Below are 111,463 nucleotides of genomic sequence, written 5' to 3'. Positions count from 1 at the left end.
CGGCGTAACGGGCCCTGTACGTCCTGTGCCGGACGTCACGCGACCTTCCGCGTCGCGTACTCCGCGATCTCCACCATCGGCGGCCGCTCCTCCGTGTCCACGGAGTACGTGCGCGGCTCGAACCCGTCCTCGCCCCGCTCGAACTGGGTGAGGGACGGCCGGATCATATGCCCGCGGGCCAGTCGCAGCTGGGCCGTGCGGTAGATCGCGGCGGACATCCGGCCGAGGGCCTGCCCGTCCTGGTGGCGGTGTTTGCGGACGCCCACGTCCACCTGGGCCAGGGCGTCCAGGCCCACCAGGTGCAGGGCGTCGACCAGCATGCCCAGTTCGACGCCGTATCCGACGGGGAAGGGGAGCTGTTCCAGCAGGCTGCGGCGGGCCGCGTACTCGCCGCCGAGCGGCTGCACGAAACCGGCCAGCTGCGGCCAGTGCATGTTCAGCAGCGGGCGCGCCATCAGCTCGGTGACCCGGCCGCCCTGCCCGGCCGCCCCGCCGAGCGGACGGTCGTACATGCCCTTGACCAGGTCGACCTCGGGGTCGGTGAGCAGCGGGCCGACGATGCCGGACACGAAGTCGGAGGAGAACTCCTTCAGGTCGGCGTCGATGAAACAGACGATGTCCCCGGTCGTGACGAGCAGGGAGCGCCACAGGACCTCGCCCTTGCCGGGCACCGCGGGCAGGCGCGGGAGGATCTCGTCGCGGTGCACCACGGTCGCGCCCGCGGCGGCGGCCACCTCGGAGGTGCGGTCGGTGGATCCCGAGTCGACGACGACGATCTCGTCGACCAGCGGGACCTGCTGCATGAGGTCGTGACGGATGATCGCGACGATGTCGCCGACCGTATCCTCCTCGTTGAGCGCGGGCAGCACGACGGAGACCGACTGACCCGTGCGCTGCTTGGCGGCCAGGAGCCGGTGCAGCGGGCGATCGGTCACGGACCAGGAGCGGGTGCTCAGCCAGCGCTCGACTTCTTCCAGCACAGTCTGTGGCTCCTCACTGTTCGTGATCACATCTGCTGACCGTGTGATCCATCTCGCGGTTCGGACGACTATCTCAACTGTCCTGGCCTTCGGTTACAGTCTTGAACAACGCGGATGACCATCGCATGTCCGGGGTCAACCGCTGTTAACAACCGCATACAGCTCATCCAGAGGGGCAGAGGGACACGGCCCGATGAAGCCCCGGCAACCCTCCAGTCGGCTCTCGTAGCGATCACCGCATCACCGTCGATCGGCTCCGCGAGGCTCCCGGCTAGGGAAGGTGCCAAATCCGTCTCACGGCGAGATGCGTCGTGAGGAAGATGAGGAGAAAGGGCCTCGCCTCACATGGCTGTGCAGACTGTTGCAAGCACCACCGATTCCACCGTAGACCTCGGTCCCGCCGCGGCGCTGTCCTGCCGCGAGTGCGGTCACCGCGTCCCCCTCGGCCCGGTCTTCGCCTGCGAGGAGTGTTTCGGCCCGCTGGAGATCGCGTACGACTTCTCGGCCTACGACACCGAGGAGCTCCGCAAGCAGATCGAGGCGGGACCTGCGAACATCTGGCGTTACGCCCCCCTGCTGCCCGTCCCCGCGGACGTGGCGGACAAGCCGAACCTCAACCCCGGCTGGACCAAGCTCGTCAAGGCCGACAACCTCGCGCGCGAGCTCGGCGTCACCGGCGGTTTGTATGTGAAGGACGACTCCGGTAACCCGACGCACTCCTTCAAGGACCGCGTCGTCGCCCAGGCCCTGGAGGCCGCCCGCGCCTTCGGCTTCACCACCCTCTCCTGCTCCTCCACCGGCAACCTCGCCGGCGCGGTGGGCGCCGCGGCGGCCCGCGCCGGTTTCCGCTCCTGCGTGTTCATCCCGCACGACCTGGAGCAGGGCAAGGTCGTCATGGCCGCGGTCTACGGCGGCGAGCTCGTCGGTATCGAGGGCAACTACGACGACGTGAACCGTTTCTGCTCCGAGCTGATCGGCGACCCGGCGGGCGAGGGCTGGGGCTTCGTCAACGTCAACCTGCGGCCGTACTACGCGGAGGGCTCCAAGACCCTGGCGTACGAGATCTGCGAGCAGCTCGGCTGGCAGCTCCCCGACCAGCTGGTCGTGCCGATCGCCTCCGGCTCCCAGCTCACGAAGATCGACAAGGGTCTGCAGGAGCTGATCAAGCTCGGGCTCGTCGAGGACAAGCCGTACAAGATCTTCGGCGCGCAGGCCGAGGGCTGCTCGCCGGTGTCGACCGCCTTCAAGGCCGGGCACGACGTCGTCCGCCCGCAGAAGCCGAACACCATCGCCAAGTCGCTGGCCATCGGCAACCCGGCCGACGGGCCCTACGTCCTGGACATCGCCCGCCGCACGGGTGGTTTCGTGGAGGACGTGACGGACGAGCAGGTCGTGGATGCGATCAAGATCCTCGCCAGGACCGAGGGCATCTTCGCGGAGACCGCCGGCGGTGTGACGGTGGGCGTCACGAAGAAGCTCATCGAGGACGGGGTCCTCGACCCGACCAAGACGACGGTCGTCCTCAACACCGGTGACGGTCTCAAGACGCTGGACGCGGTGGCCGGTACGGGGCTTACTGCGACCATTCGTCCCAGCCTGGACTCCTTCCGCGAGGCTGGACTCGTCTAGACCGTTGTCCGCTGCGGGCCGGTGGGGGCTGGTCGCGCAGTTCCCCGCGCCCCTAGGGACGCTGCCCCACCGAACCTGCATACCTGACCGGAGGTCATAACGTGAGCGTCACCGTCCGCATCCCCACCATCCTGCGCACCTACACCGGCGGGCAGGCCGAGGTCGCCGCCGAGGGCGCCACCCTCGCCGAGGTCATCGCCGACCTGGAGAAGAACCACACGGGTATCGCCGCCCGCGTGCTCGACGACCAGGGCAAGCTGCGTCGGTTCGTCAACGTGTACGTCAATGACGACGACGTCCGTTTCGAGCAGGGGCTGGAGACGGCGACGCCGGACGGTGCGGGTGTCTCCATCATTCCGGCCGTCGCCGGTGGATGAGCTGACCGAATGACCGATCATTACCATCGGTAACACGCGTTACTGAGAGTTCATCGAATTGCCCCCTCCGTGAGAGAAGCGGAGGGGGCAATTCTGTGTGGTTGAGCGAGGTACAGTTGGGGAACATGCCGCCGATCCGCGGGTCGGCAGCCCTTCATTTCTGCCGTATGCCCGACAAGAAGTAGCCAAAGTGTGCGGGTTTTTTGCGGCTTTTGTTCCCTTTGTCGGGTCCGACTTGACCTGAAGTGAGGGGAATTGTCCCCACATTCCCGACCGGTCGTGCCCGGAATTCTCGTCCGATTGACCTGTTGCAGACGGCAGTTGGGCAGATACATTCAGCCGCGGTCGACGCGTTCCGGCGCACGCCCCCGACCGATGGGGGGTGAGGTCTGACCCGGATCCGCGAAGTGTGGATCTGTGCAAGGGCCAGTAATAGGGGAGTTAGGCATGGCTCAGGGCACCGTCAAGTGGTTCAACGCGGAGAAGGGGTACGGCTTCATCGCGGTCGACGGTGGTGCGGATGTTTTCGTCCACTACAGCGCGATCCAGATGGACGGCTACCGCACCCTGGAGGAAGGCCAGCGGGTCGAGTTCGAGATCTCGCAGGGCCAGAAGGGGCCGCAGGCGGACATGGTCCGCGTGGCCGGCTGAAGCACGCGCCGACTGACTGCAGCGACGTTCTTCTTCGAAGGGCCCGCACCTCCCGGGGTGCGGGCCCTTCGCCATGTCCGGGGTCCGTTCGGGACCTGTTCGTCAGCTGTTCGCGCGAGGCGGACCGCCCTGCCCGATCCCCGAGAGCCGCTTGCACTCGCCTACCCCGAGTGCTAATCATTGGCGTTAGCACTCTGAAGGTGAGAGTGACAAAGAAGGACCGGGTCGGTGAGGCCCGCAGGCCGGGTGGGGCAAGGAACCACGAGGCATGCGTGCCGTCCGTCGCGGGCGCGGGCGCGGTCCGAAGGAATCACCCCCAGTCCTGGAGGGACCACTTCACATGGCCAAGATCATCGCGTTCGACGAGGAGGCGCGGCGCGGCCTCGAGCGCGGCATGAACCAGCTCGCGGACGCCGTCAAGGTGACGCTCGGCCCCAAGGGCCGCAACGTCGTCCTCGAGAAGAAGTGGGGCGCCCCCACGATCACCAACGACGGTGTCTCCATCGCCAAGGAGATCGAGCTCGAGGACCCGTACGAGAAGATCGGCGCCGAGCTGGTCAAGGAAGTCGCCAAGAAGACGGACGACGTCGCCGGTGACGGTACGACCACCGCGACCGTTCTCGCCCAGGCCCTGGTCAAGGAGGGCCTGCGCAACGTAGCCGCCGGCGCCAACCCGATGGCCCTGAAGCGCGGTATCGAGAAGGCCGTCGAGGCCGTCTCCGCCGCCCTGCTGGAGCAGGCGAAGGACGTCGAGACCAAGGAGCAGATCGCCTCCACGGCCTCCATCTCCGCCGCCGACACCCAGATCGGTGAGCTCATCGCCGAGGCCATGGACAAGGTCGGCAAGGAAGGCGTCATCACCGTCGAGGAGTCCCAGACCTTCGGTCTGGAGCTGGAGCTCACCGAGGGTATGCGCTTCGACAAGGGCTACATCTCGGCGTACTTCGCCACCGACATGGAGCGTATGGAGGCCGTCCTCGACGACCCGTACATCCTGATCGCCAACTCCAAGATCTCCTCGGTCAAGGATCTGCTCCCGCTCCTGGAGAAGGTCATGCAGTCGGGCAAGCCGCTGCTGATCATCGCCGAGGACGTCGAGGGCGAGGCCCTGTCGACCCTGGTCGTCAACAAGATCCGCGGCACCTTCAAGTCCGTCGCCGTCAAGGCCCCGGGCTTCGGTGACCGCCGCAAGGCCATGCTGAACGACATCGCCATCCTCACCGGCGGCGAGGTCATCTCCGAGGAGGTCGGTCTCAAGCTCGAGAACACCTCCCTGGACCTCCTGGGCAAGGCCCGCAAGGTCGTCATCACCAAGGACGAGACCACCATCGTCGACGGTGCCGGCTCCTCCGAGCAGGTCGCGGGCCGTGTGAACCAGATCCGCGCCGAGATCGAGAACAGCGACTCGGACTACGACCGCGAGAAGCTGCAGGAGCGTCTGGCGAAGCTCGCCGGCGGCGTCGCGGTCATCAAGGCCGGTGCCGCCACCGAGGTGGAGCTCAAGGAGCGCAAGCACCGCATCGAGGACGCCGTGCGCAACGCCAAGGCGGCCGTCGAGGAGGGCATCGTCGCCGGTGGTGGCGTGGCCCTCATCCAGGCCACCGCTGTCTTCGAGAAGCTGGAGCTCGAGGGTGACGAGGCGACCGGCGCCCAGGCCGTGAAGCTCGCGCTCGAGGCCCCGCTGAAGCAGATCGCCGTCAACGCCGGCCTCGAGGGCGGCGTCGTGGTGGAGAAGGTCCGCAACCTCACCCCGGGCCACGGCCTCAACGCCGCGACCGGCGAGTACGTCGACCTGGTCGCCGAGGGCATCATCGACCCGGCGAAGGTGACCCGTTCCGCGCTGCAGAACGCCGCCTCCATCGCCGCGCTGTTCCTCACCACCGAGGCCGTCATCGCCGACAAGCCGGAGAAGGCCGCCGCGCCCGCCGGTGGCGGCATGCCGGGCGGTGACATGGACTTCTGATCGACCGGTTCCGGTTGATCGACGTCCTTACCGAGGGCGGCACTTCCTGCTCACGCGGGGGGTGCCGCCCTCGGGCGTTTCAGCAGGGGTCGTAGTACGAGCCGACTGCGGGCTGGCCCGTGTAGTTCGGCCCGGCGGCCGGGTCGGCACCGAGATAGCGGAACGGGAGCGTCACCTCGCGCCCGCCGTCGAGGGTGAGCCGGTGGTGCCGGGCGCTGTACCGGAACCCGGCCGCGCGGAGGGCCGCGACCGCCGCCCGCCCCGCCGCCGACCCGTCGGCCCGGCGCACCGACTCCGGGTCGAAGTGCGCGGCCAGCAGTCCGTCGGGGGCGAGCCAGGAAGCGGCACGGGCCAGGAGACCGAGCTGGTCGCCGACGTAGTGCAGGCCGTGCACGCAGGTGATCAGGTCGTAGCTCCGGGGCGGTGCCCAGGAGGACACGGAGGTCACGACCTCCTCCACGGTGGGCGGGGCGGGGGTCGGGACGAGCGGGCCGACCAGGTCGACGCCGGTGAGCACCGCGTCACCGGGCAGGGCCGAGGCGGCCTCGCGCAGGGCGCGCCCCTCGCCGCTGCACAGGTCCAGCCAGGACGGGGCGGCGGGCCGGGCGGCCAGCAGGGTAAGGGGATCGAAGCCGAGTTCCCGCGCGTAACTGTTCACTCCGGCAAGACCGCGCTCGCGGTTCATCGTGTTGTTGGCGACCACGGAGGATCGCTCCAGCTCGCTCGGGGAGATCAGCGGGGGCTTCGGCATGGGGACATTCTCCGGCGCCGGGGTGTCCGGGCTCACAGACGGATTCGGTGGGACGCGGAATGTGGGGCAGCGCATACTCAGTTGCTTAAGGAAGTGCAACAATGCGTGCGCACATACCATCCGGTTTCCAGTCGCCGGCCGAGCCACCCACTCCCGAGGAGCCCCTGCGTGACCGTCACCGAGACCTCCGCCTCCCGCGCGGCCCAGATCCTGTCCCGGCCGACCGTGATCAACGGCCTGACCGTCCCCAACCGCATCGTGATGGCGCCGATGACGCGCATGTTCTCCCCGGGCGGCGTCCCCGGCGAGGACGTCCTGTCGTACTACGCCCGGCGCGCCGCCGCGGGCGTGGGGCTGATCGTCACCGAGGGCACCTACGTCGGCCATGAGTCCGCCGGGCAGAGCAGCCGTGTCCCCCGGTTCCACGGTGAGGAGCAGCTGGCGGGCTGGGCGAAGGTCGCCGAGGCGGTGCACGCGGCGGGCGGCACGATCGTGCCGCAGCTGTGGCACATCGGCATGGTGCGCAAGGAGGGCCAGTCGCCGTACCCCGAGGCCCCCGCCGTCGGCCCCTCCGGCCTGCGCATCGGCGAGAGCGAGCCCACCGGCAAGGCGATGACCCAGCGGGACCTGGACGACGTCATCGCCGCCTTCGCCGACGCCGCCGCGGACGCCGAGCGCATCGGCTTCGACGGCGTCGAGCTGCACGGCGCCCACGGCTACCTCCTCGACCAGTTCCTGTGGGAGGGCACCAACCGCCGCACCGACGCCTACGGCGGTGACCCGGTCGCCCGTACGAAGTTCGCGGCGGAGATCGTGGCCGCCGTACGCGAGAAGGTCTCCGCCGACTTCCCGGTCATCTTCCGCTACTCGCAGTGGAAGCAGGAGGCCTACGACGCCCGGCTCGCCGAGACCCCGGAGGAGCTGGAGGCCATCCTGACCCCGCTCGCCGCGGCCGGCGTCGACGCCTTCCACGCCTCCACCCGCCGCTACTGGCTCCCGGAGTTCGACGGCTCCGACCTCAACCTGGCCGGCTGGACGAAGAAGCTCACCGGCAAGCCCACCATCACCGTCGGCTCGGTCGGCCTCGACGGCGACTTCATCGGCGCGTTCATGGGCGAGGGGTCCACCGTCAAGGGTATCGACGACCTCCTGGACCGCCTGGAGGCCGAGGAGTTCGACTTCGTCGCCGTCGGCCGGGCGCTGCTCCAGGACCCGGAGTGGGCGGCGAAGGTCCTGGGCGGCCGCTTCGACGAGCTGGCGCCCTACGACGCGGCCTCGCTCAAGACCCTGAGCTGAGCCCCAACTCGCGGCTAATGTCGGAGAGATGAGGATCCTTCATCTCTCCGACACCCATCTCGAACGCACCGACGCCCCCAACAAGTACGGCGTCAACGCCACCGATTCGCTGCGGCTGATGCTCGCCGAGCTGCGCCATCTCCGGGACGTGGACGCGGTCGTCGTCACCGGGGACATCGCCGACGACGGTTCTGTGGAGGCGTACGCGGCCGTACGGGATCTGGTGGGCGAGTTCGCGCGGCGGCTCGGGGCGCCGGTGTTCTGCACGACCGGCAACCACGACGAACGGGACGCCTTCGGCAAGGTACTGGGCAGCGGGCACCCGGAGCCGGAGCTGATCCTGGAGTCCGAGGCGCAGGAGCGGGCCGCGGTGAGCACGGTCGGGGGCCGGCGGTTCGTGACGCTGGACTCGTTGGTGCCGGGGAAGGTGTACGGCGAGCTGAGTGCGCGCCAACTGGACTGGCTGCGGGGCGTGTTGAGCACCCCGGCCGAGCAGGGCACCGTCCTCGCCTTCCACCACCCGCCGATCAGCCTCGACATCTCGGCGACCCAGCCGTTCTTCGGGCTGCGCAACCCGGGCGAGCTGGGGGAGGTGATCCGGGGAAGTGACGTACGGGTCGTGCTGACCGGGCACTTCCACCTCCAGCTCTTCGGGCTGCTGGAGTCGGTGCCGGTGTGGGTCACGCCGGGCGTGGTCAGCCGCATCGACCTGACGGCCGCGCCCGGGACGGAGCGAGCCGTGCGCGGGGCGTCGGCCTCGCTGGTGGAGCTGGGCGGGGCGGCGGGGCCGATGTTCCACACCTTCCATGCGCGGGATGCCCAGGCCCACGAGACGGTGTACGAGCTGGACGAGAAGCAGGTGCGGTCGTTCGTGGAACAGGAGGCGTGAAACCGGCTCGGTTGAGTAAGTCAATCAACTGACTTAAAGTTGCCTCGGTCAATTAGGTGTCCTTCCCACCCGTATGCCGACGGAGGCCGACTCATGTCCGACGCACCGACCCGTACCGCCGAGTCGGCCGGAGGCTCCGCCCCGCCGAGCTCGAACGCCGTGGTGGCGGTGCTGGCCTTCGCCGGGATCGTCGTCTCGCTGATGCAGACCCTGGTCATCCCGATCGTCCCGGAGCTGCCCAGGCTGCTCGACGCCCCGGCGTCGGACACCGCCTGGGCGGTCACGGCGACGCTGCTCGCGGCGGCCGTGGCCACCCCGGTGATGGGGCGGCTCGGCGACATGTACGGCAAGCGGCGGATGCTGCTGGTCAGCGTCGTGCTGCTGGTGAGCGGCTCCGTGGTCTGCGCCCTGAGCGAGTCGCTGGTCCCGATGATCGCCGGGCGGGTGCTCCAGGGCCTGGCCTCCGGTGTGATCCCGCTCGGCATCAGCATCATGCGCGACGAACTCCCCGCCGAGCGCCTCGGCTCCGCCACCGCCCTGATGAGTGCCTCCCTCGGCATCGGCGGCGCGCTCGGGCTGCCCGCCGCCGCGCTCATCGCGGACAACTTCGACTGGCACGTCCTGTTCTGGACGTCGGCCGGGATGGGCGTCGTGGCGCTGGTGTGCGTGCTGCTGCTGGTGCCCGAGTCGAAGGTCCGCACGGGCGGGCGCTTCGACCTGGTCGGCGGCATCGGCATGGCGGCCGGTCTGGTCTGTCTGCTCCTTGCCATCTCCAAGGGCGCCGACTGGGGCTGGTGCAGTGGGACGACGCTCGGTCTGTTCGCGGCGGCCGTGGTCGTCCTGGCGGCGTGGGGCTGGTGGGAGCTGCGCACCGAGCAGCCGCTGGTCGACCTCCGTACGACGGCCCGCCGTCAGGTGCTGGTCACCAACCTCGCCTCGATCGCGGTGGGCTTCGCGATGTTCGCGATGAGCCTGGTCATTCCGCAGATCCTCCAGCTCCCCGCGCAGACGGGCTACGGCCTCGGCAAGTCGATGCTGGTGGCGGGCCTGTGCATGGCGCCGTCGGGCCTGGTGATGATGGCGACGGCCCCGATCTCGGCCGCTCTCTCCCGGGCCAAGGGTCCGAAGGTCACCCTGATGGTCGGCGTCCTGATCGTGGCCGCCGGCTACAGCCTCAACATCGTCCTGATGTCGGAGGTCTGGCACTTCGTCCTGGTGGCCTGCGTCATCGGCGCCGGCGTCGGCTTCGGATACGGCTCGATGCCCGCGCTCATCATGAGCGCCGTGCCCGCGTCGGAGACGGCCGCCGCGAACAGCCTCAACACGCTGATGCGGTCCCTCGGTACGTCCACGGCGAGCGCGGTCGCGGGCGTGATCCTCGCCCAGATGACGACGGACCTCGGCGGTTACGCCCTCCCGTCCGAGAACGCCTTCAAGGTGGTCCTGGCGGTGGGCGCAGGGGCGGCGCTGCTGGCGTTCGCGGTGGCGTCGTTCATTCCGTGGCAGGCGGTGGCCGCCGCCGGGAAGCCGGTGTCGGAAGGGGCGGCGGAGCAGGTGGGGGCGACGGCGAAGTCGTAGGGGCGGCAGCCGCCGTAGCCGCCGTGGCGGCCGAACGGCTGTGGAAACCGGTACGGCCGCTACAGGTTCCCCATCGGCTCGATGTCGACCTTCACCGGTGTACCCCAGACGCGCAGCACCTCGTAGTCCGTGAACTCGTGCACCAGCCGGTAGGCCATGGCGGGGCGCGGGCCGCGGCGCTGGGCGGCGAGATACAGCTCGGCCTCCCGGCGGTCGCGGCGCGGGGTGCCGCAGAGCTGCCACTCCTGGCCGTTCCACAGCTCCGGCAGCCAGCGCTGCTGGGGCTGGGGGCGGTCGCCGCGGACGCCGTAGCGGGAGGGGGCGGGGTGCTCGGGGAGCGGGGGACCGCGGGGCCGGTGCCGTTGAACTCGGAGCGGCGGGCGGCTCGGCGGCGGGTTTCGCAGAGCAGGCAGAGGTCGGGGGCCGCGGGGTCGACCGGGCCGGCGGGGTGCTCCGGGCAGCGGGTGGTGCGGGCGGCGGTGCTGACGCTCTCGTCGAGGAGATCGAGGGCGCGGCGCAGGTCCGCCTTGACCTCGTGCAGCCTGGCATCCGGGGTGTCGGCGGTGAGGGCCTCGCCGTGCTCGCCGAGGAGGCGGAGGGCTCGGCCCAGAGCCGTCAGTTGCGCGTGGTTCATGGATGCCAGTCTGCCGGGTCGGCGGACGGTCAGCCCATGCTCTTGGCGCCGTCCAGGGACTCGCGGATGATGTCGGCGTGGCCGGCGTGCTGCGCGGTCTCGGCGATCATGTGCAGCAGCACCCTGCGGGCCGACCACCGGGCGCCGGGCTCGTTCCACGGGGCCTTGGGCAGCGGATGCGACGCGTTGAGGTCGGGCAGGGCGGTGACCAACTCGTCGGTCCGGCGGGCCACGTCGGCGTAGTCGGCCAGGATGCCTTCCAGTGTCTCGCCGGGCAGCATCCGGAACTCGTCGGCACGCTTGGCGAAGTCGGCCTCGGTCATGGCGGTGAAGTCGGGCATGGCCGACGGGCCGTGCTGGATGAATTCGGCCCAGTGCCGTTCCACCGACGCGACGTGTTTGACCAGGCCGCCCAGACACAGCTCGCTCGCGGTGGTCCGCTGCCCGGCCTGCTCATCGGTGAGGTCGCGGGTGGTGAAGCGCAGGAAGTGCCGGTGCTTGGCCAGCGCTTCGAGCAGGTCGGCGCGCTCGTCGGTGGCGGTGGCGGTGGTGGCGTGCGTGGTGTCCTGCATGGGCTCGTCCCTCCAGGGATTTCCGGGAACCAGGGCTTCCTGCTCCGTCGGTCGAGACCACGTTAGGAGCCATTTAGGTCAGGTACTGACCTCTTTCGCACCGGAACCGTGGGCGCGTCGGCGGGTTTGCAGGCCGGCTTCGCGGTGCGTACGCCGTCAGAGCGTCGAGACCTTCCTCGTGTACGCGTACGGGAGCCCCTCGATGTTGCTCAGCTGCGTCTCGACCAGCACCGGGTCGCCCTTGCCGAACGGCAGGCTGGTCGAGGACAGCGCGGGCACCGTGACCTGTACGACGTGGACCTGCTCGTCACAGGTCAGCCCGTGCACCGAGGCCACCCCCGGGGACTGTCGATGTCCGAGTCCCGCCCGTCGGCCAACCGCCAGGAAACGCCCATGTACAGCTCGGGGGCCGGCTCGCAGACGTATGTGACGTCGACCGTGATGGCCCTGTCCGGAACGAGCGCGACATCGCCGATGATCACGTTGTTGTTGCCGACGGCGGGGGAGCCGTTCTGGGCAACGGCCGGAGCGGCGGTGGCCACGGCGCCCGTACTGATCGCGACGGCCGCGACAGCGGAGGCGGTGAGGCGGCGGAGCCGTAAGGACGGCATGCTGGATCTCCCTTTCCCGAGAGCAGGTCGAGGCAGGTGCTCCGGCATCATCACACCGGCCACTCTCGACCTGCTCTCGGCAGGCCCGGCCCGCCCGCAGCCGGCGTCCTGCTCAGACCCCGACGCGCGGCTCAGTCGGTCTCGGAAGCGCGGCTCAGGCGGTCGTACTGGTTCCGGGTGAGGTGTACGGCGTCCGACGCGACGTTCTCCTCCAGGTGCGGGATGCTCGTCGTCCCCGGGATGGGGAGGATCACCTGGGAGTGGGCGAGGAGCCAGGCGAGGGCCACCTGGGTCGGCGTGGCGTCGGCTTCCTTGGCCACGGCGGCGATCTCGGCCCTCGCCCCCGAGGTCCCGGCGGCCACGGGCCGCCACGGCAGGAACGCGATGCCCGCCGCCTCGCAGGCTTTCAGTACGGGTTCGTGCTCGCGGTCGAAGAGGTTGTAGCGGTTCTGGACGCTCGCGATGTCCACGACGGCGCGCGCCTCGACGAGTTCGGCGACCGTCACCTCCGACAGCCCGATCCGGCCCACCTTGCCCTCGTCGCGCAGATCGCGCAGGGCGCCGAGCTGGTCGGCGAGCGGGACGCCCGGGTCGAGGCGGTGGAGTTGGAGCAGTTCGATGCGGTCGAGGCGGAGGCGGCGCAGGGCCTCGTCGACCTGGGCGCGCAGATCGGCCGGCTCGCCCGCGTGCCGCCAGCCCTCACCGGTGGTGGTGCGGCGGATGCCGACCTTGGTCGCGATCACGAGCTTTTCCGGATACGGATGCAGGGCCTCGGCCAGGAGATCCTCGTTCGCACCCCAGCCGTACATGTGCGCCGTGTCGATCAGCGTGACACCCAGCTCCACGGCACGCCGGGCGACCGCGATGCAGGTCGCGCGGGCCTCGGCGGAATCGGGCCGCAGGTGCATCGCCCCGAACCCCAGCCGTCGTACGTCCAGGTCGCCGCCGATACGAAACGTCGTCAAAGCCGTCATACGCCCACGCTAACAACGGAGTTGACTCAGCCCCCCGCTGTTTTCAGCGCCGCGCGCAGATGGCCGTCCGTCCTGGACAGCAGCCCGGCGGCGGTGGGCACGTCCACGTCGGCCAGCAGAATCAGGATCGCCGTCTTCACCTCGCCGCCCGCCTCGGTCAGCGCCCGCTCGATCTCCGCGTCGGCCGCACCCGTGGCCAGGGCGACGATACGGCGGGAGCGGGCCCGTAGCTTGTCGTTGGAGGCGCGAACGTCGACCATCAGGTTCCCGTACGTCTTGCCGAGCCGGATCATCGTGATCGTCGACAGCATGTTGAGGACCAGCTTCTGGGCCGTGCCGGCCTTGAGGCGGGTCGAGCCGGTCAGCAGCTCCGGGCCCACGACGATCTCGATGCCGTGCTCGGCCGCCGCGGCGAGGGCACTGCCGGGATTGCAGGACAGCCCGATCGTCAACGCGCCCTGCCTCCGCGCATGCTCGACCGCACCGATCGCGTACGGCGTGCGCCCGGACGCCGAGATGCCGACGACCGTGTCGGCCGGGGTGAGCGCCAGGGCGTCCAGGTCGGCCCGGGCCAGTTCCGCGGAGTCCTCGGCACCCTCGATCGAGGTGACCATCGCTTCCGGGCCACCCGCGATGAGCCCGACGACCTGGTCCGGCTCGGTGTTGAAGGTCGGCGGACACTCTGAGGCGTCGAGCACCCCGAGGCGCCCGGCGGTGCCGGCACCGGCGTAGATGAGCCGACCGCCGCGGGCCATCCGCTCCGCGATGGCGTCGATGGCGGCGGCGACCTGGGGGAGCTGCGAGGCGACGGCGGCCGGCACGGAGGCGTCCTCGCCGTTCATGAGCCGGGCGATGTCGAGGGTGGGGAGCTGATCGATCTCGGCGAGCTCCGGCCGGAATGCCTCGGTGGTCAGGCTCTCCAACTCGGCGCGGAGATCACGGGGGTTGGATGTAGAGGTCATGAGGGAGACGGTTCTTTCCAGTATCCGGTGTGCTGATGTACCTCAGGGGCTCGGGGCTGCATCGATATGGGGCTCCGCCGCGTGGGCGCGACCAGCCACATCGGACCCGCGGACACCCCACAACCGTTGGGCCTGCGGTCTATCGACGATGCCGATGCGCCAGCGCCTCATAGGACGCGGCCAACGCAGGCGCCGCCGTCTCGTAGGTCCTCTGCGCCACCCCCACGAACAAGCAGTCCACCACGAGCAGCTGACTCGTACGAGACGACATCGCCGCCGGCCGCAACTCGCTCTCCCGCGCGGTGGACGTGGTCAGTATGTGGTCGGCGTACTGAGCGACGGGGCCGTCGGGGCGCCCGGTGATCGCGACGGTGGTCGCCCCGCGCTCGAACGCGACCCGCAACGGCTCGATGACATCCCCCGTCGACCCGGAGTGCGTGATCGCGATGGCCACGTCACCGGCCCGCAGCTGCACGGCATTGGTCACGGCGAGATGCGGGTCGTTGTGCGCATGGGCTATCAGCCCTATCCGCAGCAGCTTCTGGGTGAGGTCCTGCGCGACCAGCCCGCTCGCGCCCACGCCGTACACGTCGATCCGCCGAGCGACGGCCGCAGCTGCCACGGCCGCCCCCAACTGCGCCGTGTCGAGTCCGGCGGCGGTGTCGGCGAGGGTCTGCTGCTCGTCGTAGGCGAGCTTCGCGACCACGTCGGCGATCGGGTCGTCCACCGCGATGTCGGTCGTTATGGCGGGGGCGCGGCCCGACTGCTGCTGCGCGGCGAGGCCGGCCAGGGCGAGGCGCAGGTCGCGGTAGCCGGGGTAGCCGAGGAGGCGGGCGGTGCGGACGACGGTGGCCTCGCTGGTGCCGGTGAGTTCGGCGAGTCCGGTGACCGTGAGGGCCGAGCAGCCCGCCGGGTCCTTCGCGACCGCTTCGGCGACGCGCTGCATGGAGCGGGTCATCGACGGGGCGAGCGTGCGCACCTTGGCCGCGAGGGCGGCGGGGGCGGGCGGGGGCCCTCCCGGAGCGCTGCCGAAACTTTCCTTCACATCCTGGGTCACCTATGAAAGATATTTTCGGCTCGGCGTCGTGGTCAAGAGTGCGCACAATAGGACCATGGAAGCCATCCCTCCGCTGGAGCAGTCGCTGCACAGGGCCCGTGCCCTCGTGCTCGCCGACCTGGTCGCGGGCGAGGTCGCCGAGGCGGACGTCGTGTCGCTGGTCGAGGAGTCCGTCGTGCAGCGGCGCTGGTGGGTGGAGCAATGGCCGGAGGGCGCCGAGTACGTTGCCGGGCTGGTCGCCCAGGACGTGCAGGACGCGCTCCTCGACCGGTACGGCCGCTGGCCGTTGTGCCCCGTGTGCACCTCCGGGGACCCGCATGCACTGAACGTCGAGCCGGAGCTGGGGCCCGATCCGCACTGGGTGTGTCACGAGGCCGGGGTGAAGGTCGCCGCGGTGGGTGCGCTCGCGTCCGCCCTCCCCGGCGGCGGGCCGTCCTCATGAGGCGCGCGTGACGGTCTACATCGACCCGCCGACCTGGCCGGGGCACGGGCGGATGTGGTCGCACCTGGTGAGCGACGTGTCGTACGACGAACTGCACGCGTTCGCCGAGAAGTTGGGCGTGCCACGACGGGCCTTCGAACGGGACCACTACGACATCCCGTCCCATCGGTACGCCGAGGTGGTGCGCGCGGGCGCCGTGGAGGTCAGCAGCCGTGAGGTGGTGCGGCTGTTGCAGGGGGCGGGGTTGCGCAGACGGAAGGGGCGAGAGGCCGACTAGCCCCCCCGCCCCCTCGCCCTTCGGCCCCCGCCCCCTCGGCCCTCGCCCCTCGGCTCTTGGCCCTTCGGCCCCTTGGCCCTTCGGCCCCTTGGCCCTTCGGCCCTGCGCTCTTCGGCCCCTTGGCCCTTCGGCCCCTTGGCCCTTCGGCCCTGCGCTCTTCGGCCCCTTGGCCCTTCGGCCCTGCGCTCTTCGGCCCCTTGGCCCTTCGGCCCTGCGCTCTTCGGCCCCTTGGCCCTTCGGCCCTGCGCTCTTCGGCCCCTTGGACCTTCAGCCCCTCGGACCTCCGGCTCTTGGCCCTTCGGTCCCTCGCCCTTGGCCCCTTCGGCCTCGCGTCCTAGGCGAACTGCCCCGGCTGGTAGTCGCCCGCGGGCTGCTGGACGATGACGTTCATCCGGTTGAAGGCGTTGATGAGGGCGATCAGGGACACCAGGGCGGCCAGCTGCTCCTCGTCGTAGTGCTTGGCGGCGTTCTCCCAGACCTCGTCCGGGACCCCGCCGGCCGCGTCCGCGATACGGGTGGCCTCCTCCGTCAGCTCCAGGGCGGCGCGCTCGGCCTCGGTGAAGCAGGTGGCCTCCCGCCAGGCCGCGACCATGTTGAGGCGCAGCCAGTCCTCACCGGCGGCGACGGCGTCCTTGCTGTGCATGTCGGTGCAGTAGCCGCAGCCGTTGATCTGGCTGGCGCGGAGCGTCACGAGGTGCCCGGTCGCGGCGGGCAGCGGCGAGTCGTGGATCACCTTGGACGCCGAGACCAGGTGCTTGACGAACTTGCCGAAGGTCGGGATCTCGAAGGCGTTCAGACGGGCGCTCATGGCGAACTCCTTGGCCGTTGTCGGTGGTTACACACTTCTGACGGAACGGCTCGGCGGAATGTGACATGGGCGGAAGTGACGTGGGTCACCCTCTGTCGGTGCCGTGGGAGTGCTCGGCCTTTCGCACGGGGTACCAGGTGTCGCCGGCCGGACGGGGCGGGTCCGCCAGGTTCCAGCTCCACGAGAGGGTCGGCGTGATGCGCAGGTAGTGCCCCGGCCCCACCATGCCGACGCGCTCCACGGGCCCGTCCGCGACGCCGTACACGCGGATGCCGCGGGCGATGAACGGCTCGAGGGAGACCAGGTCGTCCACGACGAAGGCCACCTTGTCGCGGCCGTGCTCGACATTGCGGAACTTACGGGTACCGAGCACCTCCGCGCGCGGGCCGCCCACCCAGAAGTGGGCCCCGTCGAACTCGAGGGCCACCGGCACCACATCGGGCTGCTCGTTGGCGCAGACGCTGGCGAGCCGGGCGAGCGGGTTCGAGGACAGGTAGACGATCTCCTCGTCGCTGAACGACATGGCGGCTCCTCCGGCGGCGCGGGCAGGCTCCGCCCCAGGCTAGGCCTCCGTCGGCCGCCCCCTGCGGACGTAGAGCCGGAGCGTCTGATCCATGTCCCGTTCCTCCAGTGCCGTCCGCTCCTCCTCGACCGTCGCCCGTACGTACCCGGCGCGCGAGACGACGCCCTGGGACGGGAGGTTGTCGGCCTCGACGGTGGCGCAGAGGAGCCGTACGTCGTCCCGGGCCAGAGCCCACTCCGACAGGGCACGCAGGGCCTCGCTCGCGTAGCCGCGGCCGCGGGCGCCCTCCACGAGGTCGTAGCCGACCTCCGCGCGGCCCTCCTCGTCGGGGATGCCGTGGAAGCCCATGCCGCCGACCGCGAGGTCGTCCTCGCGCCGCACGAGGACGAACAGGCCGAACTCGGGCCGGTGCACCCCCGCCTCGTACGCCTTCAGCATCATCCCGGCGGCCTCCCTCGTCCCCTCGAAGGGCCCGCCCACGACCCACGCGAACCCGCCGTCACCACCCGCGCTCAGGTCGGCGGCGGCCGCGGGGGTGACGCCCTGGAGGGTGAGGCGGTCGGTGGGAAGGACGAGGTTGTTGCGCCAGCGCCACTCGGTGACCGGGGAGCGGCCGGGCAGGTCACCGCGGCCGGTGGCCCACAGCAGGGTGCGCCAGTGATCGGGGCCCGGCTGGACGTGCGGGAAGATCGTCGTCAGCACGAACTGGGGGAGCTCGGCGGGCGGTTCGTACGTCAGCCCGAGCCCCTCGGCGATGTCGTGCGTGTGCAGCAGCACCTCGGCGACTCCCATCGCGGCGAAGCCCTCGCGGTTCGCGCTGCGGAAGGGGTACGGGTGGAAGGCGCGCACCTCGGGGGGTGCGGTGCGGACGGCGGCGGTGAGGAGGGCGCCGGTCGCCTCGATGACCTGGATCAGGCCCGCGTTGTCGGTTCCCTCGTCGAGGGTGATGTCGAAGGGGACGTACGCACTCTGCGCCCGGCCCGCCAACTGCCCCGCGTACGCGATCAGGTCACCGGCGATGTGCTCGGCCGTCTCCCGGCAGCTCCACTCCAGCCGCCCGGCCTTCACCTCGTTCCAGTCCCGGCCCACCGCCGTCCGCAGCAGCGCCGCCGCACCGGCGACGGCCTCGTCCACTCGTTCCCCGCCCATGTGTCGCATATGCGGCAGGCTACGGGCTCCGGGCTGGTCAGGGCGACAGCATTTCCAGCTCGGAGGAGAGGTTGTAACGGGCGGTGGCCTCCCACTTCTCCCGCCCGTACGGCGTGCGGAACAGGCTGGGCAGCGCGAGGAGTTGGCGCAGGATCGCCGAGCGGCCCTCGCGGAAGGCGTCGTTCGGGACGAAGTGGTACTCCTCGCGGACGGCGGCCGTGTAGGCGGCGTACGCGGAGGGCGGGGCGGCGAGGATCGCGAGGTCGGCGTCGCAGAGGACCTGGCCGTTGCGGTCGTCCGGTGCCGGGTCGTGGGTGGTGGTGAGGCGGACCAGACGGGCCACCTCGGCGGTGCGCTCCGCGGGGACACCGGCCTCGGGGAGGGCGCGTTCGGCGAGGCGGGCGGAGCGCTCCTCGTTCTCCGAGCGGTCGGGGAGGTAGACCGCGTCGTGGAACCAGGCGGCGAGCCGTACGACGTCCGGGTCGTCGGCGTGTTCGGCGAGTTCGTCGATGTGGTCCAGGACCGCGGTGAGGTGGGTGAGCGTGTGGTAGTGGCGCTGCGGCTCCTGCCAGCGGGTGAGGAGGTTGTCGGCGTACGGGGTCGGGTCGGGGGCGGTGGCGGGTGAGCGGGCGGCGTTCAGGGCTTGGGTGAAGCGGGTGCGCAGGGCGTCGGGATCGGCCATGGCGTCATTGTGGCGGGTGTGTTCGCCGTCCCGGTGTGTCGGCGTTCTCCCGGGCACGCGCCCGGCCCCCTAGCGTGGACGCCATGACTTCTGCTGACGTGCATGACGTACGGGATCCCGAGCTGCCGGGCCGACTGCTGGTCGTCGAGCGGGACGCGCTGGTTCCGCTGTTGCGGTCGCGGCCGGACGGTGACTTCGCGCTGCCGACCGCCGCGTGTCCGGGGTGGTCGGTGCGGGATGTGCTGGCGCACTGCTCGGCCGCGTTGATGCGGGTGGTGGAGAGCCGGTTCGAGGAGGGCGTGTTCTCACCCGAGTCCAACGACCGGGACATCGCCGAGCGCGCCGACTGGACGAACGCGCAGGTGGTCGACGAGCTGGAGCGCGGGATGACCGAGGCCGGCCCGGTGATCGCCAAGGCGGGCGGGGTGCTGGATGTGATCGCGCTGGGCGAGTGGGTCCACGCGGGTGACGTGCGGGACGTGCTCGGGGAGCCGGGGGCGTACGCGGGGGCCGGGTTGCCGGACGCGCTGCGGCTGCTCGCCTGGTTCACCCGGGAGCGGCGGCATCTGCCCCTGCACGCCGACCTGGACGACGTCGACGAACCCCTGCGCCTGGGCGAGGCGGCGGCTCCGCGGCCACCGGCGCGGTACATCGGGGACGCCGCCACGCTCGTACGGCTGTATGCGGGGCGGCCGGTTCAGGGGGCGTCGTACGAGCTGGCGGGGGCGGAGGCGGGGGAGCTGAACATCTTCGGGTGACGGTGATGAACATCTTCGGGTGATGGTGACCTGAACACGGTGTCCTCGGTGGGCGGGCGTACGCTTGGATGGATTGGACTAGACCTGTAGCCGCCGTCGAATGCCGAGGAATGGGGTCCCATGAGCGAGCGTGCAGTCCTGGAGGTGATCGCCCTCGGCGTCGAGGACGCGGTCGCCGCCCAGGCCGGGGGTGCGGACCGGTTGGAACTGGTCACCGACATGGCCGCCGACGGGCTCACCCCGTCCGTACAGACCTTCGCCGGGATCCGTGCCGCCGTCGACATCGATCTGCGCGTGATGCTGCGGCTGGTGGACGGGTTCGCGGTGGGGGAGGTGGAAGAGGTCGTGCGGGTGGCGCGGGCGATGCGGGAGGCCGGGGCCGAGGAGTTCGTGCTCGGGTTCCTCGATGCCGACGGCGGGGTGGACCTGCGGGCCGTCGAGCGGGTCGTGGGCGTGCTCGACGGGTGCCGGTGGACCTTCCATCGCGCCGTCGACCGGGCCGCCGACCGGGATGCGCTGCGTAAGCAGCTGGACGGGATGCCGGGGCTGGACACGTATCTCACGGCCGGGTCGGCGGCGGGGGTGGACGACGGGCTCGCCACGCTGGTCTCCGAGGCGGGGAAGGGGGGAGAGCCTGGGTATGAGCAGCGGATTCTGGTCGGGGGCGGGTTGCGCCTCGACCACGTGCCGACGCTGCTCGCCGCCGGGATCGACGCGTTCCACATCGGCGGGGCGGCGAGGCCGGAGGGGTGGGACGGGGCGGTGTCGGTGGCTGCGGTGGCCGAGTGGCGGGCGGTGCTGGACGGCGCTGCGTAGGCGCCCGGCGTGGGGGCTGGCCGGGGTGGCGCCCAGCCCGGCGCTGACGGGGTGCCGCTTCTGTGGGTCGGGAGCCGCCCCAGCGGCACGACTGCCCGCAGCTAAGCCGACATGACGTCCTCAGCTGGGCGAGCTGCAACGCCCTTAGGGGCGCGGGGAACTGCGCGACCAGCCCCCGACTACCCGCAGCCCGCCACAAGCAGTCACCGCCCCCCACCCTCCTGGCCCCGGCCCAGCTCGGCCGGCAGCGGCGCCGCATTTGTCACGATCAGGCCCGATACCGCTCGGGTCAGGGCGACGTACAGCCGGCGCAGACCCGTCCGCTGGTCCGGTTCGCCGTCGACCACCGCCTGGGGCTCGTCGAGGACGACGTAGTCGTACTCCAGGCCCTTCGCGAGCGACGCCGGGACCAGTGTCAGGCGGGTCTCCTGTGTCGTCTCCTCACCCGGCGCCAGGTACGTGATCCCCGCCGCCGTGAGCGCCTCCGACAGGGCCGGGATCCGGGCATCCGCGGCGATCAGGCCGATCGACCCCTCGTTGCCCAGCAACTCCACGCACGCGGCGACCACTTCGCCCGTGTCCGACACTCCACGGACCTCGAAGAACCCCGGGTTCTCGCGGATCGACGCCACCGGTGTCAAACCCGGCGCGATATGCGGGAGGAGCCGGGAGGCGTAGGCGATGACATCCGTCGGGACGCGGAAGCCGGCCGTCAGTTCCTCGATCACGCCGTCCGGTTTGCCGAGGTGGGCCAGCGCCTCGTCCCAGCTGGGCGTCGCCCAGGGGGTCGTACCCTGCGCCAGGTCGCCCAGGATCGTCGCCGAACCCGTCGTGCAGCGGCGTCCCACCGCCCGGTACTGCATGGGGGACAAGTCCTGCGCCTCGTCGAGGACGACATGGCCGAGGGACGGTGTGCGCGCGACGATGTCGTTCGCCTCGTCGATCAGCACCGCGTCCGCGGCGGACCACTTGGCCGACCTGACGCTGCGCGCCGGCTTCGCCCAGAGGATCGCCTTCTGCTCGTCCTCGCTCAGCAGCCCCTGCGCGTGGACGGCGAGGAAGTCCGCGTCCGTGAGGAGGCGGAGCACGAGTTTCGCCGGGTCGACCTGCGGCCAGATCGCCTTGACGGCGGCCTTCACCGCGCTGTTGCGGGCCACCGCGTCCTGCACCCGGTCGTCCGGCGCCTCCCCCGACCGCTCCATCTGCACCAGCACGGCATGCGCGATGCGCTGCGGGAGTGCCTCGCGGGCGGCCCCGTAGCGGATGTCCCGGGCGAGCAACTCGCGGACGATCCCGTCCACTTCGTACGCCGGAACGCGCCACCTCCGCGATCCGCGCACGACGACGATCGCCTCCGTCGGCATGCTCACCTGCGAGTAGACCGCACGCCGCAGAACCTCCGCCATCCTCGCGTCGCCCTTGATCACCGCGGCCGCCGCGTCATCCGTGCCGCGCACCTCGACGTGGGCCACCAGGTCGTCGACCGTGGCCTGGCGGACCGTCAACTCGCCCAGCGCGGGGAGCACCTGCTCGATGTAGTGCAGGAAGGACTTGTTCGGCCCGATGACGAGCGTGCCGGTACGGGCGAGCCGCTCGCGATGGGCGTACAGCAGATACGCCACCCGGTGCAGGCCGACCGCCGTCTTTCCGGTGCCCGGGCCTCCCTGCACGCACACGGTCCCGCCGAGCCCGGACCGTACGATCTCGTCCTGCTCCGGCTGGATCGTCGCCACGATGTCCCGCATCGGGCCGACGCGCGGGCGCTCGATCTCCTGCTGGAGCAGCTTGCTGGTCTTCGCCCCCCCGGCGGAGCCGGAAAACGTCACAGCCGCCGGATCGGAGAGGTGCTCGTCCTCGTACGCCGTGAGGTCGCCGCCCGTGTAACCGAAGCGGCGGCGCAGCGCGATGTCCATCGGGTCCTTCTTGGAGGCCCGGTAGAAGGGCTGCGACACCGGCGCCCGCCAGTCGATGACCATCGGGTCACCCTCGGCATCGTGCACATGTCGGCGCCCGATGTAGAAGCGCTCACCCTCGGCGCCCTCCGCCCCCTCCGCGCCGGGTGCGTGCAGATAGTCGAGCCGCCCGAAGAACAGCGGCGTGTCGCTGAGGTCGGCCAGCGCCTTGATGCGCTCGTCGATCTGGTGGGCGAGGACTTCGGCGTTGACCCAGTTCGCGGTGACGTCGCTGATGTCGAGGGACTCGACGTCCTCGCGCATGGCACGCAGGGCGGCGCGGGACTCGGCGAGGTGGGTGCGTTCCCGGGAGAGCGGGTCGAGAGGGTCGAGCGAGTCGAGGGGGTCGTCGACGGGCGTGGACAAGGGGGTGCCTCCGGAGGGACCTGCAGGATAGGCGAGCTGCGATCTGCCGACCGGTTTCCGTCCGGGCGACGGCACTCCGCGGGGGGAGGCGGGCAAGAGCGGAGATTTTAGGCGGGCGGGGGAGACGAAGGCCAACGAATATTCGCCCCGTCCATGCCCTCAACGAATATTCGCCCTGTCCATCCCCTCAACGAACATTCCGCCCGTCCGCCCCCTAGGGGATGCCACCCTCCTCCCTGCGGGGAACGGGTCCGCCCGGAGACGTACGGAAGCAGCAGGCGGCTTCGGCCCGCAGACCGATGCCGTCTTTATGGCTGCGAATCCATCATGGAGACATGAGCGCAGCAACCATCCACCCAGCCCCCGTGGCCCCCCACGGAGCGACGGCGCTCCAGGGGGACCACCGTCACCGCCTCGGCGAAGCCCTGCGTGCCATCAAGGTGTTCATGGGCGCGGCCTTCGACGTGATCATCCTCGGTGAGTACGGCGAGGAAGCGGGCGTCCGCCGCAAGTGACCGTCTAGGGTCACCGCGTGACCCGCCGCTCACATTCCGCAATCCCCTGCTGTCTTCTGGCGGTTTCCCTCCTCGCCCTCACGGCCGTCTGTGTCCACCAGCGCCTTCCGATGGCCGACGCGCTGGTCTACCGGGCCGAAGGAGGAGCCGTCCTCCGCGGCGGCGACGACCTCTACGACTTCACCGTCACCGAGTGGCACCTCCCCGCCACCTACCCGCCCTTCGCGGCACTCCTCTTCGTCCCGGCGGCGTTGATCCCCGTCGCGGCCCTCAAAGTGACCTTCCTGGTGGGCAATGCGCTCCTGCTCGCCGTACTCGTCCACCTCTCCGCACGCCTGGCGGGCCTGCCGAAGATCCGCATCCCGGTCCTCTGCACCGCCACGACTGTGGCCCTCTGGCTGGAGCCGGTCTTCCAGACGCTCCTCTTCGGCCAGATCAACCTCGCCCTGACGTGCCTGGTCCTGTGGGACCTCACACGGCCGCCCGGCGCTCGCGGTAAGGGCCTGGCGGTCGGCGTCGCGGCCGGGATCAAGCTGACGCCGGCGCTCTTCATCGCGTACCTGCTGCTGCGCGGGCGGCACCGGGAGGCGGGCACGGCTACGGCCGCCTTCGCGGGGACGGTCGTACTCGGCGTCCTCGTCCTCCCCGCCGCGAGCCTCGACTTCTGGACGCGCCGCCTCTACGAGACGGACCGCGTGGGCAAGGCCTGGATCGTCGACAACCAGTCCCTGCAGGGCCTGATCGCCCGTGCGCTGGGTGATCCGGCACCGGGCCTCGCCTGGATCCTGCCTGCGGCAGCCGTAGGGGCCACCGGCCTGTGGCTGGCCGCGCGGGCCGCCGAGGAGAGGCACGCCGTCCTCCTGACGGCGTTCACCACGCTGCTCGTCTCGCCGATCAGCTGGTCCCACCACTGGGTGTGGTGCGTCCCTCTGGTCGCCGTACTACTGGCGGAGGGTCGTCCCCGTCTGGCGACGGCGACGACCCTCCTCTTCACGGCCCGCACGATGTGGCTGCTCCCGCACGAGGGCGACCTGGATCTCCGACTTCCCTGGTGGCAGCAGCCGTTGGCGGCCCCGTACCCACTCCTAGGGCTCGCCCTCCTGGTCGCCTACCCCTCGGCCAGGATCTCGTCCGCGTCCATGATCCGGTACGCGTATCCCTGCTCGGCGAGGAAGCGCTGGCGGTGGGCGGCGAAGTCCTGGTCGAGCGTGTCGCGGGCGACGACCGAGTAGAAGTGGGCCTGGTGGCCGTCCGACTTGGGCCGCAGGACCCGGCCGAGACGCTGGGCCTCCTCCTGGCGGGAGCCGAAGGTGCCCGAGACCTGGATGGCGACCGTGGCCTCCGGCAGGTCGATGGAGAAGTTGGCGACCTTGGACACCACGAGGACGCTGATCTCGCCCTGGCGGAAGGCCTCGAAGAGCTTCTCGCGCTGGGCGTTGGACGTCTCGCCCTTGATGACGGGGGCGTTCAGGTGCTCGCCCAGTTCGTCGAGCTGGTCGATGTACTGGCCGATGACCAGGATCTGCTGCCCGGCGAAACGGCGGACGAGGGCCTCGGTGACCTTCCGCTTGGTGTCGGTCGTCGCGCAGAAGCGGTACTTCTCCTCCTGCTCGGCGGTGGCGTACGCCAGCCGCTCGGAGTCCGTCAGATTGACCCGCACCTCCACACAGTCCGCGGGCGCGATGTAGCCCTGCGCCTCGATCTCCTTCCAGGGAGCGTCGAACCGCTTCGGACCGATCAGCGAGAAGACGTCCGACTCACGCCCGTCCTCCCGGACGAGGGTCGCGGTCAGCCCGAGCCGCCGCCGGGCCTGGAGATCGGCGGTGAACTTGAAGACGGGCGCGGGCAGCAGGTGCACCTCGTCGTAGACGATGAGCCCCCAGTCGCGGGAGTCGAAGAGCTCCAGGTGCGGATAGACACCCTTCCGCTTCGTCGTCAGCACCTGGTACGTCGCGATGGTGACCGGCCGGATCTCCTTCCGCGTCCCGCTGTACTCACCGATCTCGTCCTCCGTGAGCGAGGTCCGCTTCACCAGCTCGTGCTTCCACTGCCGGGCGGAGACGGTGTTGGTGACGAGGATGAGCGTCGTCGACTTGGCCTGCGCCATCGACCCGGCGCCGACCAGCGTCTTGCCGGCGCCGCAGGGCAGGACGACGACCCCGCTCCCGCCGTGCCAGAAGTTCTCCACCGCCTGCTTCTGGTACGGCCGCAGCGCCCACCCGTCCTCGTCCAGCTCGATGGGGTGCGCCTCGCCGTCGACGTACCCGGCGAGGTCCTCGGCCGGCCAGCCCAGCTTCAGCAGCGTCTGCTTGATCTGCCCGCGCTCGGACGGATGCACGACGACGGTGTCCGGGTCGATACGGTTGCCGACCAGCGGCGCGATCCGCTTGGAGCGCAGCACCTCCTCCAGCACCGGCCGGTCGGTGGTGGTCAGCACCAGCCCGTGCGCCGGGTGCTTGGAGAGCGTCAGGCGGCCGTACCGGTCCATCGTGTCGGCGATGTCGACCAGCAGCGCGTGCGGCACGGGGTAGCGGCTGTACGTCACCAGCGCGTCCACGACCTGCTCGGCGTCGTGCCCCGCCGCGCGCGCGTTCCACAGGCCGAGCGGTGTCACCCGGTAGGTGTGGATGTGCTCGGGCGCCCGCTCCAGCTCCGCGAACGCCGCGATCGCCCGACGGCACTCGTCGGCCTGCTCGTGATCGACTTCCAGGAGCAGGGTCTTGTCCGACTGGACGATCAGTGGTCCGTTCACGCGGGGCTGCCTTTCCGGATGCTCGGCGGGGCTCGGCGGGGGCTTGGGGGGCCAAACGTCCAGTGTGCCTGATCCTTTCCGGAGTCCTACAGGATGTCTTTTCATCCTTGTGAGTGGCGCGGTTTCACCTGTACGGCGGCGGCTGCGAAGAATGCCGACCGTGCCGCCCATCAGTCGTGATCCGTCGCCGACCACCACCACCCTCGGGTACGCCCTGTTCGCCACCCGCTGGCTGCAGGCCCCGCTCTACTTCGGTCTCGTGGCCGCGCAGGGGGTGTACGTCTACAAGTTCTTCAACGAGCTGTGGACCTTAGTGCTCCGCTGCGTGACCGGGCGGGCCACCGAGACGTACGTCATGCTCGCCGTGCTCAAGCTCGTCGACGTCGTCATGATCGCCAACCTGCTGATCATGGTGATCGTCGGGGGCTATGAGACGTTCGTCTCCCGCATCGGCCTCCAGGGCCACCGCGACCAGCCGGAATGGCTCTCGCACGTCAACTCCAACGTACTGAAGGTCAAGCTCGCCACGGCCATCGTGGGCATCTCCTCCGTCCATCTGCTCCAGATGTTCGTGGACGTCCACCACACCTCGCGCCACTCACTGCTGTGGGGCACGGTGATCCACATGGCGTTCATCGCCTCGGCGGCGATCCTGGCGTACATGTCGGGCCCGATGGCCGCGCACGCCGAGCGGGGTCATCAGCAGGCGCCGCCCGGCGACCAGACTCCCGAGGCGCCCGCCGAGAAGGTCTTCGTCCCGGCTCAGGCCGCCTCACGCGAGGACGAGCCCAGCGCGGAGGAGCGGCTGAGCGCCGCCGGGTTCCCGGCTCGCAAGCTGCTGGAGGACTTCGACTCCGAGCATCCCCGCTCCTTCGACCGGGAGACCGTGGCCCGGCTCGGCAAGCTGGACTTCGTCGCCGCCCGCCGGAACGTGGTCTTCGTCGGCCCGCCCGGCACCGGCAAGACGCATCTGGCCGTCGGCCTCGGCGTGCGGGCCTGTCAGGCCGGGCACACGGTGCTGTTCGCGACCGCCGCCGAGTGGGCCGCCCGGCTGACCGGCGCACGGGACGCCGGGCGGCTCGACGAGGAACTGGCGGCGCTGGACGACCACGCCGTGCTGATCGTCGACGAGGTCGGCTACACCCCCTTCGACGCGGAGACCACGGCCCTGTTCTTCCAGCTGATCGCGCATCGCTACGAACGGGCCTCGCTGATCGTGACCAGCGACCGACCGCTCGGCCGCTGGGACGAGATCTTCGGCGGTCCCTCCGCACTGGCGATGGTGGACCGGCTGGCCCACCACGCCGAGGTCGTACGGATCGACGGGGACAGCTACCGGATGCGCCGCGCTACTTCAGCGTGGGCAGACCGAGGTTGTTGATCAGCGGTCCCTCGATGGTGACGCCTTCGGTGATCAGGGACTCCGCCGCCGGACCCGGGAGGGGCAGCGGCAGGGCGGCGGCGGGGGCCGCGGCGGCCACGGGGGCCAGTACGCCGGCGAGGAGGACGGCGGCGACGGCGACGCCGGTACGGGTGTGGACTTGGTGCTTCGAACGCATGGGGACTTCGGGGCCTTTCGGGTACGGAGGGCGGGCCGGCCCTGGGACGCCGGGACCGGCCCGAAAGGTGCGCTGCGGTCGCGTCAGATCTGCGGTGTTTCGATGACCAGCCCGGCGATGTCGACGCTGACCGCCGCGGCCTGCGTGGTGGCGGCACCGATCAGCAGGGCCGCGGCGGCCAGGACGGTGGCAAGACGGCGAGCTGTGCGCATGGGACAACTACCTCTCTGTTGCGCTCACTTGAGCGTGATCAGGACATCCGGTGGCTGCCCTGCGTCGCGCGACGCGATGCGGAAAGACCTGAAAGGTCCCTCAAGAGTTGGAAACGCCCGGCGTGGCGTGCATGAACTCCCGCGTACACCCGAACGAGCAGCTGTCCGGGCCGCCGTCAGAGCTGGTCGTCCGCGAGCTCGGCCACGCCGGTGATCCGGTGCAGCGGATACGTCCGCACCTCGTCCGCGGTGTGGTCGTACGCCGTCACGAACCCGCCCTCGACCCGCACCGGCGCGATGACCCGCTGACTCGCGGCGCCCTCGGCGTTGACGTACCCGATCCACAGCGCCTCGCCGGTCAGGACGGCGGCCTGCATGGTGGCGAGGGTCTCCGCCGAGGTGGTGCGGGGCAGCTCACCGCCGGTCACGGGAGCTTCCGTCGCGCTCGGCTTGCGCGGTGTGGTGGAGGCGAGGTCGCCCGCGCGGATGGCACGGATCGCGGCCGTCAGCAGGGTGGCGTCCGGCGTCGGCGGGCCGTCCGGGACCGGCTCGGGGGCCGTGCGCGGCGGGGTGCGGTGGGCGTCGGCGCGGGTGATCAGGACGTCGCCCTCGGCCGACTCGGCGGCCGGCGCGAAGCCCATCGCGCGCAGGCCCTCCAGCAGCGTGGCCGGGTCCGCCTGGGCGGCCAGCACCGTCGGCGCGAGACGGCGCAGGCGCAGGCCCGCGGCCCGCTTGTCGGCGAGGATCTCGTTCAGCATCGCGTCGTCGTCGCAGCGGACGTACGCCGACGCCGCACCCACCCGCAGATGCCCGTGCTTACGGGCCACGTCGTCGATCAGATACGCCAGCGGCTGCGGCACCGGCGTACGCGAGTGCTCGGCGAGAAACGCGTGCAGGTCGGAGGCGCTGCGCCCGGCGTCGAGCGCGCGGCGTACCGAGCCCGGCGTGAACCGGTACACCGTGGCCCCGCCCTTCGACTCGACGTCCGCGAGCACCCCCAGCATGTCGGCGAGCGGCCGCTGCAACGGGCCGGGCGCGACGGCGGTGAGGTCGGCCTGGAGGAGGACGTGGTCGAGCGGCTCGGGGAGGAGCGGGGCGAGGAGGCGGGCGGCGGCAGCGGTGGCCGCGGCCTGCTCGGCGGGGGAGAGGGGCTCGGGAGCCGGGGTGGGGCGGTGATGGACGGGGAGCTTGTCGCCGGGGCCGACCGGGTTCTCGGGCACGGGTTCCGGTGGCCGTGCCCCCAGTAGTGCCCGCCCCTGCGCCGACAGTGCCCCTCGCCCGGTCACGCCCAGCAGCTCCGCCTCGTTCAGCGTCCACCGGGCGAGGCGACTGCGCAGGTCGTCGTCCTGCTGGGGCCCGCGCAACGGCCGTTCCCAGCGCAGCCGCGCCAGCACCGACTCGGCGGACGGGGACGTCCCCTCCGGCAGCCCGGCGAGCAGGGTCAGCACCCGGTGCCGTACCTCCGGCGCGGCGGAGCGGTCCAGCCCCGGGCCCAGCGCCGACAACGTACGGTCCTTCGCGTCCCGCCCGCCGACCAGCCCGGCCGTGCGCGTCGCCGTCAGCCACGCCTCCGCCAGCCGCGCCCAGCGCTGGGCCGCGGGCTGCTCCCGCCACTCGTCGTAGCCGGGGGTCGCCGCGTACCGCTCGTCGGCCTCGCCGTCGGAGGCGAGCAGGCCCGCGGTGTAGGCCAGCTCGACCCAGAAGGCGGCGACGGGCTCGGACACGTCCAGGGCGACGGCGGTGCGCTTGAGGTCGCGCACGCTGAGCCCACCGGCCCGCAGCACGGCCGGCCCGCCCTCGTCCCAGTCCTTCAGCAGCTCCTCGACGGTCGCCAGCGCCGTGTACGCCTGCCCGGCCGCCGTCGTGTCCACAACCTGTGGACGGTGCGTCGCGGCCGGCTCGATCGGGGGCGGCAGCGGCTCGGTGGTGCGGTGCGCGCGGCCCGCGCGCAGATGCAGGGCCACCTCGCGGGGGAGGACGACCGTGCCGGGCGCCGTCGGCAGCAGCAGGCCGCGGTCCAGCAGCCAGCGCAGGCGGGGTGCCGGATCGGCGGTGACCCGGCCGTACGGCGGCCCCCAGACCAGCCGGGACAGGACCTCCCGGGACTCCTCCGGCGCGTCCGCCAGCAGGGCCGCCATGCGCCGCCGGTCGCTGAACAGGGCGGTGAGCGAGGCCACGGCGGACACCGCGTCGTGGGTCGAGGGCAGCCCGGCCGTCGTGACGATCTCCTGGATCCGCCCCGGCGACATGCCCGCCGTCGCCTCCTGCACGGTCGGCCCGAGCCCCGTCGGTGACGGATGCTGCGGCGAGGGCGCGAGCAGCTCGCGTGCCGTGCGGACGAGGCGCAGCCGGTCGTCGTCGCCCCACACCAGGGCCTGGTCGCGCAGGGTGCCCACGGCGTGCGGCAGCGCGCCGGCCACCGTCGGATCGCCCTCGTCGCCGGTCATCAGCCCGAGCAGTTCGTCGTACGTCGCCGGGTCCGCCGCCACGGCCAGCGCCTCCGCCGCCTGCAGCGCGAAACGGTCCAGCCGCTCCAGGGCGCGCACGACGGAGGCCCGCGTGCCGGCGCGGGTCGCCAGCTGGGTGAGGTCGGTCGGCACGGGGGTGATGAGGTCGGGCCGGCTGCGCAGAAGCACGGCCAGGGAGGCGTCGTCCCGCGCGCGGAGCGCTTCCGCGAGGGAACGGGGCGGTGTAGCCGGGTCGCTCATCCGACTCACGTTACCGGCTGGAGGGACGGCGCAGGGGGGTCTGCGCGGTGCCTCCCGAGCGAACGGAACGTTGCGCAGATGGCCCCCGGATGAACATCACCCGGAGGATTCCGGCACCTCTGGCAACTCCCCACACCCACTGGTCACCCTGGGCTCCCGGTCAACTACTTCACGGCTCAAGGGAATTCGGGGGGCAGCGGTGAGCGAGCAGGCCGAGCAGTGGATCGCGATCCTGAGTCTCACGTTTCCCGTCGCGGCGTTCCTGTGGGAGTTCGCCATCGTGGGCCGCAAGCGGCTCGGCTACCGGGTGCAGATGGACACCATGGCCGCGGACGCGGCCGACAAGCCGTACGCCGACGTGCTGGGGGACATGCGGCACGACGGCCACCAGCTCAAGGACCCCTCGTTCGTCCTGCTGCGCATCGAGAACGCAGGGTCGACCAAGATCGTGTCCGACGACTATCTCGCCGACCCCGCCGATCCCTACGGCATCAAGGTCACCTTCCGGGACCGCCGGGTCGCGGCCGTGGTCCTCACCGATCCGAGTGACGACGCGCTGCGCGACTTCTTCTTCGAGGAAGTGACGGAAGGCGACACCGTCCGCAACGTCGCCAAACCCGGCTTCCGCCGCAACAACAACGAGCGGGAGCGCACGGGCATCATCCGGCTGCCGAAGGTGACGCTGCCCCGGGGCGCCGAGTACAAGGTGCTCGTCGTGCTGGAACGCTGGCCCGACGACAACGGCACCGACCCGTTCCCGGATCCGGTCGTCCGGGGCACCGACGGGCAGGACCGCTGGTACGACCCGCTGGTGCGGCTGCTGCGGCTGAAGGCGACCAGGACCGAGAGCCATGTCTTCGCGTCCCGGCCCGCATGGTGGGTCATCTGGATCCTGATCGCGGCCGTCGTCGTCCAGGCCTCCTTCACGCTCTTCTTCCGCAACGACCGACGGCCCCCGCTGGACTGCGTCGGCGGCACCCTCCACCTGCACGGCTCCACCGCCTTCGCGCCCGCCGTGCGCGCCGCCGCACGCGACTACCTCGAGAGGTGCGACGGGGCGGACGTGCACATCCCGCTCGCGGACGACACCTTCAAGGGCAGCACCGACGGCGTCACCGACCTGGACAAGGCCGGCAAGGACGCCGACGTCCCGGTCGGCGCGGGCCTCGCCGACCACATCGCCTTCACCGACGGCCTCGCCTCCGACGGCCACCCCCGGCTGATCCCCAGGCCCGTCGCGCTGTCCGTGTTCACCCTGGTCGTCAACAAGGACGCGGGCGTGGAGAACCTGAAACTGGAGCAGATACGCGAGGTGTTCGCCGGCCGGGTCCAGAACTGGTCCGCGATCGGCGGCAACGACGTCCCCGTCCACCTCGTCAACCGCGACCCCGGCTCGGGCACGCGCAGCACCCTCGTCGCCAAGGTCCTGGGCGGCAAGGAACCACCCCAGTTCACCGTGACCGACTGCGCGGCCCTGAAGCCGAAACAGTACGGCCGCTGCGAGGTCAGCAGCACGGACACGATGCTGAACAGGACCGCCGCCACCCCCGGCGCCATCGGCTACAGCGAGGCCACCGGAGTCGACGGCCACAAGGCCGCCGGCAGCCTCGTCAAGCTGACGATCGACGGCCGCAGACCGACGGCGGAAGGCGTCGAGGACACCAACTACCCCTACTGGCAGACCGAGTTCGCCTACACCTACGGCGAGGCCCCGGCCGGCTCCGTCGCCGCGGCCTTCCTGAACTTCCTCACCCAGCAGAGCGGCCGCGACATCCTCCGCGCCCACGGCCACGGCCTCTGCTCCGAAGTGCAGAACTCGGGCGAGTGCCGCCCGCTCTGAGCCGCCGCGTCCTTCCTGTCCTGCGCTAACGTCGTCCTACGGGGTATCCAACGCACCCACCCCGGAGGGGACTTCGTGGGGATCGAGAGCGACCAGGTCGTCTACGAGTATCTGAGCCGCGTCGGCGACGTGGCCCAGCAGCGACAGCTGCCGTCGGCCACCCGCATGCGCCTGGTGTCCGAGCTGCGGGGCGAGATCGACCGGCGGCGCGCCAAGGCCCCCGTCGACAGCCCCGCCGCCGTCCGCCGCATCATCGCCCGCCTCGGCACCCCGGACGAGGTCGTCGCCGCCGCCGGCGGTAACGCCGCGCCCGCTCCTCAGCCTCCCGTCACCTCCGTGCCCGTACAGCCGCAGAGGCAGCCACGGCCGGACAGCCGGGACGGCGCGGCGGCCGAGGACCGCCCCAAGGGCCTGCGCCGCATCGTGCCCCGCCCCCGCCCCGCCGAGCCCGCGGCGGCCCCGGACGAGGCCCCTCCGCCGCCCCACCTCGCCAGTACGGCGGACCTCGGGGGCAGCGCGACCCAGGCCGACTGGTGGCGGGTGGACAGTAGCTCCTTCGGCCCCGGAGAGGACGTCCCCGGATTCGTCGGCGGCATCGAGGTCCCGGAGATGCTCAGGCGCCCACCCACGCAGGACGAGGCCCGGCTACGAAAGAAGGAGCCGGCCGAGGCCCCCGCCCCGGCCGCGCTGGAGAAGCCCGAGGACGCGGACCCGGCGGCCCGCCGTCGCCGCCGCCTCATCCCCCGCCCGACCCTCCCGACCACCCGCTGGAGCAACCCCCTCCTCCTGCTCGCCGCGGCCCTCCTCGTCACCGGCGCCATCCTCGGCAACCTCATCGTCCTGCTCCTCGGCTGGCTCATCGCCTGGGGCTCACGCCGCCTGTCCGACGCCGAGACCAAATGGGCGGTCGTCATCCTGCCCGGCCTCTCCCTCACTGCAGGCGTGGTCTGGCTCTGGGGCCGCACCAACGGCCGCTGGGGCACCCCGATCACCGAGGGCCAGACGAACGCCGCGCTCGCCGAGACGTGGCCGTGGGTGGTGCGGGGGGCGGCGGTGGCATCGGCCCTGTTCATCGTCTGGCGTTCGCAGAAGGAGACCTAAGGGACGCGGGGAACCGCGCGATCAACCCCCACGACCCGCAGTCGCCACACAACGGATACGACCGAGCTACTGGGCACAATGACCCATATGGCCTACACGACCCCGCTCCCCGTGACCGTCGGCTTCGACCTCGACATGACCCTCATCGACTCCCGCCCGGGCATCCACGCCTGCTACACGGCACTGACCGAGCGGACAGGGACATACATCGACGCCGACCTGGCGATCACCCGCCTGGGGCCACCCCTGGAGGAGGAGCTGGTCAACTGGTTCCCGGCGGAACACGTCCCCGCCATGGCCGACCTGTACCGCGAGATGTACCCCACGATCGCCATCGCCGCCACGCCTGCGCTCCCCGGCGCCCGCGAGGCGATCACCGCTGTACAAGAGACCGGCGGTCGCGCGATCGTCGTCACCGCCAAATACGAGCCCAACGCCAAGCTGCACCTGAAGTATCTCGGCATCGACCCGGACGCAGTCATAGGCAACCTCTGGGCCGAGCAGAAGGCGGAGGCCCTGCGCGAGTACGGCGCAGCCATATACGTCGGCGACCACGCGGGTGACGTACGAGCCGCCCGAGCCGCCGGCACACTGTCGGTCACCGTGGCCACCGGCCCCTACGGCACCGATCAGCTGCACGCACTCGGCGCGGACGTGGTCCTCACGGACCTGACGACGTTCCCGGACTGGCTCACCGGCTACCTGGACGCGCCCCGCGCCTGACGCCTCCCGGCCGCGACAGAGCGGAGCACACCCGCTCCCGCGACGAGGAATCCGACGCCCATGAGCATGCTCAGTCCGAACATGTACGTCGGAAATGGCGTCGTACCGAGCAGGAACGGCGCCACCGTGACCAGAGTGGCCACGGCACCGATGAAGAAGACGACCGCTCCGGCACGGATCAGCCGGTCACCGGGAGCGGCGGAATTCGTTTGGGTTTTGTCACGCACCGGACCAGGGTAGTTCCCTGCGCGAGGGAACAACCGGGCGACGTCTTGTCACGGGCCACGGGACCATTAGCCTTGGTACCGGCGGGTCATGGTCGACCCGCTGTAGTGCTATCAAGAGCCGTTTTCAGAAGCAGTTTTCCGACGAGTACGAGGACGAGGACAGACGTGCCTACCGGCAAGGTCAAGTGGTTCAACAGCGAGAAGGGCTTCGGCTTTCTCTCCCGCGACGACGGCGGTGACGTCTTCGTCCATTCCTCGGTCCTCCCCGCCGGAGTAGACACACTCAAGCCGGGACAGCGAGTGGAGTTCGGGGTCGTCGCCGGTCAGCGCGGCGACCAGGCCCTTTCGGTCACCCTGCTCGACCCGACCCCTTCGGTCGCGGCGGCGCAGCGGAAGAAGCCGGACGAGCTGGCGTCGATCGTCCAGGATTTGACGACCCTCCTCGAAAACATCACGCCGATGCTGGAGCGAGGCCGCTACCCCGACAAGGCCGCCGGCAAGAAGATCGCAGGTCTGCTGAGGGCGGTCGCCGACCAGCTCGACGTATGACCTTCACCCTTACGGGAAATCCAGCGCATCCGGGCCGAGGGGCGGCACCAGCCCCTCGGCCGCCGCACGAGTGAGCAGTCCCCGCACGGCCGCGTAGCCGTCCACGCCGAGGTCGTGCGTGAACTCGTTGACGTACAGCCCGATGTGCTGGTCGGCGACGGCCGGGTCCATCTCCTGGGCGTGTTCCATGACGTACGGCCGGGAGGCCTCGGGGTCGTCCCAGGCGGCCTTCACGGACTTACGGATGGAGTCGGCGAGCAGCCGCAGTGTGTCCGCGCCCAGTGACCGCTTGGCGATGATCGCGCCCAGCGGGATGGGCAGCCCGGTGGTGTGCTCCCAGTGTTCGCCCATGTCGGCGAGCTTGTGCAGCCCGTAGTTCTGGTACGTGAACCGCGCCTCGTGGATGACGAGCCCGGCGTCGACCTTCCCGTCCCGCACGGCGGGCATGATCTCGTGGAACGGCAGGACGACGATCTCGCCGACCCCGGCGGGGAGCGTGTCGGCGGCCCAGAGGCGGAACAGCAGATACGCCGTCGACTTCTCGCTCGGCACGGCGACCGTACGGCCCGTCAGGTCCAGGCCCGGCTCGCGGGTCAGCACCAGCGGGCCGCAACCCCGCCCCAGCGCACCCCCGCACGGCAGCAGGGCGTACTCGTCGAGGACGTACGGCAGCACGGCGTACGACACCTTCAGCACGTCGAACTCGCCGCGCTCGGCCATGCCGTTGGTGATGTCGATGTCGGCGAAGGTGACGTCGAGGGCGGGGGCGCCGGGGACGCGGCCGTGGGCGAGGGCGTCGAAGACGAAGGTGTCGTTCGGGCAGGGGGAGTACGCGATCTGCAACGGCTCACTGCTCATGCGGGTTCCAACTCTCCAGTACGGGCGCGAGCTTCCCGAAGCCCTCGGTCAGCGCGGCCAGCGCGTCGCCGATGCGCCAGGCGGCGCGGTCGCGGGGGCCGACGGGGTTGGAGATCGCGCGCAGCTCCAGCACGGGCGTGCGGTGCGCGGCCGCGGCCTCGGCGACGCCGAAGCCCTCCATGGCCTCGGCGAGGGCGGTGGGGTGGCGCTCGCGCAGCCGTGCGGCGCGGACGGCGGTGCCGGTCACGGTGGAGACGGTGAGGACGGCGCCGGGGCGCGCGCCGGTGGCGGTCGCGACCTCTCGTACGAGTGCTTCCGGCGGACGGTGGGTGACGGTGCCGAAGCCCAGCTCGGTGACGGGCAGAAAGCCGTCGGGGGTCTCCGCGCCGAGGTCGGCGGCGGTGATCTCGTCGGCGACGACGAGGGAGCCGACCGGGGCGTGGGGGGTGAAGCCGCCGGCGATCCCGGCCGAGACGACCAGGCTGTAAGGGGCGCCTTCGAGGGTGGCGGTGGTGAGGGCCGTGGCGGTGGAGGCGGCGGCGAGGGCCGGGCCCACACCGGCGGCGATCACGTCGATGCCGGGGACCGAGAGCGCCCGGGCCACCGCGTCCCTCTCCGCAGGGACGGCGGTGGCCACCAGGACACGTACTACGGCAGACGTGGTCAGCTGTCCTTCTTGAGCTTGAAGGACCACAGACCCGTCACGTCCTTCTCGCCCTCCTTGATCGACACCAGCGTCGAGTCGCCGCTGGCGCCGTACTGGGCGTTGAAGAACACGCTGCCCGGGATGGTGCGGTAGGTCTTCTTGCTGGAGTCGGTGAGCGGCTGGCCGTTCATGAGGATGGTCCAGCCCTCGTCGGCGATCTCCGGGTCGACACCGAAGCGCACGGTCTCGTCGGGGTCGACCTTGATGGACTCGATGCCCTTGTCCTTCAGGCACTTCCCCAGGTCAGCGGGCTTCAGGGCGTCGCCCTCACCACCGCAGGTCGCCTCCGCGTGGACGGAGGAGGTGCCGACGGTGACCGTGGCCAGGGGCGTCGGCTCGTCGCAGGCCGACAGCAGGAGCAGTCCGGCGGAAACGGCGCCGGCGGCGGCGAGCGCGCGGCGGCGTCGCACAACGGATTGCAGCGTGGTCATGGCGGAAGGCTATCGGGCGCGTATGGCGCTCTCTCTACGTGGGGGCGGCGTGCCGTGCGTCACGGAGGCGTCGGGGCGTATGTCACGCAGCCGCCGAGGCGGCAGGCAGGGCGTACGTCGGGGAGGCACCGAGGCGTGTCAGTTCACCCGCGGCCGTGCGTGGCCGCCGTGCCGGGCCGAGCCGATCAGGCCCTTGACGGTGGTCACCCAGCCGACGGCGACGATCGCCGCGCCGACCAGCAGCCCGAAAGAACCCCTCAGCGGCAGCACGATGCCGACCGCGCCGCCGAGCACCCAGGACATCTGCAGCAGCGTCTCCGAGCGCGCGAACGCCGACGTGCGGACCAGCTCCGGCACGTCCCGCTGGATCAGCGCGTCCAGCGACAGCTTGCCCAGCGCCTGTGCGAACCCGGCGACGGCCGCGAGGAACGCCACCAGGACGGCACCGAAGAAGGCCGCGGCCGTGATCGCCACGGCCAGCACGAAGCCCACGACGGTCACGATGATGATCTCCGGCGCGCGGGACCTGAGCCACGCCCCGACCGCCGTACCGCACGCGTTCCCGACCCCGGCCGCGACGGCCACTATGCCCAGCGACACGGCGGCGCTCTGGCCGGACATCGGGTGCTCGCGCAGCAGGAACGCGAGGAAGAAGATCAGGAAGCCGGACAGGCAGCGCAGGGCGGCGTTGGCGCCGAGGGCGTGGGTGACGGCGATGCCGACCGTGCGCAGCCCGGGGCGCTTGACGGGCTTGAGGTGCGGTCCGTGCAGATGCTGCTCGTCGGCCGCCAGCAGCGCGGTGTCCTCGCCCTTGGCCGAGTCGACCTTGTGCGGGAGCGAGAAGGACAGGAACGTACCGGCGATGAAGATCACAAAGGCGCCGTAGAGCGGCCAGCGCGGCCCGATCGCCTGGAGCCCGGCGCCGATGGGCGCGGCGATGCCGGTGGCGAGCAGCCCGCCGAGCGTGACCCGTGAATTGGCCTTCACGAGGGAGAAGCGGGGTGGGAGGAGACGGGGCACCACGGCGCTTCTGACGACCCCGTACGCCTTCGAGGCGACCAGCACCCCGAGTGCGGCCGGATAGAGCTGGAGGTCGCCGCTGACGACGGCGCTGGACAGCACCAGGGCGAGGAGCGCCCGGGCGAGCATCGCGCCCGCCATCGCCGCGCGGCGGCCGTGCGGGAGGCGGTCGAGGAGGGGGCCGATCACGGGGGCGAGGAGCGTGAACGGCGCCATGGTGATGCCGAGGTAGAGCGCGACGCGCCCACGGGCCTCGTCGGTGGGGACGGAGAAGAAGACGGTGGAGGCGAGCGCGACGGTGATCATCATGTCGCCGGCGCCGTTCACGCCGTGCAGTTCGATCAGCTTGCCGAGGCCGGACTCGCCGGCGCCCTGCGCGTGCGTCGCCTTGCGGATGCCGCGGGCGGTCCCGGTGACGGGGAAGTGCAGGGCGCGGCCGACCGCGCGGAGGGAGCCGCCCATCCGGCCCGTTCCGCCGCCTCGACTCCGGCCGCCCTTGGCCCCACCGACACCGGTGGCTCCTTGGGGCGGCCTCGCGGTTGCCACGACGCAATAGTGCCCCGAGATGGGGGTGGGTAGTGCGGTTACGGCGCGTATGGGGGGAACCGATGGGCAAGTCTCAGGTTGCCGGAAGGGCGCCGGCGGGTCGGCGGAGGGTCGGCGCAAGGTCGGCGGAGGGCAACTCTCAGGTCGGCGGCACGGGTTCCGCGGGCTTCTGTCGGCCGCCGCGCACGGTGAAAGGGCCGTCGGTGTAGGCCCAGCGCTCGCGAACAGGTAGCGTGCGTATCTCAGCCATCCCGCACAATGGATGACGTAGGTGCGCCCGAGGCGATTCGGACGCGGACGTCGACGCGGCCCACAGGTCCGCTCCGTCCGTTCCATCGCCCTCGAGGACCGCACCCGAGAGACGGCGTAGGAGAGAAGCGATACCTGTGAGCGCAGCGACAACGCGAAGCCGCACCCCCGACCGTCTGTGCGCCGAGGCGGTCGACCTCGCCCGCAGTGCAGCCGAGGAGGCCGCCGCGCCCGGCGTGGTCGGCGAGCACGCGGGTCTGATCTCCGAGGGCGACCGCGTTGTCACGCACTTCTTCGAGTGCAAGGAGCTCGGGTACCGCGGCTGGCGCTGGGCGGTGACGGTGGCCCGGGCGTCGCGCGCGAAGATCGTGACGCTGGACGAGGTGGTGCTGCTGCCGGGTCCGGACGCACTGCTGGCGCCCGAGTGGGTGCCGTGGAGCGAGCGCCTGCGCCCCGGCGACATGGGCCCCGGCGACCTGCTTCCCACGGACGCCGAGGATCTCCGGCTGGAGCCCGGCTTCACCGGCGTGGACGAGCCGGGGCCGAACTCGGCCGTCTCGGAGGAGATGGCGGAGCTGGTCGAGGCCGAGGACGCGGAGGTCACGGGCGCCGCCCCCGCGAACCTTCCCGTCGCCCCCTCCCGCGGCACGATCGCGGCCGTCGCCGAGGAACTGGGCCTGCGCCGCGCCCGCGTCCTGTCCCGCTACGGCCTCCATGTCGCCGCGGACCGCTGGGAGGAGGGGTACGGCGCGAAGACCCCCATGGCCCAGGCGGCACCGGCCTCCTGCGTCTCCTGCGGCTTCCTGGTCCCGATCGGCGGCTCCCTGGGCCAGGCCTTCGGCGTCTGCGCGAACGAGTTCTCCCCGGCCGACGGCCACGTCGTGTCCCTGACGTACGGCTGCGGCGGCCACTCCGAGGCCGCGGTCATGCCGAAGCCGCCGCGTCCGGCTCCGCCGGTGATCGACGAGACCCGGGTGGACCCGTTCCCGCTGCGGCCGGCGGCGGATTCGGGGTCGGTGCCGATTTCGGCGGACGAGGATTCGGCGGAGCTGGGGCACTCGTAGCGACGTCCGTTCCGCCGACCGTGGCTACTGACTACTCGGCTTCGAAGATCTCTTCGGCTGTCGGGGCCGTGACGGCGCGTCGGTGCCAGCGGCGCAAGGTCTCGGGGTCGCCGCAGGCGGTGATGCGTTCGCGGACCGCTTCGGAGACATGGTTGCCCCGCACGTCCAGGACGTCCAGGACGTCCTCGGCCCGGCCTTCAGCCCGGCCCTCGTCCCGGATCTCTTCTGCGATGTACGACTTGTAGAAGGGGAGGTCCACGGCCACCAGGTTCCTCCAGAGTTCCGCAGCCGGGCGCTTGCCCAAGCCTTGTGAGATGAGTTCGATGATCGGGTCTGCGATGGCCTGCGGTGCGTCCCGCAGCACGGTCGTCACTGCCTTCAGTATGGCCCCGGCGTCTGGATTCTTGGCGTGGGTGATCGCCCTGCGCCCGCTGGTGGCGGGACCGCCGCGGTCCTGGCAGACGACCAGCAGCATCGGCTGCAGCCGGTACTTCGTGAGTAAGTACGAGGCGTAGTACGCCCAGCTCGCGGGCTTGTCCGGGTCCTTCCGGCCTTGGGCCTCGATCGCAAGGAGCAACGGCTCGTCGTCGGTGAGGTCGTTGGGCAGGATGGTGACCGAGGTGGGCGGGGCGAAGTCGATGCCCAGCACCTCGGAGACCCCGGAGAAGAGCCCCGGATAGTCCTGGAAGATGCGGTGCATCACCTCGTGGGAGTGCGGTTTCGGGTCTTTCGTCGGTGTGTTCTGACTGGGCTGCCGCTCAGGCGGCCGGTACGGGCTCGGGCATACGGCAGTCGCGGCAGCGGTCGGCCAACGGTACGCGGAAGGCTCGGTCGCAGGCTTCGCAGGTCTGGAAGGGGTACCGGTCGGTCGGCGGTGGTGCCGGCGCGCGGAACGGGGGTGGGGGCGGTAGCTGGGTGGTGAGGCGGTGGGCCAGGAGGGCCGCCGGGCGGCATTTGGGCTCCGGTGGCAGGTCGGTGGTCAGGGCGTGGCGTACTGCGGTGGGGGTGACGTCGCGTTCCAGCCAGGCCGCGACGCCGGGAGCCAGATGGGCTGTGTCGCCGGCGGAGAGCAGTAGGCGGGAGTCGTGGCGGCGGAGGTCCGCGAGGAGGTCGGTTGCCGTCCGGAGGAGGGTCGGGGCCGAGTAGGCGGGTTGCGGGACGGCGGGGAGGGGTTGCGGGGTGTCGGGGTTCGCTTCTTCCGGGGGGGGCCGGGTGGTCCTGCCCGTGGCGGCGGCCGGGCTGGTTGCAGGAGATCGTGCGGGTGACGATGCGGCCGTTGGGGATGCGTCGGCGTTCGCGGCGCAGGTAGCCGTGGGTCTCCAGCTCGCGCAGGGCGGCGGCGATGCGGGTCCTGCCCTCGGGGAAGCGGGCGGCGAGGGTCTTGATGTCGACGTGGGCGCCGCCGGGGAGGGACTGGATGTAGACGGCCAGTCCGATCGCGAGGCCCGACAGCGCCGGGTGCTGGGCGAGGTGGTTGCCGATCACCGTGAAGCGGGTGGTGTGGGGGTGTTGTCGTGGATCAGGCCGCCCGCGGCGGGGTGGTTTTTGCCCGCGATACGGGACTGGGCGCGCGTGGGCGCGCTAGGGTTTTGGGTGTCCATCGGGAAGGTCGCTTCTTCCTTGGTGGTCAGGCCCTCGCACTGGGATTGCCGTCCCGGCGAGGGCCGTTGCATGTCTGCGGTTGTGTTGCGGCGAGCGTAAGGCAGCCAACCTGCCCCGAATCCAGCCGAGTTGGTGATGTTCACCCGGGTGAGTGAGTTTGCGGCGCGAGCGGGAGGGAGGGGTGGGGTTTGGTGCGGGTTCTTTCACCCTCGTGTTTCTTGGGGAAGGCCGCCCGTGGCACCGGAGCACGGTTTTCCGGGTTCCGGTGAGAGGTCGACTTCGGCCCAGACCGTCTTGCGCGGGGGCAGTCCCGGTGCGACGCCCCAGCGGTCGGCCAGCGCCTCGACGATGGCAAGCCCGCGGCCCGACTCCGCGTCAGGGGTGGGCCGTTCGGGGTGTGGGAGCCGATCGGCGCGGGTGTCGGTGACCTCGATACGGACGGTGTCGCCGACGACGTAGAGGAGGAGCAGGAAGTCCCGTCCGGGGATCCTGCCGTGGGTGACCGCGTTGGCCGCCAACTCGGCGACCACGTGCGCCGCCGGGTCCAACGGCAGGCCCCAGCTGCGGAGTTGTTCGGTGGCGAGGAGGCGGGCGAGGCGGGCGCCGCGTGGGGTGGGGGACAGCTGCACGCTGAAGTTGCGGATGGGGTTGCCGAGTTGGGCCGTGGGGGCGGCGGTTTCTTGATTCACATCACTCAGCGTGGCCGTGCGTGCTTACTGTGAACAGTGACTCAGCGGGTGCGTACGGTGACTGTCCGGAGCTTGTCCGGTCGTGTCCGGGCTGTCGGGACGGGCGTGCGGGTAGGGCGCTGCTGCATCGCGGCGGGACGACGGAGGGGTTTCGGGATGACGGTCGAGGCGGACGCGGGACGGCTCAAGACGGAGGCGGATGAGCCGGGTTGGGAGGTTGATCCGGACGATGAGTGGGGTGTCGCCGTCATCGCCACCGTCGGACGCCAGCTGAAGTTGCGGCGGGAGGCGGTCGGGATGCGGGCCGCCGACTTCGGGAAGGCGGTCGGGTACGGCGAGGACATGGTCTACAAGATCGAGGGCGGGAAGCGGATTCCTCGGCAGGAGTACCTGGACAGGGCCGACGAGGTGCTGGGGGCCGGTGGGCTGATCTCGGCGACGTGGGAGGACGTGAAGAAGGTCCGATACCCAAAGAAGGTGCGGGAGCTGGGGAAGCTGGAGGCCCAGGCGGTTGAGATCGGTGTGTACGAGTGCAACATCATCGCGGGGTTGTTGCAGACGCCGGAGCATGCCCGGGCCGTCATCGGGGCGGCGCAGCCACCGTACTCGCCGGACGATGTTGAACGTATGGTCGCCGCTCGTCTGGCCCGGCAGTCGGTCTTCGAACGCGACCCGGCCCCGTCGGTCCACTTCGTCCTGGAAGAGGCGCCGCTACGCCGAAAGGTTGGGGGCACAATGGTGTGGCGTCGGCAGCTCGAACGTCTGCTGGAGGTGGGGCGGTTGAATAACGTCTGGCTCCAGGTCATGCCGACGAACACCGAGCCGCATCCAGGGCTGGACGGCAGGATCGAGTTGCTGAAGTTCCCGGACGGTACGGCGGTGGGGCGCTCCGACGGTAAGTTCAACGGTCGGCCTGTCTCTGACCCAAGGCAGCTTCGCATCCTTGAGCTGCGGTATGGCACGATCCGGGCGCAGGCCCTCCCGCCAAGGGAGTCGCTGGCCTTCATCGAGAAACTGCTGGGAGAGACATGATGCGCAAGGCCTCCGCGGGGGATGCCTCCGAACTGGCGTGGTTCAAGAGCAGCTACAGCGGCGGCACCGACGGAGAGTCCTGCGTCGAGATCGCGCTAGCCCCCCACACCATCCACGTCCGCGACTCCAAGTACCGCGACACCAGCCCCCGACTCACCCTCGCGCCGGAGGCCTGGGCCGCGTTCGTCACGTACGTCAGCTAGTTCTAGTTCTTGATGAGCTCGTCGGCGACCCACCGCGCGACCCCGGCGGGATACGGCGCCGGCAGTCCCAGGACGATGTGGCGGAACCCGGCGTCGAGCGCCTCGGCGATCGTGTGCCGGGTGGCGGCCGGGTGGTCGTAGGAGACCGGCAGGTGGATCGAGCGGGTGATGCAGGCCGGGTCGCGGCCCAACTCGGCGCAGTAGCGGTCCAGTAGCGCGCTGCGGCGGACCGCGTCGCTGATGTCGCCGCCAGGGATGTTCCACACGTCGGCGTGTTCGGCAGCCACACGCAGGGTCGCGGAGGAGCGGCCGCCGATGAGGATGGGCGGGTGGGGGCGCTGGACGGGTTTGGGGTTGGCGTAGGCGCCGGTGAGGTGGTGGTGGGTGCCGTGGAAGTCGAAGGGGGCGGGCTCGGTCCACAGGCGCCGGATCAGGGTGCACGCTTCGGCGAGGCTGGCCACGGCGTGCGCGGTGTCGTGGAAGGGGAGGCCGTGGGCCTCGTATTCGCGTCGGGCCAGGGGATGGCCGGGGCGTGAGCCGACTCCGATGCCGAAGTCGAGCCGGCCGCCGGAGATGACGTCGACGGTCGTGGCGATCTTGGCCAGCACCGCGGGCGGGCGGAAGCGGTTGCTGGTGACCAGGACGCCGAGGCGGAGTCGTCGGGTCCGGGCGGCCAGGGCCGCGAGCAGGGTCCAGCCCTCGTAGGCCGGTCCGTCCGGGGGGTCCGCGATCGGCATGAGGTGGTCGAACAGCCAGGCGTGCTCGATCTCGGGTATCTCGTCCGCCTCCTGCCAGACGCGCAGGACGTCCTCGTACGACACCTGCATGGGCGCGGTCATGATTCCGAAGCGGGGCGGCGCGGTGGCCGTGGTGTGGGGCATGACGGTGTCCGGCTCTCAGCGGCGCCGCAGCGACGCGTCCAACAGCGCCGGCGGAGTGTCGAACTTCTCGTGCGCCGCGAGGTCCGTCCCGGGAGCCACGATCGCGTCGATCGCGTCGAGTACGTCCGCCGGAAGCACGGTGTCGGCGGCGGCGAGCTGCGACTCCAAGTGCTCCGGCGTGCGGGGGCCGATGAGCGCGCTGGTCACGGCACGGTGTGCGGTCACGAAGCCGAGGGCGAGCTGGATCATCGTCAGGCCCGCCTCGTCGGCGACCTTCGCCAGCTGTTCCACGGCGTCGAGCCTGGCCCGGTTGTAGGGAAGGCTCATGTCGAAACGCTCCGGCATGAACGCCGAGCGGTTCGTGGTGACGTCCCGGCCCCTGCGGACCGCGCCCGTCAGCCAGCCCGAGGCCAGCGGACTCCACACCAGCACACCGAGCCCGTACTCCTCGGCCACGGGCAGGACGTGGGCCTCCACCCCGCGCTGGAGGATCGAGTAGTTGGGCTGTTCGGTGACATAACGGCTCAGGTGGTGCTCGCGGGCGGCCCACTGGGCCTGGACGATGCGGTGGGCGGGGAAGGTCGAGGAGCCGAAATAGCGGATCTTTCCGGCACGTTGGAGGTCCGTCAGGGCCGACAGCGTCTCCTCGTCACTGGTGTTCGGGTCCCAGCGGTGCATCTGGTAGAGGTCGATGTGGTCGACGCCCAGGCGGCGCAGGCTGTCGTCCAGTGCCTTGACCAGCCAGCGGCGTGAACCGCCCTGGTGGTTGCGTTCCTCGCCCATCGGCATGGTCGCCTTCGTGGCCAGCACGATGTCGTCGCGACGGCCTGCGACGGCCTTGCCGACCATCTCCTCCGACTCTCCGCCGCCGTACCAGTCGGCGGTGTCGATGAGGTTGATCCCCGCCTCCAGGGCGGTGTCGACGAGGGCGGTGGCCTCGTCCTGGGTGGTGCGTCCGATCGCGCCGAAGTTCATGGCGCCGAGCGCGAGGGCGCTGACCTGTACTCCGGTGCGGCCCAAGGTGCGGTACTGCATGGCCGTATCTCCTCACAGTGAAACGGAACATCGTTCCGGATTGATGACCGACGATACGGAACGCTGTTCCGCTTTGGCAAGCCCGTGGCGTACCGTGAGCAGCAGCGCAGCGGGATGCGGGATGCGGGATGACAGGGAGTGGCTCGGTGGACGACAGCGACGAGGGCGCCGGGCGCGCGGCCCCGCCCAGGCGGAAGGACGCCCGGCGCAACCAGGAGACGCTGCTCGACGCGGCCGCCCGGGTCTTCGTCGCGAAGGGCGTGGACGCGCCGGTGCGCGACATCGCGGCCGAAGCCGGGGTCGGGCTGGGCACGATCTACCGTCACTTCCCGACGCGGGCGGACCTGATCATCGCCGTCTACCGGCACCAGGTCGAAGCCTGCGCCGAGGCCGGTCCGTCCCTGCTGGCCTCCAGCGAGACCCCGCACGCCGCACTGGCGCGCTGGATCGACCTCTTCGTCGACTTCCTGGTCACCAAGCACGGACTCGCCGCCGTGTTCCAGTCCGGCAACGCCGACTTCGAGGCCCTCCACTCCTACTTCCTCGACCGCCTCGTGCCCGTCTGCACCGAGCTGCTCGAGGCCGCGGCCGCCTCCGGCGAGATCCGCTCCGGCATCGAGGCCTACGAGCTCATGCGTGGCGTCGGCAACCTCTGCATCGGCGCCGACAGCGACCCCCGCTACGACGCCCGCCGACTGGTCGAACTCCTTGTCGCGGGGCTGCGCCGGCCGCACTGACGGGCCGCCCGAACCTCCATGTTCGGGGTGGGCCGCTGATCAAGCGCGCCGGGCCCGGCGGATCAGCCGGGACGCGGTGAGGTACAGCGCGGTGACGACTGCCCAGGCCGCCAGGAACTGGAGCGCGAAGCTCTTCTCGCCCATGCTCCAGAAGATGGCGGTAACCCCGGGACCGCCGACCCACCAGACGAACAGGACGATTCCGATGACCAGCGTGGCCAGTTGACCGAGGGCCTCCGCGATCAGGTCCCGCATTGTTCGTCACTCCCGTGCAGATGAGATGCCTACATGATCAACCGGATCAGCTTAGGAACTCCTGAGGAGTGACGCGAGCCGTCTCCGGTCGGTGAACGCACATCCGTGCTCTGTGCCCCGCTCCCCAGGCGGTACCTTCATCGTCAGCCGATGAGGAGAGTCAACGTGAGCAAGTTCGTGCGGCCCGCAGCCGAAGGCGCCGACCCCTTCGGTACGGCCCGTCTGCGTCGCGGAGTGCTGGACGCCTGGGCCACCAGCCCCGCCCGTTTCCGGGAGGACGCCAACGCCGAGGAGGATCTCGTCCTCGGGGGGTACCGGGACCGGCTCGTGGTCGAGCTCGCTCAGAACGCCGCCGACGCCGCCGCCAGGGCGAACGTGACCGGCCGGCTTCGGCTCACCCTGCGCGACGGGGTTCTCGTCGCCGCCAACACCGGCGCCCCGCTGGACGCCGCCGGTGTCGAGTCGCTGTCCACCCTGCGCGCCTCCGCCAAGCGGGACTCCGCTTCCGTGGGGCGCTTCGGTGTCGGGTTCGCCGCCGTTCTGGCCGTGACGGACGAGCCTGCCGTCGTCGGGCGGCACGGTGGGGTGCGGTGGTCCCTCGCCGAGGCCCGCGAGCTGGCGACCGGGACCGCCCGCCACAGCCCCGGGCTGGGGGACGAGATCCGGCGCCGCGACGGGCACGTCCCGCTGCTCCGGTTGCCGTTCGCCGCCGAGGGCACCGCCCCGGATCCGTACGACACCGCCGTCATCCTTCCCCTGCGCGACACCGCGGCCGCCGACCTCGCCGAGCGCCTGCTGCACGCCGTCGACGATGCTTTGCTCCTCGCCCTCCCGGGGCTTGAGGAGGTCGTGGTCGAGGTCGGCGGCGACGAGCCGCGCACGCTGCGCCGCAGTGTCGACGGGCCGTTCACCGTCGTGGAGGACTCGCACAACGGCGTCACCCACTGGCGTACGGCCGCCGCCCACGGCCCCCTCACGCCCGACCTCCTCGCCGACCGGCCGGTGGAGGAGCGGCTGCGGCCGCACTGGTCGCTGACCTGGGCCGTTCCCGTCAAGGCCGCCGACAGCACGCCCGCCCGGCCCCGCACGGCTCCGGTGCTCCACGCGCCCACCCCCAGCGACGAAGCCCTCGGCGTCCCCGCCCTCCTCATCGCCTCCTTCCCCCTCGACACCACCCGCCGCCACGCCGCCCCGGGCCCGCTCACCGACTTCCTCGTGCAGCGGGCGGCGGACGCGTACGCCGAACTGCTCGCCGACTGGCGCCCGGTGGGCGAGGACATCATCGGGCTCGTGCCCGGCCCGCTCGGCAAGGGCGAGCTGGACGGGGCCCTGCGCCAGGCCATCCTGGAGCGTCTGCCCCGGACCTCCTTCCTGCCGCCCGCCGTCGAGCCGCGCGAGCACGACCCCGAGTTGCCCGAGTCGCTGCGGCCGCGGGACGCCGAGGTCGTCGAGGGCGCCGGTGCGGAGACCGTGCGGGTGCTGGCCGAGGTGCTGCCCACGCTGCTCCCCGCCGGGCTGGAACGGCGCGTGGAGCTGCGGACGCTGGGGGTCGCCCGCGTCCCGCTCACCGACGCGATCGACCGGCTGGCCGGGCTGGAGAAGGACCCCGGCTGGTGGCGGCGGCTCTACGACAGCCTCGCCGGAGTCGACCCGGACCGGCTGTCCGGCCTGCCCGTGCCGCTCGCCGACGGGCGGACGACGATCGGCCCCCGGCAGGTCCTCCTCCCCACCCCCGACGGCGCCCCCGTCGACCCCGAGATCCTCGCCCGCCTCGGCCTCAAGGTCGCCCACCCGGACGCCGCCCACCCCCTCCTGGAGAAGCTCGGCGCCCTGCCGGCCACGCCCCGCGCCGTCCTCACCACGCCTCAGGTGCGGGCCGCCGTCGCCGCCTCCCTCGACGAGGACGGCGGCATGAGCTGGGAGGAGGACACTCCCGACGCCGAGGAACTGGCCGACACCGTGCTCGCGCTGGTGCGGGACGCGGGCCTGGAGCCCGGTGACGAGCCCTGGCTCGGCGCCCTCGCGCTCCCCGACGAGGAGGGGGAGCCGGCGCCCGCCGGTGAACTCGTCTTCCCCGGCAGTCCCTTCGCCCAGGTCATGCGGGAGGACGAACTCGCGACCGTAGACGCGGAGCTGGCGGAGAAGTGGGGAGAGCAGCCGCTCGCCGCCTGTGGCGTCCTCGCCAACTTCGCCCTCGTCCGGGCCACGGACGTCGTCCTCGACCCGGATGAACTGGAGCCGCGCGAAGGGGACTTCGCCGAACCCGACGACGCCGGTCTGCTGGATGCCGTGGACGTGTGGTGCGAGGACATCCTCGACCGCTTCCCGGACACCCCCGTACCGCCGGTCGCCACCGAGCTGATCGCCGTACGCGACCTGGACCTGGTGGACGACGACAAGTGGCCGCAGGCCCTCGCCCTGCTCGCCCAGCCGCCCCTGCGCGACGCGCTCACCCAGCAGGTGCGGATCCTGCTGCCCGACGGCACGCATGAAGTCGTACGGCCGTACACGGCCTGGTGGCTGCGGGGGCACCCGGTGCTGGACGGCCGCCGCCCGGCCGGTCTGCTCGCCTCCGGCGGCGACCCGCTCCTGCGTGGCCTGTACGACGAGGCCGACGCGACCGGATTCGACGACGAGCAGGTGCTGCGGGCGCTGGGCGTGCGCACCTCCGTCGCCGCGCTGCTCGACGAGCCGGGCGGCGCCGCCGAACTGCTCGACCGGCTCGCCGACCCGGACCGTCCCGTCACCTCCGCCCAACTGCACGCCCTGTACAGCGCCCTGGCCGAGCTCGACCCCGAGCAGGTGACCCTGCCGGACGAGCTGCGGGCCGTCATCGACGGGCGGGTCGAGGTCGTGGACGCGGCGGACACGGTGGTCGTCGACTCGCCGGACCTGCTGCCGTTCACCGGCGGGGTGCCGCTGCTGCCGGTCCGTCCGTCTCGGGCCGCCGAGCTGGCCGAGCTGTTCCAGGTGCGGCGGCTCAGCGAGTCCGTGACGGGTTCGGTGGACTCGGAGGGCACCGAGCACGACGTACCCGATTCGGTGCGGGTCCTGCTCGGGGCGCGGACGCCTCATTCCTACGTCGAGCACGAGGAGCTCGTCGTGGACGGCGTGGAGATCGACTGGCGCCTGACGAACGACGGCGTCCTGCATGCCGCGACCCTGGAGGGCGTCGCGGCGGGGCTCGCGTGGGCGGCGGGGCAGTGGCCGCGGCGGTTCGAGGTGGCGGCGCTGCTGGAGGATCCTTCGCGGACGGAGGAGCTGGCGCGGGACCGGTGGTTCGACTGACGACCCGGAGGACAGTGAGGGCGGTCCTGCCGGGCCGCCTCCGCTGTCCTCGTCAGTCCGCCTCGGTTTCCAGGAAGTAGTCGTACTTTTCCAGGTCGAGCGTGATACCCGTCAGCTGCCGGACGCGCTCGGCGTGCTCCTCCTTCAGCGGATACACGTCGGCAAGATGGTCCGCCGGCATCCCCAGGAGTTCTCCGAAGGCTTCCGCGCCGACCGCGGTGACGTCGGTGACGGAATCGGGGTGGTCCTCGGCCTTGAGATAGCGGACGACAAGGAAGTACACGGTCATCGCGCCACCTTCTCAGAATCTGTCCTGGACCGATCTTGAAATTTCCCGCACAAATTTTTCAGAAGTCGTACAACCTTTCACTTCCGCCGCGAATCTGATCAGGCGAGCCAACAGGCTCCCTGATCACTTGGGTCCCGCAAGGCGCCCTCGGCCGCTTGGTACCTCCGGCGCCGGGACCCCTTCTCCACGTGGGGAACAACACATGCGCATGCGTGCCACCCTCGGCGTCGTCACCGGCGCCCTGGCCCTCTCCGCCCTCGCCGTCCCGGCCGCGCAGGCCGACGAGATCGAGGGCGACACCACGATCTCGAACGTCGTGGTGAACGGTGGCAAGGCGGCGGTCGTCGGCGCGACCACGACGAAGACCATCACCGTCTCCTTCACCGTGAAGGACAATTCGGGCGTCGACTGGGCGCAGGCGATCCTCTACCACGGCGCCGACATCGACAGCTCCGACACGGGCGCCATCGCCAACAGCAGCGACGGCCGCGCCACCTGCACCGTGGTCGACGCCACCACGTCGACCTGCAAGTCGACCTTCGACCTCGACCCCGGCTACAACCTGATCAACGCCGCGGCCGGCACCTGGAAGGTCTGGGCGATCGCCGCGGGCAACGACGCCGACTACGTTCAGAAGGACAACGCCAAGAGCTTCCTGGTGCAGCGCCTGTCGAAGCTGACGGTCAACGCCTCCCCGGAGCCGGTCGCCAAGGGCAAGACCATCACCGTCACGGGCAAGCTGACCCGCGCCAACTGGGACCGCGGTACGTACAACGGCTACTCCACCCAGCCGGTGAAGCTGCAGTTCCGCAAGAACGGCACCAGCACGTACACCACCCTGAAGACCATCAAGACGAACTCGTACGGCGACCTGAAGACGACGGTCACCGCCTCCGCGGACGGCTACTTCCGCTACCGCTTCGAGGGCACTTCGACCACCCCGGCGGTCAGCGCCACGGGTGACTTCATCGACGTTCGGTAACCCACGTCCCTCCGCCGCCCGGTGCCGGTTTCCTCCGGCGCCGGGCGGTTCCCGATTCCGCCATCATCCGGTCCTGTGAAGACTGTCCGGGACCCCTCCTCTCATGGGGAAGCGCATGCGCATTCGAGCCACCGTGGCCGCCGTCTCCGGCGCCCTGGCCCTCTCCGCCCTCGCCGTCCCGGCCGCCCAGGCCGCCGAGGGCACCTCGTACGGCAAGGACGACGTGCTGAAGGCCGTGCAGGCGGCGCGGCAGGCCTCCGGCGAGTCCGCCCGCAGCACCTACGCCACGCAGGACACGGGCACGCCGTACGCCCTGGACCTCTCCTTCTCCAACGTGAAGGTCAACAACGGCAAGCCGATCGTCGCCGGCATCGCCAACCCGGTGTCCGTCCCGGTCACCTACACCGTCACGCACGCCGCGGACATCGACCTCAACGCCCCCGACTTCCTGCTGGACGTCGAGATCTACCGCGGCACCTACACCGACCCGATCAACCTCCTGTACGGCGAGGACTGGCCGACCTGCACCTCTACGTCGGCCACCACCGCCAACTGCAAGGGCACCATCGACGTCTATCCCGACTTCGAGTTGACCAATGCCGACGCCACCACCTGGAAGGCCGGTGGCTACGCGATCGACTTCAACGGCGAGGCCATGGACGACGACGTCAACTGGGACAACGTCGGGTACGCCGAGCAGTCCGACCTGGCCACCACCCGGCTGCAGCGCTACTCCAAGCTGACGGTCAACGCCTCCCCGGAGCCGGTGAGGAAGGGCAAGACCATCACGGTCACCGGCAAGCTGAGCCGCGCCAACTGGGAGACCCACAAGTACGCGGGCTACACCAACCAGTCGGTGAAGCTGCAGTTCCGCAAGAAGGGGACCAGCACCTACACCACGGTGAAGACGATCAAGAGCAACTCGACGGGCAACCTGAGCACGACGGTCACCGCGTCCGTGGACGGCTACTTCCGCTACCGGTTCGAGGGCACCTCGACCACTCCGGCGGTCAGCGCCACGGGTGACTTCGTCGACGTGCAGTAGAAGTCCACGCGCAGGAGTCGTCCACGCGCAGGAGAAGTCCACGCGCAGCAGGAAAAGCGGGGCATCGTCACGAACTTCCGGTTTGCCGCCGGGAGTTCGTGACGCAGCTCACGAAAAATCCGCGGCGCGGACACAACCCGCAACCCCCCGCGGCCTATCTGATCACATGGGCCAACAGGCCCCACGATCACTCGGGCCCCGACGTGACCGCCAGTGCAGGGAACGACGACCAGCGGGGCCCCTTTCCGTATCAGGGGAACGCATGCGCAACAGAGCCACCGTGGCCGCCGTCTCCGCTCTCTCCGGCGCCCTGGCCCTCTCCGCCTTCGCCGTGCCGGCCGCGCAGGCCGACGACTCCGCGGCCTCCTACCGTGCGGCTGTCGCGAAGGTCCGCCAGGCCGCGCAGGCCGAGTCCGGCCGGGCCGCGGCCGCGGAGGGTGAGCCGTACGCCCTGAACGTCTCCTTCTCCAACTTCAAGATCGCCAAGGCGGTCAAGGTCGGTACGACCGAGCACGTCGCCACCACCGTGACGTACACGCTGACCCACGGCGCCGAGGTCAACATCGCCGCCGCCGACTTCATCACCGACCCCATCATCTACCGGGGCTCCGCCACCACGCCGGACAACATGCTCTACGGCAACAAGCCGGCCAAGTGCACCGCGACCTCGGCGACGACCGCCGACTGCAAGGGCACCATCGACGTCTACCCGGGCAACCACGAGCTGCTGAACTCGGACGCCGGGACGTGGCGGGCCGCGGCGGAGGCCACCGCCTTCAACGGCCAGGACCCGGACGGCGAGACCTTCGACATCACCAAGGTCGGTTACAAGAGCCAGAGCGGCCTCGGCACCACGCTGGTCCAGCGCAACTCCAAGCTGACGGTCAACGCCTCCCCGGAGCCGGTGAAGAAGGGCAAGCCCATCACCGTCACCGGCAAGCTGTCCCGCGCCAACTGGGACCGCGGCACGTACAACGGCTACGTCAACCAGCCGGTCAACCTGCAGTTCCGCAAGAAGGGCAGCAACACCTACACCACGGTGAAGTCCCTCAAGACCAACTCGACGGGCGACCTGAAGACCACGGTCACCGCCTCCGTGGACGGCTACTTCCGCTACACCTTCGCCGGCACGACGACGACCCCGGCGGTCAACGCCACGGGCGACTTCATCGACGTCCAGTAGGACAACGCAGCGACCCACGGCGGGACACTCGGCTGAAGCCGAGCGCAGCGGCTACGCCGGGAAGCGGCGGTCGACCCATCTCCACGTGAGCTCCAGGGCGATCGCCGCCACCGCCGAGATGCCGACGGCGATCCACGGCATCGTCATCCCCACGAGCCGCAGCGCGAAGAACTCCTGCAGCCAGGGCACCACCAGCACCAGCAGGAATCCGAGGCCCATCGCGGCCACCAGCGCGAGACGCCACCACGTGTACGGCCGGGCGATGATGGCCAGGACCCACATGGAGATCAGGAACAGCGTCAGCGTCGCGACGCTCGTCTCCGCGGGCAACGTGTCCGCGCCCGTGTAGAAGTGACGGGCGATCAGATACGTCGCGAAGGTCGCCACCGCCGCCACCAGTCCGCCCGGGATCGCGTACCGCATGACCCGCCGTACGAAATGGGGTTTCGCGCGTTCCTTGTTGGGCGCGAGGGCCAGGAAGAAGGCCGGGACGCCGATCGTGAGGGTGGAGAGCAGGGTCAGGTGGCGGGGCAGGAACGGGTACTCCACCTGCCAGCACACCACCATCAGCGCCAGCAGCACCGAGTAGACCGTCTTGACGAGGAACAGGGTCGCGACCCGGGTGATGTTGCCGATCACCCGCCGCCCCTCCGCCACCACCGACGGCAGCGTCGCGAAGCTGTTGTTCAGCAGCACGATCTGCGCGACGGCCCGCGTGGCCTCCGACCCCGAGCCCATCGCCACGCCGATGTCGGCGTCCTTCAGGGCGAGGACGTCGTTCACGCCGTCGCCGGTCATCGCGACGGTGTGCCCGTGGGACTGCAGCGCGCCCACCATGTCCCGCTTCTGCTGCGGGGTGACCCGCCCGAACACCGTGGCCTCGTCGATGGCCGTCGCCATCCCGTCCCGCTCGCGGGGGAGCGTGCGGGCGTCGACCGTCGTACCGGCCAGACCCAGTTTGCCGGCGACCGCGCCGACGGACACCGCGTTGTCCCCGGAGATCACCTTGGCCCGGACGTTCTGCTCGGCGAAGTAGCGCAGGGTGTCGGCGGCATCCGGGCGCAGCCGCTGTTCCAGTACGACGAGGGCGGCGGGCTTGGCGCCCTCCGCGACCTCGGGATCGTCGAGGTCGCGGTCGGCGCGGGCGAGCAGCAGGACCCGTAGGCCCTGTTCGTTCAACCGATCGGTTTCGGCCAGGGCCGGGTCGTCGGCGGGGAGCAGTACGTCGGGGGCGCCCAGCAGCCACGTGCTGGCCTCGCCGTTGCCCTCGCTGAAGGTGGCGCCGCTGTACTTGCGGGCGGAGGAGAAGGGCAGGGACTCGGTGCAGCGCCAGTCCTCGGCGTCCGGGTAGGCGTCGATGATGGCCTGGAGGGAGGCGTTCGGGCGGGGGTCGGACTCGCCGAGGGCGCCGAGCACCTTGCGGACGTACTCCTCGTCGCTGCCACCCAGGGCCCGCAGCTCGGTGACGTCCATGCCGCCCTCGGTGAGGGTGCCGGTCTTGTCGAGGCAGACGGTGTCGACGCGCGCCAGGCCCTCGATGGCGGGGAGTTCCTGGACCAGGCACTGCTTGCGGCCGAGGCGGATGACGCCGATGGCGAAGGCGACGGAGGTGAGGAGGACGAGGCCCTCGGGGACCATGGGCACGATGCCGCCGACGGTCCGGGCGAGCGAGTCGTCGAGGTCCCTGTTCTTCACGAAGAGCTGGGTGACGATCAGGCCGAGCGCGGCCGGGATCATCATCCAGGTGACGTACTTGAGGATGGTGGAGATGCCGGAGCGCAACTCGGAGTGGACGAGGGTGAACCGGGAGGCCTCCTCGGCGAGCTGGGCGGCGTAGGCCTCCCGGCCGACCTTGGTGGCCTGGAAGGCGCCGCCACCGGCGACGACGAAACTCCCGGACAGCACCTGGTCTCCCGGCCGTTTGACGACCGGATCGGCCTCCCCGGTGAGCAGCGACTCGTCGATCTCCAGACCGTCGGCCTCGACGCACACCCCGTCCACGACGGCCTTGTCCCCTGGCCCGATCTCTATCAGGTCGTCCAGCACGATCTCGGACGTACTGACCTCGGCGGCGACCCCGTCCCGCCGGACCGTGGGCCGTGCCTCACCGATCACGGCGAGCGAGTCGAGGGTCTTCTTCGCCCGCCACTCCTGGATGATCCCGATGCCGGTGTTGGCGAGGATCACGAAGCCGAACAGGCTGTCCTGGATGGGCGCGACGAACAGCATGATCAGCCAGAGCACGCCGATGATCGCGTTGAACCGGGTGAACACGTTGGCGCGGACGATGTCGGTCATCGACCGGCTGCTGCGCACCGGAACGTCGTTGACCTGCCCGCGCGCGACCCGCTCGGCCACCTCGGCCGCGGTGAGCCCGCCCGTCGCCACCGGGGCGGGGGCGGGGTGCACAGGGTTGTCCACGTCGGCGCCCGCGTCGGTATGCGTCATGCATTCGACGGTACGTGCGGATTTACGGCTTCACCCGCCGAGTGCGCGGAAGTTCCGACTTGGGGAGGACGGCGGGTCGTGCCCTGGTTGTAGGGGGCCGGCCTCAGGACGACTGGGGTTCGCCGGTGGTTTCCCGGGTTTCCACGGGGGCGGCCGCGCGCTTGATCGCGGCGTCGCGCCTACGGACGTACCAGATGCCGATGAGCCCCAGCCCCGCGCCGGCCAGGCAGGTCCACACCCACCACGTGTGCCCGTGGTCGTCGAACCAGCCGTAGAAGGGCAGCTGAACGACGAAGAGGACGAACCAGATGATCGTGCCGCCGGTGATGGTCGCGACGACGGGCCCTTCCAGGGGCTCCGGCGCCTCGTGCTTGGGGGTCCACTTCGCCATGGAGGACAGCTTACGAGGCGCTCGGGTCTACGCGCGGAGATGGCCGATCCCGGCCTTATATGTTCATACTGAAACGGTTTGTGTCCGACTGCTTCTCTTCGTAGGAACAACCAAAAGCATGTCCACCTCGGCTCCTGCCAAGGCCCCCACCCCTGAACAGCCGGGAGCCGGGCCCGCCTACGGCGCACTCGACCGCTTCTTCAAGATCTCCGAACGCGGCAGCACCCTGCCGCGCGAAATCCGCGGCGGTTTCGCCACCTTCTTCGCGATGGCCTACATCATCGTGCTGAACCCGATCATCCTCGGCAGCGCGAAGGACGTGTACGGCCACCAGCTGGACAACGGCCAGCTGGTCACCGCGACGGCCGCCACGGCGGCGTTCACCACGCTCCTGATGGGCGTCATCGGCAACGTTCCGATCGCACTCGCCGCCGGTCTGGGCGTGAACTCGGTGGTCGCCCTCCAACTGGCGCCCCGGATGTCCTGGCCGGACGCCATGGGCATGGTGGTGCTCGCCGGCTTCGTGGTCATGCTGCTGGTCGCCACCGGCCTGCGCGAGCGCGTCATGAACGCCGTGCCCTACAGCCTGCGCAAGGCCATCTCCATCGGCATCGGCCTGTTCATCATGCTGATCGGCCTCGTCGACTCCGGCTTCGTCTCCCGCATCCCGGACGTCGCCCAGACCACCGTGCCGCTCCAGCTCGGCGGCGACGGTCACCTCAACGGCTGGCCGGTCCTGGTCTTCATCCTCGGCGCGCTGCTCACCCTCGCGCTGATCGTGCGCAAGGTCTCCGGCGCGATCCTGATCTCCATCGTCGCGATGACCGTGCTCGCCCTCGTCATCGAGGCGGTCGCGAAGGTGCCGTCCTGGGGGCTTACGACCCCGAAGTGGCCCGGCAACCCGGTCGCCAGCCCCGACTTCGGACTCCTCGGTCAGGTCAGCCTCTTCGGCGGCTTCGAGAAGGTCGGCGCGCTGACCGGCACGCTCTTCGTCTTCACGGTCCTGCTGTCCTGCTTCTTCGACGCCATGGGCACGATCATGGGCGTCAGCGACGAGGCCAAGCTGACCGACGCCCAGGGCCAGATGCCCGGCATCAACAAGGTCCTGTTCGTCGACGGCCTCGCCGTCGCCACGGGCGGCGCCAGCTCCTCCTCGGCCACGACCGCCTTCGTGGAGTCCACGGCCGGCGTCGGCGAGGGCGCCCGTACCGGGTTCGCGAACGTCGTCACCGGCGCCCTCTTCGGGGTGGCGCTGTTCCTGACGCCCATCGCCACCATGGTCCCGTCCCAGGCGGCCACCCCGGCGCTGCTCGCGGTCGGGTTCCTGATCCTGGCCAACTCGGTCAAGGAGATCGACTGGGCCGACTACACCATCGCGATCCCGGCCTTCGTGACGATGGTGATGATGCCGTTCACCTACTCGATCACCAACGGCATCGGCATGGGCTTCATCGCCTTCGCGGTGCTGCGCCTGGCCGCCGGGCGGGGCCGGGAGGTGCCGGTCGCGATGTACGTCGTGGCGGCGGTGTTCGGCTTCTACTACTTGATGCCGGCGCTGGGTCTTACGTAAGCCGTGTCACGCAAGCCGTCTCACGTGAGCCCGTAGAACTTCTCGGTCTCCTCGACGGCGGCTTGGAAGCGCTCGTCGAAGTCATCGCGGATGAGCGTCCGGACGACGTAGTCCTGGACGCTCATTCCTCTTTTCGCCGCATGCTCTCGGAGTCGTTCGAGCAGCTCATGGTCTATCCGCAGGCTGAGCACGCTGGTCCCCATGGATACGAGGGTCGCGGCACTCTTCGCTGCGGTGTGTCACGTTCCGCTGCCGGATCACCCATATGAGTGATGTGACGATTCAGTGGCCGGCGTCACGGGCATCTGTGCGCGCCCCGATGGTCTTTAGCGAGGGTAATGAGTTACGCTAAAGAACATGCCGGACCTTACCCATGGCGACGACGCTGCCGCCGTGAACTCTCTGCGCTCCGCCGTGATGCGACTGTCGCGTCGGCTCAAGCACCAGCGGGTCGACGAGTCGCTGAGCCCCACCGAGATGTCGGTGCTGGGCACCCTCTCCCTCTGCGGCAAGGCCACCCCCGGTGAGCTCGCCCGCAAGGAGCACGTCCAGCCGCCGTCGATGACGCGCATCGTCGCCCTGCTGGAGTCCAAGGGACTGGTCCGCCTGGAGCCGCACCCGGAGGACCGGCGCCAGAAGGTCGTCACGAAGACGGAGCAGGCCGAGGCGATGCTCGAGGAGAGCCGCCGCAAGCGCAACGCCTTCCTGGCCACCCTGGTCGAGGGCCTGGACGAGGACGAGTGGGCGAAACTCCGCGCCGCCGCCCCCGTGCTGGAGAAGCTCGCACACCTGTAAGCACAGTCACAAGGAGGCGAACCCTTTTGAGTACGGGACCCGGAGCAGCTTCCGCACCCGCACCAGACGCCAACGAACCCACATCCACCCTCAAGCCCGGCAAGTCCTCGATGTTCAGCTCGCTGAAGGTCAGGAACTACCGCCTGTTCTTCCTCGGCCAGGTCGTCTCCAACACCGGCACTTGGATGCAGCGCATCGCCCAGGACTGGCTGGTCCTCAGCCTCACCGGCTCCGCCACGGCCGTCGGCATCACGACGGCCCTGCAGTTCCTGCCGATGCTGCTCTTCGGCCTCTACGGCGGCGTCCTCGTCGACCGTCTGCCCAAGCGCCGTACGCTGCTCGTCACGCAGTCGTCGATGGCCGCCACCGGCATCGCGCTCGCCGTCCTCACCCTCACCGGACACGTCCAGGTCTGGCACGTGTACCTCGCCGCCTTCGCCGTCGGTCTGGCGACCGTCGTCGACAACCCGGCCCGTCAGTCGTTCGTCTCCGAGATGGTCGGCCCGGATCAGCTGCAGAACGCGGTCAGCCTGAACTCCGCGAACTTCCAGTCGGCCCGCCTGATCGGCCCCGCCGTGGCCGGCCTGATGATCACCGGTGTCGGCACGGGCTGGGCGTTCCTCGCCAACGGGCTGTCCTTCGTCGCGCCCATCACCGGTCTGCTGCTGATGCGGGCGCGTGAGCTGTACGCCGTCGAGCGCGCCCCGCGGGGGAAGGGGCAGCTGCGCGAGGGCCTGCGGTACGTGGCCGGGCGCCCGGAGCTGATCTGGACCGTCGTCCTCGCCGGGTTCGTCAGCACCTTCGGCTTCAACTTCCCCGTCTATCTGTCCGCCTTCGCCGACGACGTCTTCCACGCGGGCGCGGGTTCCTACAGCCTCTTCAACACGCTGATGGCGGTCGGCTCCCTCGCGGGCGCGCTGCTCGCGGCCCGGCGCGGTACGGCCCGGATGCGGGTGCTGGTCGCGGGGGCGGTGGCCTTCGGCGCGATGGAGATCGTGGCCGCGCTCGCCCCCTCGCTGTGGCTGTTCGCCCTGCTCATGGCGCCCATCGGCATGTTCGGCATGACGGTGAACGTCACCGCCAACAGCAGCATCCAGATGGCCACCGACCCCGTCATGCGGGGCCGGGTGATGGCGCTGTACATGATGGTCTTCATGGGCGGCGCACCGCTGGGCGCGCCGATCGCCGGCTGGATCACGGACGCGTACGGCGTCCGGGCGGGCCTGGCGGTGGGCGGTGCGATCACGGCCGCTGCCGCCGTGACGATCGCTCTGGTCCTCGCCCGCCTCGGCGGCCTGCGGCTGTCGGTCGGCTGGAACCACGGCCATCCGCAGGTGCGGTTCGTGCCGCGCGAGCGGGAGCGGCTGGCCACGGCGGCGTAGGCGCTCCGCTGGGAGGGCCGGGATGGGAAATGCCGCGATGGGGAGTGCCGCGGTGTGTCGTCGGGCGTCTGCGGCGTCGTTGTGGCTGGGCGCGCAGTTCCCCGCGCCCCTGAAGGGCGCTGCAGAACGGTGCTGACTCTGCACCGACTGCTCAGACCCTCCTGGCCAGCACCTGCCCGGGCCAGTCGGCCTTCCCCGTGTAGGTCTCGGTGCGGACGAAGCCGTTGCTCTCGTAGTAGGCGACCAGCTTGCCGTCGTCGCCCGCGTAGCAGTCGACGCGCAGCAGGGAGATGCCCGCCTGCCGGGTCACCTCGGCGGCGTGCGCCAGCAGGGTGCTGCCCACGCCGTGGCCCTTGAAGCGGCGGTCGGAGGCGAGCCAGTGGATGTACCGCTCGGGCTCACCGGGCGGCGGGAGGTGGGACAGGTAGGTGCCGGGGGCGTCGGTGAGGGTGAGGGTGCCGGCCGGCACGCCGTCGACCTCGGCGATGAACGCGCTGCCCGCCTCCATGTCCCGGGCGACCGATTCCGCCACCTTCGGGTTCTCCGACAGGGGCTTCGTCCCCCACTGCCCTGTGCGCCCCTGGCCGACCAGCCACGCCACGCAGCTGTCGAGCATGGCGAGTATCACGGGGATGTCGTCGGGTCCGCCTTCTCTGATGCTGATCGTGCTCCCGTTGTCCATGGCCTCATGATCTCCGGTACGGGGCCGCTCTGTTGACGCCGGGTCCCGTCCCGGACGAAGAGAGTTCGCCGGGTGATCCGTTCCCTGGAAAGGTGGCGTCCATGAGACTCTTCGCCGCCGTACTGCCCCCCGAGGAAGTGACCTACGAACTCGCCGCCGAAGTCGCGGCGTTGAGGAAACTGCCCGGTGCGGAAGGGCTGCGCTGGACCGGCCGCCCCGGCTGGCACTTCACCCTCGCCTTCTACGGCGAGGTCGACGACGATCTCGTCCCCGAGCTGTCGGCACGGCTGGAGCGGGCCGCTCATCGCACCGAACCCTTCCGGCTGGCGCTCCGCGGCGGCGGCCAGTTCGGGCACGGGCGGGCCCTGTGGACGGGCGCGGAGGGAGACCTGGCGACCCTGCGCCTGCTGGCGGACCGGAGCGAGTCGGCGGCGCGGAAGGCGGGGGTGCCGATGGGGGAGCATCGCCGCTACAAGGCCCACCTGACCGTGGCGAGGAGCCGGTCGGCGGTGGACGTACGGCCGTATGTCGAAGCCCTGGAGGCGTTCACCAGCCGCATCTGGACCGTGGACGAGCTGGTGCTCGTGTCCAGCAACCTGCCGAAGTCCGGGGTGGCGGGCGAGCAGCCCCGGTACGAGGCGGTCGCCCGCTGGCCGCTCGGAGGGGCCGGTTAGGCTCGTTCACGTGGACCCGAAAACCCGGAACCGGATCATGGCCGGTGCGCTTGTGTTGATGTTCGTGGTGGTGGCGGTGGCTGCGGCGCTCGGCAGGTGACCGAGCGCCACCGCCGCTCCCGCTTCCCTACCAGGCGAACGCCTCCGGCGACGGCCCCGGGCCCGGGAAGATCTCGTCCAGCCCAGCCAGCAGCTCCTCGCTCAGCTCCAGCTCGGCCGCCCGCAGCGCGGACTCCAGCTGCCCGGCGGTGCGCGGGCCGACGATCGGGCCGGTCACGCCGGGGCGGGTGAGCAGCCAGGCGAGGGCGACCTCGCCGGGCTCCAGGCCGTGCTTGTCGAGCAGGTCCTCGTACGCCTGGATCTTCGCGCGTACGGCCGGGTCGGCGAGGACCTCGGCGGCCCGCCCCGAGCTGCGCCGTCCGCCCTCGACCTCCTTCTTGATGACGCCGCCGAGCAGCCCGCCGTGCAGCGGCGACCAGGGAATGACCCCGAGCCCGTAGTCCTGCGCGGCCGGGATGACCTCCATCTCGGCGCGGCGCTCGAAGAGGTTGTAGAGGCACTGCTCGCTGACGAGGCCGATGGTGCCGCCGCGCCGGGCGGCGATCTCGTTGGCCTGGGCGATCTTGTACCCGGGGAAGTTGGAGGAGCCGACGTACAGGATCTTGCCCTGCTGGACGAGGACGTCGATGGCCTGCCAGATCTCCTCGAAGGGAGTGGCGCGGTCGATGTGGTGGAACTGGTAGACGTCGATGTAGTCGGTCTGCAGCCGCTTGAGCGACGCGTCCACGGCACGCCGGATGTTCACGGCCGACAGCTTGTCGTGGTTGGGCCACGCCGCGCCGTCCGGGCCCATGTTGCCGTACACCTTGGTGGCGAGGACGACCTTGTCGCGGTTGGCGGTGCCCTTCGCGAACCAGTTGCCGATGATCGTTTCGGTACGGCCCTTGTTCTCGCCCCAGCCGTACACGTTGGCGGTGTCGAAGAAGTTGATGCCCGCGTCCAGCGCCGCGTCCATGATCGCGTGACTGTCGGCTTCGTCGGTCTGCGGACCGAAGTTCATGGTGCCGAGGACGAGTCGGCTGACCTTGAGTCCCGTGCGTCCGAGCTGCGTGTACTCCATGGGTCTGCACGCTAACCGCGTGGAGTGCGCTCTAGGCAAGGGACCTTGACGCTGACTGCGGGTTAGTGCTTTCCTGCGGCAGTGTGATCTTGAACTTTCAATATCGATCCTGGAGGGAGAGCCCCATGCCCCCACGACCCCCGTGCGTAAGGCCCTTGTCGCTGTCCTGGCTTCCTCGGGTCTGGTGACTCTGCCCGCCTCGGCTACCAGAAGTCCGTCGCCGTCCGCGTCCTCAAGGGCGTGTTCGAGCGGGGCGACACCGAGGTCGTCGACCGCTACGTCCGCGCCGACTACATCCAGCACAACCCGCTCGCGCCGGACGGGGCGGAGACGCTGAAGAACCTGGGTGTCGCGATCCACCAGCAGTTCCCGGACGCCGAGTACGGCATCAAGCGGGTCATCTCCGAGGGCGACCTGGTGCTGGTGCACTCGAATGTGGTGCTGACGCCGGGCACGCGCGGCACGGCGGTCAACGGCAACGACATGTTCTCGACGGAGAGTTGGCCGCGGACGGAGCGGCCGGGGGCGGCCTGGCTCACGGCGTACAACAAGCAGCTGGTGACCAAGGGCTTCGACCAACTGCTCGTGCGGAAGGATCTGTCCGCCGTCGATCGGTACTGGGGCCCCGAGTACCACCAGCACAACCCGACCATCGCGGACGGAGTGGAGGGCGTGAAGGCCGGGCTGGCGGGTACTTCGAGGCGTTCCCGCAGCTGACGGTCACGCCGAAGCGGGTGATCGCCGAGGGTGACCTGGTGGCGGTGCACAGCCACTATGTGAACGCGCCGGGGGAGCGGGGGCAGGACATCGTGGATCTGTTCCGGGTGCGGAACGGGAAGATCGTGGAGCACTGGGACGTGATCCAGGACGTACCGGCGTCGTCCGCGAACGACAACACCATGTTCTAGAGCTGGGGGTTCGCGGACGACGGGCGGGGTGGGGCGGGGCGCGCCGGAGGCCGGCGCCGGGGCTCAGGCGAGGTGCCGGGCGAAGAACCGCAGCGTGCTGTCCAGCTCGAATGCCGGGATCTCCGCGTGCTTGCCGGGGTTGGCGTGCAGGGTCTTCTCGGCTGAGGCGAAGGCGTCGAACAGGGCCAGGCCCTGGGCCCGCGGCACCCGCTCGTCGTCCCACTGCAGCAGGAACTCCACCGGGCAGGTGATCCGCGAGGCGACCTCGGCCGACGCCGATACCGACGCCCCGCCCAGGCCCAGTACCGCCGCGCGCACCCGGGGTTCGGCGGCGACGAACGGAACGCCGAGTCCGCAGCCCAGGGACACGCCCCAGTAGCCGACGGGGCCGGTGCCGACGTTGTCGAGCTGCTGGACCGCGTCGAGTACCGCCCGCCATTCGGGGACGGTCTGGTGGGCAACGAGCGCCTGGAAGCCGGCGATGAGCGGAGCCAGGTCCTCCCCGGCCTCCACGCGAGCCTGGTTCTCGGTCGCGATCCGGTCGTACTCCTCGTCCTTCGGCCGGTCACCGTGGCCGGGCACATCGACCGCCACCACCGCGAAACCGCACTCGGCCACGAAGCGGCGCGCGCGGACCGCGATGCCGGGGGCCTTCTTGTGCTGACCGCCGCCGTGGCCCATGAGGATCAGCGGACGTGTACCGGTGGCGCCTTCCGGCGTCCACAGCACGCCGGGGATCTCACCGAGGGTGAAGAGCTGTTCGAAGACGCCGTCGGACGACGTCGCAGAGGTGAAGCGCATAGCGTTTCGAGCCTTTCGGGGTGCCTTACGCGGGCACTCCCGAGGCCATGCGGGGGAGGGAGGCCCGACCTGTGACAGCGTTGATCGGTCTCACCTCCTGGGTTCGATGGGGCGCACGGCGGCGCCAAAGGTACCACCGGGACAGGGAGTTGAGGGTAAACGGCCTTCTGTTTCCCGTCAGTCGCGGGGAAACTCGTCGGTCTTCAGGGTGAGTCCGAGGAGGGTGGTGGTCATGTCGACGTCGGCGCCGAAGGCGACGGACAGCTCACTGAGGTATTCGCCGTTCCTGGGCTGGGTGAAGAGGTGGCACTTGCCCTGATAGGGGTCGGCGATGAGGTAGACGGGGACCTGGGCGACGGCGTAGGCGGTCTTCTTGGGGCCGTAGTCATTGGCGGCAGTGTCCTTGGAGATGACCTCGGCCACGAACTCGACGTCCTGATAGCGCCAGCGTCCCTTGTCGTCCTTCACCGAGCGCTCGGCCACCGCCGCGACGTCACAGGCGAAGCCATTCAGGTGCCCGGGGAAGTCGATCCTCACGTCCGACGCAAGCCGTTTGCGTGAGTACGTGGTGCGCAGCTGCTCCAGGATGTCGAAGACGATTTGGAAGTGGGTATGCCGCTGCGGTGACATGAAGATGTTTCCCCCGACGATCTCAACCTTCGTTCCCTCGGGGATAGGCATCTTCTCGAGCCACTCGAACATGAGGTCCAGAGTCAGCTCGCCGCTTTCCTCGGCCATCTCGATCCTGTCTTCAAGGACGGTCATCGTGGCGCTCCTCCCCGGCTGCCCCTGTGCCGGGGCAACCGCGCAGTACAACGATACGCACAGTGACCGCGACACGGAGACGGAGCTCACATGCCGACCCCGCACACCCAGCACCTCCTCCCGCTCCTCCACCGCACCCTCGGCACCACCGTCCTCGGCATCTGCCTCCACGGCTCCGCCACCCTCTGCGGCCTGCGCCCCCACAGCGACATCGACGTCCTGGTCGTCGTGCGAGACTCCATGACGCACCCCCAACGCCGCGCCCTCGTCCAGGAGTTGCTCAAGGTGTCCGGCACGAGCGTCACCGACAGCCGCCCCGTCGAGCTCATCGTCGTCGTACAGGACGACATACGGCCCTGGCGCTACCCGCCCACCTGCGACTTCCTGTACGGCGAGTGGCTGCGGGACGACTACGAGCGGGGCCTCGTCCCCGCCCGCGAGCCCATGCCCGACCTCGCCCCTCTCCTCACCATGGCCCTGAACGGTGACGCACCCCTCTACGGCCCACCGCCCGCCGAGCTCCTCGACCCGGTCCCGCACGACGACCTCCGCCGGGCCGTCGTCGCCGGCGTCCCGCAGCTCGTCGCCGAACTGGATACCGATACCCGCAACGTCCTCCTCACCCTCGCCCGCGTCTGGACCACCCTCGCGACCGGCGCCATCCGCTCGAAGGACGCCGCCGCCGACTGGGCGCTGCCGCGGCTACCGGCAGAGCACCGGCCCGTGCTGGCACACGCGCGTGCCGTTTACCTGGGGGAGCAGACGGAGGACTGGACGAGCCTGCGGGGCGGGGTGCGGTCCTGTGCCGAGTTCCTCGTGCGGGCCATCGACGGTCACAGGCTGTAGCCGTCACATGGCGTAGCTGTCGCCCACGCCCCACGCCTGGTACATGGCGTCCGCGAAGGCCGCCGCGATCTTGCGCTCCCCGCTCGCGTTCGGGTGCGTGCCGTCGTACGTGTCGAGGTGGATGTCGTACGACGGGGGAGGGGAAGCAAGCAGGAGGGGTGAGCGTGGCTCGTCGAGGTCCGCGACCGTCTTCGCCAGCAGCTCGTTGAAGCGGGTCACCTCGGCGGCGAAGGGCGCGTCCGACGCGGCGCGGACATTCGGGATCACCGGGAGTACGACCATCCGGACGCGCGGGTTCGCCGCCCGCGCCTCGGCCACGAACCGCTGTGCGTTCTCCGCCGTCTGCTCCGCGTTCGTGTAGAAGCCCAGGTCGATCAGGCCCAGCGACACCAGCAGCACATCCGCCCGGCACGCCCGCACCGTCTCGCCGATCAGCGGCGCCATGTGCAGCCAGCCCTCGCCCCAGCCGGCGAGATGGGTCCGGGGGAAGGCCGGGTCGCAGTCGGCGGCGTACTCGTACGACGTGGGCGCGTCCGTCGCCTTGTCGTACAGCGTCTCGCGCGGGCCGACGAGGGCGAAGGGGCCGCCGTACGTCTCACGCAGGTGCTGCCACATGCGGTAGCGCCACGTGTGTTCGCCGGCGCTGCCGATGGTCATGGAGTCGCCGACGGGCATGAACCTGAGCATCCGCTCATGATGGACGATCGCTACCGGGAGGTAGGGGCGGGACGGGTGTGAAGCCTGACACGCCCCCCGAGAATTCACCCTCTGGCCAGTCGCCTGTCTCCTGCCGCCCGACCCCGCTCCGCCTCCGAATCATCGGACCGGATGGCAGGCTTGGGGGCATGCGTCGACCGCTCGCCATCCTCGCCGGAGTCCTCCTCACCGGTGCGCTCACCCTTCCCGCCTCCGCCGCCGACGGGAACGAGGACTTCACGATCAAGGACCCGCGCATCACCGAGTCCAGCGGGCTGGCCGCCTCGCGACAGCACCCGGGCATCTACTGGACTCACAACGACCAGGACAAGGGCGCCTACCTCTACGCCGTCGACAGCAGCACCGGCGAGACCGTCGCCACGATCACCCTGACCGGCGTGGGCACCCCGCGCGACGTCGAGGCGATCTCCATGGGTCCGGACAATCAGCTGTACGTCGGCGACATAGGCGACAACGACGGTGTGGAGTGGCCCTATGTGTGGGTCTACCGGCTGCCCGAGCCCACCCAGCTCAAGGATCAGACCATCCGTGCCACGCAGTACGTGGTGAAGTACTCCGACGGACCCCGCGACGCCGAGTCGCTCGTCGTGCACCCCAAGACCGGGCGCGTCTACATCATCGACAAGCAGGAGGACGGCGGGCACCTGTACGAGGGCCCGGCCGAGCTCTCCGCCTCGGGGACGAACGTGTTCAAGCCCGCCGCCCCCGTCGACCTGTGGGCCACCGACGCCGCCTTCTCGCCGGACGGCAGGACGCTTGCCGTACGCGGCTACTTCGGCGGGATCGCGTACGACTGGAACGGCGGCAGGCTCAAGCGGCTGGAGCGCATCAGCGTGCCCATCGGGCAAGGGGAGTCCGCCAGTTACTCGGCCGACGGGACCAAGCTCATGCTCGGCAGCGAGGGGGCCGGCAGCGCCGTGGTGGCGAAGGACGCTCCCGGGGATGCCGGGTCCTCCGACTCGTCTTCGGGCGGCGGGAGTTCGGCCTCCTCCGACGGTGACGGCGGCAGTGGCACGAGCGGTGACATCAAGGTCGGCGCCATCGCGGTGGTCATCGGCTGTGTCGTCGTCTACGGGCTGCGGAGGCTGCTGCGCCGGGGGTGAGTGTGCTGGTCATGGCGGTGCAAGTGCCGTGTACGCGCGAACACATGTAGTCCATGCGGTCCATGTATGGTGCCGCCACATGGATCATCCGCCCATGCCACCTGACGTCATGCAGGTGCTCAAGCACAACCGCGCGCTGCTGTACCGGCACATAGCCACGCGCCTCGCGCTCGCCGCGGCCCTGTTCGCGGTGCCGTTCGTGGCGCACATGGTCGGCTACGACGCCGCTCTGCCTGCCTTCGGTATCCCGGCCGCCCTCTTCGTGCTGATCTTCCTGTTGCTCCGGCCGCGTACCGCCTGGCGGACGTGGCCCTCGTGAACCCCATCCGGGACGGCATGAACCTCGTCGCGAAGGAGGCCGAGGAGGGCGGCGCCTGGTTCGCCGGTGACCCGGCCTTCGGCGGCGTCATGATCGTGCCGGGGAGCAACGACATGCTCTTCGTGCAGCCCGCGGACCGGCAGAAGCACGAGCAGGAGCGCGCCCAGGCCGGCCCGGAGCGCCGGACGCTTGCCGAACAGGCCGGTATCTCCGGGCTGTTGGAGAAGGAGCCGAACATCATGGCGGGCGGGGCCGGCGGATGAAGCGCGTACTCGGGTGGGTGAGTGGCGTCGTCCTCGCCCTCGTCATGACCTTCTGGTGCGTCACCGCGACCGCCGACCTGGCGCTGTCCGCCGGGATCTACGGCACTCCCGGCACGTACAAGGTGGAGCGCTGTTATGACACCGACTACAGCCGTAAGAACTCCGACTACTCCTGCCACGGGGACTTCACACCGGACGGCGGCACAGCCGACGACGCCGTGTACGTGCGCCTCACCGACACCGGGCGCGACTATCCGGACGGCAGCACCTTCGACGCGCGGGAGGGGATCGAGCCGGACACGATTCAGCGGACCGGGTTCTGGGGCGTCGTGGGCGAGCTATGGCAGGTCGCGATCAGCGTCGCCGTCCTCGCGATCCTCGCGTACCAGGCGATCAAGCCGCACGGGGAGGCCGCCCAACGCCGCGAGGCCCACCGCCGGCAGCCCTCGCGGCGCCAGAAGGCGGCCGACCGTTTCGGCTCCGCCGTCGTGGCCGCCGGCCTCGTGGGCATCCTGAGCTGGATCGCCATGCTCGCGGAGCCGACGTCCTAGTGCTGTGATCGCCGACGGTGGAAATTCCCGGGTGTCGGAACAACAGCGCAGGGGAATAGTGCTCAGGCAGATCTGTTCTGACGGCAGGCCGCGGCAGCGGAGGGGGCAAAGCCATGAACAGGGAAAGTGGTCCGTGTGCCTTATCGAATCGCTTGAGGGCGTGTGGGACGGGCGAGAAAACACGGCACATCCACTACGGCCGACCACCGGTAGCCTGAGGTGTTCATTCACTTCCTGCACGAGCAACTGCTGAGACTGTACGAAGTGAAGAGCCGGATCCGGCCGCATCGCGACATGGTCCGTCTGTTGCGCGAAGCACTGCGGCTGACCGCCTTCGTGTCCCCGGACGTTTTGGTGATGCCTAGCACCGACCTCGTCCAATCCTCGGTGGCACCAGGCTTGTTGAGCGACCTGCAATTGCTGGCCGAGAGCGAGGTCCTGTTGCTGGTGGGTTCCACGATGGATGTCGATCAGTTGCTCGAGGGGAAGCGGGCCCACCTGACCGACACGTCCTTCGAAGGACTGCTGGAGTATCCCGCCTCGAGACGCCGGTTACGGGCCCTGCACCCCGTCCTGCAGGCCCGGAACATCGACACCACGGCCGACGTCAAATCACGATGGTCCCTGGACGTCGCGGTGCTCGCGGGCGGAACGGCCCCTGACGGGACACTCGCGTCGTTCCCCGTACGAGAACTGCACAACGCCTATCACGCCATTCCGTCCGCCATGTCCCCCAGCGCATACGAGCGGGCGCTGCAGGCCGTTCCCGAGAGGCTCGGCAGCCACGCATTTCTGTGGCGCATAGTGGAGGATCTGAAGATCTTCGACCTGGATCTGACCCCGCCGGCCCGTAGACGCATCGAGTTGGCCCTCGGCTGGAATTGGGCCATGGGGTACCTGACCGAGTACCGGACGACGATGGTGGGGCGGCTGCCACGCATCGGAACCGTCGACTGCGGTGTCCGCAGTACGCACCCCGAACTCATCGTCGATCTGGTCGGATACCGCCGCGCACTCAAAATGATCGGACTACTGGACGCCTTCGGGCATTTGGCGCTGGAGGAGGTCATCGCCCTCAGAGACGACCCGAGCGTCATCCTTCTGCGGGACGGCCTGCTGAAGAGTGTCTACGACCATCTGGCTCAGCCGTCTCCCCACAGAACCGGAAGTCTCCAGCACCTGGCCAGGTTATGCGCCGAGGCATGTGATGCCGCGCAGGGTGGCAGCAGTCCGCGCACCGCCATGGAGGGCGTCGCACGCCTGGCCGTGGAGCACAGCAGCCGATCGACCGGCGTGCGGTCGACCCCGCGACCGGTGCCGCAGGACGATCCCGCGACCGTGCTCGTCGTCCTCGCCCTGGCCGAGGAGACCGCCATGGTTCTCGAGTGCGCCAAGGAAACGCTGGGCCCGCTGGCCGTACTGGAGGACGCCCGCACCGGCCAGGTCTCCTACGAGGTGCGCTGGCAGACCGGGCGCGGCCAACTCCTGCGCGTGCTCTTCAGCATGGTCGGAAAGGGCCAGGAGCAGGCGGCGGCCACCTCTGCCGGGATGCTGGCCGATCACCCGCCCCGCATCGTGGCCAATGTGGGAATCGCCGGTGCGCTGTCACCCGACCTGAAACCGGGGGACGTTCTGCTGGCCGATCAGGTCGTCTCCTACCTGGACAACGCCCGGGCGGAATCCGATGGGCAGGGCAGCTTCCGGCTGCATGTCGCGGGCATGGGTGTGCGGCCGGACGAGTATCTGACGCATCGCGCCCAGCAACTGCCCTTCGTCGCCGAGGAGGATCTGACACAGGCCAGGACACGACTGGTCCGGCGATTCCCCGGCGATCCGACCGTTTCCTCGGCCCGCCCGCTGGTGGTCGGCCCACTGGCCTGCGGGCCAGTGGTGGGCGCCAGCGAGGCATTCACGTCCTGGTTGCAGGAGCACAAGCGGGACCTTGCGGCCATTGACATGGAGTCGTCCGGCATAGCTGCGGCAACCGCTGCTTCCGGAATGCTGAAGCGTGTACGCTTCGTGGCTCTGCGTGGCATCTCGGATGCCGCGGACGAAGACAAGAGCGACCTCGAGCGTCGGACCGGCGGTTCGATCCGCCGCGTGGCGGTGGCCGCCGCATTCGAAATGCTGGTCGTTCTCCTGAACTCGCTACCTCAGGAAGCTTTCAGATGAACCCACATATCTCATCGGAATTACCTCGTCCAGCGCTCTCCACGTGTCCAACCGGAGCAGAATGAGACGCATGTCGAGCCACTCACCCGTCCTGATCACTGATCTCGACAATACCTTGTACGACTGGATCGACTACTTCGGTCCTTGTTTTCGTGCCATGGTGGACGAGCTGAGCTCTGCCGCCGACGTCGATCCGGATGAATTGCATCGACAGTTCCAGGCCGTCTACAGCCGCCACCGAGCTCCTGAATACCGTTGGGCGATCAGGGAGTTGGACTTCCTGCGCTCCCGGCAGCCGGACGAGGTCAACGACCTGGTCTGGTCGGGTTTCTCGGCCTTCGTGCGGAGCCGAAGCAAACACCTGCGACTCTATCCCGGTGTCCGGGACACCTTGGAAGCCCTGCGCAAACGGGGCTTCACGGTGATCGGAGTGAGCAATGCACCCATCCGCGAAGTCCTCCGCCGAGTGCGCTGTCTACGGCTGCAAGAACAATTGGACGCCCTCGTCGCCTGGGAGGGTGCACACAGCGGAGACCACCACTTGGCCCATCGGTCCACACCCGCCGGCCTGGCCCTCCGGACATTCACCGATGCGAAACAGAAGCCGAGCACCCACCCATACAGGGAAGCTCTGAGATACTTCGCCCCCGAAAGCCATGGAAGGGTCCTGGTCCTCGGAGACAGCGTGGCGAACGACCTGGTGCCTGGCAGCAGCATCGGAGCCGTGACCGTATGGGCTCGCTACGGTTCGAGATATGCGCCCGAGAATTACGCGACAGTGCGACGCCTTTCCTTCTGGAAACCGGAAAAACTGAAGGACGTCTACGACTCGGGGGCCATGGAACCCGACGAAGTGATCGACGACTTCACCCAGCTGCTCCACATCGCGGAGTCACACGTCCCCATGTCGGATGGCATCACAAGGAGGCGACAGTGGGAGGCAGTCCCCGCCGGACCGGCATGAGCCAGACGCAAACAGCCGTCCACGAGATGATCCAGTCCGTCGGCGGATACTGGAGCCCGCACGCCGGCGTGGTGCGGCTTCTGGAGGAGGTAGGGGAATTCAGCCAGGAGCTGGCAGCCGCTCCCGCTTCCCGCTCGTCGAAGGTGGGAGCTGAACTCGCCGACCTGTGGATCATCTCGACCTGTACCGCCAACCAGTTCGTCGTGTCGGTCACCGATCCGCCCCAGGACGCGTCCGCTCCCGCGGTAAGCGCGAAGAAGCGGGAGAAGCGGGAGAAGCAGGGGCAGCGGGAGAAGCAGGATCCGCAGCTGCTCGACGAACTCCTCGACCTCTTGCACTGGGCCGGTCAGATCGGCAGAGCCGTCAACTACTACGACGGCCCCAAGACGCCGCGCAGCCTGGACGACTGGGTGCCGCTGCGAACGTCCGTGCCACAGATGCACAAGGCCTTGTACCGGATCTCCGCGAACTGCGGGATCTCGCTCACGAACGAACTCGACAGCAAGCTCGATCACGTAGCCGTACGGGACAAGGGACGCTTTGCCAGGGCGTACGACCCGAGTACCGCCGGCGCGCTCCAGGACTTCGCCAAGCTGCAGGCCGACTCACCATGTCTGTTCTCCGGTGTGTCCCGGCTGTGGGGTGCTCCCGACTGGGATGTCGACAGGTCGCTGGCGGCCAACGTGGCCGAGTTGGCTCCGCACCTGACGAGGTTCGCGAAAGCGGCTCCGCATGAACACCTCGACGGATTCGTCATCTCCGTGCCCGGGGTCGCCGGCCGCGCACCGGGCGCCGCGACCATGTCGGACCTTGCGCGCTGGTTCCGCAGCCTGCTCCAGGCACTCACCGAAGCGGACGAGTTGCCCAACAACTCGCTCAGCGAGGACGTGCGGCGCCCGGGCTGGCAGTTCCTCTTCCATCGCCAGCGGATGTTCGTCTCGGTCTTCTCTCCTCTGTACGAGGCGTCCCACTCCCGCCACAGCAGCGATCACACGTTCGTCATGTTCCAGCCGGAGCAGTCCTTCACCCAGCACGGTGTGGGGTGCGGCCAGAAGTCCTCCCCACGGATAAAGGAGCGAATCAGGGAGAACTTCGCTCAGGCGGGCGTCCCTTACTCGGCCGAACTGGTGGACCGCAGGGTCGAGGCGGATCTCTACCTCCCGGAGCGATTCCCCGGTGACACGGAGGCCCGCTGGTGGTCGGTCGACGACCGTGACGTCTTTTGAACCTGTCGTCCTCGACTGCTGAAGCCTGGCTTTCCGGGTTACAACAGCGCCTGACAGGCATGCACGAGGGCGCCGACCCGGGGCCGGCGCCCTTCCGTGTCGCCGTCATCGGAGATCTCAGGCTCGACGTGCGCACGACTGTCTCCGTATCACTCGCGGCGGTGGAGGAAGACGTCTATTCCCTCGCCCCTGTCCGTATGCACCTCGCCGGTACGGCTGTATCCATGGCGCGGGCCGCCACCCGCCATTTCGAGGCCGTGGACGCGCTGGTGAAGACGGGCGACGATCCCTCCACGGATCACATCCTGCGCACGCTGGAGAACGAGCCGGGAGTCAGCTGGTGCATTCGTCAGGAGCGCGGCATGCCCAACGGCTACGTCGTTGTCCTGCGCGACGGAACCGACTCTCCCGGCGCAGGCCGTCGCACCCTCGTGGCAAGCTCCCCGGCACCGTTGGAAGAGCTGTCGGTCGCAGACGTCGAAGTGTTCCGGGGAGCGATCGAAGCCGCGGACGTCTTGTTCGTCGACGGTTATCCGCTGCTCTTCCCGCGCTCTCGGCACGCTGTCTTCCACGCCCTGGCGGCAGCATCCCGGGCGGGGACTCCGGTCTGCTTCGACGTGGTGCCGCACGACATCGAGGCTCGGCTGCCGTCCGATCTCCTGCACCGGGTCATGGCGCGCTGCCAGGTGGTCATGTCCAGTGCGCGCACCATGGCCAGGCTCAGGAACCTGCCGGCTCCCACCTCTTACGAGCTGTCCCACACCCGGGAACTGGCGGCCGGTCTCGCGGGGTTCGGCGCGAACGCGCCCGGCGTGTGGATCCTCCGCTTCGGTGACGGAGACATGGAAGAGGCAGCTCTGTGCCAGGCAGGGGAGGTGCGCTGTGTCTATCGAACCGGATACAGCGAATGCCACGATCGCACCGGATTCGGCGACAAGGTCGCTGCGGCCGAGCTCGCCGCGTTGCTGGAGAACGGACGGACCCGTTCAAGGAGGCCTGCGGCGTGAATACCGAACCCGTCCATCACTGGGAGCGCGTCTACCGGAACGTGGGGGACGGTCCAACGCCCTGGGACATCTCGGAGACACCCGCTGAGGTGCTGCACTGGATCGCCCGTGTCCCGTCCCCTGCCCGCGTGATCGACCTCGGATGCGGCAGGGGCCGCACCGCATGCGCGCTGGCGACGTCGGGGCACGACACGGTCGGAATCGACTTCAGTTCGTCAGCCGTCGGCGAGGCACGCCGGACTGCGGCGCAACTGGGGCTGGCAAACGTCTCGTTCGAGGTCGCCGACATCCTGCACTTCCGAGCACGCCGACCGTTCGACCTGGCGATCGACTACAGCGTTTTCCACCACATCCGCCCCGTGGACCGGGACATGTACCGGGACACGATCGCCGCTCTGGTGCGACCGGACGGCCTGTTCGGGATGGTCTGCTACTCGGACCGGGACCCTTCGGCCCAGGGAGGGCCCGACAGGGTCGGTTCCCTGGGCAACACCATTCACCACCCGAGTACTGACGAGGTCGTTTCCCTGCTCTCCGGCCATTTCTCCCTGAAGGAACACGGCGAGACCACACTGGGGCAGCGGTCTCACCATCTGGCTCACCGATTTCTGTTCCGCCGCCGGACGGACGTCCTGCAAGGTCTCACGGCCGACGCGTAACGAGCGTCACCTCGTATCCGGAGGGCCCTCCAGCGGCCGTACCTCGTAGTGCAGCGTCGACGTCCTCATCAGCCGGTGCGTCAGCGGCACCACCATCCCCTGCAGGACGGGGTGCTTGCGCCGCAGCAGTTTCGCCGCGTGCCGGTCCTCCGTGCTGCCGGGGTCCAGCAGCCGGGCCCGGGCATGGATCTCCGGTCCGGTGGGGCGGCCGCGGTAGGTGGACGGGGCGATCTCGACCTCGGGGTCCCGGCGGAGCCGTTTGACCTTGCCCGCACTGCCAGGGGTGCGGAAGTACGCGTGGTCGCCGTCGACGGCGATGCTCACGGCAGTGCCGACGCCGGTGCCGTCCTTCCGGTGGCTGGTGAGACGGACGGCCCACTGCTTGACGAAGGGAGCGAGCTCGGGGCTCGTAGGCGCAGTGCTCATGTCTCCATGGAGGCACCGCCGGCCCCGCCTGTCATCCCTGCGCGCCGGGCCACGAAGACCTCCAGCCCGTCCAGGATCCGCTGCAGCCCGAACTCGAAGTGGTCGAAGCCGGGGCCCCAGGTGTTCTCGTCGAGGGAGGCGAGGAGGGGATAGCGCCCGGAGGTCATGATCTTCTCCAGCATCGGGGCCTGGGCCTGCCAGAACTCCGTGTCCGTCAGGCCCGTCCGGCGCTCCGCCTCCCGCTGGTACAGCTGGGTGCGCGCCGCCCCGACGACGTACCCGTCGATCATGATGATCGCCGAGACCAGCTCGGGGTCGGTCAGCCCCATCGGCTTGATGCGGGCGAGCACCTTCTCCATGCCGTCGAGGGCGCTCGGGCCGAGGATCGGGCGGGACTGGTTGACCTGGAGCAGCCAGGGGTGGCGCCGGTAGAGGGCGAGGGTCGCGCGGCCCAGGGCCTCCAGGGCCGAGCGCCAGGAGCCGTCGCCGAGGTCGGCGGGGTTCTCGGAGGGGCGCTGGACGCGGTCCAGCATCAGGTCGAGCAGCTCGGCCTTGCCGGGGACGTACCGGTACAGCGACATCGTGCCGGTGCCGAGCTCGGCGGCGACCCGGCGCATGGAGACCGACTCCAGGCCCTCGGCGTCCGCGACACGGACGGCCGCTTCCACGATCTGGTCCAGGGTGAGGGTCGGCTTGGGGCCGCGGCTCGGGCGTCGGCCCGTGTCCCAGAGCAGCTCCAAGGTGCGGACGATGTCGCCGCTGCCGCTGGTCTCCGTGCCGCCGGTACCACTGGTGCCGCCCTTGCCGCTCGTCATGCGGTTCAGCTTAAGCCCTTCCGAAAAAAACTGAGTACGCCGTACGCGCATTCGGGTACGCTGTACTCAGTTACCGAAAGGGGGACCCATGACCGACGACGGATACGCGGTACGGGCCGAGGGCCTGGAGAAGCGCTACGGCGAGAAACGCGCCCTCGACGGCTTCGACCTGGCCGTCCGCGAGGGGACGGTGCACGGCCTGCTCGGGCCGAACGGCGCGGGCAAGACCACCGCAGTACGCATCCTGTCCACGCTGATCAGGCTGGACGGCGGACGGGCGACGGTGGCCGGCCTGGACGTGGCCCGGCAGTCGCGCGAGGTGCGGGCGCGCATCGGGCTCACCGGGCAGTACGCCGCAGTGGACGAGGTGCTCACCGGTCGGCAGAACCTGGAGATGTTCGGCCGGCTCTTCCATCTGGGCGGCAGGCGGGCCAAGTTGCGGGCCACCGAACTGCTGGAGCAGTTCGACCTGACCGACGCCGCCGACAGGGGCGTCGGCAAGTACAGCGGCGGCATGCGGCGCCGCCTCGACCTCGCCGCGTCGATGATCCTCGCCCCGGCCGTCCTCTTCCTCGACGAGCCGACGACCGGACTCGACCCCCGCAGCCGGGGCGAAGTCTGGGAATCCGTGCGGGCGTTGGTGGCCAGTGGCACGACGGTCCTGCTGACCACGCAGTACCTGGAGGAGGCCGACAAGCTGGCCTCCCGCATCACCGTCATCGACCAGGGCCGAGCCATCGCCGACGACACTCCCGACGGGCTGAAGAACCTCGTCGGCGGCGACCGTATCGAGGTCGTCGTCGCGGATCGAGCCGACATCCCGCAGGTGGCGAAGGTCGTCGCCCGGGTCTCGGACGGCGAACCCGAGACGGAGGAGGGCGAGTCGCGGGTGCACGCGCCCGTACTCGACCGCGTCGCCGCCCTGACGGAGGTCGCGCGGACGCTGCAGGACGAGGGCGTCCAGGTCGAGGACATCGGGCTGCGCAGGCCGAGCCTCGACGATGTGTTCCTGCGCCTGACCGGACACCGTACGGACGTATCGGAAGCCAAGGAGGCGGCGTGACCACCCTCGACCTTGCCGCGAAGAGTACGCACGGCCGTGCGTACTGGGTCCTCGCCGACGTCTGGAACATCGTCCGCCGCGGCCTGACCCACTACCAGCGCCAGCCCGTCAACATCGCCTGGCAGCTGGGCTTCCCGATCCTGTCCGTCCTTCTCTACGGCTATGTCTTCGGCAGCGCGATGAAGGTCCCCGGCGGCGGGGACTACCAGGACTTCCTGATGCCGGGCATGTTCGTGATGACCATGGCGTTCGGCTTCATCAACACCGCGACGGTCGTCGTCTACGACTCGACGAAGGGCGTCATCGACCGGTTCCGCTCCATGCCGATGGCGTCCTCCGCCGTGGTCGCGGGGCGGGGGGTGACCGATCTGATCATCGCTTGCGCCGAGTTGGCCATCATGATGCTGACGGCCTTCGCGATGGGCTGGCGCCCGGACGGCGGTTTCGGCTTCCTCGCCGCCTTCGGGCTGCTGCTGTGGCTGCGGTTCGCGCTGATCTGGATCGGGGTGTGGCTGGGGCTGCTGGTCCCCAACCCGGAGGCCGCGGGCGGTCTGTTCGCCGTCGCCTTCCCGCTTACGATGATCTCCAGCATCTTCGTCGCGCCGCAGCTGATGCCCGACTGGCTGGGCTGGGTGGCCGCCTGGAACCCGATCTCGTCCACCGCCGCGGCCACCCGTGACCTGTTCGGTACGCCGGTCGGGGGCGGGGACTCCTGGGTCGAGCAGCATGCGCTGCTGATGGCGGGGGTGTGGCCGGTGATCCTGACCGCGATCTTCTTGCCGCTCGCCGTACGGAGGTTCCAGAAGCTGAGCCGGTGACGGGTGCCGTACCCGGTGACGGCCGCCGTACCCGGTGACGGTCGCCGTACCAAGGAGCGCCCGTTGGCTTGACGTGTCCATGTGACCTGACTTCCATGGGAAGGGAGGGTGGTGGGAGCGCTCCCACCCGTTCCGGGCCCACGCCTCCCGAGGAGGAAGCAGCGACATGTTCCGCAGCTTGCGAAGAGCGGTGTGTGCGGTGGCCGCGGCGCTCCTGTTACCGCTGGCCGGGGTCGGCACGCAGACGGCCCACGCTGCCGGGGCGGGCGCCGTACAGACCGCCGAGGCCGGCGCCGGCTACTGGCGCACCAGCGGCCGGCAGCTCCTGGACGCGGCCGGGCAGCCGGTCCGGATCGCCGGGATCAACTGGTTCGGCTTCGAGACCGGCAACCACGTCGTCCACGGCCTGTGGACCCGCGACTACAAGAGCATGCTCGACCAGATGAGATCGCTGGGCTACAACACCCTTCGCCTGCCCTTCAGCGACGACATCCTCAAGCCCGGCACCCTGCCGGACAGCATCAACTTCGCCGACGGCAAGAACGCCGACCTGCAAGGGCTGACGTCCTTGCAGGTCATGGACAAGATCGTGGCGTACGCCGGTCAGGTCGGCCTGAAGATCGTCCTGGACCGACATCGCCCCGACGCGGGCGGGCAGTCGGCGCTCTGGTACACGGCCTCGGTCCCCGAGTCGACATGGATCGCCAACCTCAAGGCACTGGCCGCGCGCTACAAGGGCGACAGCACCGTCATCGGCATCGACCTGCACAACGAGCCCCACGACCCCGCCTGCTGGGGCTGCGGCGACACGACCCGCGACTGGCGGCTCGCCGCGCAGCGCGCCGGGAACGCTGTCCTGTCCGTCAACCCCGAACTGCTGATCATGGTCGAGGGCGTCCAGTCGTTCAACGGCGTCAACGGCTGGTGGGGCGGCAACCTCATGGGCGTGGCCCAGTACCCGGTGCAACTCGACGTCCCGAACCGGCTGGTCTACTCCGCCCACGACTATGCGACGAGCGTGGCCCAGCAGCCCTGGTTCAGCGACCCGTCGTTCCCCGACAACATGCCGGGTGTCTGGGACAGGTACTGGGGCTACGTCTTCAAGCAGAACATCGCGCCGGTCTGGCTCGGCGAGTTCGGTACGACGCTCCAGTCGACGGTCGACCAGCGGTGGCTGGCCGCGCTGGTGAGCTACCTGCGGTCCACGTCGACGTACGGCGCGGACTCGTTCCACTGGACCTTCTGGTCCTGGAACCCCAACTCCGGGGACACCGGCGGGATCCTGAAGGACGACTGGACGACCGTGGACACCGTGAAGGACGGGTACCTGGCGAGCATCAAAGCGCCGGGATTTCCGGGGAGCGGGGGAGGTGGCGATCCCGACCCCGACCCCGATCCCGGTGGCGGCAGGGCCGCCTGCAGCGCCGCGTACACCGTCAGCAGCGACTGGGGCGGTGGCTTCAACGCCGAGGTGAAGGTGACCAACACGGGGACGGCCGCCCTCAAGTCCTGGAAAGTGACGTGGACTTGGAGCAGCGCGCAGAAGGTGACCAGCATGTGGAACGCGACGTACACACAGAGCGGGGCGAGCGTTACCGCGGTGAACGCCGCGCACAACGGGAGTGTGCCGGTGGGCGGTTCGGCCGGCTTCGGCTTCGGGGGCGTGCCCGGGGGCGGGGGTGTGCCGAGCGTGAGCTGTACGGCGGCGTGACGGCGGCCCAACCCGTGGTGGGCCCCGCGGCAGGGATCACGGCGTGAGATGGGGGCGCTTGGTGTTCGCCGAGCGCCCTCATCGGCGGGACGCGTGTCCGGAACGGGTCAACTGCCCCCTTTCTGTGCATTACTTGAGCGCTTCCAATGACTCAATTCGGTCAAGTCCTGGTCGAATATGTCTTTCGCGGTGTGCTCTTCCGGAACCATGCGGCAGACGACCCGCGAACGCGGGCCTGAACCCCCCTCACCGTTCTGAGAGAACTCCATGAGAAGAAGCGCAGCAGTGCTGTGCGGCGCCACCGTCGTCATGGCCGGGACGCTCACAGCCGTCCCCGCCAACGCCAGCGCGTCGGACTCCGCGAACACCGTCCAGACCGCCGCCGCGCAGGTCACCTGGAAGAAGTGCGCCACGGACGACTACCCGACGCTCCAGTGCGCGTCGGTGAAGGTGCCGCTCAACTACGCGAAGCCGAGCGGGAAGAAGATCACGCTGGCGCTGTCCCGCGTGCCGCACACCGCGGACAAGTACCAGGGCCCGCTGCTCGTCAACCCGGGCGGCCCCGGCGGCAGTGGCCTGACGCTGGCCGGGTACGTCGCCTCCAGCCTGCCCAAGGAGGTCGCGGCCCAGTACGACGTCATCGGCTTCGACCCGCGCGGAGTGGGCAAGAGCCAGCCCGCCCTGGACTGCGTGCCCGGTTACTTCAACCCGGTGCGCCCGGACTCCGTGCCCAGCACGCCCGCGATCGAGAAGGCCAACCTCTCGCGCGCCAAGTCCTTCGCCAAGGCCTGCGGCACGAAGTACAAGGACGTCCTGCCGTACATCAACACCGTCAGCGCCGTGAAGGACATGGACTCGATCCGGAAGGCACTCGGCGCCAAGAAGATCAACTACTTCGGTTACTCGTACGGCACCTACCTCGGCGCGGTCTACGCCAAGCTCTACCCCGAGCGGGTGCGGCGCCTGGTGCTGGACTCGATCGTCGACCCGACGGGCGTCTGGTATGAGGACAACCTCGCCCAGGACTACGCCTTCGACGCCCGCCACAAGGCGCTCATGGCGTGGATAGCCAAGTACGACTCGACCTACAAGCTCGGCACCGACCCGGCGAAGATCGAGGCCAAGTGGTACGCCATGCGGGCGGCCCTGGCCAAGAAGCCCGCGGGCGGCAAGGTGGGCGCCTCCGAGCTGGAGGACATCTTCCTACCCGGTGGCTACAACAACGGCTACTGGCCGACCCTCGCCCAGGTGTTCGCGGCATACGTGAACGACAAGGACGAGGCCGCGCTGGTCAAGGCGTACGAGAACATCGCCGCCGTCGACGCCTCCGGAGACAACGGCTACAGCATCTACACCTCGGTGCAGTGCCGTGACGCATCCTGGCCTCGCGACTGGAACCAGTGGCGCAAGGACAACTGGGCGGTGTACGAGAAGGCGCCGTTCATGGCCTGGAACAACGCCTGGTACAACGCGCCGTGCGCCTTCTGGCCGACGAAGTCGCTGAAGCCGGTGAACGTCGCCAACTCCAAGCTGCCGCCGGTGCTGCTCTTCCAGGCGACGGACGACGCGGCCACCCCGTACCAGGGCGGCGTCACCGTCCACAAGCTGCTCAAGAACTCCAGCCTGGTGGTCGAGCAGGGCGGCGGCAACCACGGCATCTCGCTGAGCGGTAACTCCTGCCTCGACAAGTACCTGGCGACGTACCTCACCAACGGCAAGGTGCCGCACGGCAGCGGCACGGCCGACGCCGTCTGCCAGAAGCTGCCGGACCCGAAGCCGCAGAGCACGAACGCGGCGTCGAGCGTCGCGCCCGGCTCCACGCTGCACGGCATGCTCGGCTTCCGCGGCTGAGCTCGCGCAACGAGAAGGGCGCCCGGTCCGTGCCGGGCGCCCTTCACTGTCGTACGGGAGTGATCAGAGCTTCTCGATCACGTAGTCGATGCACTTCGTCAGCGCCTCGACGTCGGCCGGGTCGATCGCCGGGAACATCGCGACGCGCAGCTGGTTGCGGCCGAGCTTGCGGTAGGGCTCGGTGTCGACGATGCCGTTGGCGCGCAGGACCTTGGCGACGGCGGCGGCGTCGATCTCGTCCGTGAAGTCGATCGTGCCGATGACCTGGGAGCGCTTGGCCGGGTCGGTGACGAACGGGTTGGCGTACTTGATGTCCTCGGCCCAGCCGTACAGGGTGCGGGCGGAGGTCGCCGTGCGGCGGACCGCCCAGTCCAGGCCGCCCTGTCCGTTGATCCACTCCAGCTGCTGGTTGAGCAGGAAGAGGGTGGCGAGGGCCGGGGTGTTGTACGTCTGGTTCTTGCGGGAGTTGTCGATCGCCGTGGGGAGGCTGAAGAACTCCGGGATGTGACGGCCGGACGCGTGGATGCGCTCGGCGCGCTCGATCGCGGCCGGGGAGAAGACGCCGATCCACAGGCCGCCGTCGGAGGCGAAGGACTTCTGCGGGGCGAAGTAGTAGACGTCGGTCTCGGCGATGTCGACCGGGAGACCGCCGGCGCCGGAGGTGGCGTCCACGAGAACCAGGGCGCCCTCGTCGGCGCCTTCCACGCGCTTGATGGGCATGGCCACGCCGGTGGACGTCTCGTTGTGCGTGAAGGCGTAGACGTCGACGCCCGCCTCGGCGACCGGCTCCGGGTGCGTGCCCGGGTCGGTGGAGACGACGTCCGGCTCGGCCAGCCAGGGGGCGAGCTTGGCGGCCTTGGCGAACTTGGAGCTGAACTCACCGAACGTGAGGTGCTGCGACCTGTTCTCGATCAGGCCGTGCGTCGCGATGTCCCAGAAGGCCGTCGAGCCGCCGTTGCCGAGGATGACCTCGTAGCCCTCGGGGAGCTGGAACAGCTCGCTGATGCCCTCGCGCACCTGGCCGACCAGGTTCTTGACGGGGGCCTGGCGGTGGGAGGTACCGAGGAGAGAGGTTCCGGTGGCGGCCAGCGCGTCCAGCGCCTCCGTCCGCACCTTGGAGGGGCCCGCGCCGAAACGTCCGTCGGCGGGCTTGATGTCAGCGGGAATCTGGATCTCAGCCACGCAGTGAGGTTAGCCGGTGGGGGAAACCTGGGCGAAACCTCGTCCGTCGGGTGAGACGGTGTTTCGGCGGGTGTCGGACCTGGGGGCTGCCGTCCCCGCACCCCGCTTCGGCCCTGAAGGGGCCTCGTGCCCGAGCGCCGGACGGGCTGTATTGCCTGAACCGGCGTTCATGGGGTGGGGTCCGTTCATGGGGATGGGGTCATGACAGGGATCTCCATTCGATGCTGCACGCGGGTCCGGGAGACAGGCGCGGGGTGCCGGGCGCGAGCGCGCAGGCCGTCGAGGACGCCGACACCTGCTTCGGCATCGAGCTGCCCGCGCTGACCCGGTGGGAGTTCGGCGTCGAGCATCCGTGATCGACGGCGTCGGCCACCTCCTGCAGATCCAGCGCCCCGAACCCGTGGCCCGGGCGGTGGCCGGGTTCCTGGAACGGCACCCGCTGGAGCCGTCACTGTCAGTGGCCGGGGGCATGCTGGGCGTATGACGGATCTTGAGGCTGCGCTGCGTACCGTCGTCCGGGGTGAGGTGGGATTCGACGTCACCTCCCGGGCGTTGACGACCATGGACGCGTCCAACTACCGGCGGGTCCCGAGGGGAGTCGTCGCTCCGAGAGACGCGGACGACGTGGCAGCCGTGCTGGAGGTCTGTCGCGCGCGTGGCGTGCCCGTCGTCGCCCGCGGCGGAGGCACGTCCATCGCCGGGCAGGCCACCGGCACCGGCGTCGTGCTGGACTTCACCCGGCACATGAACCGCCTCGTCTCCCTGGACCCGGAAGCCCGCACCGCCGTCGTCCAGCCCGGCCTCGTCCTCGACCGCCTCCAGGACGCCGCCGCCCCGCACGGGCTCCGCTTCGGCCCCGACCCCTCCACCCACAGCCGCTGCACGCTCGGCGGGATGATCGGCAACAACTCGTGCGGCTCGCACTCGGTGGCGTGGGGGACGACAGCGGACAGTGTGCGGGAGCTGGGCGTGGTCACCGCGCGCGGGGAGCGGTTGCGGCTCGGGCAGGGATGGGCCGGGGCGCCGCAGGGACTGCGGGCACTTGCCGAGGCGGAGTTGGCCCGTCTGCGGACCGGGTTTCCCGAGCTGCCCCGCCGTATCTCCGGGTACGCGCTGGACGCGTTGCTGCCCGAGAACGGCGCCGATGTCGCCCGTTCCTTCTGCGGGAGCGAGGGCACCCTGGGCATCCTCACCGAGGCGGTCGTACGGCTGGTGGAGGCGCCACGCGCGCGTGCGCTCGCCGTGCTGGCGTACGCCGACGAGAGCGCGGCCGCGGAGGCGGCGGCCGGGCTGCTGCCGTACCGGCCGTTGACGGTGGAGGGGATGGCGGCCGACCTGGTGCCGTCGGCGACGGCGCTGCCGCGGGGCCGGGCCTGGCTGTTCGTGGAGACGGGCGGGGAGTCGCAGGGGGAGGCACGCGCGCGTGCGGAGGCGATCGTGCGGGCCGCCGACGTCGCCGACGCGCTGGTCGTCACCGATCCCGGCGGGCAGCGGGCCCTGTGGCGCATCCGGGAGGACGCGAGCGGCACGGCGACCCGGATGCCCGACGGGAGCGAGGCGTGGCCCGGCTGGGAGGACTGCGCGGTGCCGCCGGAGCGCCTCGGGGCGTATCTGCGGGACTTCCGCGCGCTGCTGGCCGCGCACGGGCTGCACGGGACGCCGTACGGCCACTTCGGGGACGGCTGCATCCACGTCCGTATCGACTTCGACCTGCTGACGGAGGCGGGCATCGGCCGCTTCCGGCGCTTCTCGGAGGAGCTCGCCGAGGTCGTCGTGGCGCACGGGGGCTCGCTGTCCGGGGAGCACGGGGACGGACAGGCCCGGGCGGAACTGCTGCCGAAGATGTACGGCGCGGAGATGGTCGCTCTCTTCGAGCGGGCGAAGGGGGTGTGGGACCCCGACGATCTGCTCAACCCCGGGATGCTCGTGCGCCCGGCCCCGGTCGACGCGAACCTCCGGTTCGCCGTCCTGCCCCGGAAGCCGGTGGACGTGGCCTTCGGATACCCGGCCGACGGCGGGGACTTCTCGGCGGCCGTACGGCGGTGCGTCGGGGTCGCCAAGTGCCGTACGACGTCGGTGTCCGGCTCCGCCGTCATGTGCCCGTCCTTCCGGGTCACCGGCGAGGAGGAGCACTCCACGCGCGGGCGTGCCCGGCTGCTGCACGAGATGCTGGCTGGGGAACTGGTGACCGAGGGGTGGCGGTCGACCGAGGTGCGGGACGCGCTGGACCTGTGCCTGGCCTGCAAGGGGTGCCGGTCCGACTGTCCGGTCGAGGTCGACATGGCCACGTACAAGGCGGAGTTCCTGCACCACCACTACGCCGGGCGGCGCCGCCCGGCCGCCCACTACAGCATGGGGCGGCTGCCGCAGTGGCTGCGCGCGGTGGCACGCACGCGTACGGCGTCACTGGTCAACGCCTTGGCCGCCGTACGGCCGTTGGCGTGGGCGGCGAAACGGCTCGGCGGGATCGCACCGGAGCGGGATATTCCGCGGCTGGCGACGCAGACGTTCAGCCGGTGGTGGGAGCGGCGGCACAAGGCGGCCGCGGAGGGCGACCTGGTCATCCTGTGGCCCGACACCTTCACCGAGCACCTCTCGCCGTCCGTGGGGCAGGCGGCGGTACGTGTGCTGGAGGCGGCCGGGCTGCGGGTGGCACTGCCGCCGACGGTGCGGCTGAAGAGGGTGCCGGGGGGTGACGGTACGACGGTGGCGCTGGACCCGATGTCCCTCCTGCGGGGGCGCAGCCGCGTCTGCTGCGGGCTGACGTACCTCTCGACCGGCCAGCTCGACCGCGCCCGCGCGGTACTGCGGCGCACGCTCGACCTGATGGAGCCGGTGCTGGAGACCGCCGCCCCGGTCGTGGTCCTGGAGCCGAGCTGCGCCGCCGCCCTCCGCGCCGACCTGCCGGAACTCCTGCACGACGACCCGCGGGCCAGCCGCCTCGCCGACCGCGTCCTGACCTTCGCCGAGGCGCTGCAACGCCTGGCCCCCGACTGGGCCCCGCCCCGCCTGGATCGCCCGGTGGTCGGCCAGACCCACTGCCACCAGCACGCGGTCCTCGGCGACGAGCCCGACCGCCGACTGCGTCAGGCCGCTCTGCTCTCCGGCGAACTGAGCGGCGGCTGCTGCGGGCTCGCGGGCAACTTCGGCTTCGAGAAACGGCACTTCGGGGTGTCGGCGTCCTGCGCGGAGGAACAGCTGCTGCCTTCGGTGCGGGGCGCGGAGCCCGGGGCGCTGGTGCTGGCGGACGGCTTCTCGTGCCGGACACAGGTGGAGCAGCTGGGCGGGGTGCGGGCTCGGCACTTGGCGGAGGTGTTGGCGGAGGGGATGGAGGGGGGAGGGGTGTGAGGGGGTGGCTGGGGGAGGGCGGGGTTTGAACGGGGGGCGGCTGGTGGAGGGGAGCTGGCTCATCTCCGGACCGGGTTTCGCGAGCCGACCGTACTGGACTGGCCTCCGCCGAGATGAGGGGTGCGGGGTCCGCTCGTAGGGTGGCAAGGGCGAGCCATCTAAGGAGCCCTGACCATGCCCCTCCACCTGCAGCCCATCCCCCGTGACCAGCACCTGGCCTTCGTGGCGGGCCGGTCTTCCGTCAGCCATATGCAGGTGCCGTCCTGGGGTGAGGTGAAGCCCGACTGGCGGGCGGAGAGCCTGGGGTGGTTCGACGGGGAGCAGGGTGGCGGGCAGCTGGTCGGGGTGGGGCTGGTGCTGTATCGGCCGCTGCCGAAGGTGAAGAGGTACCTGGCGTATCTGCCGGAGGGGCCGCTCATCGACTGGCACGCGCCCGACCTCTGCGAGCGCTGGCTCGACCCGATGCTCGCGTACCTCAAACGGCAGGGGGCCTTCTCGGTGAAAATGGGCCCGCCCCTCGTCGTACGCCGCTGGAGCGCCGACGCGGTGAAGGCAGCCATCGCCGACCCGGCCGCCCGGCGGCTGCGCGACGCGGAACCGACCTCGTGCGAACAGGGCGCCCTCGACATCGCCGACCGGCTGCGACGCACCGGCTGGCGGCAGACCGAGCCGGGCGGCGAGGAGGGCTTCGCCGCCGGTCAGCCGCGGTACGTCTGCCAAGTGCCGTTCGCGGGGCGGTCGTTGGACGACCTTCACCGCGGCCTCAACCAGCAGTGGCGGCGCAACATCAAGAAGGCCGAGAAGGCGGGCGTGAAGGTCGAGCGGGGCGGCTACGAGGACCTGCCCGTCTTCCACGAGCTCTACGCCGAGACCGCCGAGCGCGACCGTTTCCTTCCGCGCCCCCTGCCCTACTTCCAGCGCATGTGGACCGCGCTCACCGCCGAGCACCCCGACCGCATGCGGCTCTACCTCGCCCACCACGACGGCGACACCCTCGCCGCCGCCACCATGCTCACCGTCGGCGACCACGTCTGGTACTCCTACGGCGCCTCCACCAGCCGCAAACGCGAGGTCCAGCCCAACAACGCCCTGCAGTGGCGCATGATGACCGACGCCCATGAACTCGGCGCCTCCGTCTACGACTTCCGCGGCATCACGGACACCCTGGAGGAGTCCAACCCTCTGCTGGGCCTGCTCCGCTTCAAGGTGGGCGCCGGCGGCGAGGCCGTCGAGTACCTGGGGGAGTGGGACTTCCCGCTCAACCGGCTGCTGCACAAGGCACTGGATCTGTATATGGCACGGCGGTAGACCACATGGCGCGGCAGTAGTCCACACTCCGGGACAGTGGCGTAATGGGTTCACACACCTGACGAGGTCTACTACCATGGACTCGGCAGTACAGCATGATGAACATTCCCCGAGTCGAGTCCCCTGGAACGCCCGTGAGCACCCCTGATGCCGCCGCCGCCACGCCCTCCCCGTCCCGCACCCGGGCGGCGTCCGTTCCCGAGCCGACGACCGGCGCCCCGCGCCGCTGGGGCTCCCTCGGCCCCGTGGGTCTGGTGCTCGCCGGAGGGGTCTCGGTGCAGTTCGGCGGCGCCCTGGCGGTGAGCCTGATGCCGAGGGCCGGCGCGCTCGGGGTGGTGGCGCTGCGGCTGCTGGTGGCTGCGGTCGTCCTGCTGCTGGTCTCCCGGCCCCGGCTGCGCGGTCACTCCCGTACCGACTGGGGCACGGTGATCGTCTTCGGCATCACGATGGCCGCGATGAACGGTCTCTTCTACCAGTCGGTCGCCCGCATCCCCCTGGGTCCCGCGGTCACCCTGGAGGTGCTCGGCCCGCTCGCCCTCTCGGTCCTGACCTCGCGTCGCGCGATCAACGTCGTCTGGGCCGGACTCGCCCTCGCCGGCGTCTTCCTCCTCGGCGGCGGAGGGTTCGGTGCTCTCGACCCCATAGGTGTCGCCTTTGCCCTGGGAGCCGGCGCCATGTGGGCGGCCTACATCATCTTCAGCGCCCGTACGGGCCGACGTTTCCCCCAGGCCGACGGGCTGGCGCTCGCGATGGCGGTGGGGGCCGTGCTGTTCCTGCCCCTGGGGATCGCCGAAGCGGGCATGAAGCTCGCCGACCCGGTGACCCTCGGGCTGGGCGCGGCCGTGGCGATCCTCTCCTCGGTCCTCCCCTACACCCTCGAACTCCTCGCCCTGCGCCGTATGCCCGCGCCGACCTTCGCGATCCTGATGAGCCTGGAGCCGGCCGTCGCCGCGACCGCCGGTTTCCTCGTCCTCAGCCAGGCTCTCACGGCCGTACAGGCCCTGGCGATCGCTTTGGTCATCGCGGCGAGCATGGGGGCGGTGCGGACGCAGGTGGGCGGCAGGCGGTCCGCCCGGCCCTCCGGCTGACCGCTTTCGGACAGCGGCGTTCCCAGGAGCGGGCACTGCGGGGCGGCGAGGCGGAGGTCCGCGATCTTCGCATCGAGGGGCGACTCCGCTCGAGAAGTGCGATGTCGCCTGACCATAAATTAATGCAAGCACGCTTGCTTGTTTCTGTTCCCGCTGCCATGCTCACCCCATGGCCGACCCGACGCCCGTGTTCGACGACCTGCGTGCCGAGAGCGATGAACTCGACTGCCTCATCGCCGAGTTGAGTCCTGAGCAGTGGGCGCTCCCGACCCCCGCCCTCGGCTGGACCGTCGCCCACCAGATCGCCCACCTCGCCTGGACCGATCACTCGGCCCTGCTGGCCGTGACCGACGTGGACGCGTTCCACGCACTGGTGGAGAAGGCGCTGAAGGCCCCGGGCTCCTTCGTCGACGAGGGAGCGGAGGAGGGGGCCCGGCTGGCGCCCGCCGAGCTGCTGGCGCGGTGGCGGGAAGGGCGTGCCGCTCTCGACACGGCGTTGCGCGAGGCACCCGCCGGCGCGAGGTTCCCCTGGTACGGCCCGCCCATGTCCGCCGCCTCCATGGCCACGGCCCGGCTTATGGAGACCTGGGCCCACGGTCTGGACATCGCCGACGCACTCGGTGTGGTGCGCACACCCACCGACCGGCTGAGGCATGTGGTGTGGATCGGGGTACGGACCCGGGACTTCGCCTTCGGCGTCCACGGCCTCCCCGCACCCCTCGACGACTTCCGTATCGAACTCGTGTCGCCGTCCGGAGAGTTGTGGGCGTACGGCCCCGAAGACGCCCCGCAGCGCGTCACCGGCCCGGCGCTCGACTTCTGCCTCCTGGTCACCCAGCGCGCCCACCGCTCCGACCTCGCCCTGCGCGCCGAGGGCCCGGACGCCGACCGCTGGTTCGACATCGCCCAGGTCTTCGCGGGTCCGCCCGGCACGGGCCGCGAGCCGAAGGGCGCGGCGCAGTGACCCCGCCGAGCACGCCCAACTCGCCCAGCCAACCCAGCCCGGCCAGTCCGCCCACCGCGCCGGTCCTGCGGACAGGCAACGCCTCCGGCTTCTACGGCGACCGCTTCGACGCCATGCGCGAGATGCTCACCGGCGGCGAGCTGGACGTCCTCACCGGCGACTACCTCGCCGAGCTCACCATGCTGATCCTCGGCCGGGACCGGCTGAAGGACCCCGGTGCGGGATACGCCCGTACCTTCCTGCGGCAGCTGGAGGAGTGCCTCGGGCTCGCGCACGAGCGGGGGGTCAGGATCGTCGCCAACGCGGGCGGCCTCAATCCGGCGGGACTGGCGGACGCCGTACGGAAGTTGGCTGAACGTCTCGGCGTCCCCGTCCGCGTGGCCCACGTCGAGGGCGACGACCTCAAGGGCCGGTATCCGGACAGCCTCGCCGCCCATGCCTATCTCGGCGGCTTCGGTATCGCCGCCTGCCTGCGGGAGGGTGCGGACATCGTCGTCACCGGCCGGGTGACGGACGCTGCCCTGGTCACCGGGCCCGCCGCCGCTCACTTCGGGTGGGGGCCCAGGGAGTACGACCGGCTCGCGGGCGCTGTCGTCGCCGGACATGTGCTGGAGTGCGGGGCGCAGGCGACCGGCGGCAACTACGCGTTCTTCACGCAGGGCGACGTCCGGCGCCCCGGCTTCCCGCTCGCCGAGCTCCACGAGGACGGCAGCTGCGTCATCACCAAGCATCCGGGCACCGGTGGCTTCGTCGACGTCGGCACGGTCACGGCCCAGCTGCTGTACGAAACGGCGGGCGCCCGGTACGCGGGGCCGGACGTCACCGCCCGCCTGGACACCGTACGGCTCACCCAGGACGGCCCCGATCGCGTCCGCATCGAGGGCGTACGGGGAGAGGCCCCGCCCCCGACGCTCAAGGTCGGCGTCAACCGCCTCGGCGGCTTCCGGAACGAGGTCGCCTTCGTGCTCACCGGCCTCGACATCGAGGCCAAGGCCGCCCTCGTGCGTGAACAGATGACGGACGCGCTCGCCAAGTCGCCGCCCGCCGACGTCCGTTGGGACCTCGTCCGCACCGACCGGCCCGACGCCCCGACCGAGGAGACGGCGAGCGCGCTGCTGCGGCTCGTCGTGCGCGACCGGGACCAGGAGGTGGTAGGGCGGGCGCTGAGCGGAGCCGCCGTGGAGCTGGCGCTCGCGAGTTATCCCGGCTTCCATGTGCTGGCGCCACCCGGAAAGGGCTCGCCCTATGGGGTCTTCGAGGATGTGTACGTCCCCCATGGTGCCGTCGACCATGTGGCCGTCCTCCACGACGGACGCCGGGTCCCTGTGCCGCCGGCCTACGTGTCGCCGGCCCACGACACGGCCGTACTCGACGACATGCCGGAACCAGCTCTTCCAGAACCAGCTCTTCCAGAACCAGCTCTTCCAGAACCAGCTCTTCCAGAACCAGCTCTTCCGGAGCCAGCTCTTCGTGAGCCGGCACTTCCGGAGCCGTTGCCGTCCGGTCCCACAAAACGCGCCCCCCTCGGCCTCATCGCGGGTGCCCGCAGCGGGGACAAGGGCGGGAACGCCAACGTCGGCGTCTGGGTGCGCACGGACGACGCCTGGCGCTGGCTCGCGCACGAGCTCACCGCCGACCGGTTCCAGGAGCTGATCCCCGAAAGCCGTCGGCTGAAGGTCACCCGGCACCTCCTGCCCAACCTCCGCGCCCTCAACTTCGTCGTCGACGGCATCCTCGGCGAGGGCGTCGCCGCCCAGCACCGCTTCGACCCTCAGGCCAAGGCCCTCGGCGAATGGCTGCGCAGCCGCCACCTCGACATCCCGGAGGTCCTCCTGTGACCGTCCTCGCCTCTTCCCTGGACACGCAGAGCCCCGACTACGCGGCCAACCGCGAGGCCATGCTCGCCAAGCTCGCCGACCTCGACGCCGAGCACGCCAAGGCGCTCGCGGGCGGCGGGGAGAAGTACGTCGAACGGCACCGCAGACGCGGCAAGCTCCTCGCCCGCGAGCGCATCGAGCTGCTCCTCGACCCCGACACGCCCTTCCTGGAGCTGTCCCCGCTGGCCGCCTGGGGCAGCGACTACGCGGTCGGCGCGTCCCTCGTCACCGGTATCGGGGTCGTCGAGGGCGTCGAGTGCCTGATCACCGCCAACGACCCGACCGTGCGCGGGGGAGCGAGCAATCCCTGGTCGCTGAAGAAGGCCCTGCGCGCGAACGACATCGCCCTCGCCAACCGGCTGCCCTGCATCAACCTCGTCGAGTCGGGCGGCGCCGACCTGCCGTCCCAGAAGGAGATCTTCATCCCAGGAGGCGCCATCTTCCGGGACCTGACGCGGCTGTCCGCGGCCGGGATCCCCACGATCGCGGTCGTCTTCGGCAACTCGACGGCCGGCGGGGCGTACGTCCCCGGCATGTCCGACCACGTGATCATGGTCAAGGAACGCGCCAAGGTGTTCCTCGGCGGCCCGCCCCTGGTGAAGATGGCGACCGGCGAGGAGAGCGACGACGAGTCGCTGGGCGGTGCGGAGATGCACGCGCGCGTGTCGGGTCTCGCGGACTACTTCGCGGTGGACGAACCGGACGCGCTGCGGCAGGCGCGCCGCGTGGTGGCCCGCCTCAACCACCGCAAGGCGTACGGCGACCCGGGCCCCGCAGAACCGCCCAAGTACTCCGCCGACGAGCTCCTCGGCATCGTCCCCGGCGACCTCAAGACCCCCTTCGACCCGCGCGAGGTCATCGCCCGGATCGTCGACGCCTCCGACTTCGACGAGTTCAAGCCGATGTACGGCACGAGCCTGACCACCGGCTGGGCGGCCCTGCACGGCTATCCCGTCGGCGTGCTGGCGAACGCCCAAGGCGTCCTGTTCAGCGAGGAGTCCCAGAAGGCGGCCCAGTTCATCCAGCTGGCGAACCAGCGGGACATCCCCCTGCTCTTCCTGCACAACACCACCGGCTACATGGTGGGCAGCCAGTACGAGCAGGGCGGCATCATCAAGCACGGCGCGATGATGATCAACGCGGTGAGCAACAGCCGCGTGCCCCACCTCTCCGTCCTCATGGGCGCGTCGTACGGCGCCGGCCACTACGGCATGTGCGGCCGCGCCTACGACCCCCGCTTCCTGTTCGCCTGGCCCAGCGCCAAGTCGGCCGTCATGGGCCCGCAGCAACTCGCCGGTGTGCTCTCGATCGTCGCCCGGCAGTCGGCCGCGGCGAAGGGGCAGCCGTACGACGAGGAAGGCGACGCGGCCCTGCGCGCCATGGTCGAGCAGCAGATCGAGTCCGAGTCGCTGCCGATGTTCCTGTCGGGGCGGCTGTACGACGACGGCGTCATCGACCCGCGCGACACCCGCACCGTCCTCGGCCTGTGCCTCTCCGCCCTCCACACCACCCCCTACGAGGGCGCGCGGGGCGGCTTCGGCGTCTTCCGGATGTGAGGCAAATGATTTCGACTCTGCTCGTCGCCAACCGGGGCGAGATCGCCTGCCGTATCTTCCGCACCTGCCGTGAGTCGGGAATCCGGACGGTCGCCGTGTACTCGGACGCCGACGAGAACGCCCTCCACGCGCGCGTGGCCGACACGGCGGTACGGCTGCCCGGAGCGGCGCCCTCCGCGACGTATCTGGACGGCGACCTGATCGTGAAGGCGGCCGTGGCGGCCGGCGCGGACGCCGTGCACCCCGGCTACGGCTTCCTCTCCGAGAACGCCGACTTCGCACGCGCCGTCCTCGACGCGGGGCTCGTCTGGATCGGCCCTCCGCCGGAGGCGATCGAGGCGATGGCGTCCAAGACGCGGGCGAAGGAGCTGATGGGGATCGAGCCCCTGGGGCAGGTCACCGAGGCCGACCTGCCTGTCCTCGTCAAGGCCGCCGCGGGCGGCGGAGGGCGCGGGATGCGGATCGTGCGCCGCCTGGAGGAGCTCGACAGCGCGTTGCAGAGCGCGCGCGCCGAAGCCGCGAGCGCCTTCGGGGACGGCGAGGTCTTCGTCGAGCCGTACATCGAGCACGGCCGCCACGTCGAGGTGCAGATCCTCGCCGACACCCACGGCACGGTCTGGGCGCTCGGCACCCGCGACTGCTCGCTGCAGCGCCGCCACCAGAAGGTCATCGAGGAGTCCCCGGCGCCCGGGCTCTCCGAGGAGCTCACGGACGAGCTGCACGCCCTCGCCGTACGGGCCGCCCGCGCCGTCGACTACGTGGGCGCCGGCACCGTCGAGTTCCTGGTGGCCGGCGACAAGGCGCACTTCCTGGAGATGAACACCCGCCTCCAGGTCGAGCACCCCGTGACGGAAGCGGTCTTCGGCATCGACCTGGTCGCGGAACAGATCCGCATCGCCGAAGGCCACGCCCTCGCCGCCGACCCGCCACGCGCGCGTGGCCACGCGATCGAGGCCCGCCTCTACGCCGAGGACCCGGCCCGCGACTGGGCCCCGCAGACCGGCACCCTGCACCGTTTCGCCGTACCCGAGGGCGTACGGCTGGACACCGGCTTCACCGACGGCGACGAGATCGGCGTCCACTACGACCCGATGCTCGCCAAGCTCATCGCCCACGCCCCCACGCGCGCAGCGGCCGTCCGCAAGCTCGCGGGCGCCCTGGAAGGGGCGACGCTCCACGGCCCGGTCACCAACCGCGACCTCCTCGTCCGCTCCCTGCGCCACGAGGAGTTCACCACCGCCCGGATGGACACCGGCTTCTACGACCGCCACCTCACCGACCTGACCGAGCCGGCCCCCGACCCGTACGCCCCCCTGGCCGCCGCCCTCGCCGACGCCCACGGCCGCTCCCGCTTCGGCGGCTGGCGCAACGTTCCCTCCCAGCCACAGGTCAAGCGGTACGTCATGGCAGGCGAGGAGATCGAGGTCCAGTACCGGCACACGCGCGTGGGCCTGGAGGCCGAGGGAGTACGGATCGTCCACGCTGACGCCGCGCTGGTCGTCCTCGAAGTGGACGGTGTACGACGCAACTTCGAGGTCGCACGGTACGGCGACGAGATCCACGTGAACGCCACGCGGCTCACCGCGCTACCCCGTTTCCCCGACCCGACGGCCCAGCACGCGCCGGGCTCGCTGCTCGCGCCGATGCCGGGGACGGTCGTACGAGTCGCCGAGGGCTTGACCGTAGGAGCCGCTCTACGGGCCGGAGAGCCCCTGCTGTGGCTGGAGGCGATGAAGATGGAGCACAAGATCTCGGCGCCGGTCACAGGGACGCTGAGCGCTTTGCATGCCGTGCCCGGTCAACAGGTCGAGGTCGGCGCATTGCTGGCCGTCGTGGAGGAGGACCAGTGAGCGCCATGATCGAAACGGACGAGCACAAAGCCCTGCGGGCCGCCGTCGCCCAGCTCGGCAAGCGGTATGGACGCGACTACATCACCAGGATCGTCAGCGAGGGCCGTCACCCCGAAGAACTGTGGTCCGAGGCCGCAAAGCTGGGTTACCTGGGCGTCAACCTCCCCGAGGAGTACGGAGGCGGAGGTGGCGGCATCGCAGAACTCTCCATCGTCCTGGAAGAACTGGGTGCCGCGGGCTCTCCCCTGCTGATGATGGTCGTCTCCCCAGCGATCTGCGGCACGGTCATCGCTCGCTTCGGCACCGACGCGCAGAAGCGCCAGTGGCTGCCCGCCCTGGCCGATGGCACCCGCACGATGGCCTTCGGCATCACCGAACCCGACGCCGGCTCCAACAGCCACCGCATCACGACAACGGCACGCAAGGACGGCGCCGACTGGGTACTCAACGGCCGCAAAGTCTTCATCTCCGGCGTCGACATAGCGGACGCGACCCTCATAGTCGGCCGCACAGAAGACGCCCGCACCGGCCGCCTCAAGCCCTGCCTCTTCATCGTCCCGCGAGACGCCGAAGGCTTCACGCGCCGCCAGATCGACATGGAACTCAAGGCCGCGGAGAAGCAGTTCGAGCTGACCCTCGACGACGTACGGCTCCCCGCCGACGCCCTGGTCGGCGACGAGGACGCGGGCCTCCTCCAGCTCTTCGCCGGCCTCAACCCCGAACGCATCATGACGGCCGCCTTCGCGATCGGCATGGGACGGTACGCCCTCGCGCGTGCCGTCGAGTACGCGCGCGCCCGCACCGTGTGGAACGCCCCCATCGGCGCCCACCAGGCCATCGCGCACCCCCTCGCCCAGGCGCACATCGACCTCGAACTGGCGCGCCTGATGATGCAGAAGGCGGCCTACCTGTACGACGCGGGTGACGACGTGGGCGCGGGCGAGGCCGCCAACATGGCCAAGTACGCGGCAGGGGAAGCCTGTGTGAAGGCCGTCGACCAGGCCGTGCACACCCTCGGCGGAAACGGCCTCACGCGCGAGTTCGGCCTCGCCTCGTTGATAACCGCCGCGCGCGTGTCTCGTATTGCCCCGGTGAGCCGGGAGATGATTCTCAACTACGTCTCCCACCAGACCCTTGGCCTGCCCAAGTCGTACTGACCGGCACCGTGTCGTACCGGTCGCGAGGAGGAACGATGTTCCGCAGCGAGTACGCAGACGTCCCGGCCGTCGAACTCCCCATCCACGAGGCCGTGCTGGGCCGGGCCGCCGAGTTCGGCGACGCGCCCGCGCTCATCGACGGCACGGACGGCACCACCCTCACGTACGAACAAGTCGACCGCTTCCACCGTCGCATCGCCGCCGCCCTCGCCGAGGCGGGCGTCCGCAAGGGCGACGTCCTCGCCCTGCACAGCCCCAACACGGTCGCCTTCCCCACGGCGTTCTACGCCGCCACACGCGCGGGTGCCTCCGTAACGACCGTGCACCCGCTCGCCACACCCGAGGAGTTCGCCAAGCAGCTGAAGGACTCGGCGGCCCGCTGGATCGTCACCGTCTCACCACTGCTGGAGGCGGCACGCCGGGCCGCCGAACTCGCCGGCGGCGTGCAGGAGATCTTCGTGTGCGACAGCGCGCCGGGACACCGGTCGCTCATCGACATGCTGGCGTCCGCGACCCCCGAACCGCAGATCGACATCGACCCCGTCGCGGACGTCGCGGCCCTGCCGTACTCGTCGGGCACCACCGGCATCCCCAAGGGCGTGATGCTCACCCACCGCCAGATCGCCACCAACCTCGCGCAGCTCGAACCCGCGATATCGGCCGGCCCCGGCGACCGCATCCTCGCCGTACTGCCCTTCTTCCACATCTATGGCCTGACGGCCCTGATGAACGCCCCCCTTCGGGTCGGCGCCACGGTCGTCGTCCTGCCCCGCTTCGACCTGGAGACCTTCCTCAAGGCCATCCAGAACCACCGCATCACCGGCCTGTACGTCGCCCCACCGATCGTCCTCGCCCTCGCCAAGCACCCGCTGGTCGAGCAGTACGACCTGTCGTCCCTGAGGTACGTCATCAGCGCCGCCGCACCCCTGGACGCGAAGCTCGCCGCCGCCTGCTCGCAGCGCCTCGGCCTGCCGCCGGTCGGCCAGGCGTACGGCATGACGGAACTGTCCCCCGGCACCCACGTCGTCCCCCTGGACGCCATGCACGACGCGCCCCCCGGAACGGTCGGCAGGCTCATCGCCGGCACCGAGATGCGCATCGTCTCCCTCGACGACCCCGGCAAGGACCTCGGCGTCGGCGAGTCCGGCGAGATCCTCATCCGCGGCCCCCAGGTCATGAAGGGCTACCTCGGCCGCCCCGACGCCACCGCCGCGATGATCGACCCCGACGGCTGGCTGCACACCGGCGACGTGGGGCACGTGGACGAGGGCGGCTGGCTGTTCGTCGTCGACCGGGTGAAGGAACTCATCAAGTACAAGGGCTTCCAGGTGGCCCCCGCCGAACTGGAGGCACTCCTGCTCACCCACCCCGGCATCGCGGACGCGGCGGTGATCGGCGTCTACAACGACGACAACAACGAAGTCCCGCACGCGTACGTGGTCCGCCAGCCGACCGCCACCGACCTCTCCGAAGGAGAGGTCATGATGTACGTCGCCGAACGCGTCGCCCCCTACAAGCGGATCCGCCAGGTCACCTTCATCGACGGCGTCCCACGGGCCGCCTCCGGCAAGATCCTGCGCCGCGAACTGCGGGCACTCAAGGAGAGCACCCTCGAGGAGGGCACATGACACTGATCGGCCGCACACGCGCGCGTGCCGTGGAAATCCTCACCCTGGACTCCCCGGACAACCGCAACGCGCTCTCGGCCGCACTCGTGGGCGAGCTCACCGACGCGCTGACGGACTGCGCCAAGGACACCGACGTACGCGCGATCGTCCTCACCCACACCGGCAACACGTTCTGCGCGGGCGCCGACCTGCGCGATCCCCCGCCCCCGGACGCCCTCGTCGCGCTCCTCCGGCAGATCGTGCGGCTGCCCAAACCCGTCGTCGCCCGCGTCACCGGCCACGTACGCGCGGGCGGCCTGGGCCTGCTCGCGGCCTGCGACATCACGGCGGCGTCGCGCGAGTCCACCTTCGCCTTCACGGAGGTGCACATAGGCGTCGCCCCCGCGGTCATCTCCCTCCCGCTCCTCCCGCGCACCGACCCCCGCGCCCTGGCCCGCTACTACCTCACCGGCGAACGCTTCACCGCGCCGGAGGCGGCCCGCATCGGCCTGCTGACGACGCAGGGCGAGGACGTCGACGAGACCCTCGCCCCCGTCCTGGACGGCCTGCGCCGGGCCTCCCCGCAGGCCCTGGCCGAGACGAAGGCGCTGTTCACGGCTAAGGTGCTGGAAACCTTCGACCGGGACGCGGCCGACCTGACCGCGCTCTCGGCCCGGCTGTTCTCCTCCGCCGACGCCCGGGAGGGGATGACGGCCTTCCTCGAAAGACGGGATCCGCAATGGGTGGTGTGAGCGCAGTCGGCGACCGCGTGGACCGAGCGGACCGCGTGCCCAAGCAGGACCGCAGCCGTGCCACCCGGCAACGGCTCCTGGAGGCCGCCGTGGCCTGCCTTGCCGAACACGGCTGGGCGGGCTCCACGGTCTCCGTCGTCGCCGAACGCGCCGGCGTCTCCCGCGGCGCCGCCCAGCACCACTTCCCGACCCGCGAGGACCTCTTCACCGCGGCCGTCGAGTACGTCGCCGAGGAACGCTCGACGGCACTGCGGGTGCTGTTCCCCGAAGGCGCGGCGGGAGACCACCGGGCAGTGGTGTCGGCACTGGTCGACCTCTACACCGGCCCCCTCTTCCGCGCCGCCCTGCACCTGTGGGTGGCCGCTTCGAACGAAGAGCAGCTGCGCCCCCGGGTCACGGAGCTGGAGGCCCGCGTGGGCCGCGAAACGCACCGGATCGCGGTGGATCTGCTGGGCGCGGACGAGTCCCGACCGGGCGTACGCGAGACGGTCCAGGGCCTGCTGGACATGGCCCGCGGCCTGGGCCTGGCGAACCTCCTCACCGACGACACCGCCCGCCGCGATCGCGTGGTGGCGCAGTGGGCGGTGCTGCTGGAGGAGGCGCTGCGCTGAGGCCGTTGTCAGTGGCGGGACTTACTGTTCGGGCATGGGTGATCACTTCCAGACGATCGTCGACCGCGCGGCGAGCCCGCAGCAGGCGCCACAGCTCGCCGAGCGCGTGGTCGAGTGGCTCGTGGCCGAGGGAATCGTGCTCGCCGAGCGCACGGACTGCGTGTTCGGGCAGCCGCTCGGCCACCCTCCCGGCCCGAACTGGCAGCGGGCCGTGGCGCCGGACGACGCCGACTGGGACCCCTGGGACGGCCTCGCCGTGTACACCGGGCGCACCGTCTTCCACGGCGGGCAGGGCGAGCCGGAGGCGGTGACCTGCCCGCGCTGCGGGGTCACCACCCGGCTGATCACCGACGAGTGGGAGCTGATCGACGACGCCTGGGCACCGTTCGGCAAAGCCATCGACGCCTGGCACAAGACGGGCGAGGCCCAGGTCGACTGCCCCGCCTGCGCCGACGCCGTCCCGCTGCCCGACTGGACCTGGACCGACGACTACTTCGCCTTCGCCCACCTCGGCTTCGAGTTCTGGAACTGGCCGCCGTTCACCGAGGAGTTCCGCACCCGAATATCCGAGCTTCTGGACGGTCACCGTACGGCGTACGTGTGGGGCAAGCTCTGATCCTCAGTCGTCCTCGCCACTCTCGTCGTCGTCCTGCCGCAGCTCGCGTTCCTTCTGCCGGCCCCGCTTCTCCGACTCCTGCTTCTCCTCGTCCTGCCCTTCCCGGCCGGCGCTCGTCTCCACCGCCGGACTCGGGGAGGCGGTCGGGGACGGGCTCGACATCACGGGGGACACGGACGCGGAGGCACCCGGGCCGGGCGGTGCCTCGGACTTCGTGCCCTCCGCCCCGGTGTTGTCAGGGGAGAACCACAGCATGCCGAGGAGCATCGCGCCCACGAACAGCACCGCTCCGGCGGCCGTGACGACCACGCGCCGTGTCGCCGTCCGGGACAGGGACCCGGTTCGGGACAGGGACCCGGTCCGGGACTGGGACCTGGATCTGGACCCGGATCGGCCGGCGGACGCCGTCCCTTGGGCGGACGGCAGCATGTACGTGGTCGGCGTGCTGGTCTCACCCACCTGCTGCGCCCCGGATGCGGATGCCGACGCGACCGGCGGACGCCGGGACGGCGCGGTCGCGTCGGGCAGTGGTTCTGGGCGTCCCTGCCAGGCTCCGTCGGCGAACCAGTCGGCGGCCTGCTGGGCGGTGGGCCGGTGCTCGGGGTCCTTGGCGAGCAGACCGAGGAGGTAGTTCTCGAAGGCGGGCGGAAGACCGGGGACGCCCAGCTCGCGGGGCGGCACGGGGGCGGCGTCGAGGTGCTGGTGCAGGATGGCGACGGCGGTGTCGGCCTGGAAGGGCGGGCGGCCGGTCAGCAACTGGTAGAGCACACAGCCCAGGGCGTAGACGTCGGAGGCCGGGCCCGCCGGCTGCCCCAGCGCCCGCTCGGGGGCCAGGTAGAGGCTCGTGCCGACGATCTGCCCGGTGGCGGTGAGCGCGGCGCCGGGGTCGTCGAGGAAGCGGGCGATGCCGAAGTCACCGATCTTGAGGGTGCCGTCGGCATCGAGGAGCAGGTTGCCGGGCTTGATGTCCCGGTGGACGATGCCCTGCCGGTGCGCGGCGGCCAGTCCCGCGGCGGCCTGGGCGGCGATACGGGCCACACGTTCGGCGGGCTGTGCGCCGGACCGCGACAGCACCCCGGCGAGGCTGTCGCCCTGGACGAGCTCCATCACCAGGTAGAGCCGGTTGTCGTACTCACCGAAGTCCCGGACGCCGACCACGTTCGGGTGGTCGATCCGGGCCGCGGTCTGCGCCTCCAGGCGGAAGCGGGAGGCGGCGGTGGGGTCGGAGTCCTGGGGCAGCAGGAGCTTGACGGCGACCGGCCGGCCGAGCATCTCGTCGTAGGCCCGCCAGACCTCCCCCATCCCACCGCGTCCGATCGACTCGCTCAGCCGGTAGCGGCCCGCTATCAGCACCAGTACTCATCCTCATGCCGTGAGACGTTTCGGTCGCCGCAGGCCATAACTCGCCGCGTGGGGACGGGAGATGGTGGGGGGATGCCGCAGCCGACCCAGCATACTGGCGAAGTGGATCAGTCACGTTCCGTATGGCGTCGTTACTGACGTTCCGAGGCCGGTCCTTGCCGGGGTGGCGCGGGTCGCCGGGCGTGCCAGGGTCGCCACGGGTCGCCGAGCGTGCCGGGGGTGGCACCGGTCGCCGGGCGCGCTGGCGGCGCCGGCCGCGCGTGCCGTGATGACGCCGATTGCCGAGCGGCATCACACGGAGCCGATCGGCCCCGCGTGATGACCGGCCCGGAGGGAGCGGGATCCCGTACGACAGGGCCGGGATCCCGTTCGGGTCGAGATCCCGTACGGGTCGGGATCAGCGCGCGATGTCCGCGTAGCCCTCGATCTCGCGCGGGTCGCGCGGGCCCGGGCCGATGTAGCGCGCGGACGGGCGGACGAGGCGGCCGGTGCGCTTCTGCTCCAGGATGTGCGCCGACCAGCCCGCCGTACGGGCACAGGTGAACATCGACGTGAACATGTGCGCCGGGACCTGCGCGAAGTCCAGGACGATGGCCGCCCAGAACTCGACGTTCGTGGCCAGGACCCGGTCGGGGCGGCGGTTGTGGAGCTCCTCCAGGGCCGCCTTCTCCAGGGCCTCGGCGACCTCGAAGCGGGGAGCGCCGAGCTCCCGGGCGGTGCGGCGCAGGACGCGGGCGCGGGGGTCCTCGGCGCGGTAGACGCGGTGACCGAAGCCCATGAGGCGTTCGCCCTTGTCGAGGGTCTGCTTCACATACGCCTCGGCGTCGCCGGTGCGTTCGATCTCCTCGATCATGTGCAGGACGCGGGAGGGCGCGCCGCCGTGCAGCGGGCCGGACATGGCTCCTACGGCGCCGGAGAGCGCCGCGGCCACATCCGCGCCGGTGGAGGCGATGACGCGGGCCGTGAAGGTCGACGCGTTCATGCCGTGCTCGGCGGCGGAGGTCCAGTAGGCGTCGACGGCGGCCACATGCTTGGGGTCGGGCTCGCCACGCCAGCGGATCATGAAGCGCTCGACGACGGACTGAGCCTTGTCGATCTCCCGCTGCGGGACCATCGGCAGACCCTGACCGCGCGCGGACTGGGCGACGTAGGACAGGGCCATGACGGCGGCTCGGGCCAGGTCCTCCCGGGCCTGCTCCTCGTCGATGTCCAGGAGCGGTTTCAGTCCCCACACGGGCGCGAGCATGGCGAGCGCGGACTGGACGTCCACGCGGATGTCACCGGAGTGCACGGGGATCGGGAAGGGCTCCGCGGCCGGCAGACCGGGCCGGAAGGCACCGTCCACGAGCAGCCCCCACACGTTGCCGAACGAGACATGACCGACCAGGTCCTCGATGTCGACGCCCCGGTATCGCAGGGCGCCGCCCTCCTTGTCCGGTTCGGCGATCTCCGTCTCGAACGCGACGACTCCTTCGAGCCCGGGTACGAAGTCGGACATCAGGCGGCTCCTCGTGATGTGTGCGACAGATGGGGTTGTGGATGGGACGACCACATGTCAGTCGGCAGAGATCGGGACACACGCCCGGTGGATCCACGGTCACGGACTCGGATTCCGGGCGTGCAGGCTTCCGAGCCTCGGCGGACTCGCAGTCCGGGGCGTAACCCTGTGATGCCCCGTGCGGCTGGCGGTCATCCAACCGGAACGGCATAGAAACGATATCCCCGAGTGCCACCATTGGGGAGGCCTTGCGGCACTCAGTGCCAGCCAGTGACGAAGGACACCGTGCCGAACGGCACCCGCCGCATTACGGCCAACGGCACCCGGCCCATATGGCAACGGCACCCGGCGCATACGGCCAACGGCACCCGCCGCATACGGCAAGATGACCGCGTGACCGACCGAGACGCCGTCCCCCTCGATCCCGCCGAGCCCGTCCCCGACCCCGCCGCGATGCGCAAGCACTACCGGGCCGAGGGCCTCGCCGAGAAGGACCTGGCCGCGACTCCGGTGGAGCAGTTCGCGCGCTGGTTCAAGCAGGCCGCGGCGGAGGCCCACCTCTTCGAGCCGAACGCCATGATCGTCTCCACCGCGGACGCCGAAGGCCGGCCCAGCTCCCGTACGGTGCTGCTGAAGCAGTTCGACGAGCAGGGTTTCGTCTTCTACACCAACTACGACTCCCGCAAGGCCCGCGACCTCGCCGACAACCCGTACGTCTCCCTCCTCTTCCCCTGGCACCCGATGGCCCGTCAGGTCGTCGTCGCCGGCATCGCCCGCCGCACCGGCCGCGACGAGACGGCCGCGTACTTCCGCACCCGCCCCCACGGCTCCCAGCTCGGCGCCTGGGCCAGCGCCCAGTCCACCGTCATCCCGTCCCGCGCCGAACTCGACGCCTCCTATGCCGAGCTGGCGGCCCGCTATCCCGAGGGTGAGCAGGTGCCGGTGCCCCCGCACTGGGGCGGTTTCCGGGTGGCCCCGCAGACGGTGGAGTTCTGGCAGGGGCGGGAGAACCGGCTGCACGACCGGCTGCGGTACGTGGCGGAGCAGGACGGGAGCTGGCGGGTGGAGCGACTCAGTCCGTGAGGCCCGGCTCGGATGCGGGGGCCGGGAAATCAGACGACCCGCGAGCTCGGGTCCTCCGCCGGTGGCGGGGGAGCCGGCCGGACGTACCGGCGAGCTCGCGGGTCGGGTGACTGCTTGGGATTGGGCCGGCTGCACGCATCTGTCACGTGCTGGTCCGGCACCGCACTGGGTGGGGTGACGGGCCGCTAGCCCGCAGCCACCTCACGCGTCCGGTTTTCATACATCTGCCGAACCACCTCCCTTCTCGTGTGCCCCACACCCTAAGAAGCGGCTCCGCCCCGATCAACCACTTTTTTTCCGTGGATCCGTCTGCGCTGGTCACCTAGCGTTCCGTGCATGACAAATCAGCAGGCGGGGCGGCAGGTGATTCTCAGTGGCTCCACCTTCGAGGAGCAGATCGGGTACGCGCGTGCCGTGGTCGACGGGGACTGGGTGCATGTGTCGGGGACGACGGGGTTCGACTATGCGTCGATGACCATCTCCGAGGACGTGGTGGAGCAGGCCGAGCAGTGTCTGCGGAACGTGGGGGCCGCGTTGGCGGAGGCGGGGTGTTCGTTCGGCGATGTGGTGCGGGTGCGGTATCTGCTGCCGGAGCGAGAGGACTTCGAGCCGTGCTGGCCGGTGCTGCGGCGGTACTTCGGGGAGGTGCGGCCGGCGGCGACGATGATGGTGTGCGGGCTCGCCGATCCACGTATGAAGATCGAGATCGAGGTGTACGCCCGGCGGGGGAGTGGTGGCGGTGGCGCGGGTGTCTGAGCTTCGTATCGTGTCGGTCGACGGTGACGTCATGCTTCAGGAGTGGCGGTACGTGCACAACGTGATCGTTCCGCCCGCGGCCATGGATCTCGACGAGGTGCGGGAGCGCAGCGGGCGGTACCGCCTGCGGAACGCGTACGCCGGTGATGTCCTCGTCGGCTGTTCGACCGTGCGGCCGCCGGAGGACGAGGAAGCGGTGGCGACGGTCATCGCGCGCGTGCTGCCCGAGTACCGGAGGCACGGATACGGCACGGAGCTGTACGAGGACGGGCTCGCGCACGCGCGCGTGTTGGGCGCGAGGACGATCGAGACCTGTGTGCTGGCCGCCAATGAGGACGGGCTTCGGTTTGCCGAGGCACGTGGGTTCGTCGAGGTCGATCGGTATGTGCTGGACGGTGAGACCGATCTGTGGGTGGACCTGCGGAGGGAATGGTCCGCGTAAGTCCACGGCGGCTCGTACAACGATTCCTTCAATCTTGGGGAACACGGTGTGTGCTGCATCACGTTCCAGTTAGATGATTGCAAGTGAGCGAACCGACGCGTCGTACGTGCGGACGCAGCTTGGCAGGGGGTCCAGGTGAGTGCTTCCCGGCGTAGTGGGACCACCGACGAGCTGGGGCCGGACGAGCCCGAGCGGGACGGTCCGGAGGGTTCGTCGGCCGCCTCGGGTGGTCCGGAGGGTTCGGCAGGCGGGTCCGATCTGCTGGCCGCGCTGCTGGACGGGATGGACGCGGCTCTGTGCGCCTTCGACGCGGACGGGGTCGTGACCCATTGGAACCGTGAGGCGGAGCGGATCCTGGGGTGGAGTGCGGCGGAGGCCGTGGGACGGCACGGGTTCGCCGGGTGGGCGGTGCGCGAGGCCGACGCCGAGGAGGTCGAGGGGCGGCTGATGTCCGCCATGCACGCTCCCGGGCGTCAGGTCCATGAGTTCGCGCTGCTGACGAAGGACGGCGGACGGGTTCTCGTACGGACTCAGTCGGCCGCCGTGCGGGGGCCGGACGGGAAGCCCGCCGGGGTGTACTGCGCCTTCAGCGAGGTGCATGCGCAGATCGATCTGGAGCGGTCGATCGCGTTGAGCGAGGCGCTGTTCGAGGACGCGTCGTGGGGTGTGGTGCTGGTCGACGCGGATCTGCGGCCGGCGGTGGTGAACGCGCATGCGGCGCGCGCGCTCGGTATCGGGCGTACGTCCGTGCTCGGGCGGCCGCTGGGGGAGTTGCTGGCGCAGGGCGTCGAGGAACTGGAGAGCGCGCTCACGCATGTGCTGGCGGAGGGTGCGCCGCCCGCGCCCGCCGAGATCTGGGTGAGCGTACGGACGCCGGAGGGCGAGCGGCGCCGGTGCTGGCGGTGTGGCTTCGTACGGCTGGCCTCGCCGCTCGCGGAGGAGCCGGTGCCGTTGGGGGTGGGCTGGCTCTTCCAGGACGTGACGGCGGCCAAGCAGGGGGACCAGGAGGCGGCGCTGCTGCGGTTCCGGACGAATCAGCTGCATCGGGCCGCTCGGGCCGCCGCGGAGTGCGAGGACCCCGTGGAGGCGGCGACCGTGCATCTGGACTTCGCGCTGGCCGGGTTCGCCGATCACGCGCTGATCGACCGGGTCGCGGGTGGGGCGGTCGCGGATGTGGACGCGGGCGCGGCCGAGCCGGTACGGCTGGTTCGGGTCGCCGTGACGCCCTCCGGGGCGCCCGGGCCGAGTCTGCTCGGTGGGGAGGCCGGGCTGCCGGTGCGGTACGGAGAGGGACACCCGGCGTTGCAGTGCGTGGCGCGGGCCGGGTCGGTGCGGGCCGACGCGGGGGATGTGCCGGCCGAGCGGGCGCGTGAATGGGCGGTGGGGCGGCAGTGGCCTGCGGACGCGGTGCATGCGCTGTGTGCCGTGTTGCGGAGCCGGGGGCGGACGTTGGGGGTCGTCACGTTTCTGCGGGGCGCTGGGCGGAGCGCGTTCGAGCGGAGCGATGCGGTGTACGCGGAGGCCGTGGCGGTGCGGATCGCCGCCGCGTTGGATTTGGCGGGGGCGCTGGGCTCGGAGTGACGGCGGTGCCGTATGCGGCTCAGTGCCGGTAGAAGATCCGGTCGCCGTACTTCTCGAACACCCGGCTGTTCCAGTCGTGGCCGCCGTCGACGTTGCCGGAGCGCAGGAGCGGGGGCTCGATGCCGCGGGTGGCCAGGGACGCGGCCGCGGTGGCCATGACGGCCTGGAGGAGCGCCGTGGTGACGACCGTGGAGGCGGGGGCGAAGGGGGCCGGGATCGTGTCCAAGGTGAGTTCCGCGTCGCCGATCGCGATCTTCGAGTCGAGCACGACGTCGCAGTGGTCCTTGAGGTAGGTGCCGGAGACATGGCGGGACTTCGTCTCCGAGGCGTACGCCACCGAGGTCACGCCGATGACCTTGACGCCGAGGGCTCGGGCGCTCATGGCCATCTCCACGGGGAGGGCGTTGCGCCCGGAGAGGGAGATGATGACGAGGGCGTCGCCGTCGCGGAGGGGAGAGCTGTCCAGGACCGCGCTCGCGAGGCCGTCGACGCGTTCGAGGGCGGAGCCGAGGGTGGCCGGCATGACGTCCACGCCTACGACGCCGGGGACCGCGAGCAGGTTCATCAGGGCGAGGCCGCCGGCGCGGTAGACGATGTCCTGGGCGGCGAGGGAGGAGTGACCGGCGCCGAAGGCGAAGAGCCGGCCGCCGGTGGCGACGGTGTCGGCGAGCAGGGTGCCGGCGGCCTCGATGTTCTCGGCCTCCTCGTCACGGGCCCGCTGGAGCAGGGCGATCGCGGCGTCGAAGAACTGGTCGGCCGGCTTGCTGTCGCTCATGCGGGGCCCTCCGGGGTTGGCGGGGTGGTCGGTGGGGTGGTCAGTGGGGTGTGTCGCGGATCACCGTGCGGTCTGGACCAGTGCGGTGTCAATACGGCCGTGGGGCCGCGGTGGGCCGTGTCGTGCCCGACGCCGGGGCCGGTCGGTCGCGAAGCCCGGCGCTGACGGGGTGCCGCTTCTCTGGATCGGAGGCCGCCCCAGCGACACGACTGCCCGCAGCTACGCAAGCCTGCGTGTCCCGGCTGCCCGCCGAGCACCGTCCTGCCACCCAGCCGGCGCGTTTCGCCACCCCGCTACGCCCCGCGTAACCCCCCGGTTTCAACGGCGCGGCACGGTTGTCAGTGGTATCCGGCAGAATTGAGTGCAGGGCCAGCGCACGCGCCGTGGAGCTGTCTCGCTTCCGGCTGAGCTAATCGCAGAGCTAATCGAGGGGCACGTATGTCCGGACTGATCGACACCACGGAGATGTATCTCCGCACCATCCTCGAGCTGGAGGAGGAAGGTGTGGTCCCCATGCGCGCCCGGATCGCCGAGCGGCTGGACCAAAGTGGACCGACCGTCAGCCAGACGGTGGCGCGGATGGAGCGTGACGGGCTCGTGTCCGTGGCGAGTGACCGGCATCTGGAGCTCACGGACGAGGGGCGGCGGCTGGCCACCCGTGTCATGCGCAAGCACCGGCTGGCCGAGTGTCTGCTCGTCGATGTGATCGGGCTCGAGTGGGAGCAGGTGCACGCGGAGGCGTGTCGCTGGGAGCACGTGATGAGCGAGGCCGTGGAGCGGCGTGTGCTGGAGCTGCTGCGGCACCCGACCGAGTCGCCGTACGGCAACCCCATCCCGGGCCTGGAGGAGCTCGGCGAGAAGGACGGCGCCGATCCGTTCCTCGACGAGGGCATGGTCTCGCTCGCCGACCTCGACCCGGGCGTCGAGGGCAAGACGGTCGTCGTGCGCCGTATCGGCGAGCCGATCCAGACCGACGCGCAGCTGATGTACACGCTGCGCCGCGCGGGCGTGCAGCCCGGCTCCGTGGTGAGCGTGACCGAGTCGGCGGGCGGTGTGCTCGTGGGCAGCGGTGGTGAGGCGGCCGAGCTGGAGGCCGACGTCGCCTCCCATGTGTTCGTCGCCAAGCGCTGAATCATCGGCAGCTGTCCATCTCGGGTTCCCTCCTGCGTAACTCCCGGTAAGGGAGGGGGAGTTGTGGCGATCCGCCGATCACGTCGAATCCAAGACTCAGTGCGGCAAATCGCAGCGCCCCGAGATTTCGCGTGCGAGGCTGTCGCGTGAGGCATATGACCTGAGGGCTCTTGGCCGTGATCGTCGGTGAGGCGATCGGGCCGGTGAGGGGGCGGGCGGATGTGCCGTGATCGTGGAGAGGGCCCCGGCGCCTGGTGGCGCCGGGGCCTGTCCTCCCCTGTGCTGACCCGGAGCCCCGAGCTCTCAGGGTCAATCCCCGCGGACCGGTTTCCCCGAGCGGCCCGCCTCCCGGTGAAGGTCTCCCCTCGGCAGTGGCGATCAATCCTTGAGGGGGGTCACTCGAATGAGGGGTGTTGTCGGCGCAGACCGCATTTTCGAATAAGAGTTCGATAGTCTGCGGTGACACGTCACGCGGAACGTGCGCTTCAGGTATGTGCGCATAAGATCACGTGAGACACACAGGACATGCACATCGCGTGCGAGGGCATCGATGCCGCGCGTGCCACAAGTGGCGCGCGATGCTCGCGTGAGAGGCAGCAGCTACGGCAGGCAGGACGCGGTTCACAGGATCGGCCGGCTCGAGCGGGAGCGAGCGGTCCGAGCGGAGCTAGGGGGGTGCCAGGACCAATGGTGCGGCGCATCGACGTGACCGGGACAGGCGGCGTACGCCTCGCGGCCTGGGAGTTCGGCGACCCTCCCAAGACCGACCCCGCCAAAGAGCCCGACGCCATGCCCGGCGTCCTGTTACTGCACGGCCTGATGGGCCGCGCCTCGCACTGGGCCTCCACCGCCCGCTGGCTCTCCGAACGGCACCGTGCCGTCGCACTCGACCAGCGCGGCCACGGCCGTAGCGACAAGCCCGTGCAGGCCGCCTTCACGCGCGAGGCGTACGTCGACGACGCCGAGGCCGCCCTCGAACAGCTCGGCCTCGCCCCGGCCGTCCTCATCGGCCATGCCATGGGCGCGCTGACCGCCTGGCAGCTGGCCGCCAAGCGGCCCGACCTGGTGCACGGCGTGATCATCTGCGACATGCGGGCCTCCGCGCTCGGCGCGGCATCGCAGCGCGAGTGGGCGGACTGGTTCAAGTCCTGGCCCGTTCCCTTCGCCACCCTCGCCGATGTGCGGAAGTGGTTCGGTGAGGACGACCCGTGGGTCGAGCGGCCCAATCCCGCGCGGGGCGAGTTCTACGCCGAGGTGATGCAGGAGCACGAGGACGGGTGGCGGCCGGTGTTCGAGCCGGACCAGATGCTCGCGTCCCGGGAGACATGGGTCTACGACGCGCACTGGGAGGAGCTGGCGCAGGTGCAGTGCCCGGCGCTCGTGGTGCGGGGGCTCGATGGGGAGTTGGGGCGGGCCGAGGCGCAGGAGATGGTGCGGGTGTTGCCCCGCGGGGAGTATGCGGAGGTGGCTGACGCGGGTCACCTTGTGCATTACGACCAGCCCGAGGGCTGGCGAGCCGCTATCGAACCGTTCCTCGAGGCGGTGCGGAGTGATGCCGGGCGCCTGTGAGCTCGGGGGCTTCTGAAGGATGGCGGCTGCGGGTTGTTCGTGGCTGGTCACGCCCACGCGGCGGAGCCGCATGTCGATGCAGCCCCGCGCCCCCAAGAAACCGGCGTTGCAGGGACTGTGCGCAAAGAGGCCACCGTCAGCCCTTGCTTACTGCCGTGAGGATCTCCGGTAGGCGGGCCGCCGTCCGCGGAGCCGCCAGCCGCAGTCCCAGCCACGTGATCGCCGCCCCGTACGCCGCCCCCACCGGCAGCAGCAACCAGCTCCACGCATCCCCGCCCTCGCTGACGTTCAGCCAGATCGTGAGCGCGATGACGGGCGCGCACAGCAGGGACGCCGCGATCATGCCGCCGAAGATCGAGATCCAGGCCAGCCCCGCCTGCCCGGGAGCGACGTTCTTGTAGCCCTCCTGCGGGATGGAGTACGGGAAGCGGGCCGACGTCCAGGCGCCCGTCGCCAGCATCGCCCCGAGCAGGGCGAAGGACAGACCCAGCACCTCCGGCAGCCGGGGCCAGTCGCCGAGCAGTGCCGTCGTCAGGACGGTGACCAGGGTGGCGTACGGCAGCGTGATCAGGAGCAGTGCCAGTGCTCGGCCGCGCAGCTCGACGTAGGCGTGCCTGGGGGACGAGATCGTCATCGCGACCATCCAGAACGCGGAGGTGTCCTGGCCGAACTGGTTGTACATCTGGATGCCGAGCATCCCGGCGGCGAAGCAGGCGAAGTAGATCGAACCGGTGCCCTGCAGGGCGTTGAACAGCGGCACGATCAGGCCGATCGCGAGCGACGTCACCCACGCGGCCTTGGTCTTCGGGTCGCGCCAGACATAGCGCAGGCTGCGCTCCATGACGGTGCCGGTGCGCCCGGCCGGCAGGAGGCGGGCCAGTCCGGTCGAGGTCCGTTCCCGTACGCCGGCCTCGGTGACCGCCTGGAGGGTGGAGCCGTCGGGGGACGTCATCAGGCGCGTCAGGTGGCGTGACCAGACGGCGAGCAGCGCCACCAACGCGCCCGCACTCAGGGCAAGTTGGAGGACCCCGATGCCGTACGACCCCTCGCTCACCGACTCCACCGCCCCGATTGCGGACGCCGGCGGCACCCACCGCAGCACATCCGCCACCGGGTCGAGCCGGCCGAGCCCGGCCGAACCCAGTCGCTGCGCCCCGAAGTTCACGAGCTGCGCCCCGATCGCGACGACCAGCCCGCTCAGTACCGCCAGATCGCGGCCCTTCCGGCTGGTCAGCAACCGGATGTTGGCCGCGGCGACGGCCCGCGCCAGCGCCACGCACACCAGCAGGGCCAGGACGACGCCGATGACACCGACGACGTAGGCCACAGCGCCGCGCGCGAGGGCGATCACCGACCCCACGAACAGGCACAGCGTGAACAACGGGCCGATCCCCACCAGCGAGGCCGCGAGCAGTGCACGCACCAGTGGCCGGGGCCGCAGCGGCAGCATGACGAGCCGTGTCGGGTCGAGGGTCTCGTCCCCGCCGGGGAAGAACAACGGCATCACGGCCCAGCCGAGCGCGAGCACCGCCACCAGCAGGACGACCACGGAGTCGGCGTGCGCGTTGCCGCGGAGCATGATCAGTCCGAGGAGCTGCAGCGCGGCGAAGAGGAGCACCACGACGGCCGAGGCGACATAGGCGGCCCGCCGCCCACCGGACTGCCGCAGCCCGTTCCTCAGCAGCGACAGCTTCAGCCGTACGACGACTCCCGTCACGTCCGCGCTCATCGGGCCCCGCCGCCCAGCCAGTCGAGGTCGGATCCCGTGTCGCGGCCGTTCGCACCGACGAGTTCGAGGAACGCCTGCTGCAGCGAGGCCGCCTCCCCGCGCACCTCGGCGAGGGGGCCATGGGCACGGATGCGCCCGGCGGCCATGACGGCGACCCAGTCGCACAGCGACTCGACGAGCTCCATCACATGGGAGGAGAAGACGACGGTCGCGCCGGAGGCGGTGTAGCGCTCCAGGACGCCCCGGATGGTCTGCGCGGAGACGGGATCGACGCCCTCGAACGGCTCGTCCAGGAACAGCACTTCGGGATTGTGCAGAAGCGCCGCAGCCAGCCCGATCTTCTTGCGCATACCGGTCGAGTAGTCGACGACCAGCTTGTGCTGGGCCCCCGCCAGATCGAGTACGTCGAGCAGCTGGGTGGCCCGCTTGTCGACCTCGGCCCCGTCAAGCCCGCGCAACCGCCCGGAGTACGCGAGCAGTTCCCGCCCGGAGAGCCGCTCGAAGAGCCGAAGCCCCTCGGGCAGCACCCCGATCCGAGCCTTGACTTCAACGGGGTCTCGCCAGACGTCATGCCCGACGACCTCGACGGACCCCTG

At 70.4% G+C, this 111,463-nt stretch carries 109 protein-coding genes, 3 pseudogenes and 1 riboswitch (1 of these 113 only partly in view); of the genes and pseudogenes, 66 read left to right on the top strand and 46 right to left on the bottom strand.

The window, feature by feature from the left end:
* Nucleotides 1-35: 35 nt before the first annotated feature.
* The gene (locus ACQEV2_RS19190) at nt 36-980 is read right to left on the bottom strand and encodes a glucosyl-3-phosphoglycerate synthase (protein WP_433042647.1); all 945 of its coding nucleotides are present in this window, start codon (nt 978-980) and stop codon (nt 36-38) included.
* A 160-nt stretch (nt 981-1,140) separates the two neighbouring features.
* Nucleotides 1,141-1,307, top strand: a riboswitch (SAM riboswitch).
* An 18-nt stretch (nt 1,308-1,325) separates the two neighbouring features.
* Here ACQEV2_RS19190 and thrC point away from each other — a divergent pair.
* The 4 genes from thrC to groL all read left to right on the top strand — a co-directional run bounded on the left by thrC (nt 1,326) and on the right by groL (nt 5,600).
* Nucleotides 1,326-2,609, top strand: a complete 1,284-nt coding sequence (thrC, locus tag ACQEV2_RS19185) for a threonine synthase (RefSeq protein ID WP_433042644.1) — start codon at nt 1,326-1,328, stop codon at nt 2,607-2,609.
* A gap of 101 nt (nt 2,610-2,710) precedes the next feature.
* Nucleotides 2,711-2,986 carry a MoaD/ThiS family protein gene (locus tag ACQEV2_RS19180; RefSeq protein ID WP_004000249.1) on the top strand — a complete coding sequence of 92 codons (276 nt, stop codon included), beginning with the start codon at nt 2,711-2,713 and terminating at the stop codon, nt 2,984-2,986.
* A 447-nt stretch (nt 2,987-3,433) separates the two neighbouring features.
* Nucleotides 3,434-3,637, top strand: coding sequence for a cold-shock protein (locus ACQEV2_RS19175; protein WP_003986833.1), 204 nt, complete (start codon nt 3,434-3,436; stop codon nt 3,635-3,637).
* Nucleotides 3,638-3,977: 340 nt separating this feature from the next.
* On the top strand, nt 3,978-5,600 hold the full coding sequence (groL, locus tag ACQEV2_RS19170; RefSeq protein WP_433042641.1) for a chaperonin GroEL: 1,623 nt from the start codon (nt 3,978-3,980) through the stop codon (nt 5,598-5,600).
* Nucleotides 5,601-5,679: 79 nt separating this feature from the next.
* Here the strand turns inward: groL and ACQEV2_RS19165 are convergent, their stop codons facing one another.
* On the bottom strand, nt 5,680-6,351 hold the full coding sequence (locus ACQEV2_RS19165) for a class I SAM-dependent methyltransferase (RefSeq protein ID WP_433042638.1): 672 nt from the start codon (nt 6,349-6,351) through the stop codon (nt 5,680-5,682).
* A 168-nt stretch (nt 6,352-6,519) separates the two neighbouring features.
* Between ACQEV2_RS19165 and ACQEV2_RS19160 the strand changes: the two genes are divergently transcribed.
* The 3 genes from ACQEV2_RS19160 to ACQEV2_RS19150 all read left to right on the top strand — a co-directional run bounded on the left by ACQEV2_RS19160 (nt 6,520) and on the right by ACQEV2_RS19150 (nt 10,114).
* Nucleotides 6,520-7,647 carry an NADH:flavin oxidoreductase gene (locus ACQEV2_RS19160; protein WP_433042635.1) on the top strand — a complete coding sequence of 376 codons (1,128 nt, stop codon included), beginning with the start codon at nt 6,520-6,522 and terminating at the stop codon, nt 7,645-7,647.
* A 28-nt stretch (nt 7,648-7,675) separates the two neighbouring features.
* Complete coding sequence (locus ACQEV2_RS19155) at nt 7,676-8,536, top strand: metallophosphoesterase family protein (RefSeq protein ID WP_433042633.1); 861 nt, start codon at nt 7,676-7,678, stop codon at nt 8,534-8,536.
* 93 nt (nt 8,537-8,629) lie between these two features.
* Nucleotides 8,630-10,114, top strand: coding sequence for an MFS transporter (locus ACQEV2_RS19150; protein ID WP_433042630.1), 1,485 nt, complete (start codon nt 8,630-8,632; stop codon nt 10,112-10,114).
* Nucleotides 10,115-10,173: 59 nt separating this feature from the next.
* Here ACQEV2_RS19150 and ACQEV2_RS19145 read toward each other — a convergent pair.
* The 7 genes and pseudogenes from ACQEV2_RS19145 to ACQEV2_RS19115 form a co-directional block, all read right to left on the bottom strand.
* Nucleotides 10,174-10,748 (bottom strand): annotated as a pseudogene (locus ACQEV2_RS19145) (hypothetical protein).
* Between the two features lie 29 nt (nt 10,749-10,777).
* Nucleotides 10,778-11,320: a DinB family protein gene (locus ACQEV2_RS19140; protein WP_433042627.1), complete on the bottom strand. Its 543-nt coding sequence runs from the start codon at nt 11,318-11,320 to the stop codon at nt 10,778-10,780.
* A gap of 156 nt (nt 11,321-11,476) precedes the next feature.
* Nucleotides 11,477-11,647 carry a hypothetical protein gene (locus tag ACQEV2_RS19135; RefSeq protein WP_433042624.1) on the bottom strand — a complete coding sequence of 57 codons (171 nt, stop codon included), beginning with the start codon at nt 11,645-11,647 and terminating at the stop codon, nt 11,477-11,479.
* Nucleotides 11,635-11,931, bottom strand: a complete 297-nt coding sequence (locus ACQEV2_RS19130; RefSeq protein WP_433042621.1) for a hypothetical protein — start codon at nt 11,929-11,931, stop codon at nt 11,635-11,637. Before ACQEV2_RS19130 ends, ACQEV2_RS19135 begins: the two co-directional genes overlap by 13 nt.
* Before the next feature lie 131 nt (nt 11,932-12,062).
* Nucleotides 12,063-12,905 (bottom strand): aldo/keto reductase, encoded by an 843-nt coding sequence (locus ACQEV2_RS19125; protein ID WP_433042618.1) that lies wholly within the window; start codon nt 12,903-12,905, stop codon nt 12,063-12,065.
* 26 nt (nt 12,906-12,931) lie between these two features.
* A complete protein-coding gene (murQ, locus tag ACQEV2_RS19120) occupies nt 12,932-13,867 on the bottom strand; it encodes an N-acetylmuramic acid 6-phosphate etherase (protein ID WP_433042615.1) in 936 nt (311 codons plus the stop codon).
* A gap of 139 nt (nt 13,868-14,006) precedes the next feature.
* Nucleotides 14,007-14,924, bottom strand: coding sequence for a MurR/RpiR family transcriptional regulator (locus ACQEV2_RS19115; RefSeq protein WP_433042612.1), 918 nt, complete (start codon nt 14,922-14,924; stop codon nt 14,007-14,009).
* Nucleotides 14,925-14,979: 55 nt separating this feature from the next.
* On the opposite strand from ACQEV2_RS19115, the gene ACQEV2_RS19110 reads away from it, so the two are divergent.
* Together ACQEV2_RS19110 and ACQEV2_RS19105 are read left to right on the top strand one after the other, a co-directional pair.
* Complete coding sequence (locus tag ACQEV2_RS19110; protein WP_433042609.1) at nt 14,980-15,366, top strand: hypothetical protein; 387 nt, start codon at nt 14,980-14,982, stop codon at nt 15,364-15,366.
* Between the two features lie 7 nt (nt 15,367-15,373).
* Complete coding sequence (locus ACQEV2_RS19105) at nt 15,374-15,643, top strand: DUF4031 domain-containing protein (RefSeq protein WP_433042606.1); 270 nt, start codon at nt 15,374-15,376, stop codon at nt 15,641-15,643.
* A gap of 334 nt (nt 15,644-15,977) precedes the next feature.
* Here ACQEV2_RS19105 and ACQEV2_RS19100 read toward each other — a convergent pair whose 3' ends face one another.
* From ACQEV2_RS19100 to ACQEV2_RS19085, 4 genes are all read right to left on the bottom strand, one after another.
* On the bottom strand, nt 15,978-16,451 hold the full coding sequence (locus ACQEV2_RS19100; RefSeq protein ID WP_433042603.1) for a carboxymuconolactone decarboxylase family protein: 474 nt from the start codon (nt 16,449-16,451) through the stop codon (nt 15,978-15,980).
* 85 nt (nt 16,452-16,536) lie between these two features.
* Nucleotides 16,537-16,974, bottom strand: a complete 438-nt coding sequence (locus ACQEV2_RS19095; protein ID WP_433042600.1) for a PPOX class F420-dependent oxidoreductase — start codon at nt 16,972-16,974, stop codon at nt 16,537-16,539.
* Nucleotides 16,975-17,013: 39 nt separating this feature from the next.
* Nucleotides 17,014-18,132, bottom strand: coding sequence for a GNAT family N-acetyltransferase (locus ACQEV2_RS19090; RefSeq protein WP_433042597.1), 1,119 nt, complete (start codon nt 18,130-18,132; stop codon nt 17,014-17,016).
* 28 nt (nt 18,133-18,160) lie between these two features.
* Nucleotides 18,161-18,805 carry an HD domain-containing protein gene (locus ACQEV2_RS19085; RefSeq protein ID WP_433042594.1) on the bottom strand — a complete coding sequence of 215 codons (645 nt, stop codon included), beginning with the start codon at nt 18,803-18,805 and terminating at the stop codon, nt 18,161-18,163.
* An 83-nt stretch (nt 18,806-18,888) separates the two neighbouring features.
* Between ACQEV2_RS19085 and ACQEV2_RS19080 the strand changes: the two genes are divergently transcribed.
* Both ACQEV2_RS19080 and ACQEV2_RS19075 read left to right on the top strand, forming a co-directional pair.
* On the top strand, nt 18,889-19,563 hold the full coding sequence (locus ACQEV2_RS19080; RefSeq protein WP_433042591.1) for a maleylpyruvate isomerase family mycothiol-dependent enzyme: 675 nt from the start codon (nt 18,889-18,891) through the stop codon (nt 19,561-19,563).
* 120 nt (nt 19,564-19,683) lie between these two features.
* Nucleotides 19,684-20,379, top strand: coding sequence for a copper homeostasis protein CutC (locus ACQEV2_RS19075; RefSeq protein WP_433042588.1), 696 nt, complete (start codon nt 19,684-19,686; stop codon nt 20,377-20,379).
* Between the two features lie 203 nt (nt 20,380-20,582).
* Here the strand turns inward: ACQEV2_RS19075 and ACQEV2_RS19070 are convergent, their stop codons facing one another.
* Nucleotides 20,583-22,697 carry a HelD family protein gene (locus tag ACQEV2_RS19070; protein WP_433042585.1) on the bottom strand — a complete coding sequence of 705 codons (2,115 nt, stop codon included), beginning with the start codon at nt 22,695-22,697 and terminating at the stop codon, nt 20,583-20,585.
* Between the two features lie 335 nt (nt 22,698-23,032).
* Between ACQEV2_RS19070 and ACQEV2_RS19065 the strand changes: the two genes are divergently transcribed.
* A complete protein-coding gene (locus ACQEV2_RS19065) occupies nt 23,033-23,212 on the top strand; it encodes a hypothetical protein (RefSeq protein WP_433042582.1) in 180 nt (59 codons plus the stop codon).
* 110 nt (nt 23,213-23,322) lie between these two features.
* A pseudogene (locus ACQEV2_RS19060) lies at nt 23,323-24,321 on the top strand (glycosyltransferase 87 family protein); the annotation flags it as partial.
* Here the strand turns inward: ACQEV2_RS19060 and ACQEV2_RS19055 are convergent.
* Entirely contained in the window at nt 24,321-25,964 is a 1,644-nt protein-coding gene (locus ACQEV2_RS19055; RefSeq protein ID WP_433042579.1) for a DNA repair helicase XPB, read from the bottom strand. The pseudogene ACQEV2_RS19060 and the gene ACQEV2_RS19055 overlap by 1 nt on opposite strands.
* Before the next feature lie 151 nt (nt 25,965-26,115).
* Here ACQEV2_RS19055 and istB point away from each other — a divergent pair, with 151 nt between their 5' ends.
* On the top strand, nt 26,116-27,345 hold the full coding sequence (gene istB, locus ACQEV2_RS19050) for an IS21-like element helper ATPase IstB (RefSeq protein WP_433042576.1): 1,230 nt from the start codon (nt 26,116-26,118) through the stop codon (nt 27,343-27,345).
* On the opposite strand, the gene ACQEV2_RS19045 is transcribed toward istB, so the two are convergent.
* The 3 genes from ACQEV2_RS19045 to ACQEV2_RS19035 form a co-directional block, all read right to left on the bottom strand.
* The gene (locus ACQEV2_RS19045; RefSeq protein WP_433042573.1) at nt 27,314-27,523 is read right to left on the bottom strand and encodes a hypothetical protein; all 210 of its coding nucleotides are present in this window, start codon (nt 27,521-27,523) and stop codon (nt 27,314-27,316) included. The two genes, istB and ACQEV2_RS19045, sit on opposite strands and share 32 nt — an antisense overlap.
* A gap of 83 nt (nt 27,524-27,606) precedes the next feature.
* Nucleotides 27,607-27,735, bottom strand: a complete 129-nt coding sequence (locus tag ACQEV2_RS19040) for a hypothetical protein (protein WP_433042570.1) — start codon at nt 27,733-27,735, stop codon at nt 27,607-27,609.
* A 176-nt stretch (nt 27,736-27,911) separates the two neighbouring features.
* Entirely contained in the window at nt 27,912-30,443 is a 2,532-nt protein-coding gene (locus tag ACQEV2_RS19035; protein ID WP_433042567.1) for a helicase-associated domain-containing protein, read from the bottom strand.
* Nucleotides 30,444-30,642: 199 nt separating this feature from the next.
* Here ACQEV2_RS19035 and ACQEV2_RS19030 point away from each other — a divergent pair, with 199 nt between their 5' ends.
* The 3 genes from ACQEV2_RS19030 to ACQEV2_RS19020 all read left to right on the top strand — a co-directional run bounded on the left by ACQEV2_RS19030 (nt 30,643) and on the right by ACQEV2_RS19020 (nt 34,107).
* Nucleotides 30,643-32,283 (top strand): substrate-binding domain-containing protein, encoded by a 1,641-nt coding sequence (locus ACQEV2_RS19030; RefSeq protein ID WP_433042564.1) that lies wholly within the window; start codon nt 30,643-30,645, stop codon nt 32,281-32,283.
* Nucleotides 32,284-32,358: 75 nt separating this feature from the next.
* Nucleotides 32,359-33,384 (top strand): hypothetical protein, encoded by a 1,026-nt coding sequence (locus ACQEV2_RS19025; RefSeq protein ID WP_433042561.1) that lies wholly within the window; start codon nt 32,359-32,361, stop codon nt 33,382-33,384.
* Between the two features lie 78 nt (nt 33,385-33,462).
* Nucleotides 33,463-34,107 carry an HAD family hydrolase gene (locus ACQEV2_RS19020; RefSeq protein WP_433042558.1) on the top strand — a complete coding sequence of 215 codons (645 nt, stop codon included), beginning with the start codon at nt 33,463-33,465 and terminating at the stop codon, nt 34,105-34,107.
* Here ACQEV2_RS19020 and ACQEV2_RS19015 read toward each other — a convergent pair.
* Nucleotides 34,083-34,334 (bottom strand): hypothetical protein, encoded by a 252-nt coding sequence (locus ACQEV2_RS19015; protein WP_037887985.1) that lies wholly within the window; start codon nt 34,332-34,334, stop codon nt 34,083-34,085. The genes ACQEV2_RS19020 and ACQEV2_RS19015 overlap by 25 nt on opposite strands.
* Nucleotides 34,335-34,499: 165 nt before the next feature.
* Here ACQEV2_RS19015 and ACQEV2_RS19010 point away from each other — a divergent pair, with 165 nt between their 5' ends.
* Nucleotides 34,500-34,883, top strand: coding sequence for a cold-shock protein (locus ACQEV2_RS19010; RefSeq protein ID WP_004000281.1), 384 nt, complete (start codon nt 34,500-34,502; stop codon nt 34,881-34,883).
* Nucleotides 34,884-34,892: 9 nt separating this feature from the next.
* Here the strand turns inward: ACQEV2_RS19010 and ACQEV2_RS19005 are convergent, their stop codons facing one another.
* The 4 genes from ACQEV2_RS19005 to ACQEV2_RS18990 form a co-directional block, all read right to left on the bottom strand.
* Entirely contained in the window at nt 34,893-35,741 is an 849-nt protein-coding gene (locus ACQEV2_RS19005) for a 1,4-dihydroxy-6-naphthoate synthase (RefSeq protein WP_433042553.1), read from the bottom strand.
* On the bottom strand, nt 35,731-36,378 hold the full coding sequence (locus ACQEV2_RS19000; RefSeq protein ID WP_433042550.1) for a futalosine hydrolase: 648 nt from the start codon (nt 36,376-36,378) through the stop codon (nt 35,731-35,733). Before ACQEV2_RS19000 ends, ACQEV2_RS19005 begins: the two co-directional genes overlap by 11 nt.
* 26 nt (nt 36,379-36,404) lie before the next feature.
* On the bottom strand, nt 36,405-36,878 hold the full coding sequence (locus tag ACQEV2_RS18995; RefSeq protein ID WP_433042547.1) for a DUF2771 domain-containing protein: 474 nt from the start codon (nt 36,876-36,878) through the stop codon (nt 36,405-36,407).
* Between the two features lie 138 nt (nt 36,879-37,016).
* Nucleotides 37,017-38,444, bottom strand: a complete 1,428-nt coding sequence (locus tag ACQEV2_RS18990; protein WP_433042544.1) for an MFS transporter — start codon at nt 38,442-38,444, stop codon at nt 37,017-37,019.
* Nucleotides 38,445-38,830: 386 nt separating this feature from the next.
* Here ACQEV2_RS18990 and ACQEV2_RS18985 point away from each other — a divergent pair, with 386 nt between their 5' ends.
* Nucleotides 38,831-39,757 (top strand): DUF3027 domain-containing protein, encoded by a 927-nt coding sequence (locus ACQEV2_RS18985; protein WP_433042541.1) that lies wholly within the window; start codon nt 38,831-38,833, stop codon nt 39,755-39,757.
* A gap of 31 nt (nt 39,758-39,788) precedes the next feature.
* Here the strand turns inward: ACQEV2_RS18985 and ACQEV2_RS18980 are convergent, their stop codons facing one another.
* From ACQEV2_RS18980 to ACQEV2_RS18970, 3 genes and pseudogenes are all read right to left on the bottom strand, one after another.
* Nucleotides 39,789-40,457, bottom strand: coding sequence for a hypothetical protein (locus tag ACQEV2_RS18980; RefSeq protein WP_433042538.1), 669 nt, complete (start codon nt 40,455-40,457; stop codon nt 39,789-39,791).
* Nucleotides 40,458-40,515: 58 nt separating this feature from the next.
* Nucleotides 40,516-41,358: pseudogene (locus ACQEV2_RS18975) on the bottom strand (helix-turn-helix domain-containing protein).
* 204 nt (nt 41,359-41,562) lie between these two features.
* Entirely contained in the window at nt 41,563-42,048 is a 486-nt protein-coding gene (locus ACQEV2_RS18970; protein ID WP_433042535.1) for an ATP-binding protein, read from the bottom strand.
* A 156-nt stretch (nt 42,049-42,204) separates the two neighbouring features.
* Here ACQEV2_RS18970 and ACQEV2_RS18965 point away from each other — a divergent pair, with 156 nt between their 5' ends.
* Entirely contained in the window at nt 42,205-43,080 is an 876-nt protein-coding gene (locus ACQEV2_RS18965) for a helix-turn-helix domain-containing protein (protein ID WP_433042532.1), read from the top strand.
* Entirely contained in the window at nt 43,077-43,283 is a 207-nt protein-coding gene (locus ACQEV2_RS18960) for a DUF397 domain-containing protein (RefSeq protein ID WP_433042529.1), read from the top strand. Before ACQEV2_RS18965 ends, ACQEV2_RS18960 begins: the two co-directional genes overlap by 4 nt.
* 2 nt (nt 43,284-43,285) lie before the next feature.
* On the opposite strand, the gene ACQEV2_RS18955 is transcribed toward ACQEV2_RS18960, so the two are convergent.
* Both ACQEV2_RS18955 and ACQEV2_RS18950 read right to left on the bottom strand, forming a co-directional pair.
* A complete protein-coding gene (locus ACQEV2_RS18955) occupies nt 43,286-44,164 on the bottom strand; it encodes an LLM class flavin-dependent oxidoreductase (RefSeq protein ID WP_433042526.1) in 879 nt (292 codons plus the stop codon).
* Nucleotides 44,165-44,179: 15 nt separating this feature from the next.
* On the bottom strand, nt 44,180-45,199 hold the full coding sequence (locus ACQEV2_RS18950; protein WP_433042523.1) for an aldo/keto reductase: 1,020 nt from the start codon (nt 45,197-45,199) through the stop codon (nt 44,180-44,182).
* 146 nt (nt 45,200-45,345) lie between these two features.
* Between ACQEV2_RS18950 and ACQEV2_RS18945 the strand changes: the two genes are divergently transcribed.
* Nucleotides 45,346-45,936, top strand: coding sequence for a TetR/AcrR family transcriptional regulator (locus ACQEV2_RS18945; protein ID WP_433042520.1), 591 nt, complete (start codon nt 45,346-45,348; stop codon nt 45,934-45,936).
* A 39-nt stretch (nt 45,937-45,975) separates the two neighbouring features.
* Here ACQEV2_RS18945 and ACQEV2_RS18940 read toward each other — a convergent pair whose 3' ends face one another.
* Complete coding sequence (locus tag ACQEV2_RS18940; RefSeq protein WP_433042517.1) at nt 45,976-46,191, bottom strand: hypothetical protein; 216 nt, start codon at nt 46,189-46,191, stop codon at nt 45,976-45,978.
* Nucleotides 46,192-46,356: 165 nt separating this feature from the next.
* Here ACQEV2_RS18940 and ACQEV2_RS18935 point away from each other — a divergent pair, with 165 nt between their 5' ends.
* A complete protein-coding gene (locus ACQEV2_RS18935) occupies nt 46,357-49,479 on the top strand; it encodes a sacsin N-terminal ATP-binding-like domain-containing protein (protein WP_433042514.1) in 3,123 nt (1,040 codons plus the stop codon).
* A 52-nt stretch (nt 49,480-49,531) separates the two neighbouring features.
* Here the strand turns inward: ACQEV2_RS18935 and ACQEV2_RS18930 are convergent, their stop codons facing one another.
* Nucleotides 49,532-49,768, bottom strand: coding sequence for a DUF7683 domain-containing protein (locus ACQEV2_RS18930; protein ID WP_433042511.1), 237 nt, complete (start codon nt 49,766-49,768; stop codon nt 49,532-49,534).
* A gap of 202 nt (nt 49,769-49,970) precedes the next feature.
* On the opposite strand from ACQEV2_RS18930, the gene ACQEV2_RS18925 reads away from it, so the two are divergent.
* The 3 genes from ACQEV2_RS18925 to ACQEV2_RS18915 all read left to right on the top strand — a co-directional run bounded on the left by ACQEV2_RS18925 (nt 49,971) and on the right by ACQEV2_RS18915 (nt 52,978).
* Nucleotides 49,971-50,750, top strand: coding sequence for a calcium-binding protein (locus tag ACQEV2_RS18925; RefSeq protein WP_433042508.1), 780 nt, complete (start codon nt 49,971-49,973; stop codon nt 50,748-50,750).
* A gap of 115 nt (nt 50,751-50,865) precedes the next feature.
* On the top strand, nt 50,866-51,795 hold the full coding sequence (locus ACQEV2_RS18920) for a hypothetical protein (RefSeq protein ID WP_433042505.1): 930 nt from the start codon (nt 50,866-50,868) through the stop codon (nt 51,793-51,795).
* A 262-nt stretch (nt 51,796-52,057) separates the two neighbouring features.
* Nucleotides 52,058-52,978, top strand: coding sequence for a hypothetical protein (locus ACQEV2_RS18915; RefSeq protein WP_433042502.1), 921 nt, complete (start codon nt 52,058-52,060; stop codon nt 52,976-52,978).
* Between the two features lie 51 nt (nt 52,979-53,029).
* Here the strand turns inward: ACQEV2_RS18915 and ACQEV2_RS18910 are convergent, their stop codons facing one another.
* Complete coding sequence (locus tag ACQEV2_RS18910; RefSeq protein ID WP_433042499.1) at nt 53,030-55,426, bottom strand: cation-translocating P-type ATPase; 2,397 nt, start codon at nt 55,424-55,426, stop codon at nt 53,030-53,032.
* A gap of 103 nt (nt 55,427-55,529) precedes the next feature.
* Nucleotides 55,530-55,817: a DUF2530 domain-containing protein gene (locus ACQEV2_RS18905; RefSeq protein ID WP_433042496.1), complete on the bottom strand. Its 288-nt coding sequence runs from the start codon at nt 55,815-55,817 to the stop codon at nt 55,530-55,532.
* 118 nt (nt 55,818-55,935) lie between these two features.
* On the opposite strand from ACQEV2_RS18905, the gene ACQEV2_RS18900 reads away from it, so the two are divergent.
* Nucleotides 55,936-57,387 carry an NCS2 family permease gene (locus tag ACQEV2_RS18900; protein WP_433042493.1) on the top strand — a complete coding sequence of 484 codons (1,452 nt, stop codon included), beginning with the start codon at nt 55,936-55,938 and terminating at the stop codon, nt 57,385-57,387.
* A gap of 20 nt (nt 57,388-57,407) precedes the next feature.
* Here the strand turns inward: ACQEV2_RS18900 and ACQEV2_RS18895 are convergent, their stop codons facing one another.
* Nucleotides 57,408-57,590: a ribbon-helix-helix protein, CopG family gene (locus ACQEV2_RS18895; RefSeq protein ID WP_031478835.1), complete on the bottom strand. Its 183-nt coding sequence runs from the start codon at nt 57,588-57,590 to the stop codon at nt 57,408-57,410.
* Between the two features lie 154 nt (nt 57,591-57,744).
* Here ACQEV2_RS18895 and ACQEV2_RS18890 point away from each other — a divergent pair, with 154 nt between their 5' ends.
* Complete coding sequence (locus ACQEV2_RS18890) at nt 57,745-58,182, top strand: MarR family winged helix-turn-helix transcriptional regulator (protein ID WP_433042488.1); 438 nt, start codon at nt 57,745-57,747, stop codon at nt 58,180-58,182.
* Between the two features lie 26 nt (nt 58,183-58,208).
* A complete protein-coding gene (locus ACQEV2_RS18885) occupies nt 58,209-59,564 on the top strand; it encodes an MFS transporter (protein WP_433042485.1) in 1,356 nt (451 codons plus the stop codon).
* 151 nt (nt 59,565-59,715) lie between these two features.
* Here ACQEV2_RS18885 and ACQEV2_RS18880 read toward each other — a convergent pair whose 3' ends face one another.
* The gene (locus ACQEV2_RS18880) at nt 59,716-60,246 is read right to left on the bottom strand and encodes a GNAT family N-acetyltransferase (RefSeq protein WP_433042482.1); all 531 of its coding nucleotides are present in this window, start codon (nt 60,244-60,246) and stop codon (nt 59,716-59,718) included.
* 101 nt (nt 60,247-60,347) lie between these two features.
* On the opposite strand from ACQEV2_RS18880, the gene thpR reads away from it, so the two are divergent.
* A complete protein-coding gene (thpR, locus tag ACQEV2_RS18875) occupies nt 60,348-60,920 on the top strand; it encodes an RNA 2',3'-cyclic phosphodiesterase (RefSeq protein ID WP_433042479.1) in 573 nt (190 codons plus the stop codon).
* A 127-nt stretch (nt 60,921-61,047) separates the two neighbouring features.
* On the opposite strand, the gene ACQEV2_RS18870 is transcribed toward thpR, so the two are convergent.
* Nucleotides 61,048-62,040, bottom strand: a complete 993-nt coding sequence (locus ACQEV2_RS18870; RefSeq protein WP_433042476.1) for an aldo/keto reductase — start codon at nt 62,038-62,040, stop codon at nt 61,048-61,050.
* 240 nt (nt 62,041-62,280) lie between these two features.
* On the opposite strand from ACQEV2_RS18870, the gene ACQEV2_RS18865 reads away from it, so the two are divergent.
* Both ACQEV2_RS18865 and ACQEV2_RS18860 read left to right on the top strand, forming a co-directional pair.
* Nucleotides 62,281-62,757, top strand: coding sequence for a nuclear transport factor 2 family protein (locus ACQEV2_RS18865; RefSeq protein WP_433042473.1), 477 nt, complete (start codon nt 62,281-62,283; stop codon nt 62,755-62,757).
* Complete coding sequence (locus ACQEV2_RS18860) at nt 62,658-62,948, top strand: nuclear transport factor 2 family protein (protein WP_433054574.1); 291 nt, start codon at nt 62,658-62,660, stop codon at nt 62,946-62,948. Before ACQEV2_RS18865 ends, ACQEV2_RS18860 begins: the two co-directional genes overlap by 100 nt.
* Before the next feature lie 63 nt (nt 62,949-63,011).
* Here ACQEV2_RS18860 and ACQEV2_RS18855 read toward each other — a convergent pair whose 3' ends face one another.
* Both ACQEV2_RS18855 and ACQEV2_RS18850 read right to left on the bottom strand, forming a co-directional pair.
* Entirely contained in the window at nt 63,012-63,749 is a 738-nt protein-coding gene (locus tag ACQEV2_RS18855) for a dienelactone hydrolase family protein (RefSeq protein WP_433042470.1), read from the bottom strand.
* 177 nt (nt 63,750-63,926) lie between these two features.
* Complete coding sequence (locus ACQEV2_RS18850; protein WP_433042467.1) at nt 63,927-64,514, bottom strand: Uma2 family endonuclease; 588 nt, start codon at nt 64,512-64,514, stop codon at nt 63,927-63,929.
* 90 nt (nt 64,515-64,604) lie between these two features.
* On the opposite strand from ACQEV2_RS18850, the gene ACQEV2_RS18845 reads away from it, so the two are divergent.
* The gene (locus ACQEV2_RS18845) at nt 64,605-65,360 is read left to right on the top strand and encodes an aminoglycoside adenylyltransferase family protein (protein ID WP_433042464.1); all 756 of its coding nucleotides are present in this window, start codon (nt 64,605-64,607) and stop codon (nt 65,358-65,360) included.
* Nucleotides 65,361-65,363: 3 nt separating this feature from the next.
* Here ACQEV2_RS18845 and ACQEV2_RS18840 read toward each other — a convergent pair whose 3' ends face one another.
* Nucleotides 65,364-66,047 carry an SGNH/GDSL hydrolase family protein gene (locus ACQEV2_RS18840; RefSeq protein WP_433042461.1) on the bottom strand — a complete coding sequence of 228 codons (684 nt, stop codon included), beginning with the start codon at nt 66,045-66,047 and terminating at the stop codon, nt 65,364-65,366.
* Nucleotides 66,048-66,205: 158 nt separating this feature from the next.
* Between ACQEV2_RS18840 and ACQEV2_RS18835 the strand changes: the two genes are divergently transcribed.
* From ACQEV2_RS18835 to ACQEV2_RS18795, 9 genes are all read left to right on the top strand, one after another.
* Complete coding sequence (locus tag ACQEV2_RS18835) at nt 66,206-67,180, top strand: WD40 repeat domain-containing protein (protein WP_433042458.1); 975 nt, start codon at nt 66,206-66,208, stop codon at nt 67,178-67,180.
* Nucleotides 67,181-67,274: 94 nt separating this feature from the next.
* The gene (locus ACQEV2_RS18830) at nt 67,275-67,499 is read left to right on the top strand and encodes a hypothetical protein (protein WP_433042455.1); all 225 of its coding nucleotides are present in this window, start codon (nt 67,275-67,277) and stop codon (nt 67,497-67,499) included.
* A complete protein-coding gene (locus ACQEV2_RS18825; protein WP_433042452.1) occupies nt 67,496-67,762 on the top strand; it encodes a hypothetical protein in 267 nt (88 codons plus the stop codon). The genes ACQEV2_RS18830 and ACQEV2_RS18825 overlap by 4 nt, the downstream gene beginning before the upstream one ends.
* On the top strand, nt 67,759-68,313 hold the full coding sequence (locus tag ACQEV2_RS18820) for a hypothetical protein (RefSeq protein ID WP_433042449.1): 555 nt from the start codon (nt 67,759-67,761) through the stop codon (nt 68,311-68,313). Before ACQEV2_RS18825 ends, ACQEV2_RS18820 begins: the two co-directional genes overlap by 4 nt.
* 219 nt (nt 68,314-68,532) lie before the next feature.
* A complete protein-coding gene (locus tag ACQEV2_RS18815; protein ID WP_433042446.1) occupies nt 68,533-70,485 on the top strand; it encodes a hypothetical protein in 1,953 nt (650 codons plus the stop codon).
* Between the two features lie 70 nt (nt 70,486-70,555).
* The gene (locus ACQEV2_RS18810; RefSeq protein WP_433042443.1) at nt 70,556-71,449 is read left to right on the top strand and encodes an HAD family hydrolase; all 894 of its coding nucleotides are present in this window, start codon (nt 70,556-70,558) and stop codon (nt 71,447-71,449) included.
* Nucleotides 71,446-72,675 (top strand): YqcI/YcgG family protein, encoded by a 1,230-nt coding sequence (locus ACQEV2_RS18805; RefSeq protein ID WP_433042440.1) that lies wholly within the window; start codon nt 71,446-71,448, stop codon nt 72,673-72,675. The genes ACQEV2_RS18810 and ACQEV2_RS18805 overlap by 4 nt, the downstream gene beginning before the upstream one ends.
* Nucleotides 72,672-73,682, top strand: a complete 1,011-nt coding sequence (locus ACQEV2_RS18800) for a carbohydrate kinase family protein (RefSeq protein ID WP_433042437.1) — start codon at nt 72,672-72,674, stop codon at nt 73,680-73,682. Before ACQEV2_RS18805 ends, ACQEV2_RS18800 begins: the two co-directional genes overlap by 4 nt.
* Entirely contained in the window at nt 73,679-74,341 is a 663-nt protein-coding gene (locus tag ACQEV2_RS18795) for a class I SAM-dependent methyltransferase (protein ID WP_433042434.1), read from the top strand. Before ACQEV2_RS18800 ends, ACQEV2_RS18795 begins: the two co-directional genes overlap by 4 nt.
* 6 nt (nt 74,342-74,347) lie before the next feature.
* Here ACQEV2_RS18795 and ACQEV2_RS18790 read toward each other — a convergent pair whose 3' ends face one another.
* Both ACQEV2_RS18790 and ACQEV2_RS18785 read right to left on the bottom strand, forming a co-directional pair.
* The gene (locus tag ACQEV2_RS18790) at nt 74,348-74,767 is read right to left on the bottom strand and encodes a PPOX class F420-dependent oxidoreductase (RefSeq protein ID WP_433042431.1); all 420 of its coding nucleotides are present in this window, start codon (nt 74,765-74,767) and stop codon (nt 74,348-74,350) included.
* Nucleotides 74,764-75,582 (bottom strand): TetR/AcrR family transcriptional regulator, encoded by an 819-nt coding sequence (locus ACQEV2_RS18785; protein ID WP_433042428.1) that lies wholly within the window; start codon nt 75,580-75,582, stop codon nt 74,764-74,766. The genes ACQEV2_RS18790 and ACQEV2_RS18785 overlap by 4 nt, the downstream gene beginning before the upstream one ends.
* Before the next feature lie 88 nt (nt 75,583-75,670).
* Here ACQEV2_RS18785 and ACQEV2_RS18780 point away from each other — a divergent pair, with 88 nt between their 5' ends.
* From ACQEV2_RS18780 to ACQEV2_RS18765, 4 genes are all read left to right on the top strand, one after another.
* A complete protein-coding gene (locus ACQEV2_RS18780; RefSeq protein ID WP_433042425.1) occupies nt 75,671-76,645 on the top strand; it encodes an ATP-binding cassette domain-containing protein in 975 nt (324 codons plus the stop codon).
* Nucleotides 76,642-77,463, top strand: coding sequence for an ABC transporter permease (locus tag ACQEV2_RS18775; protein WP_433042422.1), 822 nt, complete (start codon nt 76,642-76,644; stop codon nt 77,461-77,463). Before ACQEV2_RS18780 ends, ACQEV2_RS18775 begins: the two co-directional genes overlap by 4 nt.
* Before the next feature lie 166 nt (nt 77,464-77,629).
* Nucleotides 77,630-79,174, top strand: coding sequence for a cellulase family glycosylhydrolase (locus ACQEV2_RS18770; RefSeq protein WP_433042419.1), 1,545 nt, complete (start codon nt 77,630-77,632; stop codon nt 79,172-79,174).
* A gap of 267 nt (nt 79,175-79,441) precedes the next feature.
* Nucleotides 79,442-81,025, top strand: coding sequence for an alpha/beta hydrolase (locus ACQEV2_RS18765; RefSeq protein ID WP_433042416.1), 1,584 nt, complete (start codon nt 79,442-79,444; stop codon nt 81,023-81,025).
* A 63-nt stretch (nt 81,026-81,088) separates the two neighbouring features.
* On the opposite strand, the gene serC is transcribed toward ACQEV2_RS18765, so the two are convergent.
* Nucleotides 81,089-82,207: a phosphoserine transaminase gene (gene serC / locus ACQEV2_RS18760; RefSeq protein ID WP_433042413.1), complete on the bottom strand. Its 1,119-nt coding sequence runs from the start codon at nt 82,205-82,207 to the stop codon at nt 81,089-81,091.
* Nucleotides 82,208-82,428: 221 nt separating this feature from the next.
* On the opposite strand from serC, the gene ACQEV2_RS18755 reads away from it, so the two are divergent.
* From ACQEV2_RS18755 to ACQEV2_RS18690, 14 genes are all read left to right on the top strand, one after another.
* Nucleotides 82,429-82,563, top strand: a complete 135-nt coding sequence (locus ACQEV2_RS18755) for a hypothetical protein (protein WP_433042410.1) — start codon at nt 82,429-82,431, stop codon at nt 82,561-82,563.
* Nucleotides 82,560-82,691, top strand: coding sequence for a hypothetical protein (locus tag ACQEV2_RS18750; RefSeq protein ID WP_433042407.1), 132 nt, complete (start codon nt 82,560-82,562; stop codon nt 82,689-82,691). The genes ACQEV2_RS18755 and ACQEV2_RS18750 overlap by 4 nt, the downstream gene beginning before the upstream one ends.
* Nucleotides 82,688-85,555, top strand: coding sequence for an FAD-binding and (Fe-S)-binding domain-containing protein (locus ACQEV2_RS18745; protein ID WP_433042404.1), 2,868 nt, complete (start codon nt 82,688-82,690; stop codon nt 85,553-85,555). The genes ACQEV2_RS18750 and ACQEV2_RS18745 overlap by 4 nt, the downstream gene beginning before the upstream one ends.
* A 174-nt stretch (nt 85,556-85,729) precedes the next feature.
* Complete coding sequence (locus ACQEV2_RS18740) at nt 85,730-86,863, top strand: lipid II:glycine glycyltransferase FemX (RefSeq protein WP_433042401.1); 1,134 nt, start codon at nt 85,730-85,732, stop codon at nt 86,861-86,863.
* A gap of 134 nt (nt 86,864-86,997) precedes the next feature.
* Nucleotides 86,998-87,951, top strand: a complete 954-nt coding sequence (locus ACQEV2_RS18735) for an EamA family transporter (RefSeq protein ID WP_433042398.1) — start codon at nt 86,998-87,000, stop codon at nt 87,949-87,951.
* A 169-nt stretch (nt 87,952-88,120) separates the two neighbouring features.
* Nucleotides 88,121-88,915: a TIGR03084 family metal-binding protein gene (locus ACQEV2_RS18730; RefSeq protein WP_433042395.1), complete on the top strand. Its 795-nt coding sequence runs from the start codon at nt 88,121-88,123 to the stop codon at nt 88,913-88,915.
* Nucleotides 88,916-89,028: 113 nt separating this feature from the next.
* Nucleotides 89,029-90,753 carry an acyclic terpene utilization AtuA family protein gene (locus tag ACQEV2_RS18725; protein ID WP_433054571.1) on the top strand — a complete coding sequence of 575 codons (1,725 nt, stop codon included), beginning with the start codon at nt 89,029-89,031 and terminating at the stop codon, nt 90,751-90,753.
* Nucleotides 90,750-92,348, top strand: a complete 1,599-nt coding sequence (locus tag ACQEV2_RS18720; protein ID WP_433042392.1) for an acyl-CoA carboxylase subunit beta — start codon at nt 90,750-90,752, stop codon at nt 92,346-92,348. Before ACQEV2_RS18725 ends, ACQEV2_RS18720 begins: the two co-directional genes overlap by 4 nt.
* 5 nt (nt 92,349-92,353) lie before the next feature.
* Nucleotides 92,354-94,198, top strand: coding sequence for a biotin carboxylase N-terminal domain-containing protein (locus tag ACQEV2_RS18715; protein ID WP_433042389.1), 1,845 nt, complete (start codon nt 92,354-92,356; stop codon nt 94,196-94,198).
* A 5-nt stretch (nt 94,199-94,203) separates the two neighbouring features.
* The gene (locus tag ACQEV2_RS18710) at nt 94,204-95,355 is read left to right on the top strand and encodes an acyl-CoA dehydrogenase family protein (RefSeq protein WP_433054568.1); all 1,152 of its coding nucleotides are present in this window, start codon (nt 94,204-94,206) and stop codon (nt 95,353-95,355) included.
* A 35-nt stretch (nt 95,356-95,390) separates the two neighbouring features.
* Nucleotides 95,391-96,983, top strand: coding sequence for a 4-coumarate--CoA ligase family protein (locus ACQEV2_RS18705; RefSeq protein ID WP_433042386.1), 1,593 nt, complete (start codon nt 95,391-95,393; stop codon nt 96,981-96,983).
* Nucleotides 96,980-97,714: an enoyl-CoA hydratase family protein gene (locus ACQEV2_RS18700; protein WP_433042383.1), complete on the top strand. Its 735-nt coding sequence runs from the start codon at nt 96,980-96,982 to the stop codon at nt 97,712-97,714. Before ACQEV2_RS18705 ends, ACQEV2_RS18700 begins: the two co-directional genes overlap by 4 nt.
* A complete protein-coding gene (locus ACQEV2_RS18695) occupies nt 97,702-98,325 on the top strand; it encodes a TetR/AcrR family transcriptional regulator (RefSeq protein ID WP_433042380.1) in 624 nt (207 codons plus the stop codon). Before ACQEV2_RS18700 ends, ACQEV2_RS18695 begins: the two co-directional genes overlap by 13 nt.
* 34 nt (nt 98,326-98,359) lie before the next feature.
* Nucleotides 98,360-98,941 (top strand): hypothetical protein, encoded by a 582-nt coding sequence (locus ACQEV2_RS18690; protein WP_433042377.1) that lies wholly within the window; start codon nt 98,360-98,362, stop codon nt 98,939-98,941.
* A 3-nt stretch (nt 98,942-98,944) separates the two neighbouring features.
* Here the strand turns inward: ACQEV2_RS18690 and ACQEV2_RS18685 are convergent, their stop codons facing one another.
* Entirely contained in the window at nt 98,945-100,294 is a 1,350-nt protein-coding gene (locus tag ACQEV2_RS18685) for a serine/threonine-protein kinase (RefSeq protein ID WP_433042374.1), read from the bottom strand.
* 406 nt (nt 100,295-100,700) lie between these two features.
* Complete coding sequence (locus tag ACQEV2_RS18680; protein WP_433042371.1) at nt 100,701-101,801, bottom strand: citrate synthase 2; 1,101 nt, start codon at nt 101,799-101,801, stop codon at nt 100,701-100,703.
* Nucleotides 101,802-102,194: 393 nt separating this feature from the next.
* On the opposite strand from ACQEV2_RS18680, the gene pdxH reads away from it, so the two are divergent.
* The 4 genes from pdxH (at nt 102,195) to ACQEV2_RS18660 (ending at nt 105,663) form a co-directional block, all read left to right on the top strand.
* Nucleotides 102,195-102,884: a pyridoxamine 5'-phosphate oxidase gene (gene pdxH, locus ACQEV2_RS18675; protein WP_433042368.1), complete on the top strand. Its 690-nt coding sequence runs from the start codon at nt 102,195-102,197 to the stop codon at nt 102,882-102,884.
* Nucleotides 102,885-103,220: 336 nt separating this feature from the next.
* Complete coding sequence (locus tag ACQEV2_RS18670) at nt 103,221-103,640, top strand: RidA family protein (RefSeq protein WP_433042365.1); 420 nt, start codon at nt 103,221-103,223, stop codon at nt 103,638-103,640.
* Nucleotides 103,633-104,082, top strand: coding sequence for a GNAT family N-acetyltransferase (locus ACQEV2_RS18665; RefSeq protein WP_433042362.1), 450 nt, complete (start codon nt 103,633-103,635; stop codon nt 104,080-104,082). Before ACQEV2_RS18670 ends, ACQEV2_RS18665 begins: the two co-directional genes overlap by 8 nt.
* Before the next feature lie 135 nt (nt 104,083-104,217).
* The gene (locus ACQEV2_RS18660) at nt 104,218-105,663 is read left to right on the top strand and encodes a PAS domain-containing protein (RefSeq protein ID WP_433042359.1); all 1,446 of its coding nucleotides are present in this window, start codon (nt 104,218-104,220) and stop codon (nt 105,661-105,663) included.
* Nucleotides 105,664-105,682: 19 nt separating this feature from the next.
* Here ACQEV2_RS18660 and ACQEV2_RS18655 read toward each other — a convergent pair whose 3' ends face one another.
* Nucleotides 105,683-106,438: an SIS domain-containing protein gene (locus ACQEV2_RS18655; protein WP_433042356.1), complete on the bottom strand. Its 756-nt coding sequence runs from the start codon at nt 106,436-106,438 to the stop codon at nt 105,683-105,685.
* A gap of 438 nt (nt 106,439-106,876) precedes the next feature.
* Here ACQEV2_RS18655 and ACQEV2_RS18650 point away from each other — a divergent pair, with 438 nt between their 5' ends.
* Both ACQEV2_RS18650 and ACQEV2_RS18645 read left to right on the top strand, forming a co-directional pair.
* Nucleotides 106,877-107,569: a metal-dependent transcriptional regulator gene (locus ACQEV2_RS18650; protein WP_004000347.1), complete on the top strand. Its 693-nt coding sequence runs from the start codon at nt 106,877-106,879 to the stop codon at nt 107,567-107,569.
* A 687-nt stretch (nt 107,570-108,256) separates the two neighbouring features.
* Nucleotides 108,257-109,138, top strand: coding sequence for an alpha/beta fold hydrolase (locus ACQEV2_RS18645; RefSeq protein WP_433042351.1), 882 nt, complete (start codon nt 108,257-108,259; stop codon nt 109,136-109,138).
* Between the two features lie 136 nt (nt 109,139-109,274).
* Here the strand turns inward: ACQEV2_RS18645 and ACQEV2_RS18640 are convergent, their stop codons facing one another.
* Complete coding sequence (locus ACQEV2_RS18640; RefSeq protein WP_433042348.1) at nt 109,275-110,867, bottom strand: transporter; 1,593 nt, start codon at nt 110,865-110,867, stop codon at nt 109,275-109,277.
* Nucleotides 110,864-111,463, bottom strand: the 3' portion of a protein-coding gene (locus ACQEV2_RS18635; protein WP_433042345.1) for an ABC transporter ATP-binding protein. Its footprint extends 171 nt past the window's final position; the window shows 600 of its 771 coding nt (coding positions 172-771); its start codon lies beyond the right edge, outside the window; its stop codon occupies nt 110,864-110,866. Before ACQEV2_RS18635 ends, ACQEV2_RS18640 begins: the two co-directional genes overlap by 4 nt.

Source organism: Streptomyces sp. CA-251387 (assembly GCF_050936625.1).
Taxonomy (GTDB): Bacteria; Actinomycetota; Actinomycetes; order Streptomycetales; family Streptomycetaceae; genus Streptomyces.
Note: the sequence above shows the minus strand (reverse complement) of the source record. Positions and strands in the feature narration are given on the sequence as shown.

Coding starts and splice junctions, on each gene's coding strand:
- thrC (WP_433042644.1), top strand. CDS start 1,326: ATGGCTGTGCAGACTGTTGCAAGCACCACCGATTCCACCGTAGACCTC.
- ACQEV2_RS19175 (WP_003986833.1), top strand. CDS start 3,434: ATGGCTCAGGGCACCGTCAAGTGGTTCAACGCGGAGAAGGGGTACGGC.
- groL (WP_433042641.1), top strand. CDS start 3,978: ATGGCCAAGATCATCGCGTTCGACGAGGAGGCGCGGCGCGGCCTCGAG.
- ACQEV2_RS19165 (WP_433042638.1), bottom strand. CDS start 6,351: ATGCCGAAGCCCCCGCTGATCTCCCCGAGCGAGCTGGAGCGATCCTCC.
- ACQEV2_RS19155 (WP_433042633.1), top strand. CDS start 7,676: ATGAGGATCCTTCATCTCTCCGACACCCATCTCGAACGCACCGACGCC.
- ACQEV2_RS19150 (WP_433042630.1), top strand. CDS start 8,630: ATGTCCGACGCACCGACCCGTACCGCCGAGTCGGCCGGAGGCTCCGCC.
- ACQEV2_RS19140 (WP_433042627.1), bottom strand. CDS start 11,320: ATGCAGGACACCACGCACGCCACCACCGCCACCGCCACCGACGAGCGC.
- ACQEV2_RS19130 (WP_433042621.1), bottom strand. CDS start 11,931: ATGCCGTCCTTACGGCTCCGCCGCCTCACCGCCTCCGCTGTCGCGGCC.
- ACQEV2_RS19125 (WP_433042618.1), bottom strand. CDS start 12,905: ATGACGGCTTTGACGACGTTTCGTATCGGCGGCGACCTGGACGTACGA.
- murQ (WP_433042615.1), bottom strand. CDS start 13,867: ATGACCTCTACATCCAACCCCCGTGATCTCCGCGCCGAGTTGGAGAGC.
- ACQEV2_RS19110 (WP_433042609.1), top strand. CDS start 14,980: ATGGAAGCCATCCCTCCGCTGGAGCAGTCGCTGCACAGGGCCCGTGCC.
- ACQEV2_RS19100 (WP_433042603.1), bottom strand. CDS start 16,451: ATGAGCGCCCGTCTGAACGCCTTCGAGATCCCGACCTTCGGCAAGTTC.
- ACQEV2_RS19095 (WP_433042600.1), bottom strand. CDS start 16,974: ATGTCGTTCAGCGACGAGGAGATCGTCTACCTGTCCTCGAACCCGCTC.
- ACQEV2_RS19090 (WP_433042597.1), bottom strand. CDS start 18,132: ATGCGACACATGGGCGGGGAACGAGTGGACGAGGCCGTCGCCGGTGCG.
- ACQEV2_RS19085 (WP_433042594.1), bottom strand. CDS start 18,805: ATGGCCGATCCCGACGCCCTGCGCACCCGCTTCACCCAAGCCCTGAAC.
- ACQEV2_RS19080 (WP_433042591.1), top strand. CDS start 18,889: ATGACTTCTGCTGACGTGCATGACGTACGGGATCCCGAGCTGCCGGGC.
- ACQEV2_RS19075 (WP_433042588.1), top strand. CDS start 19,684: ATGAGCGAGCGTGCAGTCCTGGAGGTGATCGCCCTCGGCGTCGAGGAC.
- ACQEV2_RS19065 (WP_433042582.1), top strand. CDS start 23,033: ATGAGCGCAGCAACCATCCACCCAGCCCCCGTGGCCCCCCACGGAGCG.
- istB (WP_433042576.1), top strand. CDS start 26,116: ATGCCGACCGTGCCGCCCATCAGTCGTGATCCGTCGCCGACCACCACC.
- ACQEV2_RS19045 (WP_433042573.1), bottom strand. CDS start 27,523: ATGCGTTCGAAGCACCAAGTCCACACCCGTACCGGCGTCGCCGTCGCC.
- ACQEV2_RS19040 (WP_433042570.1), bottom strand. CDS start 27,735: ATGCGCACAGCTCGCCGTCTTGCCACCGTCCTGGCCGCCGCGGCCCTG.
- ACQEV2_RS19035 (WP_433042567.1), bottom strand. CDS start 30,443: ATGAGCGACCCGGCTACACCGCCCCGTTCCCTCGCGGAAGCGCTCCGC.
- ACQEV2_RS19020 (WP_433042558.1), top strand. CDS start 33,463: ATGACCCATATGGCCTACACGACCCCGCTCCCCGTGACCGTCGGCTTC.
- ACQEV2_RS19005 (WP_433042553.1), bottom strand. CDS start 35,741: ATGAGCAGTGAGCCGTTGCAGATCGCGTACTCCCCCTGCCCGAACGAC.
- ACQEV2_RS18995 (WP_433042547.1), bottom strand. CDS start 36,878: ATGACCACGCTGCAATCCGTTGTGCGACGCCGCCGCGCGCTCGCCGCC.
- ACQEV2_RS18980 (WP_433042538.1), bottom strand. CDS start 40,457: ATGCACCGCATCTTCCAGGACTATCCGGGGCTCTTCTCCGGGGTCTCC.
- ACQEV2_RS18965 (WP_433042532.1), top strand. CDS start 42,205: ATGACGGTCGAGGCGGACGCGGGACGGCTCAAGACGGAGGCGGATGAG.
- ACQEV2_RS18960 (WP_433042529.1), top strand. CDS start 43,077: ATGATGCGCAAGGCCTCCGCGGGGGATGCCTCCGAACTGGCGTGGTTC.
- ACQEV2_RS18955 (WP_433042526.1), bottom strand. CDS start 44,164: ATGCCCCACACCACGGCCACCGCGCCGCCCCGCTTCGGAATCATGACC.
- ACQEV2_RS18950 (WP_433042523.1), bottom strand. CDS start 45,199: ATGCAGTACCGCACCTTGGGCCGCACCGGAGTACAGGTCAGCGCCCTC.
- ACQEV2_RS18940 (WP_433042517.1), bottom strand. CDS start 46,191: ATGCGGGACCTGATCGCGGAGGCCCTCGGTCAACTGGCCACGCTGGTC.
- ACQEV2_RS18930 (WP_433042511.1), bottom strand. CDS start 49,768: ATGACCGTGTACTTCCTTGTCGTCCGCTATCTCAAGGCCGAGGACCAC.
- ACQEV2_RS18925 (WP_433042508.1), top strand. CDS start 49,971: ATGCGCATGCGTGCCACCCTCGGCGTCGTCACCGGCGCCCTGGCCCTC.
- ACQEV2_RS18920 (WP_433042505.1), top strand. CDS start 50,866: ATGCGCATTCGAGCCACCGTGGCCGCCGTCTCCGGCGCCCTGGCCCTC.
- ACQEV2_RS18915 (WP_433042502.1), top strand. CDS start 52,058: ATGCGCAACAGAGCCACCGTGGCCGCCGTCTCCGCTCTCTCCGGCGCC.
- ACQEV2_RS18910 (WP_433042499.1), bottom strand. CDS start 55,426: ATGACGCATACCGACGCGGGCGCCGACGTGGACAACCCTGTGCACCCC.
- ACQEV2_RS18905 (WP_433042496.1), bottom strand. CDS start 55,817: ATGGCGAAGTGGACCCCCAAGCACGAGGCGCCGGAGCCCCTGGAAGGG.
- ACQEV2_RS18900 (WP_433042493.1), top strand. CDS start 55,936: ATGTCCACCTCGGCTCCTGCCAAGGCCCCCACCCCTGAACAGCCGGGA.
- ACQEV2_RS18895 (WP_031478835.1), bottom strand. CDS start 57,590: ATGGGGACCAGCGTGCTCAGCCTGCGGATAGACCATGAGCTGCTCGAA.
- ACQEV2_RS18890 (WP_433042488.1), top strand. CDS start 57,745: ATGCCGGACCTTACCCATGGCGACGACGCTGCCGCCGTGAACTCTCTG.
- ACQEV2_RS18880 (WP_433042482.1), bottom strand. CDS start 60,246: ATGGACAACGGGAGCACGATCAGCATCAGAGAAGGCGGACCCGACGAC.
- thpR (WP_433042479.1), top strand. CDS start 60,348: ATGAGACTCTTCGCCGCCGTACTGCCCCCCGAGGAAGTGACCTACGAA.
- ACQEV2_RS18870 (WP_433042476.1), bottom strand. CDS start 62,040: ATGGAGTACACGCAGCTCGGACGCACGGGACTCAAGGTCAGCCGACTC.
- ACQEV2_RS18855 (WP_433042470.1), bottom strand. CDS start 63,749: ATGCGCTTCACCTCTGCGACGTCGTCCGACGGCGTCTTCGAACAGCTC.
- ACQEV2_RS18850 (WP_433042467.1), bottom strand. CDS start 64,514: ATGACCGTCCTTGAAGACAGGATCGAGATGGCCGAGGAAAGCGGCGAG.
- ACQEV2_RS18845 (WP_433042464.1), top strand. CDS start 64,605: ATGCCGACCCCGCACACCCAGCACCTCCTCCCGCTCCTCCACCGCACC.
- ACQEV2_RS18840 (WP_433042461.1), bottom strand. CDS start 66,047: ATGCTCAGGTTCATGCCCGTCGGCGACTCCATGACCATCGGCAGCGCC.
- ACQEV2_RS18835 (WP_433042458.1), top strand. CDS start 66,206: ATGCGTCGACCGCTCGCCATCCTCGCCGGAGTCCTCCTCACCGGTGCG.
- ACQEV2_RS18830 (WP_433042455.1), top strand. CDS start 67,275: ATGCCACCTGACGTCATGCAGGTGCTCAAGCACAACCGCGCGCTGCTG.
- ACQEV2_RS18820 (WP_433042449.1), top strand. CDS start 67,759: ATGAAGCGCGTACTCGGGTGGGTGAGTGGCGTCGTCCTCGCCCTCGTC.
- ACQEV2_RS18810 (WP_433042443.1), top strand. CDS start 70,556: ATGTCGAGCCACTCACCCGTCCTGATCACTGATCTCGACAATACCTTG.
- ACQEV2_RS18805 (WP_433042440.1), top strand. CDS start 71,446: ATGAGCCAGACGCAAACAGCCGTCCACGAGATGATCCAGTCCGTCGGC.
- ACQEV2_RS18790 (WP_433042431.1), bottom strand. CDS start 74,767: ATGAGCACTGCGCCTACGAGCCCCGAGCTCGCTCCCTTCGTCAAGCAG.
- ACQEV2_RS18785 (WP_433042428.1), bottom strand. CDS start 75,582: ATGACGAGCGGCAAGGGCGGCACCAGTGGTACCGGCGGCACGGAGACC.
- ACQEV2_RS18780 (WP_433042425.1), top strand. CDS start 75,671: ATGACCGACGACGGATACGCGGTACGGGCCGAGGGCCTGGAGAAGCGC.
- ACQEV2_RS18770 (WP_433042419.1), top strand. CDS start 77,630: ATGTTCCGCAGCTTGCGAAGAGCGGTGTGTGCGGTGGCCGCGGCGCTC.
- ACQEV2_RS18765 (WP_433042416.1), top strand. CDS start 79,442: ATGAGAAGAAGCGCAGCAGTGCTGTGCGGCGCCACCGTCGTCATGGCC.
- ACQEV2_RS18755 (WP_433042410.1), top strand. CDS start 82,429: ATGCTGCACGCGGGTCCGGGAGACAGGCGCGGGGTGCCGGGCGCGAGC.
- ACQEV2_RS18745 (WP_433042404.1), top strand. CDS start 82,688: ATGACGGATCTTGAGGCTGCGCTGCGTACCGTCGTCCGGGGTGAGGTG.
- ACQEV2_RS18740 (WP_433042401.1), top strand. CDS start 85,730: ATGCCCCTCCACCTGCAGCCCATCCCCCGTGACCAGCACCTGGCCTTC.
- ACQEV2_RS18730 (WP_433042395.1), top strand. CDS start 88,121: ATGGCCGACCCGACGCCCGTGTTCGACGACCTGCGTGCCGAGAGCGAT.
- ACQEV2_RS18725 (WP_433054571.1), top strand. CDS start 89,029: ATGCGCGAGATGCTCACCGGCGGCGAGCTGGACGTCCTCACCGGCGAC.
- ACQEV2_RS18715 (WP_433042389.1), top strand. CDS start 92,354: ATGATTTCGACTCTGCTCGTCGCCAACCGGGGCGAGATCGCCTGCCGT.
- ACQEV2_RS18710 (WP_433054568.1), top strand. CDS start 94,204: ATGATCGAAACGGACGAGCACAAAGCCCTGCGGGCCGCCGTCGCCCAG.
- ACQEV2_RS18705 (WP_433042386.1), top strand. CDS start 95,391: ATGTTCCGCAGCGAGTACGCAGACGTCCCGGCCGTCGAACTCCCCATC.
- ACQEV2_RS18700 (WP_433042383.1), top strand. CDS start 96,980: ATGACACTGATCGGCCGCACACGCGCGCGTGCCGTGGAAATCCTCACC.
- ACQEV2_RS18695 (WP_433042380.1), top strand. CDS start 97,702: ATGGGTGGTGTGAGCGCAGTCGGCGACCGCGTGGACCGAGCGGACCGC.
- ACQEV2_RS18690 (WP_433042377.1), top strand. CDS start 98,360: ATGGGTGATCACTTCCAGACGATCGTCGACCGCGCGGCGAGCCCGCAG.
- ACQEV2_RS18680 (WP_433042371.1), bottom strand. CDS start 101,801: ATGTCCGACTTCGTACCCGGGCTCGAAGGAGTCGTCGCGTTCGAGACG.
- ACQEV2_RS18670 (WP_433042365.1), top strand. CDS start 103,221: ATGACAAATCAGCAGGCGGGGCGGCAGGTGATTCTCAGTGGCTCCACC.
- ACQEV2_RS18655 (WP_433042356.1), bottom strand. CDS start 106,438: ATGAGCGACAGCAAGCCGGCCGACCAGTTCTTCGACGCCGCGATCGCC.
- ACQEV2_RS18650 (WP_004000347.1), top strand. CDS start 106,877: ATGTCCGGACTGATCGACACCACGGAGATGTATCTCCGCACCATCCTC.
- ACQEV2_RS18645 (WP_433042351.1), top strand. CDS start 108,257: ATGGTGCGGCGCATCGACGTGACCGGGACAGGCGGCGTACGCCTCGCG.
- ACQEV2_RS18640 (WP_433042348.1), bottom strand. CDS start 110,867: ATGAGCGCGGACGTGACGGGAGTCGTCGTACGGCTGAAGCTGTCGCTG.